Raw genomic sequence first — 115,343 nt, 5'->3', positions numbered from 1 at the left:
GGCGAGCACTCGTATGAGGCATTCAAGCGCATAAAATGGCGGAACTCGACCTGATTACTAAAGAGATTTCCGGGAGCAATACTGATCCCACGCTCAATCGCCTGAGAATAAATCTGTGTAGCATCCATGTGTGCAGGCAGCGCTAACCAGAGAAAATAGCCGCCTTGTGCAAAGTTAACTCCCACAGACTCGGGCAGATGTGCGCGCAACAACTGGTACATGGCCAATTTGCGATCGGCTAACTTTTTACGTAACTGCTTCAAATGGCGCTCATATTGTGCCGACTGAATAAAGTCGGCGATGGCAAGTTGCATGGGCGCACTGGTCGATAGCGTCGACATAACTTGCAAGCGTTGTAACTGCGGCGCATGCAGTCCCGCAGCAACCCAGCCGACACGATAACCTGCAATCAAAGACTTAGAAAATGAGCCGCAGTGCAGCACCCTTCCTTCGGTATCGAAGGCTTTTACTGGCCTTGGTGCACTAGAGCCGACATAGAGTTCTTGATAAACATCATCCTCAATTAAACTGACTTTATGCTCGTTTAGTAACTGATAAAGTGCCTGTTTTTTTGTATCCGACAAGCTACAGCCTAAGGGATTTTGATGTTGACTCATCAACCAACAGGCTTTCACTGGGTAGGTTTTTAACACTTCCGCTAGCGCCTCGAGATCAATGCCCTGTTGTGGATCCGTCGCGACCGCAATGGCCTTAAGCTTAAGCCGCTCAATCGCCTGCATCGCGCCATAAAAGGTCGGTGATTCAATGACAACCCAATCCCCCGCTTGAGTTAGGGTCGCTAAACTTAAGTTCAGCGCCTCCATGGCGCCCGAGGTAATGATGATTTCATCGGGTGAAATGCTCATGCCCAATTTGGCATAACGTTGGGAAATCGCCTTACGCAGTCCCGCATTCCCCGGCGGTAAATTATCGGCGGCAAAAGACGGTGACATGTGCCGAGTGACCTTGACTAACGAGCGCGCCAACGCTTGCTGGGGGAATAAACTGGGATCGGGAAAACCTGAGCCAAAGGGCACTATTCCAGCCTGTTTTGACGCCTGCAAAACAGAGAAGACGAACTCGTTAATATCCACTTTATCAGAGAGATAGATCTGCCGCTGACGGTCGGGATAGCGAAAGGTTTCTGGCTGCGGCGCCACTAAGTAGCCAGATTTTGCCTGCGCTGTAATCACACCTTGGCTTTCCAATAGCTGATAGGCATTAAGCACTGTCATCAGGCTCAAACCCGAATCGGCCACCGTTTGACGCAGCGACGGCAACTTGTCCCCCGCCTGCCAGACACCTTGGGCTATTCGTGCCTTTAATTCCTGCGCTAACTGCTCGTACTTCGCCATCTGTTATAGCTCAATCAGTATATTCTGTGTCTGTTATAGCCAGCTTATCCCATGCTCTAATGGCACACAAGCTTTCACCGCTGGGCCAATATTAGGTTCAGTGGACACTGCATTAATGAATGCCTTTGTAACGAGACTCTTATCTCTCGAGGAAATTATGTTTGATTTTGATGCCACTGTACTTGCTAGGATCCAATTCGCTTTTACTATCTCTTTTCACATTATTTTCCCCGCCATCACTATCGGCCTCGCCACTTATTTAGCGGTATTAGAAGGCTTATGGCTGAAAACGGCGAATCAGGTGTACCAACAACTGTATCTATTTTGGTCGAAGATTTTTGCCATTAACTTCGGCATGGGCGTGGTCTCTGGCATTGTTATGGCCTACCAATTTGGTACCCATTGGAGCGCATTTTCTGCCTTCGCGGGCAGCGTAACTGGGCCGCTACTGACCTATGAAGTGCTTACCGCCTTCTTCCTCGAAGCGGGGTTTCTGGGGGTCATGCTATTTGGTCAGCAGAAGGTCGGCAAAAACCTGCATTTCTTCGCCACTTGCATGGTCGCCACGGGTACGATTATCTCGACCTTCTGGATCTTAGCTTCAAACAGCTGGATGCAGACGCCCCAAGGTTTTGAAATTGTGAACAATCGCGTTATTCCTGTGGATTGGTTTCAGATAGTGTTTAACCCTTCATTTCCCTATCGTTTAGCCCACATGACAGTGGCGGCCTTTATTTCGTCGGCTTTCTTTGTGGGCGCATCGGCGGCTTGGCATTTACTCAAAGGTAACGACACGCCAGCAATCCGTAAGATGTTGTCTATGGCGATGTGGATGGCGTTAATTGTCGCGCCGCTGCAAGCTGTGATTGGTGATTTCCATGGTTTAAATACCCTTGAATATCAGCCTGTAAAAGTAGCGGCGATGGAAGGCCATTGGCGTAATGAGGGCGATAAACCCACTCCATTAGTCTTGTTTGCCATTCCCGATATGGACGCAGAGAAAAACCACTTCAGCCTTGAAATTCCAGGGCTGGCGAGCCTGATTTTAAAGCACGATTTAAACAAACAAGTGCCAGCCTTAACTGAGTATCCCGCCGAGGATAGACCCAATGTGTTGTTAGTGTTTTGGAGTTTTAGGGTCATGGTCGGCTTAGGCCTATTGATGATTTTTGCCGGACTGTGGAGCGCTTATCTCAGACGCAAAGACAAACTCTACAGCAATAAACACTTTCTGCGTTTTGTGTTGGTGCTCGGCCCCGCAGGACTGCTCGCGACACTAGCGGGCTGGTTTACGACCGAACTTGGCCGTCAACCTTGGGTGATCCAAGGATTGATGCGCACTCAGGATGCCGTGTCTTCCCACAGCGTTACCCACCTGAGTATCAGCCTAGGGATTTTCATCGTCAGTTACTGCGGCATCTTCGGCGTGGGTTATAGCTATATGATGCGACTCATCCGCAAAGGGCCAGATATCGCGGCGACAAGCCATTAATTTTAAAGTAAATAAATCTAGTTTTACTTATTCAATCTTAAACATATTTAAGGGCTCACCATGGAATTCGATTTACCCTTGATTTGGTTCGGGATCATTATTTTTGCCACCTTAATGTATATCGTGATGGATGGCTTTGATCTCGGCATAGGCATACTGTTTCCCTTTATTCACGACGAGGACGACAGGGACATTATGGTTAATACCGTCGCCCCCGTTTGGGATGGTAACGAAACCTGGTTAGTGCTCGGCGGCGCCAGCCTGCTCGGTGCCTTTCCCCTCGCCTATGCCATAGTGCTCGAAGCGCTGACTATACCGCTGCTCATCATGCTGCTGGCACTGATTTTTCGCGGCGTGGCATTTGAGTTTAGATTTAAGTCGGGCGCAGAAGCTAAACCATTTTGGGATAAAGCTTTTATGTTCGGATCTATCACGGCCACGTTTTCACAGGGCGTAGTGCTGGGGGCGTTTATCTCGGGCATTTCGGTCAGCGAGCAGCAATTTAGCGGAGGTAGTTTCGATTGGTTAACGCCCTTTTCACTCTTCTGTGGATTTGGTCTTATGCTGGCCTATGCTTTGCTCGGCGCGACTTGGCTGGTGAAAAAATGCCAAGGCGAGCTTAAAACGACCATGCAACAACTCGGCAGAGCACTGACCTTATGCTTACTTATGACCATAGGTTTAGTCAGTTTATGGACGCCTTTTGTGCAGCCCAATATTGCCCTGCGCTGGTTTAGTTTGCCGAATTTATTCTACTTCGCCCCAGTGCCAATACTGGTATTAGCCTGTGGCTGGGCCTTGATGAAATCCTTGCGCCGCGATGATAACTATCAGCCATTTCTACTCACCTTATGCCTAGTTTTTTTAGGTTTTAGTGGACTAGGGATCAGTATCTGGCCGCACATTATTCCCCCCAACATCAGCCTTTGGCAGGCGGCAGCACCCGATAGCAGCTTAAGCTTTATGCTCGTCGGCGCGCTGATGATCATCCCGCTGATTTTGGTTTACACCTTTTGGAGCTACTACGTGTTCCGCGGCAAAGTGACTAAAGATGTAGGCTATCACTAACGATTGATCTGGTAGAACATGACCTCAAAATGCTGCCGAAGCGACTTTGCCTAGGCAGCGGACTCTATTTAAACGGCGAGTTCACTTTAGGCAATAAATTCGATTAAGACTTCAATTCAAACACTGGTTCAATTCAGACACAGGTTGAATTGAAACACTGGCTAACACCTAGGAGATAAACATGACGACCCCAACTAAATCCCTCACCTATCGACTCGGCTGGTTAGTGCTCATTTGGTGCACGAGCGTCAGCTGCCTGTTCCTCGTCTCCATGTGCATTAAAATACTGTTGAAAGGTGCGGGATTAACCACCTAAGTGGATACTCAGTACTTTACAACTTTAAAAGCGAATATTAAGGCTTAATTCAGTTAGCTTGCATAGCATAGCGTTAATATATACTTAAGCATCACAATCACCGAGCTAAGGTATTATTCGAGCGTACATTGTTTGAGTGAGTGCATTAGTGAGTGAGTTATTTAAGTGAATTAGTGTGCTATTTACTTAATGCGTATTTTATCGCTAAGCTCACAGTGGTCGATTTATTTTACGCGTGCTAGGATTAAATTGACTAAGGTTAGCGTTAACATCAAAATGGTTAATTTAGTGTTAAATAAAATATTTACTGTAGATAAGTATACTCAGTAATATAAACTTGGTTAAGCTTGCATTATTTTTTCACTTGGCCTATGGTATCAAGCAAGTAAACATGGCTTATTTAGTAACAGTGCTAGCGAATAGATTTATTCAACAGCATTATTAAATAAATTAAGCTACTAGCGATACTGATAGACAAATAATCAATCGAACACCACTTTTGACTGGAGATGTAAAACTATGTTTATCAATGCATTTTCATCACTATCTTCCCATGTATTAGCTAGCACTCTTAGCTCAACGTGCTGTTTGGCTAAATCATTCCGCTTCTCTCTCAAATTCCCAGTCTAAGCCGAGCGTCACTCGCGCTCGGCAGAACTTTAATACTCTGGTTAAATAAGCACTGAATACAGTTATTCCTCTTTTAAAATTCTTTGCTTGTACTTTTACTTGGTTATTTCAGAGGCGGAAATGGCATATTCATTTTTTAGCGGTCTATTTCAGAATTTTATTCTAAAAACCGAAACCTATTATTTACAGAACAGTTTTAATGCCTCACTGCGCCCAACCGCTTTGGCTGGGGTGATTAGCAAGCTTGAGCAGCTAAAGCATGATACGGCGAGTGATAAAGTGACTGTAGGGAGGGAGATCCGCTTAGTTAATCTGCAGGATCAGCAAGAGTATCAAATTGAGCTCGTGTATCCACCAAAGCATAAACCCAGTGCAGGACGCTTCTCTGTTATATCCGATTTAGGCGTCAGCTTACTTGGGCGGTCAAAGGGCGAACTGGCTGAAGTGAGTATTTTAGGCAAGCCGGTGCTATTTATGATTAAAGATGTCAGCCTAGCGAAAAAACCTAAAAAAGCTAAGTAGCCAGCTGATTCAAGTAGCGTTATTTTTAATGGCCATTTAGCAGCTTATGCCCGAATTCAACTCAGAAGTTCGTTCAAGTGTTAAGCCATTTTTAGATGACGTATTTTAAAGATAAAGTGTGTTCAACTCCGTGACAACATGCTTCAACTCGCTATTAGCGGCGGCTTCTAGCGGTATTTTCAACAGAATACAATAAGAAGGAATGTTATTTTGAAGTCATTAACTGGCCGCGTTATTTATTAAAGACAACTATTAAATGAATTTGACACCGTAATTAACGCCTTTTGCCACTATTTACACTAAGTCATGGCAGCGCTTTAAGGTAAAACAGCAAAAGGGTTAAGAGGTTTAGGTTCGGCGCCTCAATCGTTAAATTCATTTTTATGTGTCCTTTATAAATAAACCGACTCAATTTAAGCCTGAAATAAAAATTGAGCCCAACTATCGAAACCGAATTGCGGCGCGGATTCGGATAGTGACCTTCACTTTGGAGTCTATATCTATGAGTAAAGAAAAAAACAAAAAACCGCCAATGAAAACCTTAAAAGAGAAGCGTCAGGATAAACGGAACCGCCAAAAAGCATCCGACTAATTTATCCACCAATGTAAAAATCCCTTAAATCCTCTCTTTAAATAGGCCGAAAATAGGGTGCTAAATGCTTTGGCACCCTATTTTATTTCTCGGTTTTATCAGCTTATCGCTTCACAACACCGACTAGCGTTCGACTTAACACACTGTCATTTTTCAACACACTAAGCTTATATGCCATCACGCTAAACTTATGCGCCATCACAATCGACGGCGATACTGCTCTGGCGAGCACTGGGCATACTTTTTAAACATAACGATATAAGGTGAGGTTTGGTTGTAGCCGAGCGTTAATGCCACCTCTTTTATAGCCAGTCCCTGACGCAGCAATTGTAATGAATAGATAAACTTATGCCTTTGCCTTAACTCGGTAAAACTCATCCCCAGCGCCTCTTGGCAACGACGGGCTAAGGTACGCTCTGTAGTGTGTAATTCATTGGCCCAAGATTTGAAGGTCTTAGGACTCGCAGGATCCGCTTCAAGTGCCAGCAACAACGGCTGTAACAGTTTATCTGAGACTGTGGGCAAAAATTGCGGCAGAGCTTGGCCGATAGTGAGCTGATCGAGCAAAACCTCAACAAGCCGTTTATCCGCTGCCGAGTTTGCCACTCTAACTTGCCGCTCCCGCAGATCGTTTACGATCGATTGGGCAATAGGAGTCACAGCTAATAAACAGGTAACTAGGGGAAACGCCGCAACCCGCTCGGCAACGATATTCATCGAACAATAATGGATACTACGCCGAGTGAAACTTTCATGCTCTATCCCCGCAGGCACCCAAATTGCATATTGCGACGGCGATAAAAACCGTTGCCCTGCAGCATGTAATTCCATGATGCCACCGCTGATTAACTGCAGTTGTCCCCAAACATGTTGATGTTTTGGCGTTACCGTATTTGGCAAGAAAGCTTCATAGTTAAAGAAAATATCCGCAACTGGCTCTTGCTCTGCCGTAAGGGGATGATAAACCGTACGCATTTTGTCTGTCCTTAAAGCCTTCTAGCTCAATACACTCTCTGATTCAATAGCACTCAACTGGTTAATAGCACTCAAGCAATCCAGATTTAATTGCACTGGTTTAATCGCGCTCAAGCGATTTTGCTATGCCATAGCACTCTGTCCGCCGAGGAACTGACCTTGTCTGATAAGCGATATCTATATCATAACCGACCATGGATAATTGCCTGCAATGATTATCTGGATGTATAAGTAATATGTAGTAAGCAGAGTCTCTCATTCTGAGTTACTCAGTTTTAGCCATGTAGACTCAGTCGCTTATGCCTATTCACTCATGTCCAGCCACGTAAACCATTATCGAAAGGCAAAATCATGTTGTATTTGTTTCCCCTATTAGCCGTTTTCATTTGGGCGGGTAACTCGATAGTTAATAAACTCTCATTTGGGATTATCGATCCTGAAGCCATAGCGTTTTACCGTTGGTTTTTTGCAATGTTGCTATTAACGCCCTTTGTCGCGGGTCGCGTGTGGCAAAAGCGCCGAGTGATCTTGCCACTGTTACCTAAGTTCGCGACTTTGGCCATGCTAGGTATGGTGCTCAACCAGAGTCTGGCCTATTTTGCCGCGGCCACCACCACGGCGACGAATATGGCATTGATCACCTCACTCGTGCCTATGATCAGCCTGTTTTTAGCCGTTCCCTTACTCAAACAGAAGCTGTCGCCGTTAGCCTTTGGTGGCACACTGATCTCGCTCGTTGGCTTAATTTTTATGTTAAGCCACGGCGATATGATGAATCTTGCCATCGGCGTCACCCAAGGTGACTTGTTATTGCTGTTCAGCGCTTTTGTGTATGCACTCTATGGTGTATTACTAAAACGCTGGCAATTACCACTGCCCACTTGGGAATCGGTTTATATTCAAGGACTCATAGCCGTATTTATGCTGACACCACTGCTGTTCAGTAGCCCGAGTATGGCAATTAGCACACAATCGGCACCACTAATACTGTATGCGGCAATTGCGGCCTCGCTGCTCGCGCCGTGGGCTTGGATCAATGGCATAAGCAAACTCGGCGCCGATCGCACCAGCGTATTCTTTAATTTAATGCCGATTATTGCGGCGATACTGGCGGCCATCATCCTAAATGAAACCTTGGCCATTTATCATTACATTGGCGGCTCTATGGTCATCATGGGTGTCATGCTAGTGCAGATAAAGCCTAAGCCAAAAGCCATCCCCACCTTAGCTTGCCCCGAATAACATAAGCTAAAATATCAAAGCCCTGGCTGCACAGTCGGGGCTATTCATCTTCTTTCTATGGGCACAAAACTTCGCCCAGAATCCCATCGCAATCTGCTGCACGCAAAGGCAATTCTATAAATAACGGCTAAGCTATTTATTAAGTTATTAATGGAGATACTCCTATGTTTAACAGTATTCGCGTTAAGTTTTCACTGATGTTTGCCATTATGGCGACAGCGCTCATTGTTATGGCCGTCACAGACGCCATGCAAAGCCGTGCGACGGTAAAACAGATGCAAGAGTTCAGTCAGTTATTTAATCCTGCGATTTCGGCAATTCTCAATGCAGACCGCGATCTTTACCAAGCACAGCTCAGTGAAGAAGTGTTGTTGAGGGAAGAATTATCAGCCGAGAATCGCAAGAGTGAAATTGATAACTGGCAAGAAAACGTCGACCAAGCCCGTGACCGAATGGGCGAGTTTAAAAAAATCCTTAAAGATCACCTACTCGTACTGCAATCCACCAATGGCTTTGAAGCGCAATTTTCCCTTTGGTATCAAGCCTCATCTGAAGTCATTAACGCAGTCAAAAGTAACGACTTTGCGCGGGCGAAACAGCTTCACGAGACCAAATCCAAGCAAGAATTTAAAGCTTTAAGAAGCATCTACAATGCGGCGGGGGAAGCGGCCGATAACCGCGTAAAAGAGCTAGACTTACAAGCAACTGAACAGGCAACCACCCAAACCCAATTATCCCTCACCATAGCCAGCTTAGTGGCCATAGTCGCCCTGTTGATTGCCTACTTTGGCCCTAAAATCATCGTTAACGCGATTAAAGATATCACCAGCAGGATCAATGACATTGTTGATGGTGACGGTAACTTAACTCAGCGGATCCCCATCAAACGTCAGGATGAAATCGGTGAGCTTGCTCAGGCCTTTAACTTGTTTGTAGAACAACTGCAGCAGATGGTGATCTCGATTATTGGTCAAACCAAGGATGTAAGCCAAACCGTTGAAAGCCTTGCGACTAAGTCCACCACCACAATCAACATCAGCCATGAACAAGAGCAGTTTGTCGATACCATAGTCACAGCAGTCAATGAAATGAGTGCGGCCGTAAGAGAAGTCGCCAGCAATGCCCTGCACACGGCAACCGAAATCACTAAGGTGAACGACCAAACGGTGGAAGGTAAAAATATCCTCGCCCAGTCCGTTAATCATATTCAACAACTATCTGAATCGGTTAAGAATGCCGTGACTGTTATTGAAAAACTCTCAGTCAATTCAGCCAATATTGCCTCTGTGCTTGATGTGATCCGCTCTATTGCTGAGCAAACTAACCTGCTCGCCCTTAACGCGGCTATTGAAGCGGCGCGCGCTGGCGAACAGGGCCGCGGCTTTGCCGTAGTCGCCGACGAAGTGCGTACACTGGCGAGTCGCACCGAAACCTCGACCCAAGATATTCAGCGTATGATTGAAGAGTTACAACGCGGCGTAAATGATGCGGTTAAAAGCATTGAATCGGGCGCCAGCTTGACCACATCAACCGTCACCCTCGCCAGCCAAACCCAAGATGCATTGGATGAAATCCTAAACTCCACCTCTAAGGTCAGCGAGATGTCCACTCAAACGGCAACGGCGACAGAAGAACAGACCCATGTAACCGAAGAAATTAACCGTAACTTGACTGAATTATCCGATAAAACAAGATACTGCAACTTAGTGATCCAAGAAACGCAGCAAATCGTCGTCAACACTAAGGCTATTTGCAGTAACCTACAAAAAGAAGTGGCGCGATTTAAAGTCGCCTAAACTGACTGATTGCTAACGACACATAGTTAGCGACAAGCGGTTAATGACAAGCCGCTAGCAACAAACAGCTAAAACGAAAAGAGTGCCCAATAAGGCACTCTTTTTAATGTGTTTTAACATGGGATTTTTAATCGAATGCTTTTGAATTGGGTTTCAAATTGGGCTTTGATGCAAAACTTATCAGCTACGGTGACGCCTAAGGGAGTGAAGGCGAATTTTACGGCCATGGTAATAATGCCAAACAAAACCTGAAAACAATAACATCCCCAAAAACGTATGCAATAAACTGGCAAACAGTTGGGCTGACTCTGAGCTCAAGTAATACAGTCCCACACCCGTTAACGCTAAGGTGATAAGACTGAGTGACATCACTAAGCCACTCCAATGGTTCAATTTTTTACGCCATCCAGCCCGAATATGACTGTGCCAAAGTGCACCAAGTAGCATCAACAGCAACCAACCTAACAACACATGCAACACCACTGCGGGTAACCGTAGTTCACCGCTGAGACCAAAATCCACATCCCACTGCAACTTAAACTCCATCACCCAAGGCAGCATAAACAAGCCTGCGATCGTGGTGACGCTAATGGCAAGAATAATTAGCCAAAAAAACCAATTTGGATAGCCAGTTAATTTCTTCATAGGAAAATGTTATACACTCAGAACGCAGCTTTTCCTTAGTAAATTCAGTAAGGAAAACTGCAAATAGTACCAAAGGAATGATTATTCAAAACTGACTAATCGACCACCTAAGTGAGCAATTGTGTCAGCGGCGGAGTCAGAGTTTAGGTAACCCGCAACCTTAGTCAACGCATCGGCGCGCCAAGCAAAGGGCGCACTCACACTGACAATACGTTCACTTTCAAGATCGATATTCACATCAGTAACATTGCCCGTGGGCAGTAATAACGCAGGATAATCATGGCTTAAAGTTTGTGACACCCGCGAACTTGCCAGCGCCATATTGCTAACGCAGATCTTTTGGCTCAATCCCTTTGGGCCGCGGCAGAGTACATTTAAAGAGGCGCTACCAAAGACTCTTAAATCGCCACCGGCATTCACCCAACCACCGCCAACGCCCGCACGGCGCAGCTCACTCACCGCCATATCAACCGCATAACCTTTGGCTATGCCATCTAAGGTCAAAATAAGTGGCCTAGCTAATCTCACTTGATTATCTTTTATTTCAATATCTTGCCACTCGCCTTGCAACAGCAAAGGCATACCTAGATAGGCAGGCAAAGCGCCGCGTGACATCATTTCCCCGCCGACAGTACAATTGAACAAGTTGTTGCTCGCCTTGCCTAGCCACTTAGCTAACTTGAGCACTCGTAAACTGTCTTGGCTTACACGAATCCATGTCCCTGGCTGGCGATTTAGCTGATTTAACTCACTGTCTTGCTGATGAAAACTCAGTAACCGACCAATATGCGTCACACGTGAAAAAGCCGCTGTCATCGCGGCTTCTAAGGCTTTATCCTCAAGTGGGATCTCACTGCCAGAATGTGGCAGTGACTCGGCGGCAATTTCCACCAAAGTCCCGAGTAAGGGTTTAGCGCGACGTATCACGATAATGCCGTCTGTGACAGGAAGAGTTGATGAATAACCAACAGACGCTTCACACCATCGAGTAAATTACGGCAACTCAAGGTTGCGCCGCTGATATTGGTGACATCCTCATCCAGTTTAAAGGGATCGTTCAGTGTTTTACCGTGGAACTGTTGGCGCCAACTGGCCTCGCGCACTTGACCGCCATGGGTCTCGCGATAACTCAACACTTCTAACCCTAACACTTCACCTTGCGGGCTAATCCCAACGGCATAAGTAATGTATTCATGTTTACCGACCACATCATCAACCATAAACCAACCGAGAAATTGCCCGTCTTTCTCCACTTTCCAAATAGGCTGTTGATCTTGACGCTGACGCACGCCAGACAAATCTTTGATCTGATCTTTCGCATCTGAGCTCAATAAAGTTGGCCGCTCGCTAAATACGGCCGCTTGATCAAAAATCAATGCCTGCGCCTGTGCAACAGTTAAATAGTCAGCAGCAATAGCGGGCGCGGTCACCACGACCATGGGCATAAACCACAAGCTATTCCAATATGTCTGCGCCATTTCAATACCTAATGTTAGTGAATATGGAATAAAAACGAGCCATCCTTGGCGCTCACTCTGGCGGTACAGCCTATTACATTCGCTGCAACAGCCTTCATTGAACCTGGATTAAAAGTTAAATGCGACCTTCAATCTGATTTCTTGTTCTGTTTTTTCAATCAAATGCAAACTGGTATCGCGCTGACCTTGGTACTGCTCACCACCGCCACTTAACTGTGGTAACCAAGTCAGCGTCGCCCACCAATCAGCACTACCATAATGCAATGAAGGGCCAGCAAAGAAGGACCATCGTTCTTGACCAATTTCAGTTTCAAATTCAGTTTCAAAAAGCACTTCGGCGCTAACGAACCAATTAGGGGCGAAACGATAGCTTAAGCCTGTGCCCATTTTCAATTCCAGTTCCATCTCTGGATCCGTCGACCATTCGAAATCTTCTGGTAGATTAGCGATAGGGGCGCGGTCGGCATAGGTTGATTCCATGCCTAAGTTCCCCACCCAAATTAACTCACCTTCGAGCATGTATTTTTGGGTTTGCAGACCAAGATCTAACGACAAGGTGTCTTTGTCTTGGCCAGAATGCACATCAATCCAGTCGTAGTCGAGGGAGGCTGTCATCGACAAACCTATGTCATCCTTGGCTGGGCTTAAAAACATATAGCTTAGGCCAACTTCGGCGCCAGAGGATTGAAAACCAATTTTTTTCTCTGCCGGCAAATAACCATCGATGATAAGCCCACTGGTGTCTAAGGACATAAACTTAGCAGAAGCTGACACCGCCAGTTTATTCGTTAGGCCATACTCGAATTCAGTTTCGTAGTTAATACCTCTGTAGGTGCCTTGACCCTTATCATTACGCAGGGTGATCTTTTGGTACAGTTCGATGGCGTCTTTAGGCATAGCTTCAGCGCCTTTGACATAACCGAATAAATCTTCACCGGCGATCGCAGTATGGTTCAACCCTAAAGTCAGTAAAGAGACGGCTACGAGACTCAAGCCATGGCGAGAAGATGTATGCATTTAAACAAAGCCCCAAAGAGTTATTAACATAATTTGTGCGGATTCTATTAAACTCTCTAGTACAACGCAAATCGTTATCATTAGTGTTTTATAGGTTTTTTATGCGGTTAACACTTTTTTACATTTGAAAACAATGAATTGATTGTTAAGGTTTAATTAATATTATTTTGTTATGTGAACGTGATTAAGCCGCTAAACGAGCGCTGCAAGCTAATAAGCAATAAAAATGAACTTAACTCGATGGATCCAGCTCATCTTCTTCGCCTTCTAAACTCATATCGACACTCACTCAGTGCATCAAAGCTTCAAGGGAAATAAGGGCGATAAATAGCCAACTTATCCCATCACCCCGGGCCACAGCTTAAATTTTACGCTATTCCATTCAGTTGCAATACACTCTAAATCAGATAAAAACCCGCTAACTTAACCTGAATGCAAACTGATAACACATTGATTATAAATTCAAATGTAGACCAAGCCTCATCTTATACAACCTATTAATAACCTAGCGATCACAACGGAAGTAAAAACATCTAGACGTCTAAATTGACAGGTTAGCGGGGATCAAATATGCTTTGCCTCAAGTTGCTAAGATACGATGCCGAAGCGACACTAAATTTAAGCGAGTTTGACTGCTAAGGATCCAGCGGAAAGAACTCTAAGCGAAAGAGAGATAACATTTGAGCAATCCAACACCAGCAACACAGCACAGCCCAGCATCTTTCATTGCCCTGTTGCCATTATTTGTTTTCCTTGGTCTTTTCATTGGCGCGGGTGTGTATTTCCAAAGCCAAGGTGTCGACTTCGCCTTCTATCAATTACCGAGTGTTATCGCCATTTTACCTGCGATTATTCTGGCGTTGATTTTATCAAAGCAGAAATTGAATCAATCGATTGATACCTTTATTGGCGGTATTGGTCACAGCAACATTATTGCGATGTGTTTGATTTATCTATTAGCAGGCGCCTTTGCGGCGGTCGCTAAAGCCACAGGCGGCGTCGATGCCACCGTTGCTCTGGGTTTATCACTGATCCCATCAAACTTGTTGTTACCCGGTTTCTTCGTGATTGCGGCCTTTATCGCAACAGCCATGGGGACATCAATGGGCACCATAGCTGCTGTCGCACCCATCGCCCTCGGCGTGGCCGACCAAGCACAAATCGACTACGCCCTGATGGCAGGTGCGGTCATGTCTGGCGCCCTATTCGGTGACAACTTATCGATTATTTCAGATACCACGATTGCAGCTACTCGTACTCAGGGCTGTGATATGAAAGATAAATTCCGTGAAAACCTGATTTTCGCTATCCCAGCATCACTGCTAACCTTGATTGCCTTTGTATTTGCAGGCCAGGGCCAAGCGGAATTAGCGACGCAGAACATCGATCTCATTAAGGTCATTCCTTATCTGACCATTTTGATCTTAGCTGTGGCGGGTCTGAACGTATTTGTGGTCTTAACCTTAGGTATCTTATTAGCGGGCGCTACGGGTCTGTTTACTATGGATTACGGCGTGATCCAATTTGGTAAAGATATTTATGCTGGCTTTAGCAATATGCAGGAAATTTTCATTCTGTCTATGCTGGTCGGTGGTTTAGCAGCACTTATGCAGCAACAAGGTGGTCTCGCCTTTGTGAGCAAACAGATTGAAAAGCTGATCACGCGTTTCTCAAAGGCACAAGGTGAAGCCTCATGCCGCGCCGCAGAACTGGGTATGGCTGGCATAGTCGCAGTGACTAATACTTGTGTGGCTAATAACACGGTTTCTATCGTTGTGACCGGTGATATTGCTAAAGACTTAGCCGAGAAACATGGCGTGAGCCCAAAACGTGCCGCCAGCGTCCTCGATATTTTCGCCTGTATTATCCAAGGTTTGATCCCGTATGGCGCACAAGCCTTGCTGATCGCCTCGACCTTTAGCATCACCCCATTGGCTGCGGTATCACACGCTTGGTACTGTATGATTTTAGCCGTAGTGGCCGTTGCAATTGTGATTTTCCGCAAACGTCATTGATAAGTCGCACTGTATTTATCGCTTGTTAAACAGCAGGTTGAAATAGCTAATTAAGATGCTGATAAGTACAATTGAAGGAGCCGAATTTGGCTCCTTTTTTATATTTAAATTCATCAACCTTGGATTGATATGCGCCTCGCAAAATACCTCGCCCAGTGTGGCATAGGCTCACGCCGTGAAGCCTGCCGTTTGATTGAGGCCGGGCGCATCACACTCAATGGCCATATCGCCCGCCACACAGATCCCATCCGTTTGGACGAATCATTAAACTGCCTCGACAGTATTGAGCTTGATGGCGCACCCATCACAAAAACCGAAACCCTCGCCTACTGGATATTGAACAAAGCCGTAGGTACAGATTGCCGCCTGCTGGAGCAGGATGAAACGAGTCTCATACGCCTACTTCCCAAAGCGCCAAGACTCTATCCCGTCGGCAGGCTCGATAAAGATTCCCGCGGCCTACTGCTGTTAACTAATGATGGTGAGCTGACCCATAAACTCATGCACCCCAGTTTTGCCCACAGCAAAACCTACCATGTGCGCCTCAACCGGCCATTCACTGATGAGTTTGTTGAACAAATGGCCAGTGGAGTACAATACAAGGAAGTGCGCACTCTCCCCTGCCAAGTGACACGGTTAAGTGCAATGAGTTTTGAAATTGCGCTCACTCAAGGGTTAAATCGCCAAATTCGGCGTATGTCCAGCGCCTTAGGCTATAAGGTGATTGACTTACAGCGCGTCTCATTAATGACATTAACGCTAGAATCCTTAGCCGAAGGAGCGATGCGGCCACTCACACAACAGGAAGTTGCAGTGCTTAAAGCTGCAGTGACAATTTAGAGAAAGACAAGTGGCGAATACACTCAATCATCTAACTTCAATATGAGACGAATGCCTGCACTAACAATATCTTCCAATGATCTCCAATGAAGATAGAAACGCCTGAGATGACTCAGGCGTTTCTATAAAACGAAGCTCCCCTTTCAAGCTTATTAATATGAGCTACTTTTTATCAGAACGAAGTACTAAGTCCACTCTGCGATTCAGTTTTTGTCCGGCGTCATTAGTATTGCTGGCGACAGGGCTATATTCCCCGTTACCGTGGGCGGTTAATTGGGCCGACGGAATTTGAAACCCGTCACTCAACTGCTTAATCACAGCTGCAGCGCGACGCTCCGACAGGCTTTGATTGTAACTCCGCTCGCCCTTGTCATCGGTATGTCCAACCACATAGAAATTCAGTGTCGGATGCTGCTTAAGATAGCTTGCCAGCACCTCCAGTACAGGTTTGGACTCAGGCAACATGCGCTCACTGTCATAATCAAACAGCAATCCCTCCAACGTCGCCTTGCCAGTTTGGCTAATCGCATCGGTCAAAGCATTGAGGTCAATCGCCACTCGATCATCCTTCAGAGTAGAGAGTTCCATTACCCTGAGGGTAGTATCGGCAGGTGTGCCATCGAAATATCCTTGGGAATAGATATCGAAGTAAACATCGCCCTTTGCGTGACTAAGCTTAAACAGCTGATACTCCTGCCATTCATCCTCTTTATCGTCCTTGATTAATTTGATGGCATTAATCAGGCTATCATCGTCGCCGCAAGCCGTGCCTTTGCAATGGAATACCCGCTCTGCTGCAAGCTTTTGTGCGGCTGCGGCATAATTGCTGTTGATTTCAAACAGGGAATAGCTTTCAGGCATGCGGTAGATTATCTGGGTGAGTTTGGCATCCAGCGACTTGGTCTGGTAGTCAGCTCCGGCAACGCCCACAATCACAGGCACCTGCGTAAAATTGGTTTGCTTATAGCGAGCAATGTAACTGCCAGGCAGACGCCCCAGCAAAGGATGATCTGCCGCTCCTTGAGCATCGTCACTACGCCTATCTTTAATCTCAACCTCTTTCGGTGCCCGCTGTAAAAAGTCACTATTGGCTTGGATCAAATCCAGTGGCTCGGGAATCGTTTCAAGGGTATCGACTTGTAAATAGGTGTATCTATCCTCCCGGTTGACGGCATAGATACTGGTGTAAACCTCACCGCGAGTACCTTTCAGTTTTGCCGCCACGTAAGCACTGTGATAATCGGCATTCACGCTTTTAAGCGGCTTTAGCTGAGTTTGCATGGCTTGACCATCACCGCAGGATGCTGCCGTGCAATTAAATAACACTTCGGCATTAAGCTTTTTCAGCTGAGCCAAATAATTATTGATAACATGCTCAGGACTATACCCCTCTGGTAACTCAACGCTTTGTCGAGTCAATTTCCCCGATACGGGCAACAGAGTGAACTTGTCACCATTCACTGCGGTGATAAGTTCAAAGGGCGTAAAGTGGATTCGCTTTTCTTTAGGCGATTTGGCATCAGGAAAGGGAGTAAACAGCGATTCAGCATTCACCGCAAAAGTGGCGACACCGCAGGTCGCGGTCAAAAGTACAGCACTCAATAACGTCTTATGTCCCATAAAAAATCCTTTTCTGTGGGTAAATAGAAATTTAGCTCATAGCTTAAAAACATAAGCGCGAACGATATTACGATAAAATGCAAAATAATTCAGCCTAGATATTACTGCAAAGCTTGAGACATATTTTCAAACTTTAAAAGCCACCTCCCTTACTAGCGTTGCGCTCAAAAAAATCTATGACATATAAGCAGCTTAATAACCAAATCAAAATTACATTAAGATGCGCTGAGTTATATAGCTAATTAGTCAGAAATCCTTCTTTAGTGTTATAGCCATCAGCAATACATCTCCTTATAAAAGGGCAATTAATTTTTTCCGAAAGCCATATTTTTATATGCTGATGAAATTATAAATAGAAAATGTTTACTCATTCAGTAAACACGAAGACATAAACGGATACAAAGACGACGCCGAAAACGAATCGTCAATAACGAAGACATAATGGAACTAAGGCTATAACTTCAGTTGGTTTTTCCCATTTTTAGCTAGCTAAACTCATGCTCAAAGGACTTTGCAAAAATGCGATTCAGAATAATGTTATCTCACGTAAAACTTTTACTTTGTATATCACTGCTCAGCGCTACACCTACTTCTATAGCGGAAGAAAAAGTACTAACAGTGCAAAGCATCCTTGCGAATGCACCAAAACCGCATGAGGTTGAATTTGCTCGTAAAGGCGTAGCAGAAACAAGCATAGAGAATGCTTGGGAGCGGCCATGCCCATATAACAGTTCTCGCTTGCTCTTTGACGATTCGGGCGATATTGACTTAGACGAAATTCATCTCCGTTGTCGCCGCTGGCAAGACTGTAAGACGATGGGAGCTTCAGCGAGTCAGTTTACTGAAGGTTTTTTCAAGCACCATAAAACGGGGGAGGAAATTCCTCAGCAGTGGAAAAAAGATGGCGAAGACTTGGCCAAAAATGACGCAGAATTTGGTGGCGGTTCGGGGCACTCTTATAACTACGCCTTGAAGTTTGCTGAAGAAAACTGGCGCTTGTTTGAAGGGCGAAGTGCTAGTGAAGCTGACAAACTCGTTAAAAAGCAATTCTGGCAATGGTGCGCTGTCGAACCTTTGTCGATTTGGAAAAGTAAACTCGATGATTAGGATTGGCATGTATTTCAATTTCATATCAACAGTGACTAAGGTGTAACAATGCGATTCAGAATAAGGTTATTTCAGACAAAATTTTTACTTTGTGTCTCGCTGTTCAGCGCAGCAGCTTTTTCCATTGCAGAGGAAAAATCCGGCTATGACTTGTTATTGGAGATGTTTCCTAAGCCTTATGAGATTGAACTGGCGCGCAAAGGTATAGCCTAAACCAATATCGATAAAGCTTGGGAACGAGCTTGCCCCTATCGAGAGCTAACAGGAACGACTGAGGCGGAGGACGAGTATTTCTTTCGCTGCAAACGTTGGGACGAGTGTGTGTCGGCAGGCAGTTCGGCCAGCGTTTACACAGAGGGGTTCTTCAGAAACCAGCAACTGGATCCCAATGCACAAGTACCGTGGGAGCTCTACCGGGATGTTCTGTTGGAGGGGGCTGATTTAGAAAGGGTCACCGGTCACTTGAGACAGTATGCCCTGAAATCTGCAGAGGAAAATTGGCGCTTGTTTGAGGGGCGGGATGCTGCCGCGGCAAGTGACTTGGTTGAGAAGAAATTCTGGCAATGGTGCTCTGCCGAACCTTTGACTTTATGGAAGGCTGAGTATCAATAGCAGGCGTCCCCACACCCTAGCAACAAATTTAATGTGAATAAAGGCTGAGCATTCAAGCATCGCCGTCGGCTTTTCCATGCTCTCGATATCGGAAGAGTTCACAGGATAAAGAGGACAGCCATATCTTTTTGTGTTTTCCTGCCCTTTCTACTAGGCTTTACATTATCTTGCTTTTGTTTGTGTGGAGCTTGTGATGACCTCAGCCAGAAGACAGTTAATTGATGCCAATACAACGCCTTTCTATCATGTGATAAATCGCTGTGTTAGAAGGGCTTTTTTGTGTGGTGAGGATAAACTCACTGGTCGCAGTTACGAGCATAGGCGCGGCTGGATTGTTGATAAAATCAAAGCCTTGTCCGCTATTTTTTGTATCGATATTTGTGCTTATGCGGTGATGAGTAATCACTATCATTTAGTGCTTAAAATTGATGTCGACAAGGCGAAATCGCTAACGCAAAAAGATATTATCAGCCGCTGGTGTCAAATCACTAAAGGCCATGCTGTCGCCACTAAGTTTATGAATGGTGATGCTTTAATCGACGGTGAAGCGATGTTACTTGATACATTACTCGCCGAGTGGCATGAGCGACTGAGCAGTATCTCTTGGTTTATGCGCTGTTTAAATGAAGAAATTGCCCGTAAGGCCAATCGTGAAGATGAGTGTAAAGGCGCTTTTTGGGAAGGCCGTTTTAAGTCACAAGCCTTGTTAGATGAGCAAGCACTGCTGGCGTGCATGATGTATGTCGATTTAAATCCTATTCGAGCAGGGATTGCCGACTCTTTGCAATCCTCTGATTTTACATCGATTCAGGAGCGCGTGAAGGCGCTTAATCCTCATAGCAACGCGCCCCAACTGGCCAAAACTACCGCAGATAACCTACAGCAAATACCACATAAAGCCCTCGCAAAATTTGATGGTTCAACACTTCAGAATCAGCAAACGGGTATTCCGTTTCATTTTGCTGATTATCTTGAGTTAATAGATTGGACGGGACGAGCCATTCGCCTTGATAAAAAAGGTGATATTGATAATCAGCTGCCAAAACTGCTCAATGAATTAGGCATTTCGCCCGATGCATGGCTCACTTCAGCCAAAGAGTTTCGCCGTCAATACAGCGGCATAAGTGGTCGATGGGATAGTATGTGCGAGTTTAAAAAGCAGCACAACAGCGGCAAATGGTGTAAAGGTAAAGCCTCAAGCCAAGCGTTACATCCTTAAGTTCATCGCTGCCCACGATTCAGCGCTTAGAATTATTTTTGTTTATCCGAAATGAAGATAATTCCGCGCAAAAAGCAGCACGTTTTTGTCCAAAAGTATGTTGCGTATGTCTTGTAAATCTACAGATTACGCGAATGCTCGAAAGGTGCGCCATGGTGATTGGCGAGACGACCGTCCGCCCCATGGACGGGGCGGTCGAGCATCCACGGATGGACTTGCTGCGTGTCGACGAGTCAATGCCATGGCTCCGCCTCCGCTATACGCTTACATTAATACAATGGTTTTATCCATTAGTTCACTCGAAACGCTTTCAAATCTCCGAAAAAAAACGATAAACCACATTGGCTTATCGCTTTTTATTATCTTCCGTTCGCTAGCTAGTTATCACGTAAATCACATGACATAAGCGGCTTCACAATCATATTCGCCGCACTATGGCGATGCGGCAATGGATTACTTAACGATTTCCATCTCGGCTAATAAATTGTCGGCATGGTCTAAATATTTCATGACCCACAACATATAGCGGCTATCTACTTGGATTGAACGGTTGATGTTATCGTCATATGCCCAGTCACCGATAATGCTTTCATACACACCATCGAACAGTAGACCGACTAATTCAGCGCGGCCGTTTAGGGTAGGTGAACCTGAGTTACCGCCGGTTGTGTCTAACGTCGACAGGAAGTTAACCGGTACAGAATCGATGGCTTTCACATAGAAATCACCGTATTGCTTCTGCTTAATCAGCTCTAACTCTTTTTTCGGTGCATCGAATGGATCAACACCGGTGTCCTTTTGCACTATACCTTCAAGGCGAGTGAATGGCACAGCCACTAAACCGTCTTTTGGCGAGTAGCCTTTCACATGACCCACAGTGACACGCAGGCTTGAGTTCGCATCGGCATACACTGGTTTACCTTGCTCTAGGTTGTAGGCAATGATGGCATCCATGTACTGAGGACGCACTTTCATCAGCTCGCCATCCAGTTCTTTTTCTTTCTTTTCTTCAGCCATATCTGTGTCATACATAGCCACGGCGAATTGAATGAACGGATCTTTAGAGGCTTTAAAATCGGCAACGGATTTATCCATCCATGCCAGACGCACGTCTTTTTTGCCTAACTCAGTTTTGGCGTACATTTTGTCTAAGGTTTTCGAAAGCTTAGCTTCGCTGAACTTTTTATCGATACCAAAGGCTTTATCCAATGCAGGTAGACGTTTGTCTTCTGGCAGTGCGGCGTAGCGTTTCAGCATATCGAACAACACGGCTTTATCGACGCTTGGCGCATAACGACGATCGATACGCTCCATGCTTGCTTTGAGGCGAGTCATATCACGCTCTTGGAAGCCAGGTTCACGCTGCATATCCGGCAGTTGTTTCTCGTTCGCTAAGCGATACAAGCTGCGCGCCGTTGGCAACATAGTCGTGCTACCTATGTAGCTTAAGATCATGTCACGCTCTTGATGCGCTTTACTCTTGGCAATTAACGCGTCTAATTCCGCTAAGGTTTTGCCGTATTTCGCTTCACGGCTGCTGTCTTTAGCTATCCACGCGGCAAGCTCAGCTTCGCGGGCTTTACGGTCCGCCAGCATGGTGGATTTGCCATAAAACTCGATCATTGAGGTGAAGTTTTTCGCGTAGTTTGCAAGGCCAGCAATTTGACTCTCGTACTTAATACGTTCGTCACTGCCCTCTGGCGCGGTATCTTTAATGATCTCAATAAAGCGCTCGCGCAATAACTTACCTTCTGGATAAGCCCACTCGAACTGATTTTGTACTTCATTGGCGGTGCGATATCGGTTGGTGCGACCTGGGTAGCCAGCGACCATGACAAAATCGCCATCGCTCACGCCTTTAGCCGATACTTTTAAGAAGCTTTTTGGCTCGTATGGTACGTTATCGCTACTAAAATCGGCAGGTTTGCCCGCTTTAGACACATAGGCGCGGTAGAAAGAAAAATCGCCGGTGTGACGTGGCCACATCCAGTTATCGACGTCGCCGCCGTATTTACCCACGCTCGCGGCTGGGTTATAGACTAAGCGAACGTCGCGAATTTCCAGTTGTTTAACCAGATAATATTCAAGACCGCCGTGGAAGCTATACACTTGGCAACGGTAGCCGTCTTCTTTTTCACATTCAGCCACTAAGGCTTTTTCTTGGCTTTCAACGCCTTGATAGAAATCGCTACCCACTTTACCTTCGAGCCCGCCTTTTACGCGCTCGGTCACATTGGTCACATCTTCGGTCACATACACACGTGAACCCGGTGTGGCAGGTAATTCATCGGCGAAGGTCTTAGCTAAAAAACCATCTTGTAGCAGGTTTTTTTCTGGGGTGGAGTTGTATTGAATCGCACCATAGGCACAGTGATGGTTAGTGACCACCAAGCCTTTTGGCGATACGAATGACGCGGTACAGCCACCAAGGCTGATCACTGCGTTCATTGGGAATTCAGTGAGTTTTGAAATCGATTTGGCATCAATTTCTAGCCCTTTTGCTTTAAGCTCATCGGCCATAGCGGGCAGCTGATGGGGCTGCCACATACCTTCGTCAGCCTGAGCGCCAAAACTGGCGGCCACGGCAACTGTGAGTAACCATTTTTTCATTGTGTTAAGTCCGTTTTATGTGAATGAAGCCACGCGCAAGCTGGGCCATGTTCTCGTTTTAATCGTGTTGTTTTTATCTTAAGTCACTGTATTAAAACCCAGCATCACTCGCTTTAAAACCTAAAAAGCAAAAAGTCAGGCCGGGGCCTGACTTTATCACATCGGATACACTTTATAACAGACTCAGAAAAAATCGCTTACAAAGCAAATACATTTCATCAGCTACATTCCATCAGCGTTACCCCGCGGCGTTCGCTACAATGCTGACGCTAACCGCGAGCTAAATACCAAGCCGTTAGATTGCAACAAATAGCTGCGCGCCCACAATCACAGCGCCTAACAAACCTGCCATCACTAAGCCTGCAGAACCACCCGACACTTGATAACCGCCCGGTTGTGTTTGGCGTTGACGCAATGCCATCACGATTGGCAAGAAGATGATCATCACCACCAATGGCACGGCTGCGAATCCCAGTACCGCCACAAAGCCTTCTGGCAGATAGAGCGCACATAATACTGGCGGAATAAAGGTTAACAACCAGGTCTGCATACGGCCGGCAAACGTCTCTTTAGCGCGGGTTAATTCGGCGACAAAGTCATACAGGCTTAAGGTCACCCCTAGGAATGAGGTCACTAGGGCTAAATCGGCGAATAACGAAATACATTTGCTGATCCAAGGCGTATGGGCAATATCCTGCAATGCTGTCACTAGTGACGGTAATGAACCTTCGAAACCACTCACTTCATAGCCGCCTACAGTGCCTAAGGTCACCAATAGCCAAAGCACATAACAAGCGAGTGGAATCGTCGAACCGATTAACAATACCTTGCGCAGTGATACTGCATCGCCATCCAGATAACGCACTAAAGTGGCGATACAAACGTGGAAACCAAAAGAAGTAAACACTACGGGAATCGCCGCCATCCAACTGCTGGTCATCGACTCGGCAATCGCGCCCGTTGCCATGCTGGCAATACTGACTTCAGGCAGGAGAAATAACACCACAACCACCAGCAGTAAAATCATTAACGAAAACAGGAAGCGGGACACTTTATCGACCCAAGCCACACCGAGCGCCGCAAATCCGCCGAGCACTAAGGTGAACAACAATACCGCGGCTTGATTATCAAGCACGATATCAAACATATTCTTCGCTTTAAGCACTAATAGCGATGACCCACCGGTGAGATAAGCCGCAGTCAAAGCAAATAATAAACTTAAGAAAGAAGCGCCTTGAATTATCTGGCCTTTTTTACCCAGTAATTTACCCGTAATGGCATGCACGTTATCACCTACGCCAGTGCGTAAGTTAATTTCGAGCATCAGTAATGAGGTATAGGCAGATACGCCCCAAATAACAACGAGTAAAACTAACGCTGGAATAATACCTAAAGCTGCGGTAGCTAAAGGTAAGGCTAACATACCTGCGCCAATGGCCGTCCCGGCAACGATGGCGATCGAGCCTAACATTTTTGAATTCACACAATAGTCCTGTTCAATGATTAATTATTATTTTATTTGAGTAAGATTTGAACCGATAAAGCCTTGCGTCTTAAATCGAAATAAGCAACACATCACTTAAAGCAGCTTCAAAAAGCATCCAATCGGATCTCATTCCTGCAGATCAATTGGCCCCAATAGCTTTTGAATATTTCAACCCAGTAGCCATTGAGGCTAACTAAATCGGTTGCATAAAAGTGGCATGACTTTCAATTGTGATAATCCTAATAACAACATAGGTAAAATAGATAGTTTGGGACATTAACAGAGCCAAACCCAGTGGGCAAGCCAGTTGTGAACAAAGATAAGTCGCGCACTGTACGGTAACAACTTAATAGCGCTGTGGTAAACGAAAACATACAAGCCAACAAAATCGCTACCTTTGTTGGAAATACGTGGGGTTCAGCATTGTGGGGGAATCGAGGTCAAACGTATATTTGACTGTCGCGAGCGCGCTGAATATGGGCTTAAACACAGCGAATATGTTTAAGCCCAATCACATCATGTTGAGAATCGATTAACTCAACATGTTAATTTACAGCTCAGTCCACGCCATAGCCCAAGAAGCGCCAACACCTGGCTCAAATCCTGTCGCAGAAGCCGACCACTGCATGCAATAGCCGCTATAGGGGAATGGCTTACATTGATACACTTTGCCATTTTTAGGCTGTAACACTGTGGTGCCCGCAACGTAACCTTTCACCCCTTCAGGGAAGACAAAATCCGCTTCCGGCGTTGGTGCTTGATCCTTTAAGAAGAGATCAAAGTTCTGCTGAATAACATCACCTTGTTTAGGCTCAGCTTTAACCTGCAAGTGATAATGCCCTGCTTTAGGCGCAACCACGTCTAACACTAAGCTCGCGCTGGTATTGTTAACGGTTTGACTGACAAAACCGGCAGCCGTGCCATCGTGGCTAAACAAATACGCAGACACTAACATTTCAGCATTGCTGGTGACGTCAAAACGAACCTGCGCCGCGCCGTCGATAATTTGATAATCGTCGGCAAGTGAAGTGACTTCTAAGCTGTTGCCCGGTGCGGGCGCCAGATCAAATCCCACTTCAACACGCTCAATACCTGAAGTCGTCGCAGTAAAAATGTCGTTTTTGCCATACACAGGCTCAATCACACCTGATGCATTTTTTTGTCCCGCTTTTAACTGAGACTGCTGGGCATTAATCGCGCTCGCTAATAGGAAAGGCCAATTTTGTTTATCACCTTGAGTCGCATCGCTAATGGTAATGACTGTTTGCTTAGCCGGTTGCTCACCATTGGCATCGAACACTCGGGTCATCACTTTATCGCCCGCCTCGAGATCGAGTGACGGATTGATGTCGCCCACATCGAGCCATTCACCCGGTACGACGGGACCCGAATCTAAGTTCACATCGATAGCATTGTAGAAACTGTTGGTGGTATCACCCACTTCCCACACGGCTAGAATCACTTGATAACCGCTGCGACCTTCTGGCACATAGCAGTCATGGGTCACTAACTTAGGCGGCTGCACCATGCCACCATCGACTACGCAGAATGGCGCTAAGTCAAAGCTCGCACGACTTAAAGCTTGGTTTTGATTCCAATCTTGGCGGGTTAAATAATAACGCCAATTGCGGGTGACATGATTGGCAGTGAACTGCCAACTGAACTTATTCCAGCCCGCTTTGATATCCGTCTTTGACCAACGGCTGGGACTCTGTTCATCTAAAGGCGAGAAAGCACCATTACCCGCACTCGCCAGTTTGCCATCCGCAGGACCTGACTCAGGAAAACCTGATGGTCCTTCAACGCTTTGCGGTTCCCATTGCACCGCGCCACAGTTGGTATTGTTGCCGGTTTTACAGGCATAGGAACGTGACTCTGGCGCCACAACATAACCGTGTGCCTGTGCAGAAATACTCACAAATGTATTTGCCGCCATCACTGCGGCGGCCAATAAACTCAATTTAGAAACAGGGGAAAAAACAGTAGGATTTGCCACTTTAATGCACTCCATTTGCACCCATCTTCGCCAGTATTGGCTTGGGCTTAGGTATAAAAGTGGTATTTGGGCAAACAACAGCATTAAACAGCAGTCGTTTATCTTTCACAGAAATCGAATTCTGCGGCAACTCCGCTATCTTAGTTCACTAAAAAATCCATTTACAACCTTAGACCGGAAGCTTTGCGTCCTAACTTTTCAATTAGTTTGCCAAATACGGTAGGTGTCATCGAATCACTACGAGTTAATAGTATGTAATCAAGTAGAAATGACCTGGCTAAATTAGCAACAAAAGACAACGCTGTCAAAAAATTAACCCATTTATATTCATATAATTACAGAATGTTGCGCGGTATTTTTCTGACGCCTGTCAAACATCCATTCGTGCCTACTGCGATAAACTCGTGCTTGAAACCGAAATTCACTTAGGTATAATGCCCACCTCGCTTCGGGGGAGTAGCTAACTGGATTTCGAGCCATCGTCATCTAGGGTGAACATCAACATACTTGGCCACACGCCATGGTGTTCACAGCAAATCATCGATTTGCCCAGCAAGACCTGAGCACAATGACTGCACCTAGGGGTGGACGGTTTATTGTGCTTATGTCTTAACCACCCCTAAAGGATCACACTTGGAAGCCCTACTTGCCTCAACCTTTACGGTTGCTATTGCCGAAATTGGCGATAAAACTCAATTACTTGCACTTATTCTCGCCGCAAGATTTAAAAACAAAACCGCCATTATTTTAGGCATTTTTCTGTCAACGTTATTCAACCATTTTGCCGCCGCTTGGATTGGCCAATGGGCGATTAACTGGGTCAGCCCAGATCTTGCCCGCTATTTAGTTGCCGCGTCCTTCTTCGCGATAGCCCTTTGGGTGTTAATCCCAGATAAAGTCGATGCTGAAAAGAGCCGTTTCTATAAAATGGGCCCCTTCCTCGCCACCTTTATCCTGTTTTTCATCGCCGAGATGGGGGATAAAACGCAAATCGCAACGGTAGTGTTAGCCGCAAAATACGATTCATTAACTATGGTGGTTGCAGGCACAACCTTAGGTATGCTGCTTGCCAACGTACCTGTGGTGATCGCAGGCCATTTCAGCGCCGAAAAATTACCTATGTTGTGGATACACCGCGGCTGCGCCGTATTGTTCGCACTCTTAGGCGTTGTCACTCTGTTGTTCTAAATGCTTTAAAGCTTGAATTACCGCAACAAAAAGGCCAGTGATAAACATCACTGGCCTTTCTACTTACAACGGTTTTATTGAGATAAACAGTGTCGACTTAGAAGCTTAACTTCTTAAAAACGCAGTTTATAGCCCTAATGCCGTTCTAATACGTTGACCGTAATCCGCATCGGCTTGTTCGAAATGTGTCAGCATACGTTGCTGCACATCTAAACTTGTTTGACTGAGTGAACCCGAAATCGTTGCCACTAAGCGTGCTTTCTCAGCTTCGGAGAAGATGCGATACAGATTACCCGCTTGAGTGTAGTCGTCTTGGTTATAACGGCTATAACGCGCCGCTTCACCTTCTAAACGCAGTGGTGGCTCGGCAAAGTTTACCGGTTCAACCAAGGCATCAGCTGTGCTGTTCGGGCCATAGTTTGCCGTGGCATCGGCCCCCGTTTGGCTGCCATGGTAAGGACATTGTGTGCCCGCCATAGCGCCCGCACGTTGATGATGATTTGCCTTAGCCGCATGTGGGCAGTTCACCGGTAGCTGGTTGTAGTTGGCACCAATGCGGTAACGCTGGGCATCTGCATAGGCAAATAAACGCGCTTGCAACATCTTGTCGGGTGAAGCCCCTACACCGGGAACCAAATTGCTCGGCGCCAATGCCACTTGCTCAACTTCGGCAAAGTAGTTTTGTGGCAAACGATTCAGCTCTAACACCCCAATCTCAAGCAATGGATAGTCGCTATGTGGCCAAACCTTAGTTAAATCAAATGGATTGATATGGTAGATATTGGCATCCGCCTCAGGCATGATCTGCACGTTAACAGTCCAACGCGGGAAATTGCCATCGGTAATCGCCACCACCATATCGCGCTGTGATGAATCCGGATCTATCCCCTTTAATTTATCAGCCTGTTCGTTGGTTAAGTTGACCACGCCTTGCTGGGACTTAAAGTGGAACTTCACCCAGAAACGCTCGCCCTTAGCATTCCACAGCGAGAAAGTGTGTGAACCATAACCGTGCATTTGACGGTAGTTGGCCGGAATACCGCGATCCGACATCAAAATGGTCACTTGATGCATGGCTTCAGGGTTCAATGACCAAAAGTCCCACATGGCTTGTGGATCTTTTAAGTTTGTCTGGGGATTACGCTTTTGCGTATGGATAAAGTCTGGGAACTTAATCCCGTCACGCAAGAAGAAAGTCGGCGTATTGTTACCCACAATATCGTGATTACCGCGTGCCGTGTAGAAACGTAAACCAAAACCGCGTGGATCGCGCTCAGCATCAGCTGAACCCATTTCACCACCTACGGTCGAGAAACGAATGAAGGTTTCAGTTTGCTTACCAACGCCATTGAAATGGTCGGCAATGGTGTAATCGCTTAAATCTTTGGTCAGGGTAAATGTGCCGTAAACGCCGGTACCTTTGGCATGCACAATACGCTCAGGAATACGCTCACGGTTAAAATGGGCTAACTTTTCAATTAAATGCCAATCCTGTAATAATAAAGGACCACGTTCACCCGCCGACATTGAGTTTTGATCGTCGGCCACTGGGGCGCCGTTTTGGCTCGTTAAGTACTGACTTGTTTGATGTTGTTGACTCATGCCCTGCTCCTTAGTCTTGATTGCTGGTTAACCAGGTTTCAATTAAATCGTAAATGGTGGCCATGGTTTATCTCCTTGGCTGCGACGTGTTGTCGATGGAGCAAGAATAGATAATTACCAACAAAGAATAAAACGATTAAACTAGATTCGAGTAATCTATAAAAAAGATTAGAGGCGAGATGACAAAGCAGATAAACGATTGCGCGGACTCACAGCCAATGATTCGATCACATCATTTAAGATGCGGTTGAAAACCAACATGGCTGCTCGCTGCGATGAAGCTGAGTGCTGTAAAGCAAAGTGCGGTACAAGCAAGCGGAGAAAGATGATGCGTTGCAATTAACTGGCGGGTGAGTCGGCTTCGCGGTAAAGCTTAACCAGATAATAAGTGTCAATCAGCACGATAAAAAAGTTCACTAAGGCAACTGGATAAGCCCCAATTGCCACGCCGTAGGCCACAAATAAAGCCGCGCCGATGAGATTCCACCAGCGCAGTTTTTTGATGTTCGACATCATCAGTGATATTGCGACGACCACAGACGCCAAATAACCAACCCATTCCCAAATTGTCGCGTTATCCATATCCAATCCTTATTTATATATTATTTAAATCAAACGATTGATACGCCATTCACACCACGGGAATTAGGCTGGGCTATTGCATTTAGCATTTAGCATTTAGCGTTTAACGTTTAACGTTTAACGTTTAACGACAGCCGCCGTCATCCGTGAAATACAGGTCAGTTCACCGGCGCTGTTATGGATTAACACTTCCCATACAGAGCTGCGTTTTCCTAAATGAATAGGCTTAGCCGTGGCAGTTAATAGCCCATTACGGGAAGCCCGTAAGTGGTTAGCGTTAATTTCTTGACCGACACAATAGTACTGCTCAAAATCCACCGCAAAATTTGCCGCATAGCTGGCAACAGTTTCAGCAAGCGCGACATTCGCGCCGCCATGGACTATCCCCAAAGGGTTATGCACCGCAGGACTGGCTGGCATAGTTGCCTTCATGTAATCGTCGCCAATCTCACTGATCTCAATCCCCAAGGTCTGCATCAAGGTGCCTTTGCCGCCCATACCGGCATCTAAACGCGCGCAATCCTCTAACGTGACAGCTCTAAACCAAATACTCATTGCAACTTCCTAGTCAATAAAACCAATCAGCAGTTTACTGCGAAGTGGATGAAGTTCAACTAGTTTGCGCTAAGCCAGTCCCATCAATATTGGTAAAAATTAGACTCAAGCTAACCATTGTTTAGTGATACTCAACTGGCTAAACCAGACGAGAAACAATCCCCAAATTACCACCACACTCGGCATGATTAACGCGTCAGCCCCCAGCACAACAGCCGCTTGTTGAATGCAAAACACATAGCTCATTTGCAATAAAACCGCGATAAGCGAGGCAACCAGCACTTTATAGGCAAGGGATTTTCGTAATAACAACAATAGGCAGCCTAGAACGCCCGACACCACAGCAAAGCCAAATATCGCATCAACGAAAGCCGGCGTGGTTTCATAGAGTTTGATTTGATCTGGGCTCATTTGCGCCAAGGCATCCGGCGTCATGGTCATTTGGATCACAAAGGCCATCAGCCCCATGATATTCCACAATAAACTGAGCGTTGCGACAAAGTAAAACCACAGTGGCGCTTTCGCTTTAATGGTTTTCAGCGGATTTGAGACTGTATCCATACTCACTCCTAATAAAAACTGAAAAAAACAACTAAAAAAGGGATGGCGAACCATCCCTTCGTTTCAGTCTAGCTCACAAATAACACTTGTGAGTTCACCCGTTACACAGGTTAACGGCGACGACGTTGTAAACCAAACAAGGACATCAGTACTAAACCTAAATAACCCAAAGCACCGCCATCATCTTTAGGCGTTGGCTCAGGTTTTGGTGGCACTACTGGCGCTGGGTAGCTTAAGGCAACGATCACAGGATCGTGGTCCGATGCAGAGAACGCATTTTCAGATTTAGCCAGATCACCAGAGAACTTCTTACCGTATTCAAACAGGTTAGATTCCACTGAGTTGATGTGCCAATCTTCAATATCCACTAAACGTTTGGCTAAGCTAGCATTGGCTAAAGCGTGGTCTAAGTTGCCTAGCTCGCCGTTATAGCTGTAAGAGTAAGTGCCTGCACCGTGGGCTTTCGTGTTCAAGTTGATCAGGCCATAGCCTTTTTCAATCTTGCTACCTTGGCGTTCAAATACTTTGCCATCGAGCGTCGTCCACGAAGCGGTCATGATGTCACGATCTGACTTGCTCGCATCAAAGTCGGTCAGCACACGGATAGGATCTTCCATGCCGTAGGCATTCATATCACCGATGATCAGTAAGTCGCCCTTCACGTCTTTTAGCGTTTCACCCAAGACTTTGGCAGCAGATACGCGGAAAGCATTACACTTGCCCTGTTGATCGGCAGGATCGACTGACTCTTCGAAGTTAGCCCAATCTTCTAAACAGCCTGAGCCTTTAGATTTCAGATGGTTAACGACTACGGTCAGCGACTCATCATGGATTTTAAAGGTTTGCGCTAAGCTGTGACGTTGGTAAGCATCGTTACCTGGATTTGTCTCAGTTTTGCCATCTTTAGTACGAGTCACGCTGCCAGCACTGGCATGTTGCTCAGGAGTATCGATAGCTTGAGCAGCACCTGCTAAGGTCACTTTGCCGCCGCGGTATAACATGCCCACAGTGATAGCATCCGTGCCAAAATACTTGCCGTCATACTTGTCGGCGTCGGTGATTTCAACAAAGCTATAAGCGTTTTCAGGCGTTTGCTTCTCGTTCAGTGCATCGACTAAGTTTTTAATCGCACTCTTCTCACCAAAACCGTTGTTAGCAATTTCCATCAGACCGACGATATCGGCGTTCATGGCAGTAATAGCGCTAACGATTTTAGTACGTTGTAGCACCATTTCTTCCAACGTTAGGGCGCCACGGTTACTACCTGATGGATTGGTATCGCCACCATCAACATCGTTAAAGAAGTTCAGCACGTTAAAGCTAGCCACGCGCAGATCGCCCTTAGTGGCGACGCTTGGGGCATCAGTTCTGTCATCACCACGGATAAAATCACCCGCTGTAATAGTGTTAGTTGCCACTAAACGATAAGCGCCGTAGCTGTAACCAATCACGCCTTGCAGGTTAGTCAGTTGGTCGCCCACACGGATATAGCCCATTTCCACATTGAAATCATGGAAGTATGGAATAACACCGTCGGCGGGTTTGATATCTGATTCGATAAAGAGTTGGTTTTCGAGGTTAGATTTAACTAACGCGGTCGCTTCGGCAGAAAGCGCGGGATAAAGCTGTGTCGACTTCATCAAAGGCGCTTGATAAGACGCTAACATGTTGTTACGACGGCCTGCGTAATCATAGCTAAAGGTACGGCTGATCTTAAGATCGCTGCCCGCATCTAAAGCCACATTCATGCCTTCATAACGCTCTAATGCTTGCGCTAAGGTTTCGCCATCGGCGACATAGAAAGGCGCGGCAACTGGGACTTCACCCTTAGCACCAACTTCAAATTTCTTATCGGCTTTAATATCGATTTGAGTTAAGCCAAAGTATTCTTTCACTTTACCTTGTACACAAACTTCAACCCCAGGTTGAATCGCTTCAGGCGCAGCTTCACCTAAGAATACAAACACACCATCAGAGGTATACGGTGAGTTATCACCTTTCACTTCTTGTAGATAAAAACCTTTAAACAAGCTTTCGCCACGAGCAGTCACTATACCGCGCACTGTGACTTCAGCTTCAGATTCAGCTATAGCGTCAAATGCACCTTCTGGAACATAAGGGCTAAATGCACCCGCACCTTGCACTTGATAAATTGGCACTATTTTAGCGCCCGTACAGCTAAAGAGCGGCACTTCTGGCTTTACAGGCATATCTAGCAAGCCTAAACCAGAGAAGGTATCTTTAGGGAATTGCTCCCACTGGGCGGCATTGAAAACACTATTAGCCTCGAGCGAATCTAACTTGCGTATAAAAGTAGCGTCAATGCCCCAATCCTTTGATCTAGGCAGGCTCCCGATAATGTCGACAACCACACTATCCTTAAGGAGTGCGACTGCATCCTCACCGTTAAAATAGATAGCACTACCATTAATTGCATCAACTTCAGCAGCCAAACCTAAAGCAGCGCTTGGATGTTTAATAACCTTTAACTTTTTGGCACCGATAGTCTGACCATCTAATAACGCCATGTCTGTTGCAACTGTACTGCCATTTTTATATTGAACTAGCTTATAGCCAGTCAAATCAACTGCTGCAGTGCCATTATTATAAATTTCAATCGCTTTATTGTTTGCGCTACCTTCAACATATTCGGTAATCATCACATCTGCGCTTGCCATCATAGGCAAAGCCGCTGCGACAGCTAAAGAAATCGCCGTTAACTTATTAACATTATCCATATCATCAACCCCATTATTATAATATTGCCGCTAACTTCTATTAACGTGCGGGCGAATTATTTCAGAGTTGAATGCGTAAAAAAAGAGGGCAAGATCGCACATTGCCAATGTAACACATTGATGAGTAAATGATTATTGACGCAGCACTGTTCACCTAGCAGAACAAGGTAATAATTCGAAAGTATTAGCCAAATGAAAACAAACAGTAAGAGCAATACACATAGACACAGCCAAAGCACTAATACGAACAAATAATAATCAATATTTTAATGTGATATTTTGATGATATTATTCAGTATGCTATACCCAATAAAATATAAAGAACGCGGCGCTTTAACAGATGACTGATATCATTAAAACGTAATTTAGCCTTCATCATTTTAAAATAAATCCAACGCTAAAACGGACTAGATTTAATGATTAATATCATCCATTGGTACAGCCGATAGATATTGATGATCGCTATATAAAACTAAACATGAGTTAAGGCTGTAAACCTTGTATAGCAAGGTAATAAATTAAGCATTAAAACAATAATTTGATTTTTACAGACAAAAAAATACCGCTCATTTAGGAGCGGTATTTCACTTACTGCGTATTAAACGCGGCAGTTAATTCATTACTTTTTAGCTGCTGGTTCAGCGGCTGGCGTTGCAGACGCTTTCTCAACTGATTTCAATTCAACTTCAAAAACCAGTGTGGAATTTGGTGGAATAGTACCAGTGTCACGCTCGCCGTAGGCTAAGTTTGCAGGAATAACAAACTTGTACTTAGCGCCAACAGGCATTAATTGCACGCCTTCGGTCCAACCTGGGATCACGCGGTTCAGTGGGAACTTAGCCGTTTGACCACGTTTGTATGAACTGTCGAACTCAGTACCGTCGATTAAAGTACCCACATAATCCACTTCTACAGTGTCTTCTGCGGCAGGTTTTTCGCCAGTACCTGGTGTTAATACTTCATATTGTAAGCCAGACTCAGTTGTCACTACGCCAGACTTAGCCTTATTTTCTTCAAGGAATTTTTTACCGTCTTCGATGTTCTTAGCAGAAATCGCAGTCGCTTGTTCCTGACGTTTATCGTTTAACTTTTTATCTAGACCTTGAAGAATGGTTTGCATTTCTTCTTCGGTTAATTTTAATTGGTCATTCAGACCATTAGTGAAACCAGTGACGATCAGAGTGCGATCAACTGGTAGGCCTAATTCTTCTTGCTCTTTGATATGGCCAGACATGTAACGACCGATTGAAGCGCCTACACTGTAAGCTTCTTTTTGAGCTTCTGTCGTTAATTCAACACTTGTACTCGCAGCAGCTGCTTTTTCTTCTTGATTACAAGCAGATAGGCCAATAACAGCCAATGCAACTAACGATAATTTATAAATCGATTTCATTAAAGCTTCCTCAGCATCCTCAAGCGGTTACAATAACCTAAGCGAGACAACTTTATACTAGTTATCTCGGTTATACCAACTAGATTCTTTATGGGTTAACAGTGATTAATGTCACTTGATCAAGTCTAAAGACAGCAACTTAGGGAGCAAGTTCATGAAGAAAAATCTACTGCTGGTAATTTGCACAATTTTTCTGACAGCTTGCCATCCTAAAGCGGAAGACATTAGCGTTCTCACCACGGAACCTAGCTATAGCGCGAGTCTATCGAGCAATGGACAATTCGCCTTAGTCGCCACCCAAAGTAGTGGAGTCCAATGCTGGGACCTCAGTACTCATACACTTAAATACCAATGGATACATGGCGATATCAATACTGGCGTCACAGGTACGGCGATTTCGCCCAACGGGCTATTTGCTGCGTCGTTAAGCCGAGATTCAGTTGCCATGTGGAGAATAGCCGACGGAAAATCCCTAGGATGGTGGTCTTTGCCTTCATCCGGTGAAAGCGTGGCGGTAGCCGATAATGGCGCACTACTCATTGGTTTAAATGATGGTTCCGTTATGTCGCTCAATGCAGCCCAAAGTGCCTTAATCAAATTTCTGGGACATAAAGATCGCGTCAATAGCGTGGCCCTCTCCGCGGATGGTCGATTAGCATTAACGGGTTCGAATGATATGCAGGCGATTCTTTGGCAGGCGCAAACGGGTCAGCCGCTTCATACTTGGACCTTAGGCAGCCGTATCACTAAAGTGGCGCTTAACGACAGTGGCACACTAAGTTTTACCAATGGCAGTACAAATGAAGCCAAAATCTGGGATAACACTAGCGGTAAGCTGTTAAATCAGTTAGATATTACACGTCGGCAGATGAACTTTTCTGCCGTGAGGTTTATCAAACAAGACAGCCAGATATTAACGGGAACGCCGGCGCGGGAAGTCATATTGTGGCAACGCGATTCGGGTAAGGAAATTGAAAAATGGCAGGTTGCACTCACTAAAAACAGCCAAAATCGAGGAGCCGTTGTATACTCTGTGGCAATTCGAGATACCAATAAAGTTGTTAGTATCAGTAGCCAAGGCTTAGTTGAGACTTGGCAGCAATAGAGGTTAGTCATGCAAGGCGTACAAGCACAGATTGAAGATCTAGAAACCAAATTGGCTTTTCAAGAGCTCACAGTCGAAGAGTTAAACCAAGAAGTGATCAAATTAAATCGACTTGTGGCTCACCAGCAGCACCAAATTCACATGTTAATTGGTAAGTTACAAGACATGGAACCGAGTAATATGGCGACTCAGGCTGAAGAAACGCCGCCGCCACATTACTAATACTGACGCTTTAAAATAAGACTTTGATTCAAAGACGGTTACCGCAAAATATCCAGGGAATGCGATGTTTAAACATTTGATGCCAAAACAAACCCCGCCTTTATTACCCATAGCGTTAGTGGGTGAAGCTATCCTAGGGCAGACTGCAATTGCAGTGCATCATTTCGATGCCGAGCTCGCGCACCTTGCAGAGCAAATGTCTGCCAGCATGGAAGCCGCCAAAGGCGTTGGCATCGCGGCGCCACAGGTTCACAGTCCCTTAGCTTTATTTATTATGGCTTCTCGCCCAAATGAGCGTTATCCAGACGCACCCAATATGGCGCCTGTGGTCGTGGTTAATCCGCAAATAATTCATGCATCGAGTGACTTAGTCGGCGGCGAAGAAGGTTGCCTGTCCGTTCCCGGCCAACGATTTAACATACTAAGACATCAAGCCATTGAAGTGCGCTACCAGAATTTACAAGGCGAGTGGCAACAGGCCGAATTAACAGGCTTTATTGCGCGGATTTTTCAACACGAATTTGATCACCTGCAAGGGATCACCTTACTCGAGCGTTCACGTATGCCTGAACAGGCTCAGTCGATTTCAGCCCAGTCCATCGAACAAGGTGAAGCGCAATAATGAAACTGTCTTTGGTTACACCTATATCTCGCGCGTTTATCGCCCCCGCTTTGGCAATAGGATTGGCGCTAGGTTTATCGGGCTGCGCCTACAACAGTATTTTTATTAATTACCCTTCACAGATTGAACCGCTTAAACAAGAGTTGAATAGTGCAACGCCCTTGGCCGATATCGACAAACTTGCCAGCAATATCAATGGCAACGATGGCCTGCTCTATGCTCAAGAAGCGGGCCGTATTGCTCAAGTCGCCGGCGATTTTGCGGCCAGTAAAAAGTACTACCAACAAGCGGTCGATGCTTACACCGCCTTTGATGATAAGGCCAAAGTCAGCGTCAGTGATATTAGTGCCACAGCCAGCAGCTTAGTGTTAAACGACAATGCGATTCCGTACCGAGGGCCTGGATATGAACGCATCATGCTGCACCAATACCAAGCGCTAAACTATTTGTTTAGTGGCGATTACCAAGGTGCTTTAGTCGAAGTTCGTCGCAGTAACGAGTTACAAAGCAGCGAACAAGAGCGTTATCAAAAATCGCAAAAGTCAGTGCAAGCCATGGCGAACGGGACTATCGATGCCGAGGTCAACAAGCTAGGTCAAGCCGCAGGCACTGTGACGAGTTCTTTCTTAAACGCTTACAGCTATTACACCACTGGCGTATTACATGAAGTACTGGGTGAGCCGAACGATGCCTATATCGATTATCGTAAAGCGGCGCAAATCACCCCAGACAACACCTATTTACAGCAAGATCTGGTGCGTCTCGCCAAGCAACTCGGCATGCCGCAATATGATGAGTTTAAACGTCGTTGGGGCGATGCTAAATTACCTAATCCCAAAGATGGCCAAGTGATTTTGATGGTCGAGCGCGGCTTTGTGCCTGCTAAGCAAGCCCTCACCGTGCCTTTTACTATCCATGGCAATTGGCAAACCGTGTCGCTAGCCACTTACATGCCAAACAATACTTTTGTGCCAGAGACGCAAGTGCAAGGTTTAGGTACAGTGCTGAAAACTGAACCTATTGCCAATATCGATGCCTTAGCCATCACAGCACTCAAGGAAGATCTGCCCGCAACCTTGGTTCGTCAAGTCGCACGTGTCTATGCCAAATCTGAGATGGCCTATCAGGTTGGAAAGAGTGGCAGCCCCGGAAACAATGCCGCCGATATTGGCAGCATAGCGATGCAGATTTTTAACGTAGTAACAGAGCAAGCGGATCGCCGTAGTTGGCTGACGCTGCCTAAACAAGCACAGATCGGGCGGCGTTATTTGAGTGCAGGTGAATACACTTTGCAGTTAGATAAAGCGCCACCGGCAAAAATTGACGTTGCAGCAGGCAAAACCACCTTAGTCTGGGCAATTGATACTGGTAATTACACCCGAATTTATTCAATAATCATTTAGCCTAGCGGTTGTGGTATTTGAATAAGACGTGTGTCATTAAGTTTATACAATCACAAAATGGAACTGACTATGAAACAATTTAAACTGATTTTTGTGCTGGCTGCCGTTATGGGTCTGGCTGCATGTCAATCTAAAGTCGAATATGGCGATGCCACCGAAGTTGAAACCGTCAATGAGAATTTTGGCTCAACGGATCTACAAGCTATTGCAGCCAAGATGGTGGATAGCATGATGACTTTCCCTCCTATCGTGGCCATGACAGCCAATAGCCGTCCGATTTTATTTGTCGACAGCATCAAGAACAAAACCTCAGAGCACATTGATACTGAGTCTGTTACTGACTCTATCAGCAACAAACTATTGCGCTCAGGCAAGTTCCGTTTTATCGACATGACTAAAGTAGATTCAGTCCGTAAGCAATTGGATTACCAAAACAACACTGGCATGGTTGATCCATCAACCGCCATCAAGTTTGGTCGTCAAATCGGCGCGCAATACATGTTATACGGCAATTTATCTAGCATAGTTAAGCAAGACGGTAGCACTAAAGACGTGTACTACAAGATGACAATGCGTTTAATGGATTTAGAAACAGGCCTGATCGAATGGTCTGATGAAAAAGAAATCCGTAAGATGAAGTCTAAGTCTTTCTTAGGCATGTAATTGTCTATTGGCGCTTACTGTCGCCAAACAGAGTTTCCAAGAAGCCAGCTTAAACGCTGGCTTTTTTTTACATTTTTAACATTGGTTATCCAAGGTAAATAAGGTAGTGTACTCGGCCAAAATACACTGCAATGATGCTGCTTCAAATCGGCGTTGGCGCGGGGGATCATTTGCCACTCAGGCAACCCCAAACTCCCGATATTGAAAGTAAATATCCAAGCAGAAAACAAAACAAATTGTTGAAGGATTTAGTTGTGAACTTGTTTAAAGCCAGTTTTGTTGCCCTTGCCTGCGGCGCATTGATGTCGTGTGCCACCCAAAGCACTCTTAATACGGGCCCACGTGACGCCAGTGCTTACATTAGCCAGTATCAGGCCGCGCTGCGCTCGCAGATCATTTCTGATGTTCGCTATGAACTGGATTTTCAGCTCACAGGGGAAGCCGAGTTTTCCGCCACCTCTAAAGTGACCTTTCAATTAAGTGAAATACCAAAACAACTGAGCTTAGATTTAAACAAGGCACAGATAAAACGCTTTATCATCAACGGTACCGCCGTATATCCAAACTATAATGGCGCTTACATTAGCTTAAATACGCGTCTGCTGACCTCGGGTGAAAACACGGTTGAAGTGCAGTTTACCCGCCCTCACAGCACCAACGGCGAAGGTTTGCACCGTTTTAAAGATCCGGTCGATGGCAAGGTCTATCTCTATTCGCATTTTGAACCCGCCGCCGCGCAGCAAATGTTTGCCGTATTCGACCAACCGGATATCAAAGCCAACTATCAGATTACGGTCACAGCGCCCAAAGATTGGCAAGTGATTAGCACTATGCGTGAAAGCCAAATCACTCCAGCGGGCGCTTACAATCGTTGGATCTTCCCTGATACGCCAAAACTCAGTCCGTATAATTTTTCTATGCACGCGGGCCCTTACCACATGTGGCAGGACAACTCGGGCCGCTATCCGATGCGCCTGTTCGCCCGTGAATCTGTGGCGAATCAAGTCACACCGCAGGATTGGTTTAACTATACCAAACAAGGGTTAACCTTCTTCGATAACTACTTTGGCATTCCATATCCCTTTAAGAAATATGATCAAATTCTGGTGCCTGATTTCCTCTATGGCGCCATGGAAAACGCCGGTGCTGTGACCTTTGCCGAGGATCATTTCCTCTATAAAGCAGCCATGACGGCAGATCAAAAACAAAGCCTAGCCGGCGTGATCATGCATGAAATGGCGCATCAATGGTTTGGCGATCTCGTGACCATGAAATGGTGGAATGGCCTGTGGCTCAATGAAAGCTTTGCCTCCTTTATGGGCACGCTTGCGACTCAGGAGGCGACCGAATTCACCAATGCTTGGCGCACTTTTTACGCCAAAGGCAAACAAAGAGCTTATGAGCAGGACAGCTTAGTCACTACGCATCCAATTGAAGTGCCAGTGGCAACAACCCAAAACGCCTTCGACAATATCGATGCGATCACTTATCAAAAAGGCGCATCGACACTGAAACAACTGCGCCACTTGCTGGGCGACATGGTGTTTCGCCGTGGAGTCAGCAATTATTTAAAACAATATAGTTATCAAAATGCCGAGTTAGATGATTTTATCAATAGCCTAGGCAAAGCCGCTGGTCGTGATTTAAGCGCATGGACTCAAGAATGGCTCTACAGCGCGGGCGTTAACACCATCAAGGCGGAATATCGCTGTGAAGGTAACCGTATCAGCGACTTTAGCTTGATACAGCTCCCAGCAAGCGCTGAGCTGCCAACATTACGCGAACAAAAAGTCCAAGTGGCCCTCTTTACCCAAGGCCGCTTCGATTTGCGTCATGACGTCACTGTGCCTGTGACTTACAAGGGTGAGCGTACCGAAGTCAAACAACTGATTGGTGAGCGCTGCCCAGACTTAGTCTACCCAAACTTTGATGATTGGGGCTTTGTGAAAGTCGAGCTCGATGACAAATCCTTTAACACCGCAAAACAGCAGTTGAGTAATGTGTCAGATCCACTGCTGCGCTCTATGCTGTGGCAAAGTCTGTGGGACAGCGTTCGTGAAGGTAAATTGAGCTTAGATCAATACCTAAGCACAGTGTTTGTTAACGCGCCTGCTGAGACGGACTACACCATTGTTGGTCAGATCATCGATAGCATGTTGCGCTCGAAGCAGTATCTCGCACAAATCGCACCTATTCAGCAAAACTACGCTGAGAATGCAATCAAAGGCTTAAGCCAGATGAGCCTTAGAAAAGCGATGGAAAGCAAAGGCGATAATGACTTCCAACGTATTTGGTTCGATGCGTATGTCAGTTTAGCCAGCGACAGGGATTCACTGCGCCATTTAGCGCAACTCGTTGACGGTGAAACAAAAATTAAGGGGTTAACCTTAGATCAAGATTTACGCTGGGCGATCATCACCCAGCTCAATCGCTATGATTTCCCTAACGCGCAGCAACGTTTAACCAAAGAAGCGGCTAAGGATAATTCGGACTCAGGCGAAAAAGCTGCGCTTGCGGCGCAAGTGATCCGCCCAGAAGCGGCGGCCAAACGTCGCTGGTTAAGTAAGGTTCATCAAGACAGCCTGCCTTTCTCTAAGCAACGGATCATTATGGAAAATCTTTATCCTGCGGAGCAGAAACTATTGAGCGCGGCTACGGCGGAAGAACGTTTGGCGAGCTTGAGGGATATGGATAAAAAAGGCCCTGTGTTTATGCGTAACTACGCTCACAACTTGATTCCTACTGATTGTAACTACACTAGCATAGCGGCATTGGATAAAGTGCTTGATAGCCAAACTGGATTATCGAATCTCACCCGCCGCAATCTATTAGAAACCCGTCAAATGGAACAGCGCTGCGTGCTGATCAAAAATAAAATGACTCAATGAGATTAAGGCCATTTTAGAATTAACAAGGAGCTTCTAGGAGCTCCTTTTTTATGTGCCGTAATAAATGAAGCCTAAGCACGAAGCAGAACAACAAGACTCTCCACAAAAACTTAGCCTTCAAATAAACAAGCTTTCATTCTGAATAATCAATTAATCGAACTCGTGAAACGGTAACATATTTAATTATATCGTGAGCCAAAACGAATTTATTTTAACGGTCTACAGACGATAAAAAATGAAATTTTTCATTTATAGAATATTATTCATCCACCTCGATTCAATCTTCAAAGTTTTATCAAGTAGCCATTAATAAAGAATGGCTCACTCAATCGTTATTAACATAAAAATCATGCGATTATAAAAATTCTAAATTATGGGCGTCACGTCTAAATTTATTACTATAATTCACTAATGGTTTAATGTTTTTCCCCTTGCTGCCGCTATACTAAAACAACGTTAGAGAGCTAACGGAATATAAAGGAATAGATTATGCGATCGACACTCAAAACACGGCTGCTGTTCAGCAGTCTTTCCGCGGTACTGATCACTATTGCTGTACTCGTAAGTATCTCTAGTTATTTCATTAGAAATAATGCGTTAGAAAACACTCAACATGAAATTGACCAACTGGCGAATACCTTTTCATCCGGTATTGGTCAGTGGATGCAAGACAGAAAAATGGCCATTACCAGCCTAAAACAAGCCATTGAAGCCGATCCAAGTACAAACGTTACCCCTCATTTATTGCAAGCGCATACTGCGGTTGACTTTGCCCTCACCTATTATGGCGACGAGCAAGGCAACATGTATCGTCAAGATCCGTCTCTAAATACCGCGAATTATGATCCCCGCGTTCGCCCTTGGTATATGGACGCTAAAGCTGCCGGTAAAATGATCATGACGGCGCCCTACGTCAGCGCCACACTGAAAAAACAAGTCGTGACGATTGCCGAACCTGTAATGAGTTCGGGCCAGCTGATAGGCGTGGCAGCAGCGAACTTAACCATAGATCAATTGACCGATGCGGTGCAGCGCCTCGAAGTACCGGGCGAAGGTTATACCTTGATGGTCGATAATGCAGGACTCATCATCAGTCATCCCAATAGCCAGCTCAATACCCAACAACTCACGAAAATTGATAGTGATTTTAGTAATAGCTGGTTATCACAGCGCACCAATGCCAATACCATGGAAGAACGCACCCTCGATGGCGCCACTAAGTTAGTTTATGTGGCGGCAATTCCCTCAACGGACTGGGCGCTGATTTTTGTGATGGATAAACAAGAAATCATGTCACAGGCAACCGATCTTGCCTGGTGGATGTCGGCCGTAGGTGTCGCCCTATTAGTGCTATTTGGCTTGATTTTAATCGCGATTTTCAAAATCCAATTCAAAGATCTCGAACGCGTTGCCCAAGCACTCAATGATATCGCCGAAGGTGATGGCGACCTAACAGTGCGCATTCATACTGCCAACAGTCACGATGAAATTGGTATGTTGGCTTCGGGCTTTAACCGCTTTGTGGAACGTCTCCATGGCATGATTTCCCGTATGCACAAGATTGCCGGTCAATTGGAGCATCAAGCCCAAGGCAGCAGCGCTTCGGCTACGGACAACAGCCAACGCATTGAAGTACAACAAGATGAAGTGACTATGGTCGCCACGGCTGTCACCGAAATGGCCAGTGCCACCGAAGAGATTGCCAGCAACGCCGAGCACACAGCACAAACGGCGCAAAATGCAGTCGGGCTTTCGAATCATGGCCACAAACAAGTCGCCCAGAGTCAGCAATCTATCCGTAATTTAGCCAGTGAAGTTGAAACTGCCGGCCGAATTATCGGTGAACTGAATGAGCACTCACAGAAGATCAACAGTATTCTGTTAACAATCAGTGGCATCGCCGAACAAACCAACTTACTCGCACTCAACGCAGCCATTGAAGCCGCGCGTGCGGGTGAACAGGGCCGCGGTTTTGCTGTGGTTGCCGATGAAGTTCGAGTACTGTCACAACGCACTCATTCATCGACCCAAGAAATTCAAGCGATGATCGAAACCCTCCAACAAACCGCCGGCAAAGCCGTTAAATCTATGACTCAGAGTCATGAAATGGCAGAAACCAGTGTGGCCGACGCTAATTCCGCCAGCGAAAGTCTGTTGCTGATCAGTAAAGCCATTAATGATATTTCGGATATGGCGAGCCAAATTGCCACGGCAGCTGAAGAGCAAACTTCAGTCACCAGCGAAATCAACCGCAATACCGAGTCGATTCGTGAAGTGTCGGAGAATCTGTCGATTGAGGCGCAAACCTCTATGGTGCAAGCGCAGGAACTCGCCCACTTAGCCGCGTCATTACAGCAGGAAGTAAATCGCTTCAAACTGTAGAGTCATCACGACTCTATACCCTGATACGGTAAAACCGCTACATACAATAATGCCCGCGAATGTCACTGACATTCGCGGGCATTTCTTTACACATTCCAGTAATTCAAACTCTTGCGCTTGAACGTCTCAATCAAACTCACACTATCTTAGTCACCTTGTTATCAAGGTTATTTAACTCAGTGTCTTTTAATTCACGGTCTTCTAACTCAGTGTCTTTTAACTCAGCGCTCTTTAACTCAGGAGCCGCTGTCAAAGGATCTGCATGCAGGTTTCTCAGCCCTTGATAGCCCATTTCAATGCGATTGCCCCCATTCTTCTTGGCCTTATACATGGCTGCATCTGCACAGGAAAGTAACTGTTTTTCGTCCGTGCCGTGCTCTGGATACAAGGCAATACCGATACTTGGCAGAATATGGATTTGCTGATCGGTAAGCTCAAAGGGTTGATTGAGCACTTGTAATATTTTTTGCGCTGCCAACAGGGTATTTTGTGCCGAATCAACGCGCTCGAGTAAGATGACAAACTCGTCGCCCCCAAAACGCGCTACGGTATCTGAGCCCCTTACACAGCTGACAATACGTTGCGCTGTCACTTGCAGCAATAAATCGCCCACACTATGGCCAAAGGTATCGTTTACCCACTTAAACTTATCTAAGTCTAAATAAAGTAAAGAGAAATAACTTGATTCCCTATGGGCGCGGGATAGCGCCTTTTGAAACCTGTCGTAAAAAAGCTCACGATTGGGCAACAGGGTTAGCTGATCATACAGCGCAATATGCTCTAATCGCGCAAGCATTTGTCGGCGTTCAATCGCAAAGGCAATTTGCGTAGAAACAAACTCCAATAACTCACGGTCTTGGTGCGTATAAGAAGCCGAAGTGGGCAAGCTATGCATCATCAAGGCACCGATAACACCTTTTTGCAGCTTTAGCGGCACACCCAACCAACTTAAATTGCCATTACCCAGCTCTTCACGAATGGCTTGGGGATACTCAGATAAGGTCACGGGACACAGGAGTAAAGACTCTGCACTGTGGATCACTTGTTCGGTAAACAAGCTGAAACTTGCAATATCGACCAGTGAATTATCACCCGCAGCGGCTTTGTAAGGGAAACTGAGTTCATTTAAATCTTGATCGTACAATGCGATAGCAAAGTTTGCCGCGGGCAGCAATTTTGCAATGATTTCATGGATGCGGCGATATAGGGCTAGCAAGTCCTCAGCGACATGCACAGCTTCAGAAATCTCATACAGTGCAGCTTGTCTGCGTTCGGCGTTTTTACTCTTAGAGATATCTCTGGCGACCGCGACGCGTTGTTGGTAAGCATCGGACCAGCGTGCGGACCACAAAATATCGACAATGACGCCGTCTTTACGCACATAACGGTTTTCGAAATCGACCTTATAACGGCCCGCCATAATCTCATTAGCGGTTGCAAGTGTGCGCTCTCTATCCTCTGGAATAACAAGATCGAGCATCTGCATCCCAATCATTTCTTCTGGGGTATAGCCAAAAATGCGTTCTGCCCCGGCACTGACAAATTCAAACCGCCCAGTTTTATCGACGACGCAAATAGCATCCAAGAGAAGGTCGATAAAATTACTTAGGGAAGTGTAGCCATCATTATTCACGCAGTTCTCCAATAAACGTCTGTCTTTGGCTAAGTCTTAAGCTCGATCATAAGCATAAAAAGAGTAATAACGCACTATTAGAGTAGGTTAATTTTCAATGTCATTCCAGAGTTGGCCAAGTTAAGTCCAGCTTTTACGGGATTAAATGCACAACAAAATCAAATACAATACCTCAAGCCATCAGCGGCTCGATTTGACTCTAGGCTATTAGTATCGGCACAATGCCCCCAAACTCTAGCCTACATAAGACTAGGGTTACATTGGCAAATGTGAATAATTTTTAAGGAATTTATTTTTGGATGAGTTGCGTTCTGGGCTAGATAAACCCAGCCATTTTCGCCTTGGCCTAGCCATGTGGTCACACTCGAATTGGCAAGAGAGTGTTTATGGCCATGGGATTAAACAAGCGGAGCGACTCGCCCGTTACGCCACGATATTCAACACTGTCGAAGGTAATACCAGCTTCTACGCGACGCCTGCACAGCAAACCGTGATGAACTGGCACAGTGCCACGCCCGATGATTTTCGCTTTACCTTCAAGCTGCCGCAAACCATTACTCACCAAAGACTATTGCAACACTGCGGCCAAGAGTTGAAGGATTTCTTCCAAGTAATGGCGCCATTAATCGATAAAACGGGGATCTGGAAAATTCAACTTCCCGCCCATTTCGGCCCAGAAAACTTACCTGTGTTAGCACAATTTCTCAATCAAGTCCCCCAAGGATTAACCTATGGCGTTGAAGTCAGGCATGCAGCGTTTTTTGCGAAGGGAGACGCCGAGCGCGCACTCAATCGATTACTTATCGATAAAAAAGTGAATCGCATAATCATGGATAGCAGGCCCTTGTTTGCCCTGCCGCCCAGCAACGCCGCCATTATCGACGCCCATAAGAAAAAGCCGCGGGTGCCAGTGCATGCGATTGCCACCGCCAATCATCCTGTGGTGCGCTTTATCGGCCAACCAGACGATGCCGTAGCACAACTCGCGCAGCAAGGTGTTAGCGCTTTGCCTAAGGATAACGATGCCTTTTTTGATAATTGGCTCACCCAACTCCCGCTATGGCTCGCAGAAGGTCGAGAGCCCTATCTGTTTATTCATACTCCCGATAACGAAACCGCGCCTGAACTCGCCATCCGTCTCTATCAAACATTGCGCAGCCAAATTGCAGCGCACATTCAACTCGCCGAGCTAAGCCTACTTGAGAAGATACCTGAGGAGACAAGTACGCAGATGGGACTTGCTTGGTAAAACGGGCGCGAGGTAAAACGGACGCAAGAAGAAACCCACGGAAAGCTCGCCGTGGGTATATACCCAAACAACCTGAAGATGCAGGATTCAGCGGGAATTTAACGCACTTTAGGCAAGGCGGTTATTTGCAGGCCTAGCGGGCTAAGTTAAAAATAACCAACGCAGCATAAAGTGCGTTAAAACCCGCCGGGACGGAGCGCCCAGGGCACTCCACTTTCGTGTTGCATCAATTCAAAAGGTGGCCGACATTCTGTCATTAATGCGCCTTGAATTGAAGCACCCAGGGCGCTCTGAAACTCGTATCTTCAGGTAGCTTGGGTATAGATGAAAAACAGCTTTAACTCGGGATAAATAAGTTATTCATTCGTTCAAAATCAAGGGCAATGACTTTATATATGAAGCCATTATCAGCGGCAATAACCGCATCTTTTGGCTGTTGCTGAAACGGCTTTGCCTTAATTGAATTTAACAAAATTGGATTAAGCAAAGTGCCATAGGCTTGTAAAAATGAAGATGGACCGGTGGAAAAACGCTGCACACCCGCTGCAAATAACTCGCCGATATCCATCTGCTCATTCAATAGCATAAAATTCAGTGGCATATCCACAGCGGCAGACAAGTGCTTGGCGGTCTCGACCTGATTAGCGCCAGGGATAAAGCCGCCATCCGCGCCCGCAGCCTGATATTGAGTTAACCTATCGATAGTCATAGCGACCGCGGCATCACCACTGGCTAAGCCCAGTAAATACACATCGGTTCGCGCATTAATAAATAATCCTTGGCAACGAGGATGGGCGCGAATAGCTTTAATTTTTGCCACCATCTCAGCAACACCTGCACTACCATCCTCAATATTAATCCCTGCTACGCCAAGCTCAGCGAGCTGCGCAACAAAAGCAGCAACCTCATCGGGATCTTGGCTATAACCAGATTCAATATCTATCGTCACGGGCACTCGGCTCAACCGTAGGATATGGTTCACTGCGTCCAATAAAGCCGCTTTAGGTAGCGCTTGGCCATCGGGATAACCGAGCGACCAAGCCAATGCCGCGCTACTGGTCGCAATCGCACGGGCGCCCGATGCTTGGATGATGGCCGCACTGGCGGCATCCCAAATATTGGTTAATATCAGCGGCTCTGATTGTTGGTGTAGTGCTTTGAAAAGTATTCGAGATTGCTCAGCCATCTTATGTCCTTGTTAGTGTTGAAGACTCAACTCTAACAAGATGGCTTATGTCATTATCGCGGGAAACGGCACTGAACCTAAAAGCCAAGTGCTCAAGGCTTGGCTATGTGAGCATTCCGCTTGAGTATTCTTGGCTAACCCCAAAGTGCACTGGCAAGGATAAACACGCACGCAGAGAGCAACATAGTAATAGGAAGCGTCAGCAGCCAAGCGAGCATGATTTGCTTAATTGTTTGGATCTGAAGCCCCGAACGATTAGCCACCATAGTGCCCGCAACGGCGGAAGATAAAATATGAGTCGTCGACACTGGCATGCCCGTCATACTGGCAATCCCAATCGATACGGCAGCGGTGACCTGTGCGGCAATGCCTTGGCTGTAGGTCATACTCGATGAACCAATTTTTTCCCCAACGGTATACACAATCCGTCGCCAGCCCACTAGCGTGCCGCAGCCCAACGCAGTCGCAATGGCAATAATCACCCAAAGAGGCGCATATTCAGTGGTGCGGGTGAGATCCTTGCGCCATTTAGCCAATGAGGTTAGATCTTTCGCGGGGAGATCTAACTTCGCTACTTGGCGGGCAGTATCATCAATACACAGGAGTAACCGACGCACCTCGCGCCGCTCTTGTACATCCATGTCTTTGTAAGTCGAGACTTTTGCCAAGCGGCGGTCAAGTAGCGACATCGCAGGTAATACATTTTCAGATGAGCAATGCGCCAGCATATATTCGGGGACGTTTGCTGAAGCGCTAAAGTCGATCACATCCGCGATCACGGCTTGGTTACGATCGTAAATCGCCATAATGCGCCGATTGGCATCTTGAGTTCGTTCCAAATCATAGGGTTGACTGCCCATGTCCAAGGCAAAATACGCCGGAGCCATACAAATCAGCACTAGCATCACTAGGCCTATGCCCTTCTGGCCATCGTTCGAACCATGGGCAAAACTCACCCCCATAGCAGAGACAATTAAACTCGCCCTTGCCCAAAATGGCGGGTGTTTTTTGCCATTAATCTGCATCTGCTCATCTGGAGTGCGGTGAATTTTATGTTTCTGCCAGACGTATTTCATGATGAGTAGAAAAATCCCCGCCATCACAAAACCTAAAGTCGGCGAAATGATTAAGGACAACATGATCTGCGAGGCCTTAGAGACATTAATGCCCTGCAAGATAGGCTGATGATTCATCCAAGCGAACGCGCCGCCCACGCCCATTATCGAGCCAATCAAGGTATGGGAACTCGATGCCGGTATACCAAAATACCAAGTGCCTAAGTTCCAGATAATTGCCGAAAACAGCAAAGAAAAGACCATCAATAAACCTTGGGTCGAATCCATGCCGAGCAAGGAATCTACGGGCAACAAATGCACTATCGCATAGGCCACACCTAAGCCACCTAATAGCACACCTGCAAAGTTAAAGAGCGCAGAGGTAACGACGGCAAGATTGGCTGGCATAGCCTTGGTATAAATAACCGTAGCCACCGCATTGGCCGTGTCGTGGAAGCCATTAATGAATTCGTATGCCAATACAAACAGTATCGCAAGCACTAAACCCACAGACCAAGCAAAGCCTAACGTTGTGAACATTTCAAACATAAAATACTGACCCATGGCGAGAACGCCCACAGATTACGCCCAAGTTTGGCCTCTTTTACAGTGAAAAATTATTTAGATTGTCAAAAAGTGAATTAGTCCTCAATAACTCAGTAGCATGCTTGCAATTAACACTGGCTTGATTTTATTCGGCCAATTGAATCTCTGTGCTGCTAAAAGGTGCAAAGCATTGATTAAATGTTAAATGATTCAACTAAAAGCAGTGTTAAACGCCATAAATCGTAACAAGGTTATATCCCATGATCGCCTAACCGAAATCGCTGTGGCGTCATCCCAAAACGCTCCTTGAAAGCTTTGATATAGGATGAATCATTTTGATAACCAATTTGGTGGGCCACATTCTGTATTGATAGGTCAGTGGCCAATAACGACAGCGAATAGATCAGTCGCAAATGTTGACGCCATAATACGAATGAGGAACCAAACTCCCTCACAAATAGCCTCGACAATGTTCGTTCCGATGCCCCAACCCTCTCTCCCCATTTCACTAAAGAGAAATCTAAAGCTGGCGTTTGGGTTAAATGCTCAAAAATCAATTTTAGGCGTCTATCTTGGGGTATCAGTAACTTAAAAGTCTGTCCTCCCGCACTATTAATTTGATCGTATAGCACCTCAAGCAAACGCAGTATTGGCGCCTGAACCATTGGATCAACATTTATTGGGGTATTAAAAGCACATTGTTTTCTGAGTGTTAACACTAACTCCCTTAGAAAAGCACTCATAGCGACAGGTTTAATCATGGCACCATAATCTCGACCATACATAGGATTCAGATAGACGCCAATAAAGCAGGTATCAGTAATCGCAACAGACTCATGTATCCCCCCTGCTGGCACAAAAAGCGCTGTGGTATGGGGAACTAAAAACAGTGCGCCATCTGCCTCTGTCTGTAACAGGCCTTGAAGTGGAAAAATAAGCTGATGCCAACAGTGCTGGTGTAAAACATCCACATAACCCTTCTGCATCTCAATCGTTTTTACAAAAGAAGGCATATTAGGCGCTTGCTCAATAATGGCGTTAATCGAATCGAGTTGGCGACTTAGCATTATTACTTGTCCATATAACGTTATTCAGCCAAATAAAAGGATTGTAGCATAGCGTTATCCCATAAAAGACACAGGAAAACTCAATGCAGATTCATTGCATTATCCATGAAAGCTATGAAGGTCCAGGCTATTTTAGCGATTGGGCCGCAAGTAAAAACTACAAAATGAGCTTTAGCAGAGTCTATCTAGGTGAAGCTCTACCCGAAAATAGTGATGGTTTTGATCTGTTAATTATCCTCGGTGGCCCACAGTCTCCCGCGACATGCCAAAGCGATTGTCCATATTTTGATAGCCAAGCAGAACAAAGACTTATCAGGCAAGCTATCCAGACAAATAAAGCCGTTGTGGGGGTTTGTCTTGGGGCACAGTTAATCGGCGAAGCATTAGGTGCCCGTTATCAAAAGAGTCCACATGCCGAGATTGGTTACTTCCCCATTGAACTGACTGCGGCAGGAAAAGGTGATATTAGTCTTAAGACATTTTCGACAACTGAAGTGGTCGGCCACTGGCATAACGATATGCCAGGCCTCACACCCGATTGCGAAGTGCTCGCCACAAGTGAAGCTTGCCCACGGCAAATTGTACGTTACACACATTTAGTTTTTGGATTTCAATGCCATCTTGAATTTATCAGTAGCCAATTAACGCCATTAATTGCCCAAGAACATGCTTTTTCTAGCACACCGAAAATGCCATATATTCAAAGCCCAGAGTTCATCTTGAGACAATCAACGACTCGAATGAATCAGTTGCTGGGGCATTTTTTAGATAATCTAGTCTTAGCCTATCAAGCCGTATAAACACCATACTGAGTAAAAAAGTGGTTCCAGCCAAAACAAAAACGCCAGCTAAGTTAGCTGGCGTTTTAGATTAATGACTCACTAATCGCTTATTGCAGATGACCCGCATTGTGCAATTCACGATCATCCTTAGCAGGCGGATTCCACTGATACATCCAAGTTTCAGACAATGGCTGGCCATCGACTTCCAAATAGACTCTCAGGTTAATCGGCTCAGTACCGTCTCCGGGTGGCACTACGTCAAACATAGCGCGGTAACCATTAATGGACGCTAGAGGACGGGCAGATTCAATTTCGACTTTACCTTCAGATGCAGTGATCACAGCTTTAACTTGGGTGTCTTTGCCTATCATAGGTAAAGTGCCGCCCGCGAAATCCACCACAAAACGCTTACTGTAGTATTTGCGCTTCTGGCCAACTACGCCGCCAATCCCGGTGAAGGTATCGACAACGCGAGCACGGGGTGATTGAACCGGTGGAATGCCGCCCCAATACATGTTGTAGCTATACAGCAGCTCTTGACCTGGAACAATCGGCTCGGCTGGATTCCAGAAAGCCACTATGTTATCGAAGGTTTCATCCAGTGTTGGAATTTCAACTAACTGCACCGAACCTTTGCCCCAACTGCTTGTTGGTTCAATCCACAGGCTTGGGCGTTTATCGTAAAACACGCCGTCATCCTGATAGTGATCGAAGTTACGGTCACGTTGCAGTAAGCCAAAACCTTTTGGATTTTCATCGCTATAGGCGTTGAATCGTAGGTTTTCTGGGTTACCTAGTGGACGCCAAATCCATTCACCATTACCCGTGTGCATGGCTAAGCCATCGGTATCATGGATTTCTGGACGCCAGTCATAACCGGTGCGGCGATCGTTCTCACCCACCATAAACATACTGGTCAATGGCGCTACGCCTAAACGTTCAATCGCTTTACGTGGATAAACAGCCACATCCACTTTCATTTTTAAACGCTCACCCGGCTCGATATCGAAACGGTAAGCACCTGTCACACTCGGTGAGTCTAACAAGGCATACACAGTCGTGATATTCGATCCTGGTTTAGGTTTTTCTAACCAGAAGTCGGTGAACATTGGAAACTCTTCAGGTTTTGGCAGCGCAGTATCCACCGCTAAACCACGAGCCGACAGGCCGTATTGCATCTCATGACCCACAGCGCGGAAATAGCTGGCGCCAAGGAAGGCGACAACGTCACGTTCCCAATCGGTATTGAACTGCATACGGAAACCCGCAAAGCCAAGATCCTTAGGCAACTGACTGCCTTTCACCTTTGACTTGCCGTAATCGAACATAGAAGGCGAATAGTCGATTAACTTAGCCTTGCCTTCATTCAACTCATAGATGTGAATTGGCGTGTCGAAATACAGCCCTAGGTGGAACAGCTCGGCACGAAACTCCGAGTCCTGATCGCGCCACAGTGCGGCTTTCTTCTTGAAGTGGAATTGTTGGTAATCATCCCAGCTCATGCCCTGAAGGCTTTTAGGCAATTCGCCTTTATGGCTTTCATAAGGTTGTGCAGCCATAGTACGGGCGTAGCCCTTAAGCCAAGCGTAACTGAACTCTTCACCTTCTTGTGGTGACGCCTGCTTACCCGCTGCACACGCCGAAAGACTCAGCAATACGCTACAGGTTAACAATACGCTGCCAACCATGCGCTGCAAACGGCCGCGACGAGAGGAGGATTGGGCTTCAATCGAAGGTACTGTCACCATCGATTGTTGGTAAACGTTTCTTTGTTCGGGAAATAAATTGGGTTGCATAAGCAGACTCTGAATTGGTGTAACTTCCTGACACTTCCCTGCAAATCTAACCAAATTGCAGTGATGGCCCTGTGGAGAACTGTTGATGACAGAGGTAACAATACAGCGATCAGCAACAATTCGCCAGAATCTAACATACTTTCTATCGAATGGAATATCGCATGCTAGCTATTTTCAATCTTGAAGCCTATTTATGAAAATATGATGAAAAAATTCCGTTATTTACTGAGTTAACATCTATATAAATCCTTACAGCTAACAAGGCAATTGTCGATTTGATTGCAGATGCTAGCGCGATGTTTGATTACAGATGCTAGCGCTCAGATTCGGCATGAGTTAACTCATCAATCCATGGCTTAAACTCGAAGAGGACGTATCGTCGCAGCACGCGATGGAAAAGCCAAGGCAAAGTGCAGCACAGATAAGATTGCATGAGCGCATTGAATCGGTTTACGGCCTTAAAATCATGCAAGTCGCCGTGGCGGTAGCCAGTAATTTTCCATCCTGCGTTTTTAGCGTGCCTTCCGAAATCCCTAAGGACTTAGACAGATTAATCACTCTGCCCTCGGCCACTAACACTTGATGCTTAGGCACAGGTCGAATCATTTTAATATTCAAATCGATAGTGCCGTAACCCACACCCGCTTCAAGCAAAGTGTGCACGGCACAACCTGTAACCGAATCCAGTACAGTGGCAGCGAAACCACCATGAACGCCGCCCAGCGGATTCAAATGCTTATCATCAGCTGTCGCATGAAACAGCACTGAACCTTCTTCGGCTTGAACCAAGGACATAGGCATAGTCTGGGTGATCGAAGGTGCGGGCAGTTCGCCTTTTGCCATTGCCTGTAAAATAGCTAAACCCGACATTTGCTGAATGTTCATATTCCTACCCTAAATTGATAAACACCATTACAGATTAATAAAAATGACCGCGTAACCACAGAGGGTTAGGCGATCATTTGACTGACAATCCACTTAAGCGCTAAGCCAACCTTCAACACTACAAGGCTTAAATTGGATCAAAAATAAGACTAACAATATCAGTTAAAGCTAGGCTCAGCGCAGATCAAACCTGTCTAAGTTCATCACCTTAGTCCAAGCTGCGATAAAGTCATCGATAAATCGCAGCTGCGCATCACTGCTCGCGTACACTTCTGCAAGCGCACGTAGCTGCGAGTTAGAGCCAAAGATCAAATCAACCCGCGACGCCGTCCATTTTGGCTCTCCGCTAACGCGATCCACGCCCTCAAACCTATCTTCCGCTTTTGAGGTGGGTTTCCACGTCGTGCCCATATCCAGTAAGTTAACGAAAAAGTCGTTGGTCAAAAACTCAGGACGCGCGGTCAATACACCCGTTTTAGATTGATCAGCGTTAGTATCTAACACCCGCAACCCACCGATGAGTACCGTCATTTCCGGTGCAGTTAAGGTCAGTAATTGTGCCCTATCGACCAATAACTCCTCCGCAGATACCGAAAATTGAGTGGGATGATAATTTCTAAAGCCGTCAGCGACCGGTTCCAGCACCGCAAAAGATTCCACATCCGTTTGCGCTTGCGTGGCATCCATACGACCCGGCGTAAATGGAATCGTCACTTCAACCCCCGCATTTCTGGCCGCTTGGTCAATACCGACACAGCCTGCCAGCACAATCAAATCAGCAAGGGAGATTTTTTTACCGCTTTTGTTGAACTCAGACTGAATGCTCTCAAGTACTTTCAGCACCTTAGCGAGTTGCTCAGGCTGGTTTACTGGCCAATCTTTTTGCGGCGCGAGGCGAATTCGCGCCCCGTTCGCACCACCGCGCATATCAGAACCGCGATAGATCGAAGCTGAGGCCCAAGCGGTTGATACTACTTCTGAAATTGTTAATCCAGAGCCAATAATCTTAAGTTTAAGATCTGTGACATCCTGCTCATCAACCAAGGGATGATCAACCGCTGGGATGGGATCTTGCCAAAGAAATGCTTCTGCTGGCACTTCAGGACCCAAATAGCGTGTGCATGGCCCCATATCCCTGTGCGTCAGCTTGTACCAAGCCTTTGCAAAAATCTCGGCAAACTCATCGGGATTTTCAAAGAGTCGACGCGATATTTTCTCGTAATCAGGGTCGAAGATCAGTGCAAGGTCAGTGGTTAACATGGCCGGCACATGGCGTTTTGAGGCGTCGTGCGCATCGGGAATCACCCCTTTACCTGCGCCATTTTTAGGTATCCACTGATGCGCGCCCGCTGGACTCTTAGTCAGTTCCCATTCATAACCGAATAGATTTTCAAAGAAATTATTACTCCACTGGGTGGGAGTTGAGGTCCAAGTCACTTCAAGACCGCTGGAAATAGCATCGCCACCTTTACCGCTTTTGTAGCTACTCTTCCAGCCTAGCCCTTGCTGCTCAATACTGGCGGCTTCAGGCTCAGGCCCGACTAATGCAGCATCACCAGCCCCATGGGTTTTACCGAAAGTATGGCCACCGGCAATCAGCGCCACAGTTTCTTCATCATTCATCGCCATGCGGGCAAAGGTTTCGCGAATATCAACGGCGGCAGCGAAGGGATCGGGATCGCCATTGGGTCCTTCTGGGTTGACGTAAATCAGCCCCATTTGCACTGCAGCGAGGGGATCTTCAAGATCCCGTTCACCAGAATAACGCTTATCGTCTAACCACTTATCTTCGGCTCCCCAGTAGATATCGGCTTCGGGTTCCCAAATATCCACCCGCCCACCGGCAAAACCTAAGGTTTTGAATCCCATAGATTCCAGCGCGACATTGCCCGTGAGGATTATCAAATCGGCCCAGGAGATTTTATTGCCATATTTTTGCTTTATCGGCCAGATAAGCCTGCGGGCTTTATCGAGGCTGACGTTGTCAGGCCAGCTATTTAACGGCGCGAAACGTTGATTACCACTGCCCGCTCCGCCGCGCCCATCACCAGTGCGATAGGTGCCAGCGCTGTGCCAAGCCATACGAATAAATAGTGGTCCATAGTGGCCAAAGTCCGCTGGCCACCAGTCCTGTGAATCAGTCATTAATGCGAGGAGGTCTTGCTTTACCGCGGCCAAATCGAGGGATTTAAAGGCTTCAGCATAATTGAAGTCATCACCCATAGGATTCGACAAGGAAGAGTGCTGGTGCAGAATATCGAGCCGCAGCTGTTTAGGCCACCAATCTCGATTCGTGGTGCCACCAGCAGAATGATGCATAGGACATTTGTTCTCAGACATAACGTGCTCTCCTTCTGTTCGCAAAAAATATTCAAGTAAATAAAAACTAAATGACTTTTGCTGCATGTTTGTACTGCATAACGTTCTCTATCACCGACTAATCGTTTCAATAGAGAAACAAAAACCAGTCTAACGACCTTACCTTACCTCTAGATGAAACGCGATGAATCATCCCATTAAATAATGTTCAGCAAACATTCCCCTTTATAAATTAAGATATTAAAGGATAGTCAAGTTACTGCAGATCATAAAAAAACAAGGGCTGCAAAATGCAGCCCTTGTGTCTATACGGTCAAACTTGGCATAACGGACTATTTAACGTCTGCCACAGGTTTGCGGCGATTGTGCGCAATGATCAGCGCAATTAAACAGATAACCCCGACTGCGATACCCACAGGCTGGCTCAAAGGTTGTGGTAAACCCAGACCAATACCCGCAGTCATAATGTAAGAAACTGTGACACTGGTGCCGCCAATGGCTGGCAGGCTGACAATCCAATGGAAGGTCCCGCGATCGAACAAATACTTAGTCGCTAACCACAATACACTGGTTGATAGCAGCATATTTGAGAAGGCAAAGTAGCGCCAAATCAAAGAGAAATCGATCTTCGTCATTAAGTACGCAATCGTGAGAATAGGTACCGCGACAAGTAAACGATTACGCATGCTTTGCGGAATATGGAAGGCGTCGATAATCGTCAGTCGCAGCGAACGGAACGCGGTATCACCAGAAGTGATCGGGAAGATAGCCACGGCCACAATCGCCATAATGCCACCCACCACACCGAGATAAGTCGTCGCCACTTGGTTCACCACTAAACCTGGGCCACCTTGGTCGAGCAGACTCTTAAGCTCAACATAACCACCAGGGAAAGCCGCAATACCGGCCGTTGCCCATACACAAGCAACAATACCTTCAGCAACCATAGCGCCATAGTACACGGGACGCACATACTTCTCGTTGGTCAAACAACGGGCCATGATAGGCGCTTGAGTCGAATGGAAACCACTGATCGCACCACAGGTAATCGTCACAAACAACAGTGGCCATACAGGTAATCCGTCTGGATTTGGCTCAAGTAACTCGTTGTTGTAATGGCTGTGATCAAAATAAGCGAACACATCACCCATTTCAGGTAACTGCGGCGCATTGAGCATCAGGGCAACTGCGATAGAAACCGTCATCACTATCATCAACAAACCAAATGCGGGATACAGTTTAGTGATGATTTTATCAATCGGCAGCATAGTCGCCAAAAAATAATAGGCTAAAATAACTAACACCCAGAAGGTGTTATTGCCAAAGATGGTGTCTTTGAAATAATCGAGATTACTCAGCAAACCTGCTGGGCTCATGATAAAGACCACGCCCACAAAAAACAGCAGCATGGCGGTAAACAGCAACATCACACCTTTAAAGTAGATGTTAAAGTAGTGGCCAGCGATCTCAGGCAAACTCTTACCGTCTTCTTTAATACTGAGCACGCCAGAAAAATAATCGTGCACCGCGCCGCCAATAATGTTTCCCAACACAATCCACACTAAGGCAATGGGACCGTACAAGGCACCAAGGATCGGACCAAATATCGGTCCCACACCTGCGACATTGAGGAATTGGATCAGAAACGCTTTAGCCGGATGAACCGGAACATAATCGACGCCATCTTCGAATCTCGCCTGCGGCGTCTTGGCTTTAGGATCTATACCCGCTTGACGTTCCACAAAGGGGCTATAGAACTTGTACGCAAGCACTAAGAGTGCGATACAAATAAAGAAAATTAACATTATTTAATTATCCATACTTTAGTAGGAGGTGATTTAATGGAGAGTTTCATTGAGTTAGCTACTGAGGTCAAGCAACACACTATTAGACTAATGTCGGGTTGATTATCTGAAACAGCCACAGGAGTGGGTATAGCTGAATAAATGCGTTTAAAAATAGTTCATCGTACTGTTTATAACGTCAGTAATGTAGCCTGCTATTTTGGCATTCACTGATTGCCGCCTCTTAACCCCTTCACCCTAGGTCTTCCCGTAAATATTCTCTACCAATAATGAAATGAACACAGCCAATATCGTGTGTAACTGGCGATTGGATGCCTGCAGCGTGGCGAGTGTTTCCTGACATCCCAATATGAAACCCCAAGTTAAAACCACAATCGACACTCACAAACTAAACCCGCAATCTACACTACAATCGATAGCAACACCTGAAACTCACATGCCACTTGATGATGTTCATCTAACCTATTTTTAGGTCGCTAATAGCTCGACTCTAGCACGCATCATTTTTAGCTATTTTAGAAAACAAAAAACCAGCCAAATGGCTGGTTTTTAGGGCATTCATCACTGTGATGGTTTGGTTATACCTAAACTATTCACTGCAAACTTAACCTGTTACGACTTACTAAAAGTCGCGTGGCTAAGAGCTAATGCAACAAAATGTACAACAACGAAATGCCTTGTTCGACTGCATTACGCCTGTGGGCGCATCGCTGGGAACAGGATCACGTCACGGATAGTATGAGTGTTAGTGAACAACATCACTAAACGGTCGATACCAATACCTTGACCTGCCGTTGGTGGTAAACCGTGTTCCAGTGCAGTGATATAGTCTGCATCGTAGAACATAGCTTCATCGTCGCCTGCATCTTTCGCGTCAACCTGCGCTTTAAAGCGGTTGTCTTGATCTTCAGCATCGTTCAGCTCGCTAAAGCCGTTAGCCACTTCGCGGCCACCGATGAAGAATTCGAAACGGTCAGTGATGAAATGGTTGTCATCGTTACGACGTGCCAGTGGTGAAATGTCCGCAGGGTAGCCAGTGATGAAGGTCGGTTGCATCAATTGCCATTCAGCAGTTTCACCGAAGATTTCTTCAAGCAGCTGGCCACAAGTCCAGAACTTCTCAATCTTCATGCCTAAGCTTTTCGCTAAATCACGCATGAATTCAACATCTTTCACTTGCTCATAGGTCATAGCTTGGATAGTCGCGTTATCAGGATTGTACTTCTGAATCGCTTCTAACATGCTTAAACGTGCGTATGGGCCACCGAAATCAACAGTGTGCTCGCCGTATGGCATTTGCGCACTACCGAGCAGTTCGATAGCAATCGAGCTGAGCATTTCTTCGGTTAAGTCCATCAGATCTTTATAGTCTGCATAAGCCATATAGAATTCCATCATAGTGAATTCTGGGTTATGACGTGGCGACAGACCTTCGTTACGAAAGTTACGGTTGATTTCGAACACACGCTCAAAACCACCTACCACTAAACGCTTCAGATATAATTCTGGCGCGATACGCAGGTACATTGGCATGTCTAAGGCGTTGTGATGAGTGATGAAAGGACGGGCCGAAGCACCACCTGGGATCACGTGCATCATAGGGGTTTCAACTTCCATGAACTCTTTTTTGATCATGAAGTTACGGATTGCAGAAACCACTTTAGAACGCATGATAAAGGCATTGCGCGAATCTTCGTTAACGATCAGATCCACGTAACGTTGACGGTAGCGCATTTCTTGATCGGCCAGACCATAATAGTCCGCAGGCAATGGACGCAGCGCCTTGGTCAGTAGCTCGTACTGTTCCATATTGACGTATAAGTCGCCTTTGCCAGACAAATGCAGCTGACCCGTTACACCGATAATGTCACCGATATCCAGACCTTGAAAACGCTCTTTCAAATCAGCTTGTACGCTTTTTTCAGCATAGGCTTGAATACGGCCAGACACGTCTTGGATCACTAAGAAAGGACCACGTTTTGCCATAATGCGGCCAGCAATGCTGGTCTTAAAACCTAAGGCTTCGAGTTCTTCTTTGGTGTTTTGACCATACTGTGCTTGCAGTTCAGCCGCTTTATGGGTGCGACGGAAGGTATTTGGATGCGCATTAGCACTACAGTTTGGGCGGATGCTTTCTAGCTTGGCACGGCGCTCGGCGATCAGTTTGTTCTCATCAATTACTTGTTCAGTCATCTTATTTCTCGTCTATACCTTGAATTAATTACAGCCCAGATTTCAAACTGGCTTCGATAAACTTATCCAGATCGCCATCGAGTACCGCTTGAGTGCTACGGTTTTCAACGCCTGTGCGTAAGTCTTTAATGCGGGCATCGTCTAATACATAAGAGCGAATTTGACTGCCCCAGCCGATATCAGACTTAGCGTCTTCTGCGGCCTGTTTGTCGGCATTTTGCTTGAGCATTTCTAACTCAAACAGTTTTGCTTTCAGCTGCTTCATCGCAGCGTCTTTGTTCTTGTGCTGTGAACGGTCGTTCTGACACTGCACGACTGTGTTAGTCGGTAAGTGGGTAATACGAATCGCCGATTCTGTTTTGTTAACGTGCTGACCACCCGCGCCCGATGCGCGGTAAGTGTCGATACGCAGATCCGATGGGTTGATATCGATAGTAATATCGTCGTCGATTTCTGGATAAACGAACACAGAGCAGAATGACGTATGGCGACGACCCGATGAGTCGAATGGCGACTTACGCACTAAGCGATGCACGCCCGTTTCGGTACGTAACCAACCAAACGCATATTCGCCAGTGAACTTGATGGTCGCGCCTTTAATACCGGCCACGTCACCATCGGTCACTTCCATCAACTCTGGGCTAAAACCATGGGCTTCGCCCCAACGCAGGTACATACGCAGCACCATGTTGGCCCAATCTTGGGCTTCGGTACCACCACTGCCAGACTGAATGTCTAAATAACAGTTTGACGCATCTTGCGGGCCGGAGAACATACGGCGGAATTCGAGATCGGCAAGGCGGCTTTCGAGATAATCCAGCTCTTTACTGGTTTCGTTGAAAGTGTCTTCATCTTCCTCTTCAATAGCCAGCTCGAGTAAGCCTTCAACATCTTCAAGACCTGAGTCCATATCATCTATGGTTTTGACCACAGCTTCTAGGCTGGCGCGCTCTTTGCCTAAGGCTTGGGCGCGCTCTGGGTCATTCCACACTTCTGAACTTTCAAGCTCACGGGTAACTTCTTCTAGACGCTCATTTTTGGCATCGTAGTCAAAGATACCCCCTAAGAAGCTGCGTGCGCTCGGCAAGCTCCTTAATTTTGAATTTTACTGGATTAACTTCAAACATGAATTTTCAACTTTCTTTATTTGGCCGCTTTAATTGATCTTCCACTAAAAGAGGCGATGATTAACAGTATTTGCAACCGCGCATTTTAACCTAACCAGGCTGGTAAACCTAGGGGGGCACTGTTTATTAAATGGGATAACAAGGATTATTTTCCGGCCTAAAAGGCCACATTGCCAATGCCGAGACTAACAAAAAGCGCAGAGTTAAGACTGTGATCTTACTTAAATTTAGCCAAGCCAAGTGATTCAGTAGGCCAAACGCGACCCAAATAACGACTGACCTGCCAAGAAAACATTCGTAATATCAATGAAATTACCACTAAAAAGCCCAAATACCACCAACCTAATCACGGCTCAATTCGAACAAACATTCATCAGCGCACAGTCTGCACTAGGTTTGTGATTCAAGCTGCAATTCTGTTGCAAACTTCCCTCGCCCATAAACGTCTTCTAAAGCTGTCTAGGTATACTCGAAGCAACCTAAGCCTGCAGCCCCGCGCTATAGCAGCTAAGCACCCTACATATAAAAAGGCCATGGGATGATAGAACTTCGAATTGATGACCAAGTGTTATCGGTTAACTCGACCGATAACCTACTGCAAGCGGCACATGCCGCGGGCATAGCCATACCCAGCTTATGTGATCCCAGCGCAGCCTCGCAGCAATTAGGCACTCATGCACACACTCACGCACAAGCAGACAAGCAAGCCTGCAATTTGTGTGTCGTCCAAATTGAAAATGCCGATGCCAGTTTGCGCTGCGTACGCGCCTGCGAAACGCCTATCGAAGCGGGCATGCGGGTGATAACTCAGTCTGAATTCTTAAGCCAAAAACGCAAACAAGCACTGACTGAAATCTTGAGCGATCATTTCGCCGATTGCGAAGCCCCGTGCCAACAGGCATGCCCTGCGGGCGTCGATGTGCAGAGTTACCTGTATCACATCGCCCAAGGCAACCATACCGAAGCCGTTAAAGTCATTAAACAAACCTTGCCACTGCCGCTATCTATTGGCCGAGTTTGCCCCGCTTTTTGTGAGGCGCAATGTCGCCGTGGGCTAGTAGATGAGCCTATCGCCATTCGTCAATTAAAACGCCACGCCGCTGATCTCGATCTCGCCGATGGCGAAAAGGGAGGCACGAGTTATGTGCCGCCACGCCAACCCGACACGGGCAAAAAAGTCGCGATTATTGGAGCGGGCCCAGCAGGATTAAGTGCAGGATATTACTTATCAAACCAAGGCCATAGTGTTGAGATATTCGAATCTATGCCACAGGCTGGTGGCTGGCTGCGCTATGGCATTCCTGAATATCGTTTACCTAAGGCGATACTCGATAAAGAAATCGAACTCTTGTGCCATAACGGCTTAACCATACACACAGAAATGCGCCTCGGCCATGAGGTGCATTTAAATCAATTAGTTGAAGATTTCGATGCCGTCTGTCTCGCCATTGGCGCCCAAAAAGCCGTGCCTATGGATTACCCCGGCAGCACGCTCAAAGGTTGTTACTTAGGCGTTGATTATTTAAAAGATCATTGTCTCGAAAAGACACTTGTTTTAGGTAAAAAAGTCGCCGTCATTGGTGGCGGCAATACGGCTATCGATTGCGCCCGCACTGCGGTACGTGAAGGCTGCGATGTCACCTTAATTTACCGCCGCACCCGCGCAGAAATGCCCGCCGAAGCTTACGAAGTACACGAGGCCGAAGTCGAAGGGGTAAAGTTTCATTTTTTAACCAATCCGCTTGCAAACCATAGCGATGAGCAAGGCAGAGTCCACGCCGTCACCTTTGCCAAAATGGCGCTCGGCGAAGCCGATGCCTCTGGCAGACGCGCTCCCGTTGATACCGGTGAAACCTTTACCCAAGATTTTGATACTGTGATAGCCGCAGTATCGCAAACTCCCGACCTGAGTTTCATGCACGATCCCGCCAGTCCTTTAAGCCAAGGCACACTTGCTCTTAGCCGCTGGAATACCTTTATTGGCTGCGAGCACACTATGTCATCTGGGGTTGAAAAGCTCTTTGTGGTGGGGGATGCGCGCCGCGGTCCTGCCACCGCAGTTGCCGCCATAGGTGATGGCCATAAAGCCGCCATCGCCATAGATAAATTACTCAAACAAGGCTTAAGTTGCGATCTGCATGCCGATGCATTTAATTCCGCTAAAGCCATCAGCAAAGCGGTGACACAAAACTTGCCCGCAACCGATCTTTATCCCGCCGTACCGCGTAAAGCCCGTTTGACCATGCCCGAGCTGAGTGCGGTGCAGCGTTTACTCAATTACGGCGAAGTCGAGCTAGGCTTTGCTCCCGATGCCGCGATGCAAGAAGCCGCGCGATGCCTCGAATGCGCCTGCCAAGCTAATACGGATTGTAAATTAAGGGACTATGCGACCGACTACCATGTCGAACCTAAGTCACTCAACATTCAAAGCGCGCGTAAGTTTTCGGTCGATAAATCGAGTCCGTTCATTCAATTTGATGCAAATCGCTGTATTAGCTGCGGTAAGTGCGTTGATGTGTGCCAGCTACAAAGTGGCCATTGTGCGATTCAATTTGCCCATGATTCCTATCAAGCACTGCCGCAGGACATAAGCGAAACCATCGAACGCCGCGCACCGAGAGTCGGCTTTAGCGCCAGCATGGCCGATAGCAAATGTGTGCAATGCGGTAACTGTGTGCAGGTTTGCCCAACAGGCGCACTCGTCGATGCACGGGATAAACGCCAAGGCGATGAAACGCCACTCAAAACCGCCTCAACGATTTGTACCTATTGCGGCGTAGGCTGTCGGCTCGACCTTAAAATCGATGCCAGCACTAATCAGATCCGTCATATCGAAGGCAACAAAGAGTCTGTGGTTAACCAAGGCATGCTCTGTGTCAAAGGGCGATTTGGCTTCGATTTTATTCACAGTGAAAAACGCCTCACCACGCCACTCATTCGTAAAAATGGCCAGCTCACGCCAAGTAGTTGGCCTGAAGCCATCGCCTATGTGGCCGAACATTTACAGCAAATAAAACAGCAATATGGCAGCAATGCACTGGCAAGCTTGGCCTCGGCAAAAGCCACCAATGAAGAAAACTTCCTGCTGCAAAAATTTGTCAGAAGCATACTCGGCACCAACAACATCGACCACTGCGCCCGTCTGTGTCATTCATCTACGGTAACAGGGCTGCAGCAGAGTATTGGTAGTGGCGCTATGACCAATGACATTCCGAGCATTCAAGCATCGGATGTGATTTTTATCATAGGCTCAGACACCAGCGGTGCTCACCCGATCATCGCCTCGAAAATTAAGCAAGCCGTGGCTTTGCATGGCGCGAGACTAATGGTGGCCGATCCTAAACGTGTCGCCATTGCCGACAGTGCACAGCTTTATGTCGCCCACAGACCCGGCACTGACGTCATGTTACTCAATGCGATTATGGCGGAAATCATCCGTAATGACTGGCAGGATAAACGTTATATCGCTGAACGCACCGAAGGCGTGGATGCTCTCTATGCTGAACTCAAAAAAGTAGATTACAGTCTTGAAAACGCGGCCTTGATAACCGGCGTTAAAGCCGAAGATATCGCCAGCATCGCCCGCACCATAGGCACGGCGGAGAAAACCGCAGTCTACTATGCTATGGGCATTACCCAGCACACGACGGGACACGATAATGTCACCGCCATATCTAATCTACAACTTCTGTGCGGCAATATCGGGGTTGAGGGTGCGGGGATTAACCCACTGCGGGGGCAAAGTAATGTGCAAGGTGCCTGCGACATGGGCGCACTGCCTAACTTCTTCAGTGGCTACCAAAAAGTCACCGACATTCATGCCAGAATGCGTTTCGAGGCACATTGGCAAACGCCGTTATCGGCGGAGATTGGCGTAACCGCAACCCACATGATGCATGATATTTCCAAAGGGAAAATCAAAGCTTTGTATGTAATGGGCGAAAACCCTGTATTGAGCGATCCTGACCAAGCCCATGTGCTTAGGGCCCTTAACGCTATCGACTTTTTAGTGGTGCAGGATATCTTCCTCACCGAAACCGCCGAGCTTGCCGATGTGGTTCTGCCCGCCGCCGCGTTTGTCGAAAAACGCGGTCATTTCACTAACACAGAACGGCGAGTACAGCGACTCGAACAAGCCCTGTTACCGCCAGGCGAAGCCCTGCCCGACTGGCAAATTGTCCAAGCCATTGCCAATGCGATGGGCGCCGCTTGGGATTACCCCAATGAAAAAGCGATTTGGCAGGAAATCAATGAGCTGACACCACAATATCGTGGCATTACTTGGCAGCGATTAAGCACTGGAGATTACGGCAAAATTCCCCAAGGCATTCAATGGCCTTGTCCAGATGCAACCCATCCGGGAACGCCCATCATGCACCAAGGTCAATTCACCCGCGGCTTAGGCAAGTTTACGCCAGTGAGTTATCGCTTACCCGCAGAAATGCCCTGCAGTGAGTACCCGCTCACCCTCTCAACCGGACGTTTACTGGAACAGTTCCACACAGGCACCTTAACCCGTAAAACAGCGGGGCTCGACTTACTCGGCTCGCCTAAAGTAATGATTTCAGTCTATGACGCTGAGCAACTCGGCATAGGCAATGGCGATAAAATCAAACTCACGACCCGTCGCGGCGAAATTGAAATCGACGCCTTTGTGACGAAAAGAGCCCAAGCTGGCGTGCTATTCCTGCCCTTTCATTTTGTTGAGGCTGCTGCGAATAAACTCACCATCAATGCACTCGATCCTGTTGCTTTTATCCCAGAGTATAAGGTCTGCTCTGTGAGGGTAGAACGGGTTGCCGAGAAGATTGATAAAAGGAAGTGAGCTAAGATGAATGGGTTAACGTGCATTGGCTAGAGTGGATTGGCTAACACGAATTAGCTTGGATGAATTAACTAAGCTGAATTAACGGTTAACGGTTAACGGTTAACGGTTTAAAAAATAAACGAGCCAAATAAAAACGGGAGACCTTAAGTCTCCCGTTTTTATTCAAGATTGAGGCGATTAAATCCTAAACTGCCCCACTAATTTACCTAAGTTAATGCCTTCCTCTGATACCGTCAGACTCACTCTGGCCGCATCTTCACTGGAGTGCAGTAGCTCATTCACAATCTCTTGGATGGCATACACGTTACGGTTAATTTCTTCGGTCACTGAGCTTTGCTCTGTCGCCGCTGCCGCAATTTGGGTACTCATATCGTTAATCGCAGTCACAGCCGAAGTCACTGAACCCAGACTGTCGGAAATCGTGCGAGAAGAATCCACCGAACGCACGCAGCTTTGTTGACTCTCTTCCATCGCTTTCACGGCTTGGGTCACTAGCTTATGTAATGCCGATAACATCTCATTGATTTCTAACGTACTGGCTTGAGTGCGGCTGGCTAAGTTACGCACCTCATCGGCGACCACAGCAAAACCTCGGCCCTGTTCACCGGCACGGGCCGCTTCGATGGCGGCGTTTAATGCCAATAGGTTGGTCTGCTCGGCAATACCACCAATCACTGACAGTACGCTGTTGATTTTCTGGGATTGCTCGCTGAGTGATTTGATACTGCCCGCCGCATTATTGATTTGCGACATTAAAGACGCAATCTCCTCAAGCGAAGCATCAACACAGCGCTGGGCATTAGCCACATCGCCCGTTGCTGCGTGGGTCGCCTCAGCCACTTGAGTGGTATTTTTTGCCACTTCGTTAGCGGTGGACGACATCTCAGTAATCGCCGTCACCACCTGATCGGTTTCATTGTTATGACTGACTAACTGACTCGACATAACTTTAGTTTGCGCATGAATCGCATTAGCCGCTGTTTTCACTTTAGCGGTCGCCGTCGCCACATCGCCGATGATATTTTGCAGCTTATCGACAAAGAGGTTAAAGGAACGTCCAAGTTGAGCGATTTCGTCCTCCCCTTTTACGGCGAGTCGTTTGGTTAAATCCCCTTCGCCCTTAGCGATATCATTCAAGTTATCAGCCATATTCTTGATTGGCACGACCATACGGTGGGCAGCGATCATGATGATAAAGCCAGTAATACCCGTAAGGAACAGTGCTATCAGTAAAATGGCGAAGGATTTATCTGCCATTTGTTCTGTCACTGTGGCGCGATATTCCTCAACAACGGCATCGATATCATCGATATAGGCCCCAGTACCTAACATCCAGTCTGTGCCCGGGATCATCATGGCGTAGCTGATCTTCTCAATCTGCTCATTAGTATTGGGTTTTTGGTAGTAGTAGGAGAAATTACCATCGCCACGTTTAGCGGCGTCGAGCAGGCCGACGATAATTTTAGTTCCGCGGGGATCTGTCATATCCATCTTGTTTTGCCCTTCTAAACTTGGGATTAGGGCATGAAAGATGCTTTTACCTTGGGAATCATAAATAAAGAAGTAACCCGCGCTACCGAAACGTATGTCTCTGAGTGCTTGATTCACATTGCCTTGTTCTTTTAACGACAATTGATAATTAATGATCCCAGCGGCAATTTCGGTGGCTTCTTTGATTTGTTGTTTGCGCTCACCAACGAGCTTAGTTTTAAAAGTGACCACTTCAGCGGCAAGTGCATCTTGTTCGACATAATAGGAAACCGATATCAATATGAATAATGCGAAGATCAAAGGGAACAGCGATAGCAATAGTAATTTATTGCGTAAACTCAACTTAGACATGCTTGAATGCTCCAAAGGAATACAACTTGTATCTTTGGAGTATAGCTAACATTGTTATTTCTCTATGCGCTTAAAGTAACAAAATCTTAATCTTGCTCAAGAAACCTGCAATTAATCGCCCTCAGTTCAAAGCAGATTTAGCAAGATCCCACACAAGCTAAAGCCTAAAACTAGCACCAGCATGGGTGGTTTAAATAACTTCAATGCACCAAAACCGAGCAATACCAAGGCCATATCTTTGCCCGAGAATACCGCCTGAGAAAAAACCGGTTGGTAAAGTGCAGCCGCGAGTAAGCCAACAACGCAGGCATTGACGCCAGCTATCGCACCAGCAATTTTCGGTCTTGCCGCAATCGCATGCCAACTCTTCAGGCCCACCAGCATAAGGAGAAATCCGGGTAAAAAAATGGCAGTAGTCGCGATGCAAGCCCCCATGAAAGGTTTATCTAGCATGACTTCGGCGCCTAAAAAAGTCGCGAATGTGAACATAGGCCCAGGCACAGCTTGGGCAAAGGCATAACCCGTCAGAAAACGATCGCCGCCTATGGTATCGCCCACTGCTGTTTCTAGCAGAGGTAGCACCACATGACCGCCACCGAACACTAAACTCCCTACGCGGTAAAACTCGCTGAAGATCCAAGCCTCTGGTCCGAAATCCACCATAAAAAAACTGCCGATGAGTAACACAAAAAAGAGCAGTAAATAGAGATAATTCAAGCGAATCGGTGCAAGCGGCGCAGTGTCATCTTGCGTTGCACTCAATTTATAAATACCGATAGTCGCAGCGCCGAGTAACAGGAGGATTTGCGTCCACATAAATGGCGCAATCAAAATCGCCGCAGCACTGGCAAGCATTAACAAACGGGCGGATTTGCGTTGGCAGAACTGCTTAAACATGGCAAGAACGGCATCGGCAACCACAACGACGGCCATTAACTTAAGCCCATAAATCATCCCTTGAACATAATGATTAGCGAGCCACGCCGACGTTGTTACCGCCAGTAAGTACATCAAAATAAAGGAAGGTAGCGTAAAACCAGCAAAGGCAGCAAGCGCACCCACCAGCCCGCCTCTTTGATAACCAATGGCAAAGCCCACTTGGCTCGACCCTGGCCCCGGCATAAATTGGCTTAAGGCGACAAGACTGGCGTAACGCTTATCATCGAGCCAACCGAGTTCATTAACAAAGGTCTGGCGAAAATAACCAATGTGCGCCGCAGGCCCGCCAAAACTCATCAAGCCTAAGGTAAAAAAGCGTAGGAAAATCTGTAGCATAAATCGCCGCCATTCAATGCATAAAGTGCTGAAGATTATGCCACTAAAAAGACATTTTGATGAAGTTTCACGCGAGCAACGCAGATAAAAGCATAACAAGGGCCCCACACAGCAGAGCCCTTAAGATAGTTTGAGCGGATTTCAAGAATAATAAAGCGAGTAAGAACAAATTCTTACTGATAAATTGATGGGCTAAAAGATTAATCCTTCACCAACATAGCTAAGACTTCAAAATGATCCGTATGGGGAAACAAATCAAATAGCTGCACCTTGGTTAAGTGATAACCTTGAATATGCTCAAGATCTTTCGCTAAGGTTTTGGGATTACAGCTGGAATAAAGAATCGCCTTAGGCGCAAACTCGCTTAATGACTGGCATAAAGCCTCGCCAATGCCGCGCCTTGGTGGATTAACAATGATCAAATCCGGCTTATCGGCAGCGCTTTTGCCCTTGGCAAAGTCGGTGGAATCGAGCGCCATAAATTGCACGTTTTCGAGCCCCATCATTTGCGCTGACATTTGCGCGCAGGCAATCGCCTCGGCTTCAATTTCAATCCCTGTGAGTGTAATGTCATTGGATGCGCAGTGCAGTCCGAAACCGCCGACGCCACAAAACAGATCCCATAACGAGCGAGGAGAAAACTCGGCGACCCACTCACGGGCGGTTTGATATAACAGAGCCGCAACCTGCGGATTGGTCTGGAAAAAGCTCTTGGGCCGAATGAACAAAGGCACATGATTAAAACGCTCTTCAAGCCTAGTATTCTCAGTTAAAAAAATCTCTTCATCGCCCTCAAGGATTGCCATATGAATCGGTTGGATATTGACTGACACTACTTTTATCTGCGGATATTCGGCCAGTAATGCAGGTAATTCGCGTTCGATACGTTCAATGCCATTGTGTGATCGCAGCACAAAACGCAGTAGATACTCGCCGCGTACTTGGCTGCGGGTTAGCAAAATAAACTTAAGCTCGCCCTTGGCTTTATCAACCCGATAGGGAGGAAGCCCCGCCTGCTGCACAAAGCGGGTTAAACGGTGCAACAAGGCTTGCATATCAGCGGGATATAACAGACAGTCGCAAAGATCTACCGCCTCGCCACTTGGGCTCACAATCCCCAACACGGGTTCATGGGCGGCACCGAGCACCACCATTTTGGCTTTATTACGAAAGCCACTGTCATCGCCAGTAATGGGTGGCAGAAAAATTTCTGCCGCATTTACGGGAATAAAAGGCGCGAGTAATTGCTGTAACGTTTGGGTTTTAACCGCCACTTGCTGCACTAGAGGCTGCTGAATATGCCGGCAAGAAAGGCACTGACCTTGATTAAAATAACCACATTGCTTAACGGCATTCACAATAGCAGCACTCACGACAGATCCTAGATTCAGTAAAAAAGCGCCACACTGTAGCGGTTTTACGGGTAAAAATCATCTCGAAACACACTCAACCAGTACCAAGGGCGTAATTTTAGGTTTATTCAAGACAAGCTGAGTTTATCAACATCGGCAATCGCCTCGCGCTTACCAAGGGCCTTTTCAATCCATTCAAGTACTTCTGCCGAGGTGCTACGAAACGTCGTTAACTTACCGCCGTATAAACTGAGGATGCGCGGATGGGAAATCGATGTTTTCATCAAGGTATCCCGCGGCCGCTCAAAGGCTTGGCTATTTTGCTTAGGTAAAACCCGAATGCCGCAGAAGGTTTGAGTTATCTTCGCCTTAAGCTCATCAATCTCCGGCGTTAGCGGGAAGTAATGCTTATAAATTCCAAGCAGATAATTAATTTCAGATTCGGTCGCTTCGGGTGGTTTATCCAAAGAAGCCAGTTCCGTTTCTGTGGTGCCAACCAAGGTTTGCCCATACCAAGGCATCACAAATATGACCCGCTTATCGAAGCAAGACTCTAAATACAAGATGCCATCGGGCGCAGGAATATCCAGTAGCACATGGGCGCCTTGCACCCAATCGAGTTCAACACCCGCAAGTGGAGGCAAGACTTTGCTTAAAACCGCATTCACCCAAGGGCCGGCAGCATTGATCACTAGACTCGCTTCGGCTTTATGGATTTCGCCCCTGTGGCTAAAACTCAGCTCACAAGTTTCGCGCCTATGTTCCAGCTCAAGAAATTCAGCCTCGGCATAGACTTCGGCGCCCAGAACCTGCGCGCTGCGCGCCACCGCTTGAGTTAACAACTTATCGTCGGTCTGCGCATCCCAACACTGAAATACCGCCTTTAATCCTTTGAATTTCAATCCTTTAAAACGATGCCAATGCACGGCAGGCACAGACACAAATTGGCCCAAGGGATCAAACTCACTCAGCAGCGCATACATGCTTAAGCCCGCGCGAATAGTCCAGGGACTGCGCTGACTGTTGTCATACACTGGAATATAAAAAGGCACAGCTTTAACCAGAGTGGGCGCAAGATTGAGTAAATGGCGCCGTTCAAGCAAGGACTTACGGACTAAATTGATTTGCCCCGTTTCTAAATAGCGCAAGCCGCCATGGATAAGCTTGCTGGAATTAGCCGAGGTTTGGCCGCCAATTTCGCCCCTTTCAATCAGCAAGGTGGAATAGCCCGCCGCTGCCGCATATTGGGCAATGCCGACACCGCTGATCCCACCGCCAATAATGGCTATATCGAAACTGGCCATAACTCACTCTCGCTAACGTTCCATAGACGACCGACCTACTGAGCCTCATTCAATCAAGCTCAGTCGAACAGCTAATAAGCGTTAATATGTCAATAAGTTAGTCTTAGATCAAATCTCGACGATAAGAGTTTAATCAATACTGGCATGTAATTGTTTAAGTGCTTGATCGCACATGGCCTTTAAGGCTTTTAACTCGCTCGCCTCGCCGCCGACTTTGCAACGCATTAAATGGGGGATTTCACTTGCCTGCGTTTTGAGGGCAATTCCTGCGGGCGTTAACGCGAGCACTCTCACGCGCTCATCTTGTTCGCTGCGACCGCGAGTCACTAATCCCTTGGATTCTAACCGCTTTAGCAATGGCGTTAACGTGCCTGAATCAAGGAAGAGTTTATCCCCTAAGGTTTTGACACTAATCCCCTGCTCTTCCCATAACACTAGCATGACCAAGTATTGCGGATAGGTTAGATCCAATTTATCTAACAAAGGGCGATAGGCTCGCACCATAGCATTCGCGGCGCTATAAAGTGAGAAGCACACTTGGTTTTCAAGGCATAAGGCATTATCTGCACTGGTATTTTCGGCCATATCGACAGGATTAACACGGATGTTGGGTTGAGTTGTTGCCATAGGAAGATCCGACAAATTAAATATATTGTGCACAATATACTTGCATTCACACCAAAGATCGAATTATAGTTTATCGCAATTTAATTGCGCACAATTCAAATCAATTTACTTAATCCTTAACCTTAGAAGGTCTAATACTATGAAAACACTTTATGAAACACGTGCCACAGCAAAAGCGGGTCGTCAGGGTCAAGTCAGCACTGATGATGGTTTACTGGATGTGGCGTTAGCCTATCCAAAAGCCATGGGCGGTAGCGGACTTGCCACTAACCCAGAACAACTGTTTGCCGCAGGTTATGCTGCATGTTTCTCAAACGCCGTTTTGCATGTCGCTAAAATCGGCAAAGTGGATATTACCGAAGCGCCAGTCAGTGCGGTTGTCGGCATAGGTGCCAATGATGCCGGCGGTTTTGCATTAGCGGTTGCTTTAGAAGTTAGCTTAGATTTACCGCAAGAAGCCGCTGAAGCATTAGTGCGTCATGCGCATCAAGTTTGTCCATACTCGAACGCTACACGTAATAATATTGACGTGAAACTGAGTGTAAATGGCGTAGCCTTAGGTTAACCCCATCATCGAGCCAGCAATAAAGCACCTTATATTTTATAGGGTGCTTTATCTTTATTAATCAATAACGATTCTGGCAGAGTCAATACTACTCAGATTGTAAAAGCCTATATGAAAGCCGCTGTCTAAGTCTGTGTGAAAGCGGCTAACCGCAGATCAGAATCAGCCTGAGAGTGGCAAACCTAATAATAGTAAACCCAAGTTCGAGGCCCAGAATGTGACCAGCTAAAGCATGATGAGCCAAAGTGTGCACCGCACTATTTCTAACCTAATTCTGCCCTAAATTTCTTTCTGCCCTAGAATTTCTGCCCTAGCTAAACGTTTACCAAAGATAAACTTGTTTCAGTTCCCAAAAAATTGTTATTCGCGAGTTAACTAACACTTCTTAATATCTAATTTAATCAAAATGATTGATTTAAGTAGAGTAAGAGTTAATTGAACCGTTTGACGATACTTAAACCCACTCTCAGTGGGAGGCGCTATGACAAAATATCTATCTAAAATCTCGCTGTTTTGCTCTCTATTATTCCTCTTTGCCTTTTCCATCCCGAGCTGGGCCGAAACTGCGCCAGCAAGCTCAGCGGATCAAACTTGGCATTATGTGAATGCTCAAGGTGAACTCAAAATTAAACTGTATTTCTTCTGGTCCAAAACCTGCCCACATTGTGCAGAGGCCCATCCTTTTATTGATTCATTACCGCAAAAGTATCCTTGGATAGAACTCGAATCCCATATGGTGTCAGATCCAGGCGTGCAGGATATTTGGCAAACTATCGCCGCAAAAACCACGACAGAGGCGCGTTCTGTGCCCTATATGGCCAACTGCGAAAAAGCCGTGGTGGGCTATTCGAGCGAAGCAGTAACGGGCGAGTTTCTCGTCAATCGACTGAAAAATTGCTATTTATCCCTTGGCGGTAAACTCAGCGAAGCGGACTTGCCCACTAAAGGCGTTGTCAGTACTAGCGCGAGTACAGAAACCGATGCGCCGCTATTTGGCACCTGCGGCACAGATACTGGCGAAGGCACCTGTGATGCCACTAGCTTGGGTGACGCTACAAAAGCATCACCAGCGCAATCTGAAGTCCAGCCCGTTGAGTTACCTTTAGTGGGCGTAGTGACACCTGAGACTATGTCTTTGCCGCTGCTCACTTTAGTGCTCGCAGGCGTGGATGCCTTTAACCCCTGCGCCTTCTTCGTTTTACTGTTTTTATTGTCGATCATGGTTAATGCCAAGAGTCGCAGCCGAATGTTGCTCGTCGGCGGGATTTTCGTGTTCTTCTCTGGCTTTATCTATTTCTTGTTTATGACCGCATGGCTGAACATCTTCCAGCTGTTAGGCGCTGGCAGTGATGGCGGCATGATCATCTTAGCGGCGGGTTGTTTGGCCTTAATCGCTGGGGTCATCAACATTAAAGATTACTTCTTTACTAAGGGGGAAGTGACGCTGTCGATGTCGGCAGAAAACCGGACGAGTTTGATAAAGCGCATGGGAAAACTGTCAAATTCGAGTAGCTTAGGCGCCTTACTTATTGGCTCTACCGTACTAGCAGTCCTCGCCAACGCCTATGAACTGCTCTGCACCGCGGGCTTCCCGATGATTTACACCAGCGTGCTTTCTATGCACAATCTGCCAGACATTGAACGCTATATGTATCTGGTTTTATATAACATTGTTTACGTGATCCCGCTGGCGATTATCGTTATCGTCTTCAGCGCGACCTTAGGTAAACGTAAACTGACTGAAAAAGAAGGCCAAGCCCTAAAACTCATGTCAGGTGTGATGATGTTGGGTATGGGTATCGCGCTGGTTATCGACCCTACCGCACTGCAAAATGTAGCGCTGGCACTGGGGTTGATCTTAGGCTCATTGGGGATTACAGCCATTATTGTCATCGGCCGCAAACTGTTCTCGGCTAAGGCCAAGTAACTGGCGAAATAATTGGCAAAATAATGGATGATTGGTAAATTCATGGCTAACGACTAAAGTTAACCTTGGGTTTGCCGATAAAGGGACTCTGCTCACAACCGAGGTTAGTTATGACTATTTCGCTGAACAACCAAGCTATTACACCTAATCTAGAAAATGGTGCAGTTGGCGTTAAGGTTGCTCAATTAGCCAAAGAGCAGCAAAAAGCCGAAGGTAAAATCGCGGTAGATTTAATTGCAGCTGCGGCGCCAAAACCGGTAGGTAATGCAGGCCACAACATCAACACTACGGCCTAATTGTTAGCAATACAGCATTTAAAAAAGCGCCTCTGATTATCAGGGCGCTTTTTTTTTGTTATTTTTCTATAAAACGTCAGGCGAATTTAAGAAAAAGCGTTGCCATTCACATGCATAATTGTAAATGTCCACACCACGAACGCCAGTGGGATATGCACTAAGGCATAGAAAAACTGATCGAGTCGTCCCATTCCTTTTGCTAACCAAATCAAATACAAGTGTAATCCAATTACCAGCGGGAACAGGGCTAATAGCGGATACAGAGCGACAGGGCTGGCATCGGAAAACAGGCTATGACTTAATAAAGCCCAAGCCACCATGACAGCGGTCGTTAGCGGTGGTGTTGCAATGCGATATTGCTCTGGATAGGGAAACATCCTACGACCTCTTGAGTCTCAATCGGTAAACTTACGTTTTAGGTTTTCGCGCAATCAACTGTGCTTTATAACTGCTATGAGTGGACTGCGGATCACATAATCGACCTTCAAAGTAATGTAAAGGTTGCCAGTTAGCAAACACTGATTTGAGTTCATTTTCAGTGAGTAAGAAATCGGGGTTACGTGGCCGCCCACTCTCAGCCTGTTGTGTGGTAAAGGTTTCATAGACGATAAGGCCTGTAGTCTTAACCGCCTTGGCAATTTGCGGTAATAATGGCCGATGCAGATAATTGAATACTAACACTATGTCGTACTCTTCAATCGGTAGCGATGGCGCAGCCTCGGCTTCTAAATCCCATTGATATTTGCGGGCGTTCACATGCTCAATGTGCGACATGGCAGACAAATCCCTGTCGATAAACGTCACTTGTGCACCTAGCGCTAAAAACCACAAGCCATTACGCCCAGAGCCGCAGGCAAGATCGAGCACTTTAAGTCCATCGAAGCGAGAAACAGGCCAAGCAAACTCAGTGATTAAGGCTGCGGGTGTCACGATTGGCGCATGGATTACAGACATTAGCATTAGCCCTTAATTTCTTTTTTCGAGTCGATTTGCCGACGATGCACAATAGAATAATGCCTCAGTCCAGCAGGACCATGGGACACAATCACGGACAAAAAGAGTATCACAATTAACAGCTCAGGCTTGAAATTTGCTAGGGGTACAAACAGACCAAGTAAGCCTATTTTTACCAAGGTTAACACACCCTTAAGCTGAATTAACCAACGCCAATCACGCACAATTTCCCACAACATTAATATGCTGCCCGTCGTCATGGCGAGATACCAATAATTCAGCCATTGCGTTTTATCTACACTTAATAAAATGCCACCGCCAACACCGACTATTCCTAAAATATGCAATGCCCTTAAACTGGTTTTACTCAAACGTTGAATCCAAAAACGTTTTTCTGATATGCCTTGTTTCTGCATTACATCCCCTTAAGAATCAACTACGTAACATTTAATTAAACTAATAATATAATTCTATACAATAAAGGCTGGATAAATAACATTATTTATGGAATACTCAAAAATAAATAATTTAAATTATTAATATGCAAAATCACATTATAATATCTATAAAATACAAATAGATAAAATACCTCGCAAAACCAACAATCAATACCATTTTTATTTCATAAAGTTAAATCCAATCCATTCAATATGTTAACTCGCGCAAGTTATACCGTATTCAATCAGTGATTAGCTTCAACTTGATTCATATTTCCCGCCCTATTGCACATTTTAAATATGTTATTTCCGTTGTAACAAAGGTTATGTGACCTGAACACATATATACCTCTTTAGATAGTGATAAATTTGCAAATGGAGAATGCTCTAACAGTGCGTGAATGACGTAAAAAATAAATATCACGCCACGATGAATAACCCTTATTAAGTAGATGAATGTACGGCGGAGGAACTACCATGTTCACAAGAAAGATTCAAAAAACAGCACTAGCCATGCTGATCTCTGGCGCAATGGCAGGAACTGCCTATGCTGCACCAGAAGTGCTAGCCGATTTTCACGGTGAAATGGGCAGTTGCGACAGCTGCCACGTCTCAGACAAAGGTGGCGTCAGCGATGACAACCTTAGCCATGAAAATGCCCAATGCGTTAGCTGCCACGGCGATTTAAAAGAACTGGCCGCCGCCGCACCTAAAGACAAAGTCTCACCTCATAAATCTCACTTGATTGGCGAAATTGCTTGTACGAGCTGCCATAAAGGTCATGAAAAATCAGTCGCCTATTGCGATGCTTGCCACAGCTTCGGCTTCGACATGCCTTACGGCGGCAAGTGGGAACGTAAGTTTGTTCCTGTTGATGCTGACAAAGCGGCACAAGATAAAGCCATTGCTGCTGGCGTAAAAGAAACCACTGATGTGGTTATTATCGGTTCAGGTGGTGCGGGCCTTGCTGCTGCAGTATCAGCCCGTGATGCTGGCGCAAAAGTAATCCTGCTCGAAAAAGAACCTGTACCAGGTGGTAACACTAAACTGGCTGCTGGCGGTATGAACGCTGCCGAAACGAAGGCGCAAGCTAAGTTAGGCATTGAAGATAAGAAACAAATCATGATCGACGACACCATGAAAGGTGGCCGTAACATTAACGATCCTGAGCTTGTTAAAGTGCTTGCGAATAACTCTTCAGACTCTATCGATTGGTTAACCTCTATGGGTGCCGATATGACTGACGTAGGCCGTATGGGTGGCGCAAGTGTTAACCGTAGTCACCGTCCAACCGGTGGCGCTGGCGTAGGTGCACACGTTGCGCAAGTGCTGTGGGACAACGCAATCAAACGTGGTACAGACATCCGCTTAAACAGCCGTGTTGTCCGTATTATTGAAGATGCGAAAGGCAATGTGACTGGCGTACTCGTTAAAGGCGAATACACTGGCTATTACATAATCAAAGCCGATGCCGTTGTTATTGCTGCCGGTGGTTTTGCGAAAAACAACGACCGCGTAGCTAAATACGATCCTAAGTTAAAAGGCTTTAAAGCCACTAACCACCCAGGTGCAACCGGTGACGGCTTAGACGTAGCGCAACAAGCAGGCGCAGCAACTCGCGATTTAGAGTTCATTCAAGCTCACCCAACTTACTCACCAGCGGGTGGCGTGATGATCACCGAAGCGGTACGTGGTAACGGTGCTATCGTGGTTAACCGTGAAGGTAACCGCTTTATGAACGAAATCACTACCCGTGATAAAGCGTCTGCCGCGATTCTGCAACAAAAAGGCGAAAGTGCTTATCTGGTGTTCGATGACTCAATCCGTAAGAGCTTAAAAGCGATTGAAGGTTATGTGCATCTGAACATTGTTAAAGAAGGCAAAACTGTCGAAGAGTTAGCAAAACAAATCGATGTGCCCGCCGCTGAACTGGCTAAAACCATCACGGCATACAACGGTTTCGTGAAATCAGGTAAAGATGCTCAATTTGAACGTCCAAACCTACCACGCGAATTAGCAGTAGCACCTTTCTACGCATTAGAAATCGCACCCGCTGTTCACCACACTATGGGTGGCGTTGTCATTGATACTAAAGCCGAAGTGAAGAGCGAAAAAACCGGTAAACCAATCCAAGGCTTATATGCAGCAGGTGAAGTGACTGGCGGTGTTCACGGTGCTAACCGTCTAGGCGGTAACGCAGTATCTGACATTGTGACCTACGGCCGTATCGCCGGTGCTGAAGCGGCTAAATTCGCTAAAGATCACTAGTCACAAACCGTATAAGGGTTAACGGACTAACCCTTGGCTCTCAAAGCACGTCTTAAAATGCGAGAGTCCAGCTTGAACAACTCAAGCACAGGCAGTCAATCCATAAGCGAGCCATCAGGGCTCGCTTTTTTTATCAACAGTTTTAGCCAATTGATGACAAAGCTCACTCTTTTAATAGGCAATTTTCTAAGGCTGAGGACAAAAAGCCCTAACTCACTTACACTCTTTGGCTGATAACTACATCAAAATCCGTTAGGTGACTGAAATGAGAATTGGATTCTTTAGCGCAAAACATTACGACATGCAGCATTTTAACCGCACAAATGCCGCGTTTGGTGCACAAATTGAGTATTTCGATTATCGCCTCTGCATGCAAACAGTGAAACTTGCTGAAGGGTTTGAAATCGTTTGTGCCTTCGTTAACGATTCACTCTGTGAAGAAGTCCTAGTCGAACTCGCCAAGGGCGGCACAAAAATTATCGCCATGCGCTGCGCAGGCTTTAACAATGTCGATTTAGTCGCCGCTAAACGCTTAGGCATGCAAGTCGTCAACGTGCCCGCTTATTCCCCAGAATCCGTTGCCGAACACACAGTCGCGCTGATGTTGACGCTGAATCGCAAAATCCACAAAGCCTACCAACGCACCCGCGATGCCAACTTCTCCCTCGAAGGTTTAGTCGGTTTTAATATGTTCGGCAAAACCGTCGGCGTAATTGGGACGGGTAAAATCGGTGTGGCCACCATTAAAGTCTTGCTCGGTTTTGGCTGTAAAGTCATCGCCTACGATCCCTTTATCAATCCAGCGGTTGTCGCGCTGAATGTGGAATATCAGGATCTCGATGCGATTTATGCCAACAGCGATATCATCAGCTTGCATTGCCCGCTCACGGCCGATAACCGCCATTTGCTCAACCAAGCCAGCTTCGCCAAGATGAAACCCGGCGTAATGGTGATCAACACCAGCCGCGGTGGCTTACTCAATGCCTTCGATGCGATGGAAGCCTTAAAACTCGGCCAAATCGGTTCACTCGGACTCGATGTGTATGAAAACGAAAAAGGTTTATTCTTCGAAGACAAATCGAATGAGATCATTCAAGACGATGTATTCCGTCGATTATCTGCCTGCCATAACGTAATTTTTACTGGTCACCAAGCCTTCCTCACCGAAGAAGCCTTAGGCGCCATTGCCCAAACAACCTTGAGCAATGTAAAAGCGCTATGTGCAGGGGAACGCTCAGGTAACGAATTGTTTTAACTGACAGATAAAATCCTGACTGCTAAAGTGAGGCTTCAACGTTTGAAGCCTCACAGAGAGAACTAAATATGTTAGTCACTCAGGAAACTCAGGATATCTCCACGCCTTCAGGGCTAATGCGCACCTATATCTACCGCCCTGAAGCAAAGGGGCAATTTCCAAGCATCATCTTTTATTCCGAGATATTTCAGCAAACTGCGCCTATTGCGCGCACTGCGACAATTCTTGCTGGCCACGGTTTTGTCGTGTTTGTGCCGGAAGTGTTCCATGAACTCAATCCTTTAGGCACAGTGCTCGCCTACGATGAACCGGGTAAAGACAAAGGCAACGCCGATAAGTTTGCTAAACCTTTAGAACACCACGACAGCGACACCCAAGCATTAGTCGACTTTGCCCATCAACAAGCTTACTGCAATGGCAAAGTGGGCAGCATGGGCGTGTGTATCGGCGGCCACTTAGCCTACCGCGCCGCACTCAACCCCGCTATTTTAGGTGCATTTTGCCTCTATCCAACCGACATTCACTCCAACACCCTGCCCTGCGCCTACGGCAATGACTCTCTGAGCCGCAGCGGTGATATTCAAGGGGAATTAGTGTTAGTGTTTGGTAAGCAAGATCCCCATGTATCGGCGGAAGGTCGAGTGTTAATCCACCAGCAATTAATGGCGCTGAACCGTAACTTCACTTGGCTTGAAGTCAACGCTCAACACGCCTTTATGCGTGATGAAGGCGATAGATACGATCCGGCTTTAGCGCTGCAAATGTACTTACAAGCGACGGCATTTTTTCAGCGAGTGTTGCGATAGAAGAGTTAAATAAACAACAAGGAAGTGATTATGAGAGAGCGTATTTTTAGATGACTAGCTGGAATACTCAGTGTAAGCCTGTTGCTTGCGACTGGCCAACAAATCAATTCTGCGATGCTTTCAGCCATTGATATTGGGATATATTTCGCGATTTGTGCTGTGTTGTTATATTTTTCAATCAAAGGTAACACTGGATTTAACTATCCAAGACTGCAATTTTTTGTCAAATCAATCGACAAAAAATAAATCTGCTTCGTTACCGCAAACAGGTAGCACCTTAACTAAGATTTAGGTGCTACAGCTTCTGTCAAGTTGGTTCCCAGTCGGTTTACGCACCTAACAAAGGTAGATGTTTGATACTTTTGTATTTCAACGATAATTCAATACATTGGGAAATTGCGAATTCTGGCAGAGGATCATGGATACTTAACACTATGGCTCGATTCCCTTCAAACTGCAGCACATCGGAATGCAGCTCTCGAAATGTATCAACCAGCTTAGTTTTACAATTAAAGAATAAGTAATATTGTTCGGGATATTTTGGCTTCCAGTCAAATCTTACTGTGCTGCCCTTTTTAACAGAATAACTCGGCTCACCCCATTTTAAGCTCTCTTCCACCGCACCTAAATCCTGCGCTTCGGCAATCGCAAAAACCAAGGTTCGGATCCGTAATAGCAATGGCGTTATATGCTCAGGATAGCGTTCAAACTTGTTCTGCACTTGCGCTTGCATGCTCTTATCCTCCCATTTACACCATGCCGAATCATCATATCTGTAAAACAAAAAAACACGCTCAGGCACACATGATTGAACTTCCAAACCCTTAGTGAGCGGTGATTATATCAGCACTTTATTATAAACCGCGCATTAGGGGTGTGACACAGTGTCGCAGGTCGTTGAGTTTTTATTGAGATACCCACTTAATCCTATATAAAACATACCATTATTTAAACAAACCTTTCATAGGCTTATTATGACCCGCTCCGCAGTAATGACTTCAATGGCGATATCCCTAGCCAGCATGGCCACTTTTTCAGGGATAGCAGCCGAAGCCGAAACTGAAGCAATGTTGCCAGCATCTGCAATTAAACCCCAATTATTGACCCCCACTGCTATCGAAAGGATTGCCATTACAGGGAGCCGAATTCAAAGGGAAGAGATGGCTTCCACCGCGCCTATGACCGTTTTTACCGCGCAAGATATCGAGAAAACAGGTGCCACTTCAGTTGAAGTATTGCTGCAGAGAATGACAGCCTCTGCGGGGTTTGCGGGTAATCAAACGAATGCCTATTGGACTGAAGGAGGCTATGGTTCAACCCAAGTCAACCTGCGCGGATTAGGGGTGAATCGCACACTCGTACTGCTCAATGGTCGACGTATGCTGAACAGTGGCACAGGGGCAAACTCCTCCGTGGATCTTAATACCATTCCCATTAGCGTGGTTGAACGAATCGAGGTATTAAAAGATGGTGCATCCGCCATTTATGGTGCCGACGCGGTTGCTGGCGTGGTCAATATTATCACTCGGCAACAAATCGATGGAGTAGAGTTTCAAGCGCGAACAGGCATAACCGAGCAAAATGATGGTGAACAGTACAAGCTCGACCTTGCCCTCGGTCATGTCGGTGAGCGTGGCAGTGCATATGTGGCAATGAGTTACGATAAAACCCAAGCCGTCGATATGCTGAGTCGCGCACCTTGTCCGCTTGAGGAAGTGAATGGTGAGCTAGTGTGTGGCGGTAGCTCGGCGCTGCCGGGAGGCAGAGGCCATTTCATTGATACCAATGGTAATCCAATCGGCGATCCGTTAATGCTTTTACCAACAGGAAGTGCCCCATACACAAGTAGCCATAAAGACAATACTTATCAGTATTTTAATGCGGTTCAACCTAACGAGCGAGTCAATCTGTTTGCCTACGGTGAATATGACTTAACGGCGAGCAGCCAAGTGTTTGCTGAGGCAATGTACACTCACCGTAGCTCACAATTACCCGCTACCCCGCAATCGGTGTCAGGAATAGTCATTCCTGCTTGGCATGAATCAAATCCGACCGATGCAGACTTTCTGCTCCAGAGTCGCAGACTGGCTGAAGCGCCCCGACAATTTAATATTCAAGCGGATACTTGGCGCTTGGTGACAGGTTTAAGAGGGGATTTAGATAACGGTTGGCAATGGGATGCTGCGGTTAACTTCGGCAGTAACCGTGGTTCCTATGAAGTGACCAATGTCATTAATAAGGCTCGTCTTGCCGAGGCGACAAACTATAGCAATTGTAATCTTGATCCTAATGTCCCTTGCGCAGACTTTTGGGGAGCTGGCTCACTCACACCTGAAATGCTGGACTATTTCTTGTTTAACATGCGTGATAGCGGCGGTAATGAGCAGTTTAGTCTCACGACGAATATCACAGGCGATCTATGGCAGTTACCCGCGGGCATGATGAGTTTTGCTGCAGGACTAGAGCACAGAAACGAGAAAGGATGGAATGATCCCGACCCACTTAAAATCAGTGGTGAAGCAAACACTGCCCAGCAAGATCCGATTGATGGTCGTTACACTGCCGACGAAATCTATCTTGAAACCTTGTTACCTATTTTAAGCGGCCTGCCCTTTGCCAAGTCGGTCGAATTAACTGCGGCGTTGCGATATTCCTATTTTGATACCTTCGGTGGTGATACCAATTATAAAATGGGGCTACTGTGGGTCGTCAATGACGCAGTGACGCTGCGGGCCACCCAATCTACGGCATTCAGAGTACCGAATATTCCTGAGTTGTTTGGCGGTATCGATCAAGGTTCCATGAATACCACAGATCCTTGTAGCGAGTGGGCTAAGCTCGACCCTAGCTCGAATCGATACGCTAATTGTATGGCATCAAACGTGCCAACGAATTATAAGCAAGAAGGCACAATATTAACCGACCGTGGTGGCAATGCTGAACTTGAACCAGAAGAAGCCAATACCTTTACTGCGGGTATTGTTTGGGATCTGGGGTTTATTGAAGGGCTCAATATCACGCTCGATTACTACAAGATAGAGATTAATAACGCCATTAATTCAGTCAATGGTTCGAGCAAATTAGCCGCCTGTTACGACAGCAAAGGGATGACGCATCCTTTCTGTAGCGACGAACACTTTGTGCGAGACGCAATGACAGGCAACATTACCTATTTACAAACACAACTGGGCAACGCCGCCAACGAAGTGGTTTCAGGTGTTGATATGGCGATGTTTTACCAGAAAGAGATGGGCAACGTTGTGACTAATACGACTTGGGAGCTGAGCTATTTAGATCAATACGATCTGCAAACCTACGCCGGCGCCCCCGTTGAATCACGAGCTGGCACCATTGGTTATGATGGTAGCTACACCAAATGGCGCTCAAACCTTTATTTTGATGTCACTAATGACAATTGGCGCTTTAGCTACAACATTCAATATATCGGCGCGGCGGATGATCAATATGCCAATGCTGGAGATATAGGGGACTCAGTTGATGCGATCACTTACCATAACGCACAGGTTCATTATCAAATGGACAACAATATTGCGTTCACAGCAGGTATCGATAATCTGTTCGACAAGCAAGCGCCATATCATCAAAGCTATACCGACGGTAATACCAACACTATGACGTTCGACCTAATGGGACGTCGTTACTATGTCGGGATGAAATGGGCTCTGTAGTGCTTTGAGCTTAAGGGGGCAATCCCCCTTAAGCAAGCTGGCTAAATTAATTAAATAAAAGTGAGTCATCAACTTGAAGCGGGTTAACACACTTAAACGAGTCTCATCGGCGCACTTTCTGCACAGATGGTTGATGCTATTGCTGGTACTGCCGATTGGGATCTGGTCAGTCACCGGCAGCTATTTCGTCTTAATGGATCTTGGATTTATCCGTGGCGATCATATTAAAGTGCAAGACTCACGGCATATCGATCCCAGCCAGATCCATTACCCAATCGCAGCGGTTTATGAACGTTTCCCCAAGGCTCAAGCAATCGCGTTAACCTCAGTCACTGATACCCTCTACTACCGGATTAAACTGAACGATAAGTCCATTCTCGTGAACGCAGATTCGGGTGAGTTATTGCCTTCAATAACGGAGAAACAAGCCCGAATGATAGCTTCAAACTATCAGCATCACGGGTCTTTAGCCGTCGAGGCTAAGCTTGTTAGTGCAACCCTGTTCACCGATATCGCCCCTGCAGAATTAGCGCCGCGATACTTGCCAGTTTGGAGAATGGATTTTAACGATAGCGCTGCTACAAGCCTTTACCTATCAGCGACAACGGGAGAGTTAGTCACGCGCAGACATGACTATTGGCGTTTGTTCGATCTCTTTTGGAAATGGCACATTATGGATTACGACGAAGGTGAAGCCATCGACAATCTTCTACTACTGAGTACGGCTCTAGTCTCTATTGTGGCTGTGTTAGCTGGCTTCGTTTTACTTTGGCAGCGCAGAAGGAGGTATCTGAGATGATGCCGAAACTTAAATCTAAACCTAAGCCTCAAAGTAAACGCTTCAAACGCTGGGTCAAAATCGCTCACTATTGGCTCGGTGCCATAGTTAGCATTCAACTGCTACTTTGGCTGGTTACTGGGGTCTATTTCAATTTGACGCCCCATGATGAACTCAAGGGAATGGAGTACCAACAGAGCCATCATCCTGAGCCGCAAAGGCAAGCGTTTGATCCACAAAAGCTTGTGGATATAACTCCCTTACTGGCTAAGCATACTCAAGTAGAAAGTCTGACATTAGTGGCGATCGCAGGTAAGCCCGTTTATGTACTCGATGCAAAGGTGCAGCGCTATGCACACCAGTGCCAACAGCAAACCTTGATTGATGCTTATACAGGCAATGTCTTACTTATTAATAAACAAAGCGCGCAACAACTGGCATTTGAAAGTTACACCGGGCCGGGCAAGATTAGCCAAGTTAAGCAAATCTCAGCCCCCATTAGCGAATGGCCAACCCAGTGCAATTCACTGTGGCTAATACGTATGGATGATGACCTGTCGACGCGGATTTACATCAATGCAATTAATGGTGAATTAGTTGGCCATAAAAATGACCACACAGACATCGCCGACTTGATGTTTAAATTGCACTTTATGGATTACCTCAATCAAGGCAGCTTCAACAACCCCCTTAGCTGGCTGTTTGGCATACTGACCTTGTTGCTATCCCTATCTGGCCTGTATTGGGTTATTGAGAATCTTGTACTCAAGCGCTATCGATTAAGCCTGAGTTGAGTCTTAGTCAGGTGTTAGTTAAGTGCTATTTAAGCGTTAGTTAAGTGACTAGAACGGCAATAGCGATTTCATCTCATCGTGCGCCGCTACTAGTTAACCAGCCGCTATTGATTCGTCAAGAGTACGTAAGCAAACACACCTAATGACACGATAATTGGACTAAGCGCCCGCGAGCACTCAACACAGCTCGATAATCGATACACAGCGGCGTCGTTATATTCACTACTCAGGATCAAACTTCTTCTTGCCTTCGAGTAACGCCTGACGTTCGGCCAAGGGAGTCTGATCGGCGAGCTTTAACACTGCCTTTTGCAACATCAAGTTATTGGGATAAGTAATGGTATCGCCATTATCGCGATGGATCAGCACATGGAATAACGCGATTTCGATGATCACGCCGCTAATATCTTCATCCTTATCAACCACTCGAATACGCTCACCGATACGATAAGGAAACACGAAAAAAATCAGCACGCCTGCGGTTAAGTTACTCAATATCGACCACTGGGCGACTAATGCAACCCCCATCACAGCAAAGGCAGATGACACAAATAGCGACACATCTTGATAGCCCAGCCCAAGCGAGACCGCCATCAGTGACAAGGTAATAAAAAACATCACATAGGAAATAAAACGGGTCACTAAACTGGTCCGCGCCACACTCACTTGCTTCATTTGCGCCAGTTTTCTCACCCAATGGGCTAAGGCGCGCTGTAAAAAGAGAAACACTGCAAGATAAATACAGGCAAGCAGGATTTGATTTGTCATAATAGCGGCTCAATTAACTAAAACTGTCTGAATTCTAACTTTTTTGCGCGAGCAGTTATAGCCTGTGCAAGCGAGCCAAACAGCTAAACCGAGTAATAAACCCAATATGGCCGATTCTACCCTCTTACATGAAACCCAAGACGCACTAGGCCCAATCCGCGTAATCGATTACGACGACTCACGGATCCTGTCCTTTGGGGATAACGACGAGCAGAGTAAAATCCTCAAGGCTGCGCCCCATATTCCCCAGCACACTTATGTGCAAGCCATGTTGTTGGTTTTGCTGTTTTGTAAGCCCAAGAGCGCCATCGTATTAGGTTTAGGCGGCGGCTCGATTATCCACTCTCTACGCAATTTCGACGCGGCAATAAAGTTAACGGCGGTGGAATTACGCCCAGCGGTGATTGAGTTAGCTAAGCGCTATTTTCAACTGCCGATAGGTAAAAAGCTGAATCTAATCAATGATGATGCCATCGCCTTTTTGGCCGCAGGCGATCATAAAAAAGTCGATGTGATTTTTGCCGATATTTACACAGCCAAAGGCGTTGAAACAGGACAGCTTTCGCCAGTATTCCTTAAGCAATGCACTAACCTCATTAAACCCAACGGTTATTTAGTGCTGAACTGCTGGAAAGAACATAGCCAAAATCGCGAATTATTAGCCGACTTACAACAACACTTTGCCCATGTGAATGCTTGCCTCACTGGCGGCGGTAATTGGGTGATATTTGCGAGCCAATCGCCACAGCTTTTAGGCACCTCGGCCCTGAAAAGTCAGGCTCAATCTTTGTCGCAACAATTAGGGTTTGCCCTTGAGCGATCACTGACACGCTTTGGGCCTTGGATTTAATATTAATATCAGCAAAATAGCTTAAATTAGTTAACCCTAAGGCTGAGCTTTGATATTCTTCTCACACTCCTATGATATGAGCTGTCACCATGAAAAATAAGCACAAATTTATGTTAAGCGTTATGGCTCTGGCGTGCCTTAACTCTCTCAATGCTAACGCCGAGATTTTTAGTTTTGACACTCGTAGCTCACTGAATTCAGATACATTAGTGCTATTCCAAAGCGCTGATGCTACTACCTATGGGATCGACTATTTACCTCAGTCGACCCAAGACCAATTAAACCTAGCGACGGCAGATAACAGCTTTTCCGGTAAGCAAGGTGAAATCCTTGAGATTTTGGTACCCAGCGAAATCGATGCTAAGCGAGTTTTACTGGTCGGCATTGGCGATGCTAAAACCCTAACGCCCGGCGACATTAATACAATCGGCGGTAATGTTGCAGCCAAACTCGATACGGTTCCCCAAGCCACAGTGCGCGTACTCACTCAAGGTTTAACGGCCGCGCCGTTATTTGCCTCTGAGCTGGCCCACGGAATTGAGCTACGCAGTTATCGCTACACTCAGTTCAAGGCGAGTACCCATGCCGAGAAAAACTACCAAATCGCCGTCGATGATTTAAGTGGCAACCAGAAACACCATAAAAACCTGCAAGCGGTTGAAGCAGGCGTGTTTTTAGCACGCGATCTCACCAACGCGCCCGCGGGTATTATGTATCCAGACAGCTTTGCCAATGAGGCGAGAAAACTCAAATCCCTCGGCGTTAAAGTCACAGTATTAGAAGCCAAAGATATCGAACGCCTACAACTAGGTGCCTTGGCGGCAGTGGGTAAAGGCAGCGAACGCCCACCTAAGTTAGTGGTTGCCCATTGGCCGGGCAGCAAAGATGCGCCAATCGCACTGGTCGGTAAAGGTATCACCTTCGACTCTGGCGGTTACAACATTAAGGCGACGGGCACTTCTATCGCACGGATGAAGTCAGACATGGCGGGCGCTGCCACTGTGCTTGGCACCATTAAAGCCATGGCACTCCAAAAGGCGCCAGTCAACGTAGTCGCGATTATGCCGATGGCGGAGAACATGATCTCTGGCCACGCGATGATCCCAGGGGACGTGATTAAAACTGCCCAAGGGCTCACCGTTGAAGTGCTCAATACCGATGCCGAAGGTCGCTTAGTACTGGCCGATGGTCTCTGGTATGCCAGAGAAAACTATAAGCCTTCCATCATAGTGGATGTCGCGACCTTAACGGGTTCTAAAGTCGGCGCACTCGGCAGCGTATATGCGGGATTGTTTACCGACTCTGAGACCTTGGTTCAGCAGTTAACCTATGCGGGACAACAGGTTGGCGAGAAAGTGTGGCGTTTACCCTTAGATCAAGCCTACGATGATGAGCTTAAATCCACTATCGCGGATCTGAAAAACACCGGTAAAGAAGGTAGCGCGGGCGCTTCCTCTGCGGCCATGTTCTTAAAACGCTTTGCGGGCGAACAGCCTTGGGCACATCTCGATATCGCGGGCAACGCCTTAACCGCCACCGATACCGCCGTTGTGCCTGCGGGCGCCACAGGTTACGGCGTGCGTTTGCTCAGCACTTGGTTAACTCAGCCTAAGAAAAACTAGGTTCTAGGCTCTCTAGAATATTGTTTTAATTGATTTTATATTCTAAGGGATATCATTGATATCCCTTTTTTATGCCTGAAATTTAGCTCAACCGATCCACTGAAAGGTCATCGCATACAATCCAGACCCAATCCCAAGCACACCAAAGCCCAGCTGCTGTGGAAAAACCGATTGAGTCCTACCTAACTGCACCAGCATTCGACTAAACCGATTAGGATAATAGTTTTTATCCGTTATCTTAATTTTATGCGAGTCGGTAATATGCTTCACATCGACAGGACGCAAGCAAATGTCCTCGTTATGAACTTAAGCAATCATCAACTAAATGGAAGCATAAAATGACTCAATCAATTATCAACAGCACAATCAAACCATTCAAAGCCACTGCGTATCACAATGGTGAGTTCGTTCCAGTAACGGAACAAGACCTGTTAGGTAAATGGTCAGTTGTATTCTTCTACCCTGCTGACTTCACCTTTGTTTGCCCAACTGAATTAGGCGACATGGCGGATTACTACGAGCAGCTGAAAGGCATGGGCGTTGAAGTTTACTCAGTATCAACTGACACTCATTTCACTCACAAAGCGTGGCATGACACGTCAGACACCATCAAGAAGATCAACTTCCCAATGCTGGCTGACCCAACAGGTACTATCAGCCGTAACTTCGGCGTGATGATTGAAGAAGACGGTTTAGCACTGCGTGGTACTTTCGTGATTAACCCAGAAGGCCAAATCAAGGTCAGCGAAGTTCACGATTTAGGCATCGGCCGTAGCGCTCAAGAGCTTGTTCGTAAAATTCAAGCTGCTCAATATGTTGCAACTCACGATGGCGAAGTTTGCCCAGCTAAATGGCAGCCAGGTGACGACACATTAGCACCGTCTTTAGACCTAGTTGGCAAAATCTAATTTAGCCCAAAGCGTCAACCCCGCCAGTCTAGCGTCCCAAGCTGATTGGCGTTACAGCCAACACAGTTGTAGCGCCACGCAGCAAAGGATTAAGCCCGCCCCTGCAAGGGCCTAGACTGGCCCCCTTACCTCTCCCTTTTACGCGATTTTGGAGTCATCACATGTTAGATGCGAATTTAAAAAATCAACTGCAAACCTATCTGCAAAACCTCAAGAGACCAGTTGAACTTGTCGTGTCTGCAGATGAGAGCAAAAAGTCTCAAGAATTAAAAAGCTTAGCGCAAGACATTGTCAGCCTATCTTCTCTGGTGAGCCTGAAAGAAACTCAGGGCGAACGCACCCCGGCGATGACAGTGATTAACCCAGAGCTTAATACGCAAATCAGCTTTGCGGGTCTGCCTATGGGTCACGAATTTACCTCACTTGTGTTGGCCTTACTGCACACGGGTGGACACCCAATCAAACTCAGCGATGACATTATCGAGCAGATCCGCAATCTGCCAGGCAAATATGCCTTTGAAACTTACGTCTCACTGACCTGCCAAAACTGCCCAGACGTAGTACAGGCACTGAACATGATGGCGGCGATTAACCCGAATATCACCAACGTGATGATCGACGGCGCCCTGTTCCAAGACGAAGTGGCGAGCCGTAACATTATGGCCGTGCCTTCTGTCTACTTAAATGGCGAAGTGTTTGCAGCCGGTCGTATCAGCATTGGCGAGATCCTCAATAAATTGGATACCAATGCCGCAAGCCGCAAGGCCGATGAAATTAATGAAAAAGCGCCATTCGAAGTCTTAGTGGTGGGCGGCGGCCCAGCCGGCGCAGCGGCAGCTATTTATGCAGCACGTAAAGGCCTTCGCACTGGTATTGTTGCCGATAAGTTTGGCGGCCAAGTGGCTGAAACCGTTGGTATCGAGAACTTTATTTCGGTCAAAGCGACCGAAGGTCCCAAGCTAGTGGCAAACCTTGAGGCCCATGTACGAGACTACGAAGTCGACATCATGGACAACCAAAAGGCAGTTTCTTTAGGCACAGATGGCTTGTTCGAGCTTGAACTGGCAAGCGGCGCTAAATTACGTAGCCGTACCGTATTGTTAGCCACAGGGGCACGCTGGCGTGAAATGAACGTCCCCGGCGAGAAAGAATACCGTGGCAAAGGTGTCGCTTACTGCCCACATTGCGATGGCCCGTTATTTAAAGGCAAACGTGTGGCGGTGATTGGCGGCGGTAACTCAGGTATCGAAGCAGCTATCGATCTCGCCAACATAGTAGAACATGTTACTGTGCTGGAGTTTGATAAAACCCTACGCGCCGACGATGTGCTACAACGTAAAGCGGCGTCTATGGGTAACATTAAAATCATTACCCAAGCCATGACCACAGAAGTGACTGGCGATGGCACTCGGGTTAATGGCCTGAACTACACAGACAGAGCAACAGGCGAGAGTCACCATGTCGCACTTGCAGGTATCTTCGTACAGATTGGGCTAGTACCGAATACCGAGTGGCTAAAAGGTGTGGTTGAACTGACGCCACGTGGGGAAATCGTTGTTGATACCCGCGGTCAAACATCCATCCCTGGAGTATTTGCGGCAGGCGATGTCACTGACACGCCGTTTAAGCAAATTATCATCGCCATGGGCAGCGGTGCGAGTGCATCACTGGGCGCATTTGATTACTTAATTCGCCATAGCGATGAAGAAATCGCCGAAACCAAAGCAGCTTAACGAGTTAACCGGCATCACAGTTAACACCTATAAAATAGCCAGCATTCGCTGGCTATTTTGTTTACGTTAACGAAGCTGTTGATAGGGATTTTCTAAACGAATTTGCATTAAGGTTTCAGGCGTATCGACTGCGTTAAAGCCAAACTGGGCGTAGAGTCCATGGGCATCGCGGGTGGCGAACATTATGCGCCTTAATCCCTGTAAATCAGGATGTTCCATAATTGATGTCATCATTAACTTACTTAAGCCTAAGCCACGGTGCGACTCAAGTACAAACACATCGGCAAGGTAAGCAAAGGTGGCTTTATCTGTGATTAAGCGGCCAAAGGCCACTTGTTTAGCTTCACCATCAAGCACAGCAAAACACAGGCTATTGGCTAGCGCTTTACGCAACAATGCCTTTGGCATGCCCTGCGCCCAATAGCTGTTACTGATAAAACCATGAATAACCTCAAAATCCATTTCTGCTTGATCACAACTCACACTATATGTCGGCATGACTCAACTCCCTTTTTATCCCCAATTAAGTGCAGCATTTGGCATTCAATATCTAGGCTATAACCACGTTATCCATTACAGCAACTACATGGCTTCGATTTGCTCAACCATGAGTTGCAGCGAGAAATTACCGCGATACTCATTCACATCAAGCTTATAAACAATACGGGCATGGCGAATGGTCGCATCGGGCCAAGTGTGCAAATCCACATTAAAAGCAATCGCATCGAGCATCACAGTGCCGCACTGGGTTTCGAGTACAAGTTTAAGATGGCGCTCGCCGACGAGGCGTTGCTGCACTATCGTAAAATTGCCATCAAACAATGGCTCTTCAAAGGCTTGCCCCCAAGGCCCGGCATTTCGCAATAACTGGGCCATCTCAAGATTCAGTTCCGTTGGAGTGAGTTCACCATCAGACCAAAGCTCGCCAGTTAATAGTTCAGGTTTGAGCAGTTCACGCACCGCATCATCATAGGCTTTGGCAAACGTAGCAAAACTGCCAGCTTTGAGTGATAAGCCCGCCGCCATCGCATGGCCGCCAAATTTGATAATCAGTCCTGGGTGGCGCGTGTTGACCAGCTCGAGTAGGTCGCGCATATGCAAGCCTTTGATTGAACGCGCCGAGCCTTTAATTTGACCATTGCCGGCATCGGCAAAGGCGATCACGGGTCTGTGGTATTTGTCTTTAATGCGCGAGGCCAAAATACCAATGACGCCTTGGTGCCAATCTTCTTGAAATAGCGCGATACCCCAAGGTAACTCGTCTTCGTTGAGCTTTAAGTGCTCAAGGCTTTTTAAGGCTTCCTGCTGCATGCCGACTTCCAGCTCACGACGCTCTTGGTTTAACCCATCGAGCTCGGCCGCCATACGCCGCGCGTACATCATGTCATCACAGAGTAAGGTTTCGACCCCAAGCGCCATTTCATCGAGCCGGCCTGCGGCATTAAGCCTTGGGCCCACGGCAAAACCAAAATCAGATGCAACAATACGCGCCGGATTTCGCTTCGCCACTTCAAGCAGTGCGGTAATCCCCACACGGCAGCGGCCCGCTCGCACGCGCTGCAAACCCGCTTCAACTAAAATGCGATTATTGGCATCGAGTGACACCACATCGGCGACTGTGCCGAGGGCAACGATATCGAGCAGCGTCCCTAAATTGGGCTCAGCAATACCGCGCGTTTGATACCAGTTTCGCGTTCGCAGTTCAGCCCTTAATGCTGTCATCAAATAAAAGGCGACACCGACACCGGCAATCGATTTACTCGCGAATGGGCAATCGGGTTGATTCGGATTCACTATCGCATCGGCAGCAGGCAACTCGTGTCCGGGTAAATGATGGTCAGTAATCACCACTTGCATACCAAAGGCTTTGGCCGCAGCAACGCCATCAATCGATGAAATACCGTTATCGACAGTGATCAGCATTTCAGCCTGTTTAGACGCCGCAACCGCAACAATTTCAGGGCTTAAGCCGTAGCCGTAATCGAAGCGATTGGGGATCAAATAGTCCACTTTAACTGCGCCCATCATCCGTAGCGCCAGCATACACACGCTGGTTGAGGTCGCGCCATCGGCATCAAAATCACCGACGATCAAAATCGACTTTTTCGCCTGCATGGCATCGGCAATAAGCGCCGCAGCTTCGGGCAGGCCTTTCATGGTTTCAGGTCTTAATAGACCCTTGAGGACAAGTTCGCATTCGTGGGTGAGCGCACCGCGGCGAGCGTAAAGCTGCTTCAATAGCGGCGAAAGATGAGCAGGTAAATGGCTATCATCAACCGTTGGGCGACGGACTATCTTATGGATCAAGGGACTCAAACTCTCATGAAATCGTGGCGATAAGATAACAAAAAGGTGAGCCTTAAGCTCACCTTTCGTGGGATAAATTTGATTATTTTGACTGTTACTGACGCGCTTCTAAGGTGCGTAATAAGTCCGCAGGGGGCTGATAACCTGGGATCATATTGCCATCTTCTAACACGATTGCAGGCGTACCATTCACACCAAAGGTGGTGCCTAAGGCATATTGCTCAGCAATTTTTGCATCACAGGTGGCGGCAGATACTTTTTGGCCAGCTTTAGCGTCTGTCATGGCTTTTAATGGATCTTTAGCGCACCAGATAGCTTGCATTTCGTCGGCGTTGGCTGACGGCACGCCCGCACGCGGGAAGGCTAAGTAACGCACGGTAATGCCAAGCTTGTTGTAATCGGCCATTTGGCTGTGCAATTTACGGCAATAACCACAGCTGACGTCGGTAAATACAGTGACCACGTGTTTTTCATTTTTGGCTTTGTAAACCAACATATGGTCTTCAAGCGGCTTCATCATTTCTAAACGTGGGCCAGCTAATGCCGCTTCCGTTAGGTTTTTCATGCCTTTATCTAGGTCATACAAACTGCCGTGGAACAGTTTTGAACCATCACGACTAATATAGAGCACGCCGCGGTTGGTCATGGCTTGATACAAACCCTCAATCGGCGAATCCTGCATAGAAATGACTTCAACATCCAACATCTCAGTCAGTTTTTGCTTAATAGCAGCGGTATCTGGCGAGGTCGCTGTTGCGGCGTGAGCAAGAGGAGCTACAACAAGGGCAAAAATTAAAGATAATGCTCGGGTTAACTTCATGGGACATCCTATAAATTGGGTCTCGACGAGGAGATTTTGGGGTCGTTCAAACGCGATATACTTAATAGACCCCGTATGGTGGCAAAAAGTTACAGACAAGCCGAGCGGAAAGCAAATTTATGCTGTAACTAAATCCTTTTTCAGCCTCTTGGATGATGCTGTTGATGCAATTCCTGCAACCTTGCCCGCGCCACATGGGTATAAATCTGCGTGGTCGACAGGTCGCTATGGCCTAACAGCAATTGCACCACCCGCAGATCGGCACCGTGATTGAGCAAATGGGTAGCAAAAGCATGGCGTAATGTGTGCGGTGATAATGCGGTTTCAATCCCAGCACGCAGGGCATACAGCTTAATCCGATGCCAAAAGGTTTGCCGCGTCATCATCTGCCCGCGTTTTGACGGAAACACCACATCGGATTGTTTATTGCCAAGCAACTCTTGCCGCGCAAACTTCATGTAGTTCTCAACCTCTGTAATCGCTAATTCACCCAGCGGCACGAGACGCTCTTTACCACCCTTACCCACAATGCGCACTAAACCTTGGCGCAGGCTCATCTGCTCCATAGTCAAGCCAACGAGCTCGCTCACCCTCAAGCCTGTCGCATACAACAGCTCTAGCATGGCTTTGTCACGACATTCGACCGCATCTTCCACATTGGGCTCAGACAACAAGCGATCGACCTGTGATTCACTCAATGAATCGGGTAAATGGCGGGTTAATTTAGGCGACTCAACTAGGGCCATAGGATCGGCTAAAATCTGCTTGGTCTGCACTAAATAGGTATAGAAACGCCGTAAACTGCTGAGCAGCCGAGCGCTACTGGTGCGTGCAAAATCCTGCTCAACTCTAAAGGCTAAATACGCTCTGACATCCGCCTGAGAAACCGCAAGCAGCGTTACCCCTTGCTGACCTTGATAACGATCAAAATGGCGCAGATCGGTGCGATAGGCCGATAAGGTGTTGTCACTCAGTCCCTTGCTCGACCAGAGATCATCAAGAAAAACATCAATGAGCGGATCGGGCTGATATGTCTTAGGCACAAAAACTCCATAAAAAAACGGCGTCATCAAATGATACGCCGTTGATATTAACTTAACTACATTTAAGCCTACATCAGCTTAACTGAGTCCCGCGTAAAAATGCGAGTACAAGGCTTAAGCAGCAGCCGTTTGATCACGACCACGACCAAACACTAAACACAGTACTATGGTTGCAATCGTTGGCAGTAACCAAGCCATGCCTTCTTCATAGAGTGGCAGCTTAGATAACACGGGAGACATCACATCCACGACATGGATAAAGCCCTGCGCTAAGCCATTCACCGCTTGACCATCAGCGCCAGTCAAACTGCTCGCCGCCACTTTAAGGCCATCGAAGATGCCGAAAAACAGTGCCACGCTCAATACTGCACGGTGCGCAAACTGCGGATTTGCAAAATAAGCAGTCAAGAAAGTGATGACCACTAAAGCGATTGCCACAGGATAAATCGTCATCAACACAGGAATACTGATGGCGATAAGCTGCGTAAGGCCCACGTTAGCGATCACGGCACAAATCACGCTTAAGAAGATCACCAGGAAACGGTAAGACAGCTTAGGCATCAGCTCATTGAAGAACTCAGAACATGCACTTACAAGGCCTACCGCTGTGGTTAAACAAGCTAAAGTCACAACCGATGACAGTAAGACAGAGCCTAAATCACCAAATTCACGGGTCACATAGTTCGTTAAGATCTCGCCGCCATTTTTAGCACCGATAGCGATATCGCCTGCGGTCGCACCTAAAAAGAACAGCGACACATACACAAAGGCTAAACCAGCGGCAGCGATAAAGGCGGCGCGGATCAGATATTTAGTTTGAGCACTCGGTTGATCAATCCCCTTTTTGCGCAGGATATCGATAATCAGCATACCAAACATCAAGGACGCTAACGTATCCATAGTGTTGTAGCCTTCCAAAATACCTTTGGTCAGCGGATGGTTTTGATAATCGCCCACGGCTTGGCCCACTTCGGATGCGGGTAAAAACATCACAGATGCAGCCAATCCAACCAACAAGATCAATAAAATAGGCGTTAATACTTTACCTACGCTATCGAGCAGCTTGCCAGGGAAAAGCGCCAATAACATAGTGACAGTGAAGAAACACATGGTGTATAGCAGTTGCGACAGGTTCAGTTCTAAACTGCCCAGTAAAAATGTGGCCGTGGTGTCATCGATAAAGGGCTTAGCGCCAATCTCGTAAGCCACTAAACCGGTACGCGGCGCAGCAAATGCAGGGCCGATAATGATATAAATCGCGATAGCCAATGTCGTTGCTGCAAATACTGGCAGCATAGCCATAACCTTACCTTGAGCCTTAGCGACAGCAATCAGTCCAACTAAAGGTAAACCTACGGCGGTAATCAAAAAACCCAACATGGCGAGGGGCATATTACCGCCCGCTAACATTCCCGCGAACGGTGGAAAAATTAGGTTACCTGCCCCTAAAAAGAATGCGAAGGTCATAAAACCTAAGCCCAATGTATCTGCGATACTCATCTGATTGTCTTGCACTGGAAGCCCCATCTTGTCTTATTGTTTTTTTACAAACTTAAGTGATTATGTGTCGATTAGCCATAGCTAAAACAAAGCCCATCCGGAGTGCAAATCTTTGTTTACACAATTCCGTGGTAAATATGTTCGATATCTGTCGAGTTTATAATCTATGACGAACTTTTGTGCAGCAGCGCTGACTACTAATTCACCACTAAACTCGTTTACCTATCCGTTAATCATAAAAGTGATTAAAAATGGGGGCGAAACTAATACCAGACTTAAAGTGCTAATACAAGACAACAAGACCATTAGGATAAAAAAAGCGAAATAATGCTAATTAACTGCTAAGAAAAGGTTTCTAAGGCAATAAAATAAAGCGTTAATTAAGTAAAATCTGTATTGCGCCTTAAAAAATAAAATCTTATGCCAACACAAATTCATACATCTAGGGCAACATCTTCTGTTTAAAAGCATTGGCTAAAAACAAGGGCTAGAATTAGAATACTGCCCGCCCAATATTGGGCCTAACCACCTTAGAACGGCAAAAATTAACTCTCCATGGCATTCACTTTTAAACAATTTCATATCGATGATATGAATTGCGGCATGGCCGTAGGCACAGACAGTGTCGTCCTAGGCGCGTGGGCTCAACTGACCGCAGCAAAAACCGTTTTAGATATTGGTGCTGGCAGCGGCTTACTCAGTTTAATGGCAGCGCAGCGCAGCCAAGCACACATTACCAGTGTCGAGTTAGACACAAGTGCAGCCGAGGCTTGCCAGCATAACTTCCACAATAGTCCGTGGGCGAATCGACTCACCTTAGTCAACAGCAGCATCCAAGACTTTTGCCAACAGATTGAGTATCAAGAGTATTTTGATCACATCATTTGTAATCCGCCCTATTTTGAGCAAGGCACACAAGCGATACAATCCCAGCGCGCTATGGCCCGTCACACAGATAGCTTAAGTTTTACCGCGCTACTCGATGCCATTCATGTGTGCCTAGCACCGCAAGGAAACGCAAGTCTCATATTACCAATGCAAAGCATGCCGCGTTTAAATGAGATTTTGGCGCACTCACAGCTCAGTCTGATTGAAATGACTAACCTTATCAGTATTGTAGGAAAAAGCGCCAATCGAGTACTCTGCGTACTCGCACACAAGACTCACCCTCAAATTGCCCCTAAGATCAGTGATATCACTATTCGTGAACTTTCAGGCCAATACACCCAAACCATGGTGCAATTGATCCGAGATTTTTACCTTAAATACTGATACCGAGCCCAGCCCTGACACGTTAAGTAAAGGCCGCTAAGTTTGGCAAAGGTAACGAAGGGGCCAATTCCCCCAAAATTAAATGCTAATACATTGAGCTTAAAGTAATTAACTTATGCCTATTACCATAAAACTTTACCGACTAAGAAGATAAACACCGGAGATCTAGATAAGTTATTTAAGTTAACCGCTATAACCTTTATAATGCTTCGCTATTATCCGTCGAGACGCTGCGCATGCAATTTGAAGATTTCCAGCTTGACCCTAGCTTATTAGAGTCGCTTAATGCCATGGGGCATCATTCACCCACCACTATTCAGCAAGAAACTATCCCTTATGCCCTAGAGCAAAGAGATATTCTCGCGCGCGCCCCGACAGGAACAGGTAAAACAGCGAGCTTTTTACTGCCATCGTTGCAACATTTAATCGACTTCCCCCGCCGTTTTGCTGGGCAAGCACGTATCCTGATCCTCACGCCAACCCGTGAGTTAGCCAGCCAAATCCACCGTTATGCGTGTCACTTAGCCACAGGCCAAGGTTTAGACATAGCGATCGTGACCGGTGGTGTGCCTTACGGACCGCAGGAAGAAGCCTTAGCAGGCAACGTCGATATTCTGGTCGCGACCCCTGGCCGCCTGATGGAATATTTAGACAAAGGCAATTTCAACGCCCAAGAAGTCGATATCTTAATTATCGACGAAGCCGACCGCATGCTAGACATGGGCTTCTCTTCTGTGGTGCAAGCGATTGCTATCGAAGCCCAAGGCCGCAAACAGAACATGTTGTTCTCTGCCACCTTAGAAGGCGGCGGTGTTCAACGTTTTGCCCGTGAAGTATTGAACGATCCGATTGAAATCGATGTTGAAGCACCTCGCAGTGAAAAAGCCAAGATCCACCAATGGATCCACTTAGCCGATGATAAAGAGCATAAATTTGCCCTGCTATGTCATCTGCTGCGCCAAGAAGATGTTAAACGAACTATCGTGTTCGTAAAAACCCGCGACATCGTTTCTAGCTTAGAAGGCCAGTTACTTAAAGTCGGTATTGCCTGCGCCTTCATGCGTGGCGATATGGAACAGAAAAAACGTTTCCAAGCTTTGAGCCGCTTTACCAAAGGTGAAGTGAACGTCTTGCTGGCAACCGATGTGGCTGCACGCGGTATCGATATCGACGATATCACCCATGTGATCAACTTCGACATGCCACGCTCTGCCGATACCTACATTCACCGTATCGGTCGTACTGGCCGCGCTGGCGCAAAAGGTACTGCGATTTCGTTGGCCGAAGCTCACGATATGCGTATCGTCGGTAAAATCGAGCGTTATATCGAGCAACCGTTGAAACGCCGCGTGATCGAAGAGCTGCGTCCAAAGAACAAAGAAGCGCGGACACCGGGTAAGAAAAAAGCCAAAGTGAAAGCGAAAGAAGCAGCGAAGAAAACCAGCAAGAAAGAAGCGGCAAAGAAAGCGAGTAAAATCGCCCGCAAGAAGAAGTAACCTCTGCTTGAAATGATCCAACTAAAGCCGCTATATGCGGCTTTTTTATTACCTAAATTTAACTCAATGCAATAAATCAACTGACGAGTAAAAGCTAATCACAAAATATAGAACATGAAATACGGCCAATTTAGATCTACAAACTCACAAATGTATTCATTTTTATTTCAATATATTCCAATCACCTAAGTGAACCTTCCATCATTTACCTGCTCTAATTTTCGCCAAAACATCGGTACCTAGTGAGCATATGTGTCAAACCATCACTTTTAGACACATTTAATTTACAAAAATAAATTTATTGGCGCGGCCGACTCTGCTACTTTAACCCCATTACGCGATTAGCATGGATGTAACAATAATATGATGAAGACTCTACTGAGGAGAACATCTCCTTTATTAATTTTGCTGCTATTTGGCTTAGGCGCAAAAATATTAATGCAAACCAAGGAAGCGCCAGAACAAAAACCTGAAGAGATGCCGATTCCTATCGTTGATGTGACGCAAGTGACTCAGCAAACGGTATCGCTAAACTTACCTTCCTACGGTGTGGTTAATCCAAAATATAAAACCCAACTGGTAACCGAAGTTCAGGGCAGAATGCTGACCATTTCCCCTAATTTTGTTGCGGGCGGCATAGTTAAGAAAGGCGAACAACTCGCGCAGATCGAGCCCTCAGATTACGAGGCTGATTTAATGCAAGCCGAAGCGACACTGGCCCAAGCCACCGCTGCACTGAACGAAGAAATTGCCCGCGGTGAAGTCGCAAAAATCGAATTCAAAGGCTACGACAAAGGCCTACCCCCAGAGTTAGGTCTGCGTATTCCACAGCTTAAAAAAGAGCAAGCCAACGTTAAATATGCGCAAGCAGCACTGGCGCGTGCCCAACGTAACCTTGAGCGCACGGTTATCCGCGCGCCGTTCGATGGCATAATCAAAGCGCGTAATGTCGATTTAGGTCAGTATGTTAGCTTAGGTACAAATCTAGGAGAACTCTACGACACTAGTGTTGCTGAAATCCGCTTACCGATTTCCAATGACGATCTAGCCTATCTAGAGTCGGTCGATAATCCCGATACTCAAGTGACGCTGAGCGCCTCTTTGGCGGGTAAAGAAAATACTTGGGATGGCAATATTATCCGCAGCGAAGGCGTGATCGATGCTGAAAATCGCATGGTTTATTTAGTCGCTGAAATCAAAGACCCTTACCTGCGCGCCAATAAAGTTGCCGGCAGCTTACCGCTTAAATATGGCAGCTTCGTCAATGCGGTCATCAAAGGTCGCACCGTCGATGGCATAGTTAAACTGCCCCGCCATGTGGTTCGTAACGATCACGTCGCCTTAGTTAACGACAAAAATATTGTTGAAATGCGCCATGTGAATATCGTTCGTAGCGATCTCGACAATGTGTATATCAAGGACAGTCTAAAAACGGGCGAGCGCGTCGCCACCACTCACTTCAACAGCATGGCAAACGGTCAACTGGTCAAGGTCTTAGGTGAAGCGGCATTGCCGACTGAGACGCCAAAAGAAGACACGCCTGAGTCGAGTCTTGCGGCCACTGGGGTGAAATAATGGACACTCAAAAAGGGATCTTAGCCTGGTTCGCCCGCAACAGTGTGGCCGCGAACCTGTTAATGTGGGCATTACTCGTCGGCGGTTTGTTCAGCACTGTCTTGATCAATAAAGAGGTTTTTCCTTCTTTCGAACTCAATTTACTGAATATTTCCGTCGCCTATCCGGGCGCGGCGCCACAGGAAATCGAAGAAGGCATCAACATCAAGATTGAAGAAGCCATCCAAGATATCAACGGTATCAAGAAGGTCACGTCAGTGGCGAGCGAAGGGGTAGGCTCGATTACGGTTGAAGTCGAAGACGGTTACGAAGTGCAAACCGTGCTCGATGAAGCCAAACTGAGATTAGATGCGATTTCGACCTTCCCAGTGAACATCGAAAAACCCAATATCTATCAGATTAAACCTGAAAATAACGTCATTTGGGTGTCTGTCTATGGCGATATGACACTGCACGATATGAAGGAGTTGGCTAAGTCGGTGCGTGACGATTTAACCCAACTGCCAGCCGTGACCCGTGCCAAGGTGACTGGGGTGCGCGATTATGAAATCGCCATCGAAGTATCAGAAGATAAACTACGCGAATACGGCCTAACATTTACACAGGTCGCGTTAGCGGTGCAAAACTCTTCTTTTGACTTACCCGGCGGTTCGATTCGCGCCCAAGATGGCGACATCCTGCTGCGCACCAAAGGCCAAGCCTACACGGGTGATGACTTTGCCAATATCGTCGTCACCACTCGCCCCGACGGTAGCCGGGTGATGTTGCCGCAAGTGGCGACTATCAAAGATGACTTTGAGGAACGGTTGGAATACACCCGCTTTAACGGTAAACCAGCCGCGATTATCGAAGTCACCAGTGTTGATGATCAAAATGCCTTAGACATTGCCGCTCAAGTAAAACAATACGTCGAGGATCGCCGCGCGACGCTTCCTGCCAACGCGCAACTCGATACTTGGGGTGATATGACTCACTACCTCAAGGGCCGCTTAAACATGATGATGTCGAACATGTTTTACGGTGCCTTGCTGGTGTTTATCATCCTAGCTATGTTCCTCGATCTTAAGTTGGCGTTTTGGGTCATGATGGGTCTGCCGGTGTGCTTCCTCGGCACTATGCTGATCATGCCGCTCGAACCTTTCTCGATGACGATCAACATGTTAACCCTGTTCGCCTTTATCTTAGTGCTCGGGATAGTGGTGGACGATGCGATTGTCATCGGCGAGAGCGCCTACACAGAAGTCGAACGCCACGGTCATTCGGTTGACAATGTGATCCGCGGCGCGCAAAAAGTGGCAATGCCCGCGACCTTCGGGGTATTAACCACGATTGCGGCCTTTATTCCCATGTTGATGGTTTCTGGCCCTATGGGGATTATCTGGAAATCCATCGGCATGGTAGTCATCCTCTGTTTGGCCTTCTCGCTGGTCGAATCTAAGTTCATCCTGCCGGCGCATTTAGCGCACATGAAGTTTAAAAAGCCCGGTGCGCCAAGGGGATTCTTTGGTCGCCTCAAAGCCAACTTTAACGACAGAGTGCAGCACTTTATTCACCACAGTTATCGTAACTTCCTCGAGCGCTGTATCAAGCAAAGATACAACGTGGTCGCGGCCTTTATCGGTGTGTTGATCCTCTCCATTGCCTTAGTCGCCAGTGGCAAAGTGCGTTGGGTATTCTTCCCAGATATTCCATCGGACTTTATTCAAGTTCAGCTTGAGATGGACGAAGGCAGCTCGGAAGAGAACACTTTGAAAGTGGTGCAGAGCATAGAAGAAGCCCTGTACAAGATGAACGACAAAATGGAGAAAGATAACGGCTATCAAGTGGTGAAACACAGCTTTATCAATATGAGCTCCCGCACCTCTGCCTTTATTTTTGCCGAACTGACGAAAGGCGAAGACCGCGAAGTCGATGGTGTGACGATTGCTGCCGCATGGCGTGAACAGTTGCCCGAGCTTCTATCGGTCAAAAAACTCAGCTTTAACGCGAGCACTAACGATGCCGGTGGCGATATTTCCTTCAGGTTGACCTCAAGCGATCTCGATGAACTGTCCGCTGCCTCTAAAGAGTTGAAGCAAAAACTCGCCAGCTATGAAGGCGTGTACGATATTGCCGACAACTTTTCCTCGGGTAGCCATGAAATTCGCCTGAAGATACGTCCAGAGGCGGAAGCCCTTGGCCTAACCCTTTCCGATTTAGCCCGTCAAGTGCGTTACGGTTTCTATGGTTATGAAGCCCAACGTATTTTACGTAATAAAGAAGAAATCAAGGTAATGGTGCGCTATCCATTAGAGCAGCGCCGCACTGTGGGTTACCTGGAAAACATGCTAATCCGCACGCCAACGGGCACCTCGGTTCCCTTCTCGACCGTGGCACAAATTGAGAAAGGCGAATCCTACGCCTCAATTACCCGTGTTGACGGTAAGCGGGCGATCACCATCACGGCAAATGCCAACAAAAACATAGTCGAACCTTCAAAAGTGGTACAGGAAATCCAAAAAGATTACCTGCCACAATTACAGGCCAAGTATCCTAAAATCCAAACCGCGCTGGATGGCGGCAGTTTGGATGAACAGAATGCTATGGTCGGTTTGATGCAAGGTTTCTTCTTTGCGCTGTTTACCATTTATGCACTGATGGCAATCCCGCTAAAATCCTACAGTCAGCCGTTGATCATCATGTCGGTGATCCCCTTCGGGATTATCGGCGCCCTGTTCGGTCACTTGATTCAGGGACTCGCGATGAGCGTGTTAAGTCTCTGCGGCATAGTGGCACTCGCGGGTGTGGTGGTAAACGACTCTTTGATTTTGGTGGACTTTGTTAACCGTGCGCGGGAGCAAGGTCAATCGGTTAGACAGGCGGCAGTGGATTCGGGCTGTTATCGCTTTAGGGCGATCATCTTAACGTCACTCACTACCTTTGTCGGCTTAGTGCCTATTATTCTCGAGCGCAGTTTGCAGGCGCAAATTGTGATCCCTATGGCGACGTCCCTCGCCTTCGGTATCCTGTTCTCGACTGTAGTGACGCTGATCTTAGTGCCGCTGCTGTACATCATACTCGACGATGTTAGCCGCTCTAGCAGCCGCTTCTTCAACTGGTGGTGGCAGCCTAAAAAAACCAATGATGAAGACGTTAAGCATCCGGATTTTGAGCAAGCTGTCACGACTGACTATAAGAAAGACTATTTATAGGCTGTTAACGACAGACAGTTAGCGATAGGCAGTTAGCGACAGGCAGTTAGCGATAGACAGTTAATCAATATCTTGGACCTTAAAAAGAGAGCTTAGGCTCTCTTTTTTATTGCCTGTGTTCATTCAATTCCACCCCAGCACCGTAGTCATGTTCACTAAGGTGCGAGTGAGTTTGCGCTTTCAAGTTGCGATCTAGCTGACAGTTATGCCATCGGGCTTTCGCTACACTGTGCTCAAGTCGTCAGTTATCGTTAGAATGAAGCCATCATTATGTCTGAGCATCTGCATAAGCAACACCTTGATAACCCGCACGTTGTCACTACTGAAACCCTAGCGAACGGTCACATCACAGATGAAGTTTGCACAAATGAAACCTGTGCAACCGAAACGCTAGTCTATGATATTCGCCGCAGTCGTTACCTCAATATCACTGGTCGCTGCACCCTGCGCTGCGCTTTCTGCCCGAAACATAATGGCAGTAAACAAATCCACGAATACCAACTTGCCCTGTGCCACCAACCTAAGCCCGAGGAAATTATCCCCCTGCTTGGCGATGTTAAAGACTTTGAAGAATACGTGTTTTGCGGTTATGGCGAGCCTACTTTAAATCTTCCAACCCTACTCACTGTGGCAAAAGAGATCAAACGCAGGGGCGGACGAGTCCGGATTAATACCGATGGTTTAGGCAATCTGGTCCATAGACGCAATATTCTGCCAGAGCTTGCCGACTGCGTTGATAGCTTATCGATTTCACTCAATGCGGATAATGAAGCCGCCTATATTGAACATTGCCGCCCAAAACTCGCCGGTTCCTACGCCGCCGTGCATGCCTTTATCGCCTTGGCGCCACACTATATTGAAACGGTACAAGTCTCTGCCATCGAAGGATTAGCGGGCGTCGATATTGATATTTGCCGTGAACAAGTGGAGTCCTACGGCTGTGAATTTAAGCATCGTGTATTAGGCGCTTTAGGCTAAACACCATTCCAATACGGCCAAAATCGACTGAAGCACTGAGCCGCAATAACTCGCCACTGAGCGAATGAGTAGAGATGTAAATCTGTCTTAACTTTTACTAAGGAAATCTTGCTTAGTAACTTGGCACTGTCGTAACAATTCTTTCGTGTTAACATAGCGAAATTAACAGATCACCCACTCATAATCGGTTCATGCTGAAGAATAACCCAAGCACGTATCCCCTAGCGCCGCTGCTCTCTTTAACTCAAGGGATCCATTGGTCGCATCAACGCTTATTAGCCGTTGCAAGCCAGCTCTCTATGCTGGTGATTGGCATGATCATTTTAACCAATTTAATCATTACCTTAGGTGAGCGACGTCTACAGGAAGAATGGGCGACGCAGAGATACAGTGAACTGCAAACCATAGGCACACTGATCACAGATAAAGTGTCTTTCCAGCAATTTCGCACCCAAATTTTTGCCAATGGTGAGCTGCTAAAGCAGTACTTGAGCAATCCTACCGCCAAGCAACAACTCAAATTACAGGAAGCCTGGCTAGATCTAGTGAAGCATATTCCTGAACTGCTTGGCATTGCGCTGTACGATCCCCAAGGCAATTATAAGTTCTCTACTCCTTCCAATTTCAGTAAAGATGCCTTACCGCCAACCTTGCTTGGCGCGAGTCGTAACATGGGCGGTAAAGAGGTTTACACCTCTCCACTGGAGTTTGTTCCGATTGAAGGCATGCTAGAACCCTATATGTATCAAATGGCGTGGCTCGAAAAGCCCGATCAGAGTTCTATGGGTTATCTGGTGACATACAACTCTATGGTGCAAATGCTCGAAGCCATAAAGCCGGCTTTTTCGAGTAACAAATCGCCTATGTTAGTACTCGACACGCAGGGATTACTCTATGCTGGCGCGAGCGATCTCGCCCCGTTAAGCAATATGCCGGAAACCTTAGGGGCAAGTTTAAGACAAAGTTATCCTGCTCTGTGGCGTGATATGTCCATGAGTAATTTTGGCCAGTTCCACGGTGAAGAAGCCACCTTTGTTTACCTTAAGATCGAGCTTACTGCCCAGCCAGAAACCCGCAGAGAATACTTTTTACTCTCCTATGTGCGTAACTCCGACATAGCCGCACGTTTTTCCCAGTGGCAAAACATTGTCATAGTGGCATCGCTGATCTTAACCGTACTCGCCGCTTGGGTTGTGCTGCTCAGCCACATGTATCGTTTACAACAGCGTTCACGCCAATACAGTATCGATGTTGCCAATGGCTTATTTAACAGTGATATCGGCTTTATGATGGTCAACGAAAACGCCAGAGTGATCAGCGCCAACACCAAAGCGGCAGAAGCGACCTTAGTGCCACTCGATGAACTCACAGACCGCAGCCTACAACGCACCTTATGCCTCGATGACAGAACCTATGCCGAGCTGATGGAGCAAGTGCATAAAACCGGTCAATGGTCTGGTGAAATCAGCCTAGAAAGTATCAATGGCCCCACGCTGCGGGTGCATATCCGCCAAGCGCCGAGGGCAAGCCGAGGTTCACCACATCTATTAATCACCCTTGAAGACATCAGTGAATTAGTCAGCAGTAAAGAACAAGCATTTCTCAGTGAGCTTTTATGCGATAGCACAGTGGCAACAGCGCTGACAGATGCCAATGGTAAACTGATTAAAATCAACCCCGTATTTGATGCGCTAATGCAACTCAATGGCGATTTAAATCAAGATTTAGCCTCGCTGCTCGCCAACGATTTAGGTAATCAATGGCAAAGAATTAACGCTCAAATTGCCATGCAAGGTCAGTGGCAGGGGCAAATTCTGTGCTCACCTAAACAGGCGCACTCCAATTGTTTACAGGCCACCTTGAAGGGCCATGTGGCCGCCGATGGTGAGATTGATTATATCGTCTGTACCTTAGAACAAGCCGCCGAACGCGGCCGAGGCACAGAGAAACGCAGCCTTGTGCCCCATCGCAGCACGATTCTGCTGAGCTTAGTTGATTTAGAGCGTTACTTTAACTCGCTGCCGCCGCCAAGCCGCTTGAGTTCAAGCCTACTGCTAATGGATATCAACCCCGAAGGTTTGCTGAGCCACATGAGTGACATCGACCAACTGGCAAACCGCCAGCAGGAAGTCGAAGTTCAATTACTGCTTGAAATTCCTGCCAATTATCAGATTTTGCATTGGCAACTCGGGAAACTGATTGTGATGTTACCTGACACAGATGCGACCCATGCGCACAACTTTGCCCTCAATATGATGGAAAAGCTCAATGGCAATGGCTTAGGTGAAGGGATCAGTATCGGTATTGCGGGTTATCAAGAAGGCCAGACACTTGAGCAGTATCTGAATAATGCCGAAGTCGCCCTAAAACGGGCGAAACAGAATAACGATCAAAATATCGGTCAGGCCTTTACTCGTCATCAATCGTAGATTCGGGCATGTTGACCGAATCGGGCAATTGGCTCTGGGTAATTTCAATAATCGTCGAGCGGTTCATGGTGATTTTGTAGCGAATATACTGCGGGGCTTCGCGGCCATCGCGCAGCACTAAAATCAAGTTAACTTGATAACGCCGCTCAACCGATTCGTGACTGATTTTGCCTTCAACTTCCTTATAAATCTTCGCCTTACCCCGCTCTAAGTAGCGGGCAAAGGGCACTAAGCTAAAGTTCACTTGCTCTTGAATGGTGGAGTATCCCGCTTGGAACTCGCTCTGATTCACCTTAGTGGCAATTTTATAGTGCAGGATTTCCGCATCGACCTTATTTTGGCTATGCCTGTGCTTTAAAATTTCGCTGACTTTATCGGGCAGATCTTGCTGGCGCATAAACTCAAGCCATACCAACTGCTTAGCGATCACCGCCTGGCTGGTAGTATCGCGCAAAATCCGGCTCCAGCGTGGCCTGCCCCGCTGAATAAAACGCCACATGGCATTACGCACGTCATCCTTAAAGATTTCCCTGAAGCCGTAAATCACCGCCAAGGTCAGCACTAAGGCAATGGTAAAGCCGCTGAAGGCGCCCTGCGCTTGAATAATCAACGCCGACACCACCAACATCACTAACGCCGTCGCCAGTCCCGTCGTGAACTTTTTAAGGCCAATCCCTAAGGGCTTTAACTCTTCTTTGAGTACCACACCTTGTTGGATTAAACGTCGTAACAACAACATCTTGTTTGAGATGCGGTTAGGATCTTGCTTAGTCTGCGCCGAGTTGTAGTTATGCTCATCCCGATAGGCGCACTCATTGCGACACAGTGTTAGCACCCGTTCTTGGATATCGTTGAAATCACTGGTACGTGTAGCATGGGCGAGCACTTTTAGTAACTGCTGCTCGCAGAACCAAGACAGGTAGTTGTCGGCATTTTCGAAGTAGGATTTCCATTTAGGATCGCCCGGTTCGTTACGGCGAAACTTTTTCAGCAACTGGCCAACTTGTTCGCGTAATTCGTCGAGGGCAAAATAAAAATGGGTTACATCTGTGATTTGATTGAGTTCTTTAACGTCGTTTTCGACTGCAACGGCAAACTGATAGGCGAACAGATTCAAGTACAATCTGAATTCTTCAACGGTGCGGCGATTTAAACTGGCAAAGCGTCCCTGTACCAAAGGTAAGTGTAAGCCTTCTGAATAGTAAGAACGACGGCCGACAATCGCGCTGTAGTAGTACTCTTCTTCATTGAGCGTGTGCGAGCCTATGCCCATTTCCTTTGGTAAAAAGAAATAGAGATCAAGTTGACGATTATCGCCCTTTTCCATCTGGTGGCTGAACTTAATCGACAGGGATTCTTCTTGCTTTACACGTATCTTAGACACAACACCCTTTTCATGAGCCATCACAGAGACTCATCGCAGTAGACATAAATCAATGAGCACTAATCTTAACTGAAATAAACTCAAATTCACTGATTAAATTCGACTATTTACGATTCGGCATCCACAAATCGTATTGCTGGGTTGGAATAACACCACGGCATAATCCTTAGTGTCATCCATATCTAACACTTCAATACTGAAATTATTCACCCCAGAATCGCGAAACGGTAAACTGCTGATGTTAGAAAGGTATTTCATATGTTCTGGCCAATTTTTTTGCTTTTCCATTTCCGATTCAGTTTTCGTCTCCACTGCAACCCTATAGGTCATGCTATTGGCCTCAATGCTGTCGACCTTACCACGCATCGAAATATGGCCCGCACTGGTGCCATCAAAATTAAAGTAACGGTAGTTGATTTGCGCTTTGTCGGCGGCAATCAATACGTCCACAAGCAGGTAAAATTTATTGTCACTGCTGGCAATACCAACGCTGGCGCTGACACTTGGATTCGTACTCGAGTGGCGATCAAACAGTTCTGAACTGCAACTCAACATCATGGTCCGGCTCGTTGCCGACTGTTTATAAATCACCCCGCAAGCCGCAATCAAGGCCGACAAAATAACAATGTTAATGGTCCACTTGAGCCATTTAGCCACAGATATCCACCTCGCGTAGCCAGGCAGAGTCGATGAATGCTTTGGGGCGAGAAAAATCGCTGATACTAATATTGCGGAGCACTGACTGGTCGAGTTTTTCACCGCGAAACGTCATATTAAGCACTTGTTTGTCATGGGATAAAGACGCATAAACATCCGCCCAATCGCTCCTGCCACAGGCAATGAGGCCCGCACTTAAGCGCTCGCCCATTTCGAACAGTAAGGTGTTACTCGCACTGGAGTCGGCATATAAGTTCAAGCGCACTTGCTGACCTGAGGCTAACGACAGTATCGACGTCATCAAGGCTTGGGTCGGCTTGCTGTGATCTGTGTGTTTCAGATAAAACACCGAAAACGCCAACATCACCCCGAATAACACTAAGGCACTCCACAAAGGCACAGTGTGTAGTCTGAGGTAATTGACGCCTCGATATTCGCTGCCGTTTGATGGCCGCAACAAATAACCTTGGCCTTTAACGGTTTCGATCAAGCCCTCGTGCTGAGGGCCAAGAAAGGAGCGGAGCGTGGATATGGCGCGGGACACAGAGGCATCGGTTAATGGCGGACCTTGTCCATCCCCCGTTTTTAGCATGTGCTTTGAAACTAACTGACCTTGGTGTTCAAGCAATAACGTGAGCACTTGTAACTCGGCCCGAGAAAGATGCCAAGATTCATCGCGAGACAAGTCAATCAGCATGCCTCGTTCTCGATCAAACCTGCAGTCTCCCAATTGCATACACATTAACTCAACTCCATAAAAACACGGAGTTAAGTCTATGCAAGCCAACCAATGATTAATGTGATCTTGCTAACCCAAGCCAGCAAATAGTTAATTTTCGTGAGACAAGCCGCAAGCCTGTCTCGATAAACGATAATCAAGCTAACGCAGTGTTAGAACATTGCGGCGTTTAACCACATGTGCACTAAAATGCTCGCCACATAACCTAAGGCAATCACAGGTGTCCACCGTAGATGTGCCCCAAAGGTGTAAATGCCGCGTGCTTGCCCCATCAGGGCAACTCCTGCCGCACTGCCAATCGAGAGCAAACTGCCGCCCACACCCGCTGTCAGGGTAACCAATAACCACTGTCCCAATGCCATATCGGGATTCATGGTCAATACCGCAAACATCACAGGAATATTATCAATCACTGACGAGAGTAAACCCACAGCAACGTTGGCATAGGTGACATCCCAGTGCGAGTACATGGCCTCAGACACTAAGCTCAAATATCCCATAAAACCTAGGCCGCCGACACATAACACCACGCCATAAAAGAACAGCAAAGTATCCCACTCGGCACGGGAAATGCGACTGAACACATCAAATGGCACCACACTACCAAGTTGCTGCAGGCGTAATTTGTCTTGTCTTAATTCCGCCTTTTCACGTTCGCGGGCAACGGAACGATTGAAGGTTTTACGCAGGTAAAATCCAAAGAATTGCAGGAAGCCTAATCCCGTCATCATGCCCAGTACAGGCGGCATACCTAAGAAGGAATGGGCACACACTGCCGTAGCAATGGTAAGTAAAAACAGCCCTACAATACGCTTAGCACCAGGCTTAGTGTACACATGCTCTTTTTCAGGCTCAGGCACAAAATGCGGGATAAACACACTCATAATGGCGGCGGGTAAGGCAAAGTTAACGAGGGCGGGAATGAACAGATTAAAGAAATCGCCAAAGTGCACTAGGCCCTTTTGCCATACCATTAAGGTCGTGATGTCACCAAAGGGGCTGAACGCGCCACCCGCGTTGGCCGCTACGACAATGTTGATACAGGCAAGGGTTATAAACTTGCGTTGCCCTGCCCCAACCTTCATCACCACAGCGCACATCAGTAAAGCAGTGGTTAAGTTATCGGCCACGGGCGATATGAAAAACGCCATAAAGCCCGTTAACCAAAACACAGTTCGCAGGCTAAAACCACGGCCCACTAGCCAGCCGCGGATCGCATCGAACAGATTACGTTCTTCCATGGCATTGATATAGGTCATCGCCACCAGCAAGAAGAGCAATAGCTCGGCGTATTCGAGCAAGTTTTGCTTGAATGCCGCTTCCGACACTTCGGACATGCCGTTTTGCATATAGACAAAACCTATCATGCCCCAGATGATCCCTGCCGCAACGAGCACAGGTTTCGACTTGCGTAAATGTAATGTCTCCTCAGCCATCACAAGTATATAAGCCAGCACAAACACACAGACAGCAACATAACCCACGCTCGCGGCGGTTAAATTAAGCCGATCTGCCCCTTCTGTCATCGCCCATGCTGCAGGTGAGAATCCGCTCAATATTGCAACGCAGAATAGACTCCACAACGCCATTCCACTGCCTTTAAACAACCGCTGTAATTTCATTAAAGTTCATCTCTACGTAGGAAATTAGTCGAAAATTACCATAGCTTCGGCATAGCAAATGTTGATAAAACGCAACTTTCTATGCATTACCCTATAACCAAAGGCATTTAAAACATTAATTTTTGTATAACTACAGCGGTTGCTAATAAAGAAAAGCTTAACGTATATTCAACTTAGTCTAAAAACAGCCAATAAAAAAGCACCTCGAAGGTGCTTTTTTGTTTTAAATCAGTGTCACAGCATTAGAAAGCATATAACAAGGTCATATTGGTTTCAGTATCTGTGCTTTTCTTATCATCCAGCGGCTCGCTGTTATAACGCACAATAATGGCAAACTTCATCGCCAATGCGCCGATAATATTTGCCGTTAATGAGGTTTCAGAACGGGCATCTAACTTGTCACCGTAATCGGCAACGAAACGCTGTTGGAATTTAGAGGTCTCAGTGATTTCAGTTTCAAAGTTGATCACACCGTGGGCAACAACGCTGTCGTTGGTGTCATAACCTTCGATAAGCGCTTGCTCAGTATCGAGACGTTGGTAAATATAACCCGGACCCACTTCAACATCTAAAAAGGTCTTGCTGGTGTCATACAGTCTATGACCATAACCCGCTGCGCCAGATAGGGTGTAGTCATAACCGGTAAACGGGTCGACTTCATAACTGGCATTCGCAAATAGGTAGCTACGGTCTGTCATCATGTAGTTACCCTGTGCACCCGCTAAATAGCGTTTCGCGGTGACAGAACCGGTATCTTCTTTGTATAAACCTTCTAGTAAGTACTGATTTTCCCAATCGCCAAGCTCATGCTTAAGATTTAAACGTCCCTTAAATGATGAGGTTTCAGTGTTACCTGTGGTTAAGGTGGCACCTAACTCAGCTTCACCAGCGAATGTCTTGTCGCCTTTTACAAAATCGGCCCCTGCAGTCGCCATAAAAGGTGCAGTCATTAATATCGCTGCGGTCAGTACTTTTTTCATGTTTATCCATTCCTGTTCCGTTAAATCCAATCCCTATAAATATCTGTTCTTCCAGCGAAGCTGGATAAGCACATATTAATATGGGTTAGTTTTTTCCCCTGAAAATCTGCGCAATATTAGCATTGACGATTAAAAAATGAAAATTGCATCTATTTTAAGCATAAAAAAACCCGCATTAGCGTAATGCCGATCAGTTAAGACAGATCGCTTGACGATCTCGCTGAAAAGATCAAAATCCGATGACCTCATGTCATCGGATTTTTTTATGCAACTCTCAGAAGCACTCGCCCGC

The 115,343-nt window shown here is 46.6% G+C and carries 88 protein-coding genes and 1 riboswitch (1 of these 89 running past the window's edge); of the genes, 42 read left to right on the top strand and 46 right to left on the bottom strand.

Going from position 1 to position 115,343, the window contains the following annotated elements:
- Positions 1–1,355, bottom strand: the 5' portion of a protein-coding gene (locus tag KV201_RS13140) for a PLP-dependent aminotransferase family protein (RefSeq protein ID WP_226059583.1). It extends 58 nt beyond the left edge of the window; only the first 1,355 of its 1,413 coding nucleotides appear in the window; it begins with the start codon at positions 1,353–1,355; its stop codon lies beyond the left edge, outside the window.
- 157 nt (positions 1,356–1,512) lie between these two features.
- Between KV201_RS13140 and KV201_RS13135 the strand changes: the two genes are divergently transcribed.
- The 4 genes from KV201_RS13135 to KV201_RS13120 all read left to right on the top strand — a co-directional run bounded on the left by KV201_RS13135 (position 1,513) and on the right by KV201_RS13120 (position 5,383).
- On the top strand, positions 1,513–2,847 hold the full coding sequence (locus tag KV201_RS13135; protein ID WP_006083947.1) for a cytochrome ubiquinol oxidase subunit I: 1,335 nt from the start codon (positions 1,513–1,515) through the stop codon (positions 2,845–2,847).
- A 60-nt stretch (positions 2,848–2,907) separates the two neighbouring features.
- Positions 2,908–3,915: a cytochrome d ubiquinol oxidase subunit II gene (gene cydB, locus KV201_RS13130; protein ID WP_226059582.1), complete on the top strand. Its 1,008-nt coding sequence runs from the start codon at positions 2,908–2,910 to the stop codon at positions 3,913–3,915.
- 181 nt (positions 3,916–4,096) lie between these two features.
- On the top strand, positions 4,097–4,231 hold the full coding sequence (locus KV201_RS13125) for a DUF2474 domain-containing protein (RefSeq protein ID WP_014620618.1): 135 nt from the start codon (positions 4,097–4,099) through the stop codon (positions 4,229–4,231).
- A gap of 750 nt (positions 4,232–4,981) precedes the next feature.
- Positions 4,982–5,383, top strand: a complete 402-nt coding sequence (locus KV201_RS13120) for a GreA/GreB family elongation factor (RefSeq protein WP_012588415.1) — start codon at positions 4,982–4,984, stop codon at positions 5,381–5,383.
- Between the two features lie 790 nt (positions 5,384–6,173).
- Here the strand turns inward: KV201_RS13120 and KV201_RS13115 are convergent.
- Entirely contained in the window at positions 6,174–6,950 is a 777-nt protein-coding gene (locus tag KV201_RS13115) for a helix-turn-helix transcriptional regulator (RefSeq protein WP_226059581.1), read from the bottom strand.
- 351 nt (positions 6,951–7,301) lie between these two features.
- Between KV201_RS13115 and KV201_RS13110 the strand changes: the two genes are divergently transcribed.
- Together KV201_RS13110 and KV201_RS13105 are read left to right on the top strand one after the other, a co-directional pair.
- Positions 7,302–8,192 (top strand): DMT family transporter, encoded by an 891-nt coding sequence (locus KV201_RS13110; RefSeq protein ID WP_226059580.1) that lies wholly within the window; start codon positions 7,302–7,304, stop codon positions 8,190–8,192.
- A gap of 164 nt (positions 8,193–8,356) precedes the next feature.
- Positions 8,357–9,988, top strand: coding sequence for a methyl-accepting chemotaxis protein (locus tag KV201_RS13105; RefSeq protein ID WP_226059579.1), 1,632 nt, complete (start codon positions 8,357–8,359; stop codon positions 9,986–9,988).
- 180 nt (positions 9,989–10,168) lie between these two features.
- Here the strand turns inward: KV201_RS13105 and KV201_RS13100 are convergent, their stop codons facing one another.
- The 4 genes from KV201_RS13100 to KV201_RS13085 all read right to left on the bottom strand — a co-directional run bounded on the left by KV201_RS13100 (position 10,169) and on the right by KV201_RS13085 (position 13,128).
- A complete protein-coding gene (locus KV201_RS13100) occupies positions 10,169–10,633 on the bottom strand; it encodes a hypothetical protein (protein WP_226059578.1) in 465 nt (154 codons plus the stop codon).
- Between the two features lie 81 nt (positions 10,634–10,714).
- A complete protein-coding gene (locus KV201_RS13095; RefSeq protein WP_226059577.1) occupies positions 10,715–11,560 on the bottom strand; it encodes an FAD:protein FMN transferase in 846 nt (281 codons plus the stop codon).
- Positions 11,557–12,111, bottom strand: a complete 555-nt coding sequence (locus KV201_RS13090; protein WP_226059576.1) for an FMN-binding protein — start codon at positions 12,109–12,111, stop codon at positions 11,557–11,559. The genes KV201_RS13095 and KV201_RS13090 overlap by 4 nt, the downstream gene beginning before the upstream one ends.
- A 108-nt stretch (positions 12,112–12,219) precedes the next feature.
- The gene (locus KV201_RS13085; RefSeq protein WP_006080435.1) at positions 12,220–13,128 is read right to left on the bottom strand and encodes a DUF6662 family protein; all 909 of its coding nucleotides are present in this window, start codon (positions 13,126–13,128) and stop codon (positions 12,220–12,222) included.
- A 680-nt stretch (positions 13,129–13,808) separates the two neighbouring features.
- On the opposite strand from KV201_RS13085, the gene KV201_RS13080 reads away from it, so the two are divergent.
- Together KV201_RS13080 and KV201_RS13075 are read left to right on the top strand one after the other, a co-directional pair.
- Positions 13,809–15,143, top strand: coding sequence for a Na+/H+ antiporter NhaC family protein (locus KV201_RS13080; RefSeq protein ID WP_107403921.1), 1,335 nt, complete (start codon positions 13,809–13,811; stop codon positions 15,141–15,143).
- Between the two features lie 129 nt (positions 15,144–15,272).
- Complete coding sequence (locus tag KV201_RS13075) at positions 15,273–15,983, top strand: 23S rRNA pseudouridine(2604) synthase RluF (protein WP_226059575.1); 711 nt, start codon at positions 15,273–15,275, stop codon at positions 15,981–15,983.
- 162 nt (positions 15,984–16,145) lie between these two features.
- Here KV201_RS13075 and KV201_RS13070 read toward each other — a convergent pair whose 3' ends face one another.
- Positions 16,146–17,603, bottom strand: a complete 1,458-nt coding sequence (locus KV201_RS13070) for an OmpA family protein (RefSeq protein WP_226059574.1) — start codon at positions 17,601–17,603, stop codon at positions 16,146–16,148.
- Positions 17,604–18,137: 534 nt separating this feature from the next.
- On the opposite strand from KV201_RS13070, the gene KV201_RS13065 reads away from it, so the two are divergent.
- The 4 genes from KV201_RS13065 to KV201_RS13050 all read left to right on the top strand — a co-directional run bounded on the left by KV201_RS13065 (position 18,138) and on the right by KV201_RS13050 (position 20,541).
- Complete coding sequence (locus tag KV201_RS13065) at positions 18,138–18,710, top strand: hypothetical protein (protein ID WP_226059573.1); 573 nt, start codon at positions 18,138–18,140, stop codon at positions 18,708–18,710.
- A gap of 48 nt (positions 18,711–18,758) precedes the next feature.
- The gene (locus tag KV201_RS13060) at positions 18,759–18,923 is read left to right on the top strand and encodes a hypothetical protein (protein WP_226059572.1); all 165 of its coding nucleotides are present in this window, start codon (positions 18,759–18,761) and stop codon (positions 18,921–18,923) included.
- A gap of 108 nt (positions 18,924–19,031) precedes the next feature.
- Complete coding sequence (locus KV201_RS13055) at positions 19,032–19,322, top strand: hypothetical protein (RefSeq protein ID WP_226059571.1); 291 nt, start codon at positions 19,032–19,034, stop codon at positions 19,320–19,322.
- A gap of 193 nt (positions 19,323–19,515) precedes the next feature.
- Positions 19,516–20,541, top strand: a complete 1,026-nt coding sequence (locus tag KV201_RS13050; RefSeq protein WP_226059570.1) for a transposase — start codon at positions 19,516–19,518, stop codon at positions 20,539–20,541.
- Between the two features lie 453 nt (positions 20,542–20,994).
- Here the strand turns inward: KV201_RS13050 and KV201_RS13045 are convergent, their stop codons facing one another.
- From KV201_RS13045 to gbpA, 3 genes are all read right to left on the bottom strand, one after another.
- A complete protein-coding gene (locus KV201_RS13045) occupies positions 20,995–23,151 on the bottom strand; it encodes a S46 family peptidase (RefSeq protein WP_226059569.1) in 2,157 nt (718 codons plus the stop codon).
- 295 nt (positions 23,152–23,446) lie between these two features.
- Entirely contained in the window at positions 23,447–24,622 is a 1,176-nt protein-coding gene (locus tag KV201_RS13040) for an aromatic amino acid transport family protein (RefSeq protein ID WP_012197593.1), read from the bottom strand.
- 565 nt (positions 24,623–25,187) lie between these two features.
- Entirely contained in the window at positions 25,188–26,633 is a 1,446-nt protein-coding gene (gbpA, locus tag KV201_RS13035) for an N-acetylglucosamine-binding protein GbpA (RefSeq protein ID WP_226059568.1), read from the bottom strand.
- A 122-nt stretch (positions 26,634–26,755) separates the two neighbouring features.
- Positions 26,756–26,855: riboswitch (cyclic di-GMP riboswitch) on the bottom strand.
- A gap of 411 nt (positions 26,856–27,266) precedes the next feature.
- On the opposite strand from gbpA, the gene KV201_RS13030 reads away from it, so the two are divergent.
- Positions 27,267–27,821: a TMEM165/GDT1 family protein gene (locus KV201_RS13030; RefSeq protein WP_226059567.1), complete on the top strand. Its 555-nt coding sequence runs from the start codon at positions 27,267–27,269 to the stop codon at positions 27,819–27,821.
- Between the two features lie 126 nt (positions 27,822–27,947).
- Here KV201_RS13030 and katB read toward each other — a convergent pair whose 3' ends face one another.
- The 6 genes from katB to fkpA all read right to left on the bottom strand — a co-directional run bounded on the left by katB (position 27,948) and on the right by fkpA (position 35,252).
- The gene (gene katB, locus KV201_RS13025; RefSeq protein ID WP_226059566.1) at positions 27,948–29,423 is read right to left on the bottom strand and encodes a catalase KatB; all 1,476 of its coding nucleotides are present in this window, start codon (positions 29,421–29,423) and stop codon (positions 27,948–27,950) included.
- Between the two features lie 339 nt (positions 29,424–29,762).
- Entirely contained in the window at positions 29,763–30,005 is a 243-nt protein-coding gene (locus KV201_RS13020) for a YgjV family protein (protein WP_006080419.1), read from the bottom strand.
- Between the two features lie 117 nt (positions 30,006–30,122).
- Positions 30,123–30,560: a PaaI family thioesterase gene (locus tag KV201_RS13015; RefSeq protein ID WP_006080418.1), complete on the bottom strand. Its 438-nt coding sequence runs from the start codon at positions 30,558–30,560 to the stop codon at positions 30,123–30,125.
- A gap of 105 nt (positions 30,561–30,665) precedes the next feature.
- Positions 30,666–31,121, bottom strand: a complete 456-nt coding sequence (locus KV201_RS13010) for a hypothetical protein (RefSeq protein ID WP_006080417.1) — start codon at positions 31,119–31,121, stop codon at positions 30,666–30,668.
- 110 nt (positions 31,122–31,231) lie between these two features.
- A complete protein-coding gene (gene exeM / locus KV201_RS13005; RefSeq protein ID WP_226059565.1) occupies positions 31,232–33,859 on the bottom strand; it encodes an extracellular exonuclease ExeM in 2,628 nt (875 codons plus the stop codon).
- Positions 33,860–34,478: 619 nt separating this feature from the next.
- Entirely contained in the window at positions 34,479–35,252 is a 774-nt protein-coding gene (gene fkpA / locus KV201_RS13000; protein WP_006080412.1) for an FKBP-type peptidyl-prolyl cis-trans isomerase, read from the bottom strand.
- Positions 35,253–35,406: 154 nt separating this feature from the next.
- On the opposite strand from fkpA, the gene KV201_RS12995 reads away from it, so the two are divergent.
- The 7 genes from KV201_RS12995 to KV201_RS12965 all read left to right on the top strand — a co-directional run bounded on the left by KV201_RS12995 (position 35,407) and on the right by KV201_RS12965 (position 44,537).
- On the top strand, positions 35,407–36,357 hold the full coding sequence (locus tag KV201_RS12995) for a WD40 repeat domain-containing protein (protein WP_012090064.1): 951 nt from the start codon (positions 35,407–35,409) through the stop codon (positions 36,355–36,357).
- A gap of 9 nt (positions 36,358–36,366) precedes the next feature.
- Complete coding sequence (locus KV201_RS12990; protein WP_006080410.1) at positions 36,367–36,579, top strand: SlyX family protein; 213 nt, start codon at positions 36,367–36,369, stop codon at positions 36,577–36,579.
- A gap of 64 nt (positions 36,580–36,643) precedes the next feature.
- Positions 36,644–37,201: a peptide deformylase gene (gene def / locus KV201_RS12985; RefSeq protein ID WP_006080409.1), complete on the top strand. Its 558-nt coding sequence runs from the start codon at positions 36,644–36,646 to the stop codon at positions 37,199–37,201.
- Positions 37,201–38,604, top strand: coding sequence for a COG3014 family protein (locus tag KV201_RS12980; protein ID WP_226059564.1), 1,404 nt, complete (start codon positions 37,201–37,203; stop codon positions 38,602–38,604). Before def ends, KV201_RS12980 begins: the two co-directional genes overlap by 1 nt.
- 69 nt (positions 38,605–38,673) lie before the next feature.
- Positions 38,674–39,267, top strand: coding sequence for a penicillin-binding protein activator LpoB (gene lpoB / locus KV201_RS12975; protein ID WP_006080406.1), 594 nt, complete (start codon positions 38,674–38,676; stop codon positions 39,265–39,267).
- A gap of 254 nt (positions 39,268–39,521) precedes the next feature.
- Positions 39,522–42,155, top strand: a complete 2,634-nt coding sequence (pepN, locus tag KV201_RS12970) for an aminopeptidase N (protein ID WP_226059563.1) — start codon at positions 39,522–39,524, stop codon at positions 42,153–42,155.
- A 489-nt stretch (positions 42,156–42,644) separates the two neighbouring features.
- Complete coding sequence (locus KV201_RS12965; RefSeq protein ID WP_226059562.1) at positions 42,645–44,537, top strand: methyl-accepting chemotaxis protein; 1,893 nt, start codon at positions 42,645–42,647, stop codon at positions 44,535–44,537.
- 136 nt (positions 44,538–44,673) lie between these two features.
- Here KV201_RS12965 and KV201_RS12960 read toward each other — a convergent pair whose 3' ends face one another.
- Positions 44,674–46,170: a diguanylate cyclase gene (locus tag KV201_RS12960; RefSeq protein WP_226059561.1), complete on the bottom strand. Its 1,497-nt coding sequence runs from the start codon at positions 46,168–46,170 to the stop codon at positions 44,674–44,676.
- Positions 46,171–46,465: 295 nt separating this feature from the next.
- Between KV201_RS12960 and KV201_RS12955 the strand changes: the two genes are divergently transcribed.
- Positions 46,466–47,419 carry a DUF72 domain-containing protein gene (locus KV201_RS12955; RefSeq protein ID WP_226059560.1) on the top strand — a complete coding sequence of 318 codons (954 nt, stop codon included), beginning with the start codon at positions 46,466–46,468 and terminating at the stop codon, positions 47,417–47,419.
- A gap of 337 nt (positions 47,420–47,756) precedes the next feature.
- On the opposite strand, the gene KV201_RS12950 is transcribed toward KV201_RS12955, so the two are convergent.
- The 3 genes from KV201_RS12950 to KV201_RS12940 form a co-directional block, all read right to left on the bottom strand.
- Positions 47,757–48,605, bottom strand: coding sequence for an isocitrate lyase/phosphoenolpyruvate mutase family protein (locus KV201_RS12950; RefSeq protein WP_226059559.1), 849 nt, complete (start codon positions 48,603–48,605; stop codon positions 47,757–47,759).
- Positions 48,606–48,739: 134 nt separating this feature from the next.
- The gene (locus KV201_RS12945; RefSeq protein WP_226059600.1) at positions 48,740–50,209 is read right to left on the bottom strand and encodes an inorganic phosphate transporter; all 1,470 of its coding nucleotides are present in this window, start codon (positions 50,207–50,209) and stop codon (positions 48,740–48,742) included.
- A gap of 248 nt (positions 50,210–50,457) precedes the next feature.
- Positions 50,458–51,273 carry a helix-turn-helix domain-containing protein gene (locus KV201_RS12940; protein ID WP_226059558.1) on the bottom strand — a complete coding sequence of 272 codons (816 nt, stop codon included), beginning with the start codon at positions 51,271–51,273 and terminating at the stop codon, positions 50,458–50,460.
- 83 nt (positions 51,274–51,356) lie between these two features.
- On the opposite strand from KV201_RS12940, the gene KV201_RS12935 reads away from it, so the two are divergent.
- Entirely contained in the window at positions 51,357–52,073 is a 717-nt protein-coding gene (locus tag KV201_RS12935; protein WP_226059557.1) for a type 1 glutamine amidotransferase, read from the top strand.
- 89 nt (positions 52,074–52,162) lie between these two features.
- Here KV201_RS12935 and KV201_RS12930 read toward each other — a convergent pair whose 3' ends face one another.
- The 6 genes from KV201_RS12930 to prfB all read right to left on the bottom strand — a co-directional run bounded on the left by KV201_RS12930 (position 52,163) and on the right by prfB (position 62,180).
- Positions 52,163–53,851, bottom strand: a complete 1,689-nt coding sequence (locus KV201_RS12930; RefSeq protein WP_006083981.1) for a glucan biosynthesis protein — start codon at positions 53,849–53,851, stop codon at positions 52,163–52,165.
- A 450-nt stretch (positions 53,852–54,301) separates the two neighbouring features.
- Positions 54,302–54,736 (bottom strand): PaaI family thioesterase, encoded by a 435-nt coding sequence (locus KV201_RS12925; protein ID WP_012090074.1) that lies wholly within the window; start codon positions 54,734–54,736, stop codon positions 54,302–54,304.
- Positions 54,737–54,910: 174 nt separating this feature from the next.
- Positions 54,911–57,076 carry a catalase/peroxidase HPI gene (katG, locus tag KV201_RS12920; RefSeq protein WP_226059556.1) on the bottom strand — a complete coding sequence of 722 codons (2,166 nt, stop codon included), beginning with the start codon at positions 57,074–57,076 and terminating at the stop codon, positions 54,911–54,913.
- Between the two features lie 311 nt (positions 57,077–57,387).
- Entirely contained in the window at positions 57,388–58,860 is a 1,473-nt protein-coding gene (locus KV201_RS12915) for a carbon starvation protein A (protein WP_226059555.1), read from the bottom strand.
- Between the two features lie 690 nt (positions 58,861–59,550).
- The gene (gene lysS / locus KV201_RS12910; protein ID WP_006080389.1) at positions 59,551–61,053 is read right to left on the bottom strand and encodes a lysine--tRNA ligase; all 1,503 of its coding nucleotides are present in this window, start codon (positions 61,051–61,053) and stop codon (positions 59,551–59,553) included.
- Between the two features lie 28 nt (positions 61,054–61,081).
- A protein-coding gene (gene prfB / locus KV201_RS12905) for a peptide chain release factor 2 (protein WP_006080387.1) occupies positions 61,082–62,180 on the bottom strand; the annotation gives its coding sequence in 2 pieces (ribosomal slippage) (positions 61,082–62,104 and positions 62,106–62,180; 1,098 coding nt in all).
- A 538-nt stretch (positions 62,181–62,718) separates the two neighbouring features.
- Here prfB and fdhF point away from each other — a divergent pair.
- Positions 62,719–67,005, top strand: coding sequence for a formate dehydrogenase subunit alpha (gene fdhF, locus KV201_RS12900; protein WP_226059554.1), 4,287 nt, complete (start codon positions 62,719–62,721; stop codon positions 67,003–67,005).
- Between the two features lie 180 nt (positions 67,006–67,185).
- Here the strand turns inward: fdhF and KV201_RS12895 are convergent, their stop codons facing one another.
- The 5 genes from KV201_RS12895 to ohrR all read right to left on the bottom strand — a co-directional run bounded on the left by KV201_RS12895 (position 67,186) and on the right by ohrR (position 73,408).
- Entirely contained in the window at positions 67,186–68,850 is a 1,665-nt protein-coding gene (locus KV201_RS12895; RefSeq protein ID WP_226059553.1) for a methyl-accepting chemotaxis protein, read from the bottom strand.
- Between the two features lie 126 nt (positions 68,851–68,976).
- Positions 68,977–70,125 carry a chromate efflux transporter gene (chrA, locus tag KV201_RS12890; protein ID WP_226059552.1) on the bottom strand — a complete coding sequence of 383 codons (1,149 nt, stop codon included), beginning with the start codon at positions 70,123–70,125 and terminating at the stop codon, positions 68,977–68,979.
- A 200-nt stretch (positions 70,126–70,325) separates the two neighbouring features.
- Positions 70,326–71,498: a 23S rRNA (uracil(747)-C(5))-methyltransferase RlmC gene (rlmC, locus tag KV201_RS12885; RefSeq protein WP_226059551.1), complete on the bottom strand. Its 1,173-nt coding sequence runs from the start codon at positions 71,496–71,498 to the stop codon at positions 70,326–70,328.
- 107 nt (positions 71,499–71,605) lie between these two features.
- Complete coding sequence (locus KV201_RS12880; protein ID WP_226059550.1) at positions 71,606–72,781, bottom strand: glycerol-3-phosphate dehydrogenase/oxidase; 1,176 nt, start codon at positions 72,779–72,781, stop codon at positions 71,606–71,608.
- Between the two features lie 129 nt (positions 72,782–72,910).
- A complete protein-coding gene (ohrR, locus tag KV201_RS12875; protein ID WP_319000220.1) occupies positions 72,911–73,408 on the bottom strand; it encodes a hydroperoxide resistance transcriptional regulator OhrR in 498 nt (165 codons plus the stop codon).
- 139 nt (positions 73,409–73,547) lie between these two features.
- Here ohrR and KV201_RS12870 point away from each other — a divergent pair, with 139 nt between their 5' ends.
- From KV201_RS12870 to KV201_RS12860, 3 genes are all read left to right on the top strand, one after another.
- Entirely contained in the window at positions 73,548–73,973 is a 426-nt protein-coding gene (locus KV201_RS12870; protein WP_006080380.1) for an organic hydroperoxide resistance protein, read from the top strand.
- 481 nt (positions 73,974–74,454) lie between these two features.
- Positions 74,455–75,900 carry a cytochrome C biosynthesis protein gene (locus KV201_RS12865; RefSeq protein WP_226059549.1) on the top strand — a complete coding sequence of 482 codons (1,446 nt, stop codon included), beginning with the start codon at positions 74,455–74,457 and terminating at the stop codon, positions 75,898–75,900.
- 110 nt (positions 75,901–76,010) lie between these two features.
- Positions 76,011–76,196: a cytoplasmic protein gene (locus tag KV201_RS12860; RefSeq protein ID WP_226059548.1), complete on the top strand. Its 186-nt coding sequence runs from the start codon at positions 76,011–76,013 to the stop codon at positions 76,194–76,196.
- Positions 76,197–76,282: 86 nt separating this feature from the next.
- Here KV201_RS12860 and KV201_RS12855 read toward each other — a convergent pair whose 3' ends face one another.
- The 3 genes from KV201_RS12855 to KV201_RS12845 are packed head-to-tail and all read right to left on the bottom strand — an operon-like array spanning position 76,283 to position 77,566.
- The gene (locus KV201_RS12855; RefSeq protein ID WP_012090084.1) at positions 76,283–76,573 is read right to left on the bottom strand and encodes a hypothetical protein; all 291 of its coding nucleotides are present in this window, start codon (positions 76,571–76,573) and stop codon (positions 76,283–76,285) included.
- Positions 76,574–76,604: 31 nt separating this feature from the next.
- Positions 76,605–77,150, bottom strand: coding sequence for a bifunctional 2-polyprenyl-6-hydroxyphenol methylase/3-demethylubiquinol 3-O-methyltransferase UbiG (locus KV201_RS12850; protein ID WP_006080375.1), 546 nt, complete (start codon positions 77,148–77,150; stop codon positions 76,605–76,607).
- A gap of 5 nt (positions 77,151–77,155) precedes the next feature.
- Positions 77,156–77,566 carry a hypothetical protein gene (locus tag KV201_RS12845; protein WP_226059547.1) on the bottom strand — a complete coding sequence of 137 codons (411 nt, stop codon included), beginning with the start codon at positions 77,564–77,566 and terminating at the stop codon, positions 77,156–77,158.
- A gap of 498 nt (positions 77,567–78,064) precedes the next feature.
- Between KV201_RS12845 and fccA the strand changes: the two genes are divergently transcribed.
- The 3 genes from fccA (at position 78,065) to KV201_RS12830 (ending at position 81,916) form a co-directional block, all read left to right on the top strand.
- A complete protein-coding gene (gene fccA / locus KV201_RS12840; RefSeq protein ID WP_006083995.1) occupies positions 78,065–79,855 on the top strand; it encodes a fumarate reductase flavoprotein subunit FccA in 1,791 nt (596 codons plus the stop codon).
- A gap of 265 nt (positions 79,856–80,120) precedes the next feature.
- Entirely contained in the window at positions 80,121–81,110 is a 990-nt protein-coding gene (locus KV201_RS12835) for a 2-hydroxyacid dehydrogenase (RefSeq protein ID WP_006083996.1), read from the top strand.
- 68 nt (positions 81,111–81,178) lie between these two features.
- Positions 81,179–81,916 (top strand): dienelactone hydrolase family protein, encoded by a 738-nt coding sequence (locus KV201_RS12830; RefSeq protein WP_226059546.1) that lies wholly within the window; start codon positions 81,179–81,181, stop codon positions 81,914–81,916.
- 328 nt (positions 81,917–82,244) lie between these two features.
- Here the strand turns inward: KV201_RS12830 and KV201_RS12825 are convergent, their stop codons facing one another.
- Positions 82,245–82,649 carry a DUF1801 domain-containing protein gene (locus tag KV201_RS12825; RefSeq protein ID WP_226059545.1) on the bottom strand — a complete coding sequence of 135 codons (405 nt, stop codon included), beginning with the start codon at positions 82,647–82,649 and terminating at the stop codon, positions 82,245–82,247.
- A 241-nt stretch (positions 82,650–82,890) separates the two neighbouring features.
- Here KV201_RS12825 and KV201_RS12820 point away from each other — a divergent pair, with 241 nt between their 5' ends.
- The 3 genes from KV201_RS12820 to KV201_RS12810 all read left to right on the top strand — a co-directional run bounded on the left by KV201_RS12820 (position 82,891) and on the right by KV201_RS12810 (position 87,177).
- The gene (locus KV201_RS12820; RefSeq protein ID WP_226059544.1) at positions 82,891–85,605 is read left to right on the top strand and encodes a TonB-dependent receptor; all 2,715 of its coding nucleotides are present in this window, start codon (positions 82,891–82,893) and stop codon (positions 85,603–85,605) included.
- Between the two features lie 133 nt (positions 85,606–85,738).
- On the top strand, positions 85,739–86,404 hold the full coding sequence (locus KV201_RS12815; RefSeq protein ID WP_107948950.1) for a peptidase: 666 nt from the start codon (positions 85,739–85,741) through the stop codon (positions 86,402–86,404).
- Complete coding sequence (locus KV201_RS12810; protein WP_226059542.1) at positions 86,401–87,177, top strand: PepSY domain-containing protein; 777 nt, start codon at positions 86,401–86,403, stop codon at positions 87,175–87,177. The genes KV201_RS12815 and KV201_RS12810 overlap by 4 nt, the downstream gene beginning before the upstream one ends.
- Positions 87,178–87,399: 222 nt before the next feature.
- On the opposite strand, the gene KV201_RS12805 is transcribed toward KV201_RS12810, so the two are convergent.
- Positions 87,400–87,945: a mechanosensitive ion channel family protein gene (locus KV201_RS12805; protein ID WP_226059541.1), complete on the bottom strand. Its 546-nt coding sequence runs from the start codon at positions 87,943–87,945 to the stop codon at positions 87,400–87,402.
- 106 nt (positions 87,946–88,051) lie between these two features.
- Between KV201_RS12805 and KV201_RS12800 the strand changes: the two genes are divergently transcribed.
- The 4 genes from KV201_RS12800 to ahpF all read left to right on the top strand — a co-directional run bounded on the left by KV201_RS12800 (position 88,052) and on the right by ahpF (position 93,058).
- On the top strand, positions 88,052–88,795 hold the full coding sequence (locus KV201_RS12800) for a spermidine synthase (RefSeq protein ID WP_226059598.1): 744 nt from the start codon (positions 88,052–88,054) through the stop codon (positions 88,793–88,795).
- Between the two features lie 89 nt (positions 88,796–88,884).
- Complete coding sequence (locus KV201_RS12795; protein WP_226059540.1) at positions 88,885–90,417, top strand: leucyl aminopeptidase; 1,533 nt, start codon at positions 88,885–88,887, stop codon at positions 90,415–90,417.
- 338 nt (positions 90,418–90,755) lie between these two features.
- On the top strand, positions 90,756–91,325 hold the full coding sequence (ahpC, locus tag KV201_RS12790) for an alkyl hydroperoxide reductase subunit C (RefSeq protein ID WP_006080359.1): 570 nt from the start codon (positions 90,756–90,758) through the stop codon (positions 91,323–91,325).
- 161 nt (positions 91,326–91,486) lie between these two features.
- A complete protein-coding gene (ahpF, locus tag KV201_RS12785) occupies positions 91,487–93,058 on the top strand; it encodes an alkyl hydroperoxide reductase subunit F (RefSeq protein WP_226059539.1) in 1,572 nt (523 codons plus the stop codon).
- 66 nt (positions 93,059–93,124) lie between these two features.
- On the opposite strand, the gene KV201_RS12780 is transcribed toward ahpF, so the two are convergent.
- The 5 genes from KV201_RS12780 to brnQ all read right to left on the bottom strand — a co-directional run bounded on the left by KV201_RS12780 (position 93,125) and on the right by brnQ (position 98,755).
- Positions 93,125–93,556, bottom strand: coding sequence for a GNAT family N-acetyltransferase (locus KV201_RS12780; RefSeq protein WP_226059538.1), 432 nt, complete (start codon positions 93,554–93,556; stop codon positions 93,125–93,127).
- Positions 93,557–93,640: 84 nt separating this feature from the next.
- Complete coding sequence (gene recJ, locus KV201_RS12775) at positions 93,641–95,365, bottom strand: single-stranded-DNA-specific exonuclease RecJ (RefSeq protein WP_226059537.1); 1,725 nt, start codon at positions 95,363–95,365, stop codon at positions 93,641–93,643.
- 94 nt (positions 95,366–95,459) lie between these two features.
- Entirely contained in the window at positions 95,460–96,185 is a 726-nt protein-coding gene (gene dsbC / locus KV201_RS12770) for a bifunctional protein-disulfide isomerase/oxidoreductase DsbC (protein WP_226059536.1), read from the bottom strand.
- A 140-nt stretch (positions 96,186–96,325) separates the two neighbouring features.
- The gene (xerD, locus tag KV201_RS12765; RefSeq protein ID WP_012588466.1) at positions 96,326–97,228 is read right to left on the bottom strand and encodes a site-specific tyrosine recombinase XerD; all 903 of its coding nucleotides are present in this window, start codon (positions 97,226–97,228) and stop codon (positions 96,326–96,328) included.
- A 114-nt stretch (positions 97,229–97,342) separates the two neighbouring features.
- Positions 97,343–98,755 carry a branched-chain amino acid transport system II carrier protein gene (brnQ, locus tag KV201_RS12760; RefSeq protein WP_006084009.1) on the bottom strand — a complete coding sequence of 471 codons (1,413 nt, stop codon included), beginning with the start codon at positions 98,753–98,755 and terminating at the stop codon, positions 97,343–97,345.
- 528 nt (positions 98,756–99,283) lie between these two features.
- On the opposite strand from brnQ, the gene KV201_RS12755 reads away from it, so the two are divergent.
- The 6 genes from KV201_RS12755 (at position 99,284) to KV201_RS12730 (ending at position 109,669) form a co-directional block, all read left to right on the top strand.
- Entirely contained in the window at positions 99,284–100,000 is a 717-nt protein-coding gene (locus tag KV201_RS12755) for a tRNA1(Val) (adenine(37)-N6)-methyltransferase (RefSeq protein ID WP_226059535.1), read from the top strand.
- A 236-nt stretch (positions 100,001–100,236) separates the two neighbouring features.
- The gene (gene srmB / locus KV201_RS12750; RefSeq protein WP_006080348.1) at positions 100,237–101,496 is read left to right on the top strand and encodes an ATP-dependent RNA helicase SrmB; all 1,260 of its coding nucleotides are present in this window, start codon (positions 100,237–100,239) and stop codon (positions 101,494–101,496) included.
- Positions 101,497–101,859: 363 nt separating this feature from the next.
- Positions 101,860–103,071 (top strand): efflux RND transporter periplasmic adaptor subunit, encoded by a 1,212-nt coding sequence (locus tag KV201_RS12745; protein ID WP_107948970.1) that lies wholly within the window; start codon positions 101,860–101,862, stop codon positions 103,069–103,071.
- Positions 103,071–106,262 carry an efflux RND transporter permease subunit gene (locus tag KV201_RS12740; RefSeq protein WP_115333962.1) on the top strand — a complete coding sequence of 1,064 codons (3,192 nt, stop codon included), beginning with the start codon at positions 103,071–103,073 and terminating at the stop codon, positions 106,260–106,262. Before KV201_RS12745 ends, KV201_RS12740 begins: the two co-directional genes overlap by 1 nt.
- Before the next feature lie 270 nt (positions 106,263–106,532).
- Positions 106,533–107,240, top strand: a complete 708-nt coding sequence (locus KV201_RS12735; protein ID WP_071938513.1) for a TatD family nuclease-associated radical SAM protein — start codon at positions 106,533–106,535, stop codon at positions 107,238–107,240.
- Positions 107,241–107,431: 191 nt separating this feature from the next.
- Positions 107,432–109,669: a PAS domain-containing protein gene (locus KV201_RS12730; protein ID WP_226059534.1), complete on the top strand. Its 2,238-nt coding sequence runs from the start codon at positions 107,432–107,434 to the stop codon at positions 109,667–109,669.
- Here the strand turns inward: KV201_RS12730 and KV201_RS12725 are convergent.
- The 5 genes from KV201_RS12725 to KV201_RS12705 form a co-directional block, all read right to left on the bottom strand.
- Complete coding sequence (locus KV201_RS12725) at positions 109,650–111,053, bottom strand: hypothetical protein (protein WP_012090100.1); 1,404 nt, start codon at positions 111,051–111,053, stop codon at positions 109,650–109,652. The genes KV201_RS12730 and KV201_RS12725 overlap by 20 nt on opposite strands.
- 93 nt (positions 111,054–111,146) lie before the next feature.
- A complete protein-coding gene (locus KV201_RS12720; RefSeq protein ID WP_012090101.1) occupies positions 111,147–111,710 on the bottom strand; it encodes a hypothetical protein in 564 nt (187 codons plus the stop codon).
- Positions 111,703–112,452, bottom strand: coding sequence for a helix-turn-helix domain-containing protein (locus KV201_RS12715; RefSeq protein WP_319000219.1), 750 nt, complete (start codon positions 112,450–112,452; stop codon positions 111,703–111,705). Before KV201_RS12715 ends, KV201_RS12720 begins: the two co-directional genes overlap by 8 nt.
- Before the next feature lie 149 nt (positions 112,453–112,601).
- Positions 112,602–114,071 (bottom strand): sodium:proton antiporter NhaD, encoded by a 1,470-nt coding sequence (gene nhaD, locus KV201_RS12710; RefSeq protein WP_226059532.1) that lies wholly within the window; start codon positions 114,069–114,071, stop codon positions 112,602–112,604.
- 242 nt (positions 114,072–114,313) lie between these two features.
- Positions 114,314–115,051 (bottom strand): YdiY family protein, encoded by a 738-nt coding sequence (locus KV201_RS12705; RefSeq protein ID WP_006080338.1) that lies wholly within the window; start codon positions 115,049–115,051, stop codon positions 114,314–114,316.
- Positions 115,052–115,343: the final 292 nt, after the last annotated feature.

It is taken from the genome of Shewanella sp. SR1, assembly GCF_020447145.1.
Lineage (GTDB): Bacteria > Pseudomonadota > Gammaproteobacteria > Enterobacterales > Shewanellaceae > Shewanella > Shewanella baltica.
This window is presented reverse-complemented; position numbering and strand designations above follow the sequence as displayed.

Excerpts from the sequence above, each read along its gene's own strand:
- KV201_RS13135 (WP_006083947.1), top strand. The coding sequence starts at position 1,513 with ATGTTTGATTTTGATGCCACTGTACTTGCTAGGATCCAATTCGCTTTT.
- cydB (WP_226059582.1), top strand. The coding sequence starts at position 2,908 with ATGGAATTCGATTTACCCTTGATTTGGTTCGGGATCATTATTTTTGCC.
- KV201_RS13125 (WP_014620618.1), top strand. The coding sequence starts at position 4,097 with ATGACGACCCCAACTAAATCCCTCACCTATCGACTCGGCTGGTTAGTG.
- KV201_RS13120 (WP_012588415.1), top strand. The coding sequence starts at position 4,982 with ATGGCATATTCATTTTTTAGCGGTCTATTTCAGAATTTTATTCTAAAA.
- KV201_RS13115 (WP_226059581.1), bottom strand. The coding sequence starts at position 6,950 with ATGCGTACGGTTTATCATCCCCTTACGGCAGAGCAAGAGCCAGTTGCG.
- KV201_RS13110 (WP_226059580.1), top strand. The coding sequence starts at position 7,302 with ATGTTGTATTTGTTTCCCCTATTAGCCGTTTTCATTTGGGCGGGTAAC.
- KV201_RS13105 (WP_226059579.1), top strand. The coding sequence starts at position 8,357 with ATGTTTAACAGTATTCGCGTTAAGTTTTCACTGATGTTTGCCATTATG.
- KV201_RS13100 (WP_226059578.1), bottom strand. The coding sequence starts at position 10,633 with ATGAAGAAATTAACTGGCTATCCAAATTGGTTTTTTTGGCTAATTATT.
- KV201_RS13090 (WP_226059576.1), bottom strand. The coding sequence starts at position 12,111 with ATGGCGCAGACATATTGGAATAGCTTGTGGTTTATGCCCATGGTCGTG.
- KV201_RS13085 (WP_006080435.1), bottom strand. The coding sequence starts at position 13,128 with ATGCATACATCTTCTCGCCATGGCTTGAGTCTCGTAGCCGTCTCTTTA.
- KV201_RS13075 (WP_226059575.1), top strand. The coding sequence starts at position 15,273 with ATGCGCCTCGCAAAATACCTCGCCCAGTGTGGCATAGGCTCACGCCGT.
- KV201_RS13070 (WP_226059574.1), bottom strand. The coding sequence starts at position 17,603 with ATGGGACATAAGACGTTATTGAGTGCTGTACTTTTGACCGCGACCTGC.
- KV201_RS13065 (WP_226059573.1), top strand. The coding sequence starts at position 18,138 with ATGTTATCTCACGTAAAACTTTTACTTTGTATATCACTGCTCAGCGCT.
- KV201_RS13060 (WP_226059572.1), top strand. The coding sequence starts at position 18,759 with ATGCGATTCAGAATAAGGTTATTTCAGACAAAATTTTTACTTTGTGTC.
- KV201_RS13050 (WP_226059570.1), top strand. The coding sequence starts at position 19,516 with ATGACCTCAGCCAGAAGACAGTTAATTGATGCCAATACAACGCCTTTC.
- KV201_RS13045 (WP_226059569.1), bottom strand. The coding sequence starts at position 23,151 with ATGAAAAAATGGTTACTCACAGTTGCCGTGGCCGCCAGTTTTGGCGCT.
- KV201_RS13040 (WP_012197593.1), bottom strand. The coding sequence starts at position 24,622 with ATGTTAGGCTCGATCGCCATCGTTGCCGGGACGGCCATTGGCGCAGGT.
- katB (WP_226059566.1), bottom strand. The coding sequence starts at position 29,423 with ATGAGTCAACAACATCAAACAAGTCAGTACTTAACGAGCCAAAACGGC.
- KV201_RS13020 (WP_006080419.1), bottom strand. The coding sequence starts at position 30,005 with ATGGATAACGCGACAATTTGGGAATGGGTTGGTTATTTGGCGTCTGTG.
- KV201_RS13015 (WP_006080418.1), bottom strand. The coding sequence starts at position 30,560 with ATGAGTATTTGGTTTAGAGCTGTCACGTTAGAGGATTGCGCGCGTTTA.
- KV201_RS13010 (WP_006080417.1), bottom strand. The coding sequence starts at position 31,121 with ATGGATACAGTCTCAAATCCGCTGAAAACCATTAAAGCGAAAGCGCCA.
- exeM (WP_226059565.1), bottom strand. The coding sequence starts at position 33,859 with ATGGATAATGTTAATAAGTTAACGGCGATTTCTTTAGCTGTCGCAGCG.
- fkpA (WP_006080412.1), bottom strand. The coding sequence starts at position 35,252 with ATGAAATCGATTTATAAATTATCGTTAGTTGCATTGGCTGTTATTGGC.
- KV201_RS12995 (WP_012090064.1), top strand. The coding sequence starts at position 35,407 with ATGAAGAAAAATCTACTGCTGGTAATTTGCACAATTTTTCTGACAGCT.
- KV201_RS12990 (WP_006080410.1), top strand. The coding sequence starts at position 36,367 with ATGCAAGGCGTACAAGCACAGATTGAAGATCTAGAAACCAAATTGGCT.
- def (WP_006080409.1), top strand. The coding sequence starts at position 36,644 with ATGTTTAAACATTTGATGCCAAAACAAACCCCGCCTTTATTACCCATA.
- KV201_RS12980 (WP_226059564.1), top strand. The coding sequence starts at position 37,201 with ATGAAACTGTCTTTGGTTACACCTATATCTCGCGCGTTTATCGCCCCC.
- lpoB (WP_006080406.1), top strand. The coding sequence starts at position 38,674 with ATGAAACAATTTAAACTGATTTTTGTGCTGGCTGCCGTTATGGGTCTG.
- KV201_RS12965 (WP_226059562.1), top strand. The coding sequence starts at position 42,645 with ATGCGATCGACACTCAAAACACGGCTGCTGTTCAGCAGTCTTTCCGCG.
- KV201_RS12950 (WP_226059559.1), bottom strand. The coding sequence starts at position 48,605 with ATGGCTGAGCAATCTCGAATACTTTTCAAAGCACTACACCAACAATCA.
- KV201_RS12945 (WP_226059600.1), bottom strand. The coding sequence starts at position 50,209 with ATGTTTGAAATGTTCACAACGTTAGGCTTTGCTTGGTCTGTGGGTTTA.
- KV201_RS12940 (WP_226059558.1), bottom strand. The coding sequence starts at position 51,273 with ATGCTAAGTCGCCAACTCGATTCGATTAACGCCATTATTGAGCAAGCG.
- KV201_RS12935 (WP_226059557.1), top strand. The coding sequence starts at position 51,357 with ATGCAGATTCATTGCATTATCCATGAAAGCTATGAAGGTCCAGGCTAT.
- KV201_RS12930 (WP_006083981.1), bottom strand. The coding sequence starts at position 53,851 with ATGCAACCCAATTTATTTCCCGAACAAAGAAACGTTTACCAACAATCG.
- KV201_RS12925 (WP_012090074.1), bottom strand. The coding sequence starts at position 54,736 with ATGAACATTCAGCAAATGTCGGGTTTAGCTATTTTACAGGCAATGGCA.
- katG (WP_226059556.1), bottom strand. The coding sequence starts at position 57,076 with ATGTCTGAGAACAAATGTCCTATGCATCATTCTGCTGGTGGCACCACG.
- KV201_RS12915 (WP_226059555.1), bottom strand. The coding sequence starts at position 58,860 with ATGTTAATTTTCTTTATTTGTATCGCACTCTTAGTGCTTGCGTACAAG.
- lysS (WP_006080389.1), bottom strand. The coding sequence starts at position 61,053 with ATGACTGAACAAGTAATTGATGAGAACAAACTGATCGCCGAGCGCCGT.
- fdhF (WP_226059554.1), top strand. The coding sequence starts at position 62,719 with ATGATAGAACTTCGAATTGATGACCAAGTGTTATCGGTTAACTCGACC.
- KV201_RS12895 (WP_226059553.1), bottom strand. The coding sequence starts at position 68,850 with ATGTCTAAGTTGAGTTTACGCAATAAATTACTATTGCTATCGCTGTTC.
- chrA (WP_226059552.1), bottom strand. The coding sequence starts at position 70,125 with ATGCTACAGATTTTCCTACGCTTTTTTACCTTAGGCTTGATGAGTTTT.
- KV201_RS12880 (WP_226059550.1), bottom strand. The coding sequence starts at position 72,781 with ATGGCCAGTTTCGATATAGCCATTATTGGCGGTGGGATCAGCGGTGTC.
- ohrR (WP_319000220.1), bottom strand. The coding sequence starts at position 73,408 with ATGGCAACAACTCAACCCAACATCCGTGTTAATCCTGTCGATATGGCC.
- KV201_RS12870 (WP_006080380.1), top strand. The coding sequence starts at position 73,548 with ATGAAAACACTTTATGAAACACGTGCCACAGCAAAAGCGGGTCGTCAG.
- KV201_RS12865 (WP_226059549.1), top strand. The coding sequence starts at position 74,455 with ATGACAAAATATCTATCTAAAATCTCGCTGTTTTGCTCTCTATTATTC.
- KV201_RS12860 (WP_226059548.1), top strand. The coding sequence starts at position 76,011 with ATGACTATTTCGCTGAACAACCAAGCTATTACACCTAATCTAGAAAAT.
- KV201_RS12855 (WP_012090084.1), bottom strand. The coding sequence starts at position 76,573 with ATGTTTCCCTATCCAGAGCAATATCGCATTGCAACACCACCGCTAACG.
- KV201_RS12850 (WP_006080375.1), bottom strand. The coding sequence starts at position 77,150 with ATGTCTGTAATCCATGCGCCAATCGTGACACCCGCAGCCTTAATCACT.
- KV201_RS12845 (WP_226059547.1), bottom strand. The coding sequence starts at position 77,566 with ATGCAGAAACAAGGCATATCAGAAAAACGTTTTTGGATTCAACGTTTG.
- fccA (WP_006083995.1), top strand. The coding sequence starts at position 78,065 with ATGTTCACAAGAAAGATTCAAAAAACAGCACTAGCCATGCTGATCTCT.
- KV201_RS12835 (WP_006083996.1), top strand. The coding sequence starts at position 80,121 with ATGAGAATTGGATTCTTTAGCGCAAAACATTACGACATGCAGCATTTT.
- KV201_RS12830 (WP_226059546.1), top strand. The coding sequence starts at position 81,179 with ATGTTAGTCACTCAGGAAACTCAGGATATCTCCACGCCTTCAGGGCTA.
- KV201_RS12825 (WP_226059545.1), bottom strand. The coding sequence starts at position 82,649 with ATGCAAGCGCAAGTGCAGAACAAGTTTGAACGCTATCCTGAGCATATA.
- KV201_RS12820 (WP_226059544.1), top strand. The coding sequence starts at position 82,891 with ATGACCCGCTCCGCAGTAATGACTTCAATGGCGATATCCCTAGCCAGC.
- KV201_RS12815 (WP_107948950.1), top strand. The coding sequence starts at position 85,739 with ATGCTATTGCTGGTACTGCCGATTGGGATCTGGTCAGTCACCGGCAGC.
- KV201_RS12810 (WP_226059542.1), top strand. The coding sequence starts at position 86,401 with ATGATGCCGAAACTTAAATCTAAACCTAAGCCTCAAAGTAAACGCTTC.
- KV201_RS12805 (WP_226059541.1), bottom strand. The coding sequence starts at position 87,945 with ATGACAAATCAAATCCTGCTTGCCTGTATTTATCTTGCAGTGTTTCTC.
- KV201_RS12800 (WP_226059598.1), top strand. The coding sequence starts at position 88,052 with ATGGCCGATTCTACCCTCTTACATGAAACCCAAGACGCACTAGGCCCA.
- KV201_RS12795 (WP_226059540.1), top strand. The coding sequence starts at position 88,885 with ATGAAAAATAAGCACAAATTTATGTTAAGCGTTATGGCTCTGGCGTGC.
- ahpC (WP_006080359.1), top strand. The coding sequence starts at position 90,756 with ATGACTCAATCAATTATCAACAGCACAATCAAACCATTCAAAGCCACT.
- ahpF (WP_226059539.1), top strand. The coding sequence starts at position 91,487 with ATGTTAGATGCGAATTTAAAAAATCAACTGCAAACCTATCTGCAAAAC.
- KV201_RS12780 (WP_226059538.1), bottom strand. The coding sequence starts at position 93,556 with ATGCCGACATATAGTGTGAGTTGTGATCAAGCAGAAATGGATTTTGAG.
- dsbC (WP_226059536.1), bottom strand. The coding sequence starts at position 96,185 with ATGAAGTTAACCCGAGCATTATCTTTAATTTTTGCCCTTGTTGTAGCT.
- brnQ (WP_006084009.1), bottom strand. The coding sequence starts at position 98,755 with ATGGGGCTTCCAGTGCAAGACAATCAGATGAGTATCGCAGATACATTG.
- KV201_RS12755 (WP_226059535.1), top strand. The coding sequence starts at position 99,284 with ATGGCATTCACTTTTAAACAATTTCATATCGATGATATGAATTGCGGC.
- srmB (WP_006080348.1), top strand. The coding sequence starts at position 100,237 with ATGCAATTTGAAGATTTCCAGCTTGACCCTAGCTTATTAGAGTCGCTT.
- KV201_RS12745 (WP_107948970.1), top strand. The coding sequence starts at position 101,860 with ATGATGAAGACTCTACTGAGGAGAACATCTCCTTTATTAATTTTGCTG.
- KV201_RS12740 (WP_115333962.1), top strand. The coding sequence starts at position 103,071 with ATGGACACTCAAAAAGGGATCTTAGCCTGGTTCGCCCGCAACAGTGTG.
- KV201_RS12735 (WP_071938513.1), top strand. The coding sequence starts at position 106,533 with ATGTCTGAGCATCTGCATAAGCAACACCTTGATAACCCGCACGTTGTC.
- KV201_RS12730 (WP_226059534.1), top strand. The coding sequence starts at position 107,432 with ATGCTGAAGAATAACCCAAGCACGTATCCCCTAGCGCCGCTGCTCTCT.
- KV201_RS12715 (WP_319000219.1), bottom strand. The coding sequence starts at position 112,452 with ATGTGTATGCAATTGGGAGACTGCAGGTTTGATCGAGAACGAGGCATG.
- nhaD (WP_226059532.1), bottom strand. The coding sequence starts at position 114,071 with ATGAAATTACAGCGGTTGTTTAAAGGCAGTGGAATGGCGTTGTGGAGT.
- KV201_RS12705 (WP_006080338.1), bottom strand. The coding sequence starts at position 115,051 with ATGAAAAAAGTACTGACCGCAGCGATATTAATGACTGCACCTTTTATG.